The following is a 115343-nucleotide window of genomic DNA, read 5'->3' on the forward strand; positions in this document are numbered from 1 at the left end:
CTCTTGGGCAAGTAATATTAGATTTCACAACAATACATTTTATGTAACCACTTTTGCCCAGACTACCGGAAAGACTTATATATACACGACAAAAGATATCGAAAAAGGACCTTGGAAAGAAATTAGTTTTAGTCCGGCATATCACGATCACAGTATTTTGTTTGATGATGATGCCAGCGTTTATATGGTCTATGGAAATGGTAAACTTTTTATCAAAGAACTAAAGTCAGATTTATCAGGAATAAAAGAAAACGGGTTAAATCAGGTTTTAATCGAAAATGCCAGCAGTCCGGCAGGAAATGCTATTATGCTTGGCGCAGAAGGTTCTCAATTGTATAAAATAAAAGGTAAATATTATCTATTTAATATTGTCTGGCCAAAAAACGGAATGCGCACAGTGCTTATTCACAGAGCCGATAAAATTACGGGACCATGGGAAGGGAAGATTGGCTTGCAGGATTTAGGAGTCGCACAAGGAGGTTTAATTGATACTCCAGACGGAAAATGGTTTTCGTACTTATTTAGAGACTACGGAGGCGTAGGACGTATTCCGTATTTTGTTCCGGTTAAATGGGAAGACGGCTGGCCAGTTTTGGGCGAAAACAACAAAGTGCCCCAATATTTAGATTTACCTGAAAGTAAAGGATTAATTCCGGGAATTGTGAATTCAGATGATTTTAATCGAAAAAAAGGAGACAACGATTTGCCCTTAGTCTGGCAATGGAACCACAATCCAGATAATTCATTTTGGTCAGTTAAAGAAAGAAAAGGTTATTTAAGATTAAAAACAGCTTCGATAACAAACACTTTTACCCAGGCTAAAAATACGCTCACACAAAGAACGTTTGGGCCAGAATGTTCAGGAATAACTCTGCTGGAAGTTTTTAAAATGAAAGAAGGTGGTTTTGCAGGGCTTTCTTTACTTCAAAAAGATTTTGGTCTGGTTGGCATAAAAGCCGAAAATGGATCAAAAAGAATTGTCATGGTTGAAACCATAGATGGCATTTCAAAAGAAATTCAAAGCGTTCCCTTCACCGGAAATAAAATCTATTTTAAAGCAGCATGCAATTTTAAAGACAAAGCAGATTTGGGCTGGTTTTACTATAGTCTGGATGGAAAAGAATGGATTGGTATAGGAAACGTAATAAAACTGCCCTATACGCTTCCTCATTTTATGGGCTATCGATTTGGTCTTTTTAATTATGCAGAGAAAGATTTAGGAGGTTATGTTGATTTTGATTATTTCCATCTTGACAATAAAAATTAAATGATAAACGAAGAGTAAAATCTTTAATCAAAAGAAAAAACATGAAAAATAATTATCTATATCTTTTAAGTTTAGTATGCTTTTTCAATTTAAATGCACAGCAATATCCTTATAAAGATCCGTCGCTTAGTTCTAAAAAGCGTGCAGAAGATTTAATTTCCCGATTAACGCTCGAAGAAAAAGCAGCCTTAATGTGCGACCAAAGTGATGCGATACCCAGATTAGGAATCAAAAAGTTCAACTGGTGGAGCGAAGCCCTGCACGGTTATGCTAATAATGATAATGTTACCGTTTTTCCAGAACCCATTGGGATGGCAGCTTCGTTTGACGATCAATTGGTTTTTCGTGTATTTGATGCGGTTTCTGATGAAGCCCGTGCGAAATACAACCAATGGATTCAAAACGGAAATGAAAATAAACGCTTTTTAAGCCTTTCGGTATGGACGCCCAATGTCAATATTTTCAGAGACCCACGCTGGGGACGCGGACAGGAAACCTATGGAGAAGATCCGTATCTTACTTCAAGAATGGGAGTTTCGGTTGTAAAAGGACTTCAGGGACCAGCAGATGCAAAATACCGTAAGCTTTTGGCTTGTGCCAAACATTTTGCCGTTCATTCCGGCCCTGAATGGAGCAGACATGAATTGAACCTGAATAATGTAAATCCGCGTGAATTATACGAAACGTATCTTCCGGCATTTAAAGCTTTGGTTCAGGAAGCCGATGTTAGACAAGTAATGTGTGCCTATCAGCGTTTAGACGACGAACCTTGCTGCAGTAATACAAGACTTTTACAGCAAATTCTTCGCGACGATTGGGGATTTCAATATTTGGTAGTTTCAGATTGCGGCGCGGTTACAGATTTTTATACCACCCATAAAGTTTCATCAGATGATGTGCACGCCGCATCAAAAGCTGTATTGGCAGGAACTGATGTTGAATGTGTTTGGGATAAATACTCTTTTAAAAAATTATCCGAAGCCGTTGAAAAAGATTTAATTAAAGAAGAAGAAATCAATAAAAGCCTGCTTCGTGTTTTGATCGGTCGTTTTGATTTGGGCGAAATGGACGATGACTCGATTGTGCCCTGGACTAAAATTCCGGCAACGGTGCTTAACAGTAAAGAACATCAGCAGTTAGCTTTAGAAATGGCGCAAAAGTCAATGACGCTTTTACAAAATAAAAACAATATTCTTCCTTTAAATAAAGCCATAAATAAAGTGGCCGTTATTGGGCCAAATGCAGATAATGAACCTATGTTGTGGGGAAATTATAACGGAACACCCAATAAAACTATTACGATTAAAAACGGAATTGAAACAAAACTCACTGCAAATAAAGTCCTATATGATAAATCTTGTGATTTAGTCGAAGATAAAGTAACAGACACTTATTTTGATCAATTTTCATTTGAAGGAAAAAAAGGAATGAAAGCCACTTATTGGAACAATCCCAATAGAGAAGGGAATAGTGTTGTTTCGCAGCAAATTTTAAATCCTATAAAAATGACCACTGCAGGTCAGCATGAATTTGCTTCGGGAGTTAAACTAGAAGGATTTTCGGCAAAATATGAAACTGAATTTACGGCGAAAGAAACTGAAAATCTTGTTTTTAAAACCGGAGCTACCGGAGTTTTTGAATTATTTGTAGATGGAAAATCGATAGCAAAGTATACCAACTGGCGAACTGTTCCAGGCAAAATTCCGTTTGCAGTTGAAGCGGGAAAAAAATATAAAATCGAAATTCTTTTTGCCCAGTCAAACGATTGGCAGGCTAATTTAGAATTTGATTTTGGAAAAGAGTTTGATATCGATTTTCAAGGTTTAATTCAAAAACTAAAAGGTATTGATACCGTAATTTTTGCAGGTGGACTTTCGACTTTACTGGAAGGAGAAGAAATGCCGGTTTCGTTTCCCGGTTTTAAAGGCGGCGACCGAACCAATATTGAACTTCCTGCCGTACAGAGAAAATGTTTAAAAGAACTGAAAGCAGCTGGTAAAAAAGTAATTTTTGTAAACTGTTCAGGATCTGCCATTGCTTTAACGCCGGAAACAGAAAGCTGTGATGCAATTCTACAGGCTTGGTATCCGGGAGAATCGGGAGGTCAGGCTGTCGCCGATGTTCTTTTTGGAGATTATAATCCAGCGGGAAAACTTCCAGTTTCATTTTATAAAAATTCAGATAAATTAGGCGACTTCGAAAACTATTCTCTTAAAGGGCGTACGTATCGTTATACGACAGATGTTTTGTTTCCGTTTGGTTTTGGCTTAAGCTATTCTAAATTCGATATACAGGCAGGAAATCTAAGTAAGAACAAGATAAAATCTAATGAAGAAACGCAGCTAAAATTTTCAATAAAAAACACCAGTAAACGTGACGGAACAGAAATTGTTCAGGTTTATGTTCGAAAATTAAATGACGCAGACGGCCCATTAAAAACATTAAAATCTTTTAAAAGAATTGCATTAAAAGCAGGTGAAAAACAAAATGTAACGATCAATTTACCGTCTTCATCATTTGAGTTTTATGATGCTAAAACCAGAGCAATGAATATCGCTTCCGGAGAATACGAAGTTTATTATGGGAGCAGTTCTGATGCTAAAGATTTAAAAATGGTAAAATTGGTCGTTCAATAAACGAAACTCAATAAAAAAGTAATTAATCTAAACTGAGCTATGAGTTTTAAATATGTTATATGTTTATGTCTATTTAGTTTTTTAAACTTAAATGCACAATCGGTCGTAAAAAGCCCCGACGGAAAACTTAAAGTTTCTCTTTTTGTTTCTAACGGTCAGCCATTTTACAACCTTTCTTATAATGAAAAGACGTTTTTAGAAAAGTCACCGCTTGGTTTAAAAACCAATGTTGGGGATTTTACAACAGGATTAGTTTTAAAAACAGATCCAGTTCAAAATAAAATTGACGAAAGCTACCAGCTTCCTAATATCAAAAACAGTAATGTGCATTATGAAGCGAATGAAGCTGTTTTTTCTTTTACTAAAGAAAATAAAGCAACGATCGATATCATATTTAGGGTAAGCAATAACAATGCAGCTTTCAAATATAAAATATATCCGCAAAATGAAAGTCGTTCCTGCGTTGTAGAAGAAGAGGCTTCAGGTTTTCTTCTGCCAGAAAGCACAACAACATTTCTTTGTCCGCAAAGTAAACCAATGACCGGATTTGCCAGAACGATGCCTAGTTATGAAATGTCATATGTATTAGATGATTCTACGGGAAAAAACGGAATTGGCGAAGGCTACACATTTCCATGTCTTTTCAAAGTAAACAATAACGGCTGGATTTTACTATCAGAAACAGGCGTTGACAGCGGATATTGCGCCAGCAGATTAATAGGGCACGAAAAAGGATTATACAGCATTGGTTTTCCAATGACGGGAGAAAATAACGGAAACGGAACAACTTCGCCAGGCATACCGCTTGTGGGTGAAACGCCGTGGAGAACTATTACTGTTGGCGAAAATCTGGCTCCAATTGTAGAAACTACTATTCCTTTTGATTTGGTTAAACCAAAATACGAAGCCTCAAAAGAGTACCTATATACCAAAGGTTCATGGAGCTGGATTATGAAAATGGATGATAACACTACTTTTCCGGTACAAAAAGAATATATCGATTTTAGTACAGTAATGGGATATCAGACTATTTTAGTTGATGCGCTTTGGGACACTCAAATCGGAAAAGATAAAATTGCAGAACTGTCGAGATATGGTGCTGAAAAAGGTGTTGGTTTATACTTATGGTACAATTCAAATGGGTATTGGAACGATGCGCCGCAAGGACCAAGAGGAATGATGGACAATAGTATTATTCGTCGTAAGGAAATGGCGTGGTTAAAAAGCATCGATGTAAAAGGCATTAAAGTAGATTTCTTTGGAGGAGACAAACAAGTCACCATGAAGTTATACGAAGATATTTTAAAAGATGCTAATGATTTTGGTTTGATGGTTATTTTTCACGGCTGTACATTACCAAGAGGCTGGGAACGCATGTATCCCAATTTTGCCTCAAGCGAAGCGGTCTTAGCGAGTGAAAACCTGCATTTTGGACAAGCAAGCTGCGATAATGAAGCGATTAATGCCGCTACACATACTTTTATTCGAAATACAGTGGGAAGCATGGATTTTGGCGGAAGCGCTTTAAACCAATTTTACAATAGTGAAAACACGCCCAACAAAGGTTCAAAACGAATAACTTCAGATGTATTTGCTTTAGCGACAGCTGTACTTTTTCAAAGCGGCGTACAGCATTTTGCATTGGCACCAAACAATTTAAATGATGCTCCGGTCTGGGCAGTAAATTTTATGAAAGAAGTTCCAACGACTTGGGATGAAGTTCGTTTTTTAGTAGGATATCCGGGCAAATATGTAATTCTGGCCCGCCGAAAAGGACCGAAGTGGTATATAGCAGGAATAAACGCTCAAAAAGAAACATTGAGTTTAAAATTGAAACTCCCAATGATTGTTACCAATGCATCATTAACCTGTTATTTTGATGATGAAAAATTAAACGGAAAAGTAAAAACAATCAAACATAAAAGCAATCAGGAAGTTGAAATAAAGATTCCTTCTAATGGAGGAATGCTGCTGGTGAACTAATAAAAAACAAGCAGTCTTTTGCCTTTTGATCTTAAAAAGAAATAGTCTCAAAATTGTGTTTTATTAAACAATATACATTGAATTTTAATTTAATAATCATTTTATAATGTCTTCAAAAAAATGTTTTAGAGCCATTGCTATTTTGTTTTTTATAATCAACAGCTTGTTTTCTCAAAATACATTTGAAAACTATCAATTTCGTCTGGTAGATAGTGAGACTTCAAAAAGCGGTATTTATACCATTGCACAGGATCAATTTGGTGTTATGTGGATGGGAACAAATGGTGCAGGCTTGTATAAATATGATGGAATAAATTATGTGGGTTACGAGCAGGACTCCAAACGCAGCAATTCTATTAACAGCAATTTAATTTATACGGTTTATGTAGATACACAAAACCGCTTGTGGGCAGGAACAGATGAAGGATTGTGTCTTTACAACAGGAATTTGGATACTTTTGAGAATATCGACCTTAGAAAACCAAGCCAAAAAGAAACTGTAATTTCCGTAAGAAGCATTATTGAAGACAACAACGGTAATATCTTTTTAGGAACATTTAATAATGGTCTGCTGAAACTAAATGTAAAGTCAAGGAAAATTACAAGCCTTAAATTAGACACTCCAAATGCCGTAAATTATTTGATTCATTGTTTAGTAAAGGATAAAAAAGGAACTATTTATTTAGGAACTAATTCGGGTTTAAAAGTAGTTGACCCGCTAAAAAATGAAGTTAAAAAAGTAAAAATTGCCCAAAACAATGAATTACTGTCAGGGACAATTATCTCTATGTTTTTTGACAGCAAACAAAACTTATGGATTGGTAATGGATACAAAGGTCTGGTGAAAGCCAGTTTGTATTCTAAAGAAAAACAGGCTGTTACTTTTCCAATTACCAGAAAAAGAATTATGTCGATTGTGGCTGTAGATACTGAAACCATTCTTTGTGCAACAGAAAACGATGGATTAATTATTGTAAATAGTCAGGGTGTTATTCAAAAAAAATACGAAAACAGTAAGTTTAATAGCCGCAGTTTAGGCTCTAATTCTGTCTGGTCGTTATATGTAGACAAAGAAAAAAGAATCTGGCTGGGGTATTATAACAAAGGTTTAGGTGTTTTTGACAGAATAAACAATAAGGTAAAAGGAATTGAAAGTTTAGCCGGAAATACGCAGTCACTCCAAACCAATTGTGTTACCGGAATTGCCAAAGATCATGAAGGTCAGTTGTGGATTTCTATGGAAGGCGGAGGCGTAGATGTATACAATCCGGAAACCAAAAACTTTAAGCATATTACCAAATCAGAAACTCAATTTTATTCGGGATTAACGAATAATAACATTACTAAAGTTTTTATAGATAAAAAACAAAATGTCTGGCTGGCGAGCTGGAATGAGGGAATCTTTTTTTTGAAGAAAGGAAGCCGAAACTTTATTAATTACAACACAAAAAACACTCCTGATCTTGCTTCAGATAATATTATGAGTATTGGCGAAGATTCGAGAGGCGTAATATGGATAGGAACTTTTGCAAAAGGATTACATTATTTTACTCCTTCAGACGGTCGTTTTCATCATTGCAATCAGAAACCATTTTATGCCAACGGAATGGTGAATTTAGACATTAGAAAAGTAATGGTCGATTCTGATGATGCTGTTTGGGTTGGTTCAACAGCAGGTTTATACAAAGTAAGCACAAAGGATTTTGTTACTTTTTCTGTGACTTCTTTACGCGATAAAATGTCAGAAAAGCTCAAAAACCATAAAAGCATACACACTATTAATACTTTATATCAGGCCAAAAATAAAGAAATCTGGATTGGTACAGATGGTGCTGGATTATTTAGCTACAATAAAAAAACAGATGCTCTAAAATGGTATATAAATTTTAATGGGCTTCATGAAAAATCAATTTCCTCAATTATAGAATCAAATGACGGACGAATCTGGTTAAGCGGAAAAAAAGGAATCAGCAGACTGGATTTAAAAAGTAAAACAACAGTAAATTACTCGACTTACGACGGTTTGTTTGGAAATGATTTCAACAACAATTCGGTTCTAAAAGATGAAAACGGAATCCTGTATTTTGGAGGCTACGAAGGTTTGAACTATTTTAATCCTGAAAATCTGGTCAAAAGCAAAAAGCAGCTTCCTATTTATTTCACAGATCTGAAACTTTTTAATAAATCAGTAAAGCCGCTCGAAAAAAATTCACCGTTAATAAAAGTAATATCCGAAACAAAAAAGATAATTCTTAAACATGATCAGTCTGTATTTACAATTGATTTTATTGGTATAAATTATTCTTTTCCTGCCAAAAATGAATTTGCTTATTACTTAGAAGGTTTTGAAGATTCGTGGAATTATGTGGGCAGTAAAAGCTCTGCAACTTACACCAACTTAGCTCCCGGAAAGTATGTTTTTAAAGTTAAAGCATCTGAAAAAAACGGAGCCTGGAGCCAAAAGCCATTAGAATTAAAAATTGAAATTTTACCTCCGTGGTGGAAAACATCATTTGCTTATCTATTTTATTCGCTGTTAGTACTGGCGGCCATTTATTTCGGAAATCAATATTATCAAAATAGGTTCAAACAAAAGCAATTAATACAATTTGAACAGAAAAAAGCAGCTCAGATTGAAAAATTAAATGATAAAAAACTACAGTTTTTCACCAATATTTCGCATGAGTTTAGAACACCGCTTACTTTAATTTTAAATCCTTTAGCAGATATACTTAAGAACAATACACAGGAACTTTCGGACGGTGTTTTGAATAAACTGCAGACAATTCAAAAAAGTTCTGACAGACTTTCCAGATTAATCAACGAGCTGATGGATTTTAATCAGCTTCAGTTTAATAAAATGCCGCTCAAAGTACAGCAATTAGAGGTAGTGGGTTTTACAAAAGAAATTGTAAGCTATTTTGATGAAGAAGCGCAAAGCCGCGGAATTGAGCTGCAATTTCAATCAGATAAAAAAGCATTAAACGATTGGGTAGATCCTAAAATGTTTGAAAAAATTATTTTTAATGTAATTTCAAATGCTTTTAAGGTTACTCCGGATAACGGAAAAATAGCAGTAAAAGTAATAATTGACGAGGAATTAATTTATTTTCCATTATTACAGCCTGCTTACAGTAATCCTTCTTTTTCGATTATTATTAAAGATACCGGTGCGGGATTGGATAAAAAAGATATTAAGCGAATTTTTGACCGTTTTTATCAGGTAAACAATTTAAATAAAGCATATTACGGAAGCACAGGAATAGGTTTGGAAGTAGTTCGCGGATTTGTAGAACTGCACAAAGGAGTTATTGAAGTAGAAAGTGCATTGGGAGCGGGAACCACTTTTAAATTAATATTTCCGATTGGAAAAGATTTCTTCAATGAAAATGAAATATTGCAGGAAGAATTTAAAAAAGAGAAAAAAATAAGTTTCACACCAACCATCGAAAAAGAAACCGTTCAATCACCAGATGATCAGGAACAAAAAGATCGTGTTTACACTATTTTGATTGTTGAAGATAATGTAGAATTACGGAATTATTTAAAAAATGAGCTCAAGAAAGAGTATAAAGTAATCACGGCAGAAAATGGTCAGATTGGTTTAGAAGCAGCGTTGCAAAAACAGCCCGATTTGATTTTGACAGATGTGATTATGCCTGTTATGAATGGTTTAGAATTGTGCAAAAACATTAAAGCCGATTTAAAAACCAGTCATATTCCGTTAATGATGCTGTCTGCAAAAGCACTGGTCAAAGATAAATTAGAAGGAATAGATTCCGGTGCCGATATGTATTTAAGCAAACCATTTGACATGGATATTTTAAGGTCCAGTTTAGTGCAGTTGCTTAAAAGCAGGCAGATTATGTTTAATAAATTCTATAACGGGATTACTCCAAAAGCAAAAGAAAAAACGACCACACTGGATAATGAATTCATAAAAAGTGTACTGAATTACATTAATGAAAACATCAATGAATATGAATTGAGTGTTGAGGTTTTAGCATCAAAAGTATTTTTAAGCAGAAGCCAGTTGTATCGAAAAATTAAAACCTTAACCGGTGTTTCGGTAAATGAATTTATACGAAATGTTCGTTTAGAAAAAGCCAAAGAATTGATAGAACTGGGCAATGACAATATAACTGAAATTAGTATTAAAACGGGTTTTAGTTCTCCTTCTTATTTTACAAAATGTTATAAAGAAAAATACGGGCAGCTGCCTACGCACAGCAAATAATTTATTGATTTTGAATTCCACTTAAAGACGGTTTATACCGTCTTTTTTTTGTTTTAATAATTAAAAATCAAAGTAATAAACAGTAAAAGTCATTTTTAGAAATTATGAAATAATTGTAATTAAAGCCTTTTTTTATTTCATGCTTAAAAAAGGAATAACATAATTATTAAAATCCTATTTCTGTTTTATTCGATAAATCGCTCAAAAACCGTCAATATGGCTGTTTCTGTAGTTTTCATGCTACAAAATTGATAGTTTTTGCATCATTTTTAATAGACAAAATTTAGGCTAACCTTATATTTTTGGATGTAAGAAAAATTAAATAACCCAGGAAAACAAGTATTAACCTTTTTAAAAATTACAGTATGAATTGAAAACCAAATTATGTATTGAATCCTTATTTGTATTAAAATTTAAGAGCTATAAAAACCACTTTTAAGTTTTAGAATAAGCATTACAATAACTAAAACTTTACAACCAAATAACTATTTAAACTAATCAAAAAACCAATTGAAATGATGTTAAAATTGAAATATGCAATAATCACATTGCTGATAATCAGCAGTCATAATATGATGGCACAGTCAAAGACCATACAAGGGGTAGTTACAGATCCCTCGGGGTTTCCTTTACCGGGTGCCGGTGTTAACGTAGAAGGCTCACAAAACAGTGCCGCTACAGATTTTGACGGGAAGTATACTTTAAAAGGTGTGAACCCTACAGACAAAATTACATTTTCGTTTGTTGGCCTAATTTCACAAACGATCACTGTAGGTACCAGAAATACTATTGATGTTACCTTAGCGTTATCCACACAAAGCTTAAATGAAGTTATTGTAGGTTACGGAACTCAAAAGAGAACCAAGGTAACCGGAGCAATTTCAACAGTAGGTTCAAAAGATATTGCCGCAGTTCCTATTACAAATGCAGAGTCAGCTTTACAAGGTAGAGCCGCGGGTGTTACTGTTGTAAATGGTGCTCCGGGTTCTAATCCTACGGTTACTATTCGTGGTTTGGCTACAATGGGAAACAGTGCTCCGTTATATGTAATTGATGGAGTTTTGACCAGTAACTTATCTGGACTGAGCCCTAATGATATTGAATCGATGTCTGTTTTAAAAGATGCTTCAACAACAGCTTTATACGGTTCAAAAGCTTTTAACGGAGTAATTATGGTTACTACTAAAAAAGGTAAAAAAGGACCTGGGCAGTTGAATTTTAGCACTTATGCGGGTTTTCAGACTATTACAAAAAGATATGATGTTTTAAATACGCAGCAATATCTGCAGTATGCTAAAGATTTAGGAAGTGATTTAACAGCAAGAGCTGCTGAATTTGGCAATACCAATACCAACTGGCAGGATCAGATTTTTCAAAGCGGTGTAATGCAGGATTATAATTTGAGTTTTTCAAATGGTACAGAAACTTCTACAGCCCGCTATTCTGCTGAATATTTGAAACAGGAAGGAGCTGTTATTAATACTGGTTTTGAACGTTATTCGTTTAGAGCTAATAATACGCAGGATATTGGCAGACTTAAGGTAGGAAGCAATATGGGAATATCTTTTAGTAAAATCAATCCGGAGCGTAACTCAGGAGGAAGAACATTATTAGAGCATGCTATTAAAATGGCGCCTTATTTACCGGTTTATAACGGAGCAAATTTAGGAGGCTATCAAGGCCCAAGCGCAATTGATGGTAATGATGCCGAAAATCCTGTTCGTGTAGCTAATTTAGGATATCAAAAAATTAATAATTTATCTATAATAGGAAATATCTACGCTGAATTAGAAATTTACAAAGGCCTGAAATTTAAATCACAAGTTTCATTAGATTACTTTACAAGCAAGGATCATACCTTTATTCCTAGTTTTAATGATGGTTCTTATCATAAACAAGCATTTTCAACAACCAATGAAACAAATACCCAAGGTCAAAATATTGTTTTTGATAATAGTTTAACTTATAAAACTACTATCGCTGCAAAGCATAATATTGAGGTATTAGGAGTTATCACTAAAATTGACGGAAAAGGGCAGAATTTAGCAGCAGGAAGCCGTTACTATATTTCAAACGAAATTGATCAGCTGAGATACAATGAAGGAAGTTTGAGTTCAGGAAATTTTGAAGAAAAAAATATTGGATATATCGCCCGTATCAATTACGATTACGATGATAAATATATACTTGCGGTTTCTGGGCGTAGAGATGCTTCATCTCGTTTTGGAGCGAATAACCGCTGGGGTAATTTTTACTCATTTGCTTTGGGCTGGAATATAGCCAAAGAAAGTTTTATGGCAGATTCTGTTTTTAGTACACTAAAACTCAGAGCAAGTACAGGAACAACAGGAAATGACAGAATAGACAATTATCAATACGCAGCGACATTACTTGCTGATTATAATTATCCAATTAACGGAGGAAATGCACCCGGTGTTTCTCTTGGAGTTGCTTCTAATCCTGACTTGAAATGGGAGTCTAAAAAAGATAGAAACATTGGTTTAGATTTTGGTTTGTTTGATGAAAAATTCACTGGATCTTTTGAATATTTTAATAATAAAAGCAGTGATATTCTTTTTGCAGTTCCGTTAGCGGCCTCTGTAGGATCTGCCGGTGGTGGAACTCAAATTCAAAATATTGCGGATGTAAAGGTATCAGGATATGAAATTTCATTAGGTTACAATGACAGAAAAGGAGATTTTACATGGTCTGCCGTAGCTAATTTAGGAACAAGTAAAAACGAAGTAACAAGTTTAGCGCCGGGAGTAACAAGTGTATTAGGCGGTCCAACTGCAAGAGCAGGTTTGGAAAACTTTTCAAGACTGGAAGTAGGTCAGCCGTTATTTTACTTTTATGGTTACCAAACAAATGGAATTTATCAAAATCAGGCAGAAGTAGACGCCGTTTTTGGTCCGGGTCAAACTAATATTAAACCGGGAGATATTCGAATTGTTGACCGTGATGGAAATAAAATAATCAATTCAAATGATAAAACTAATATTGGAAATCCATATCCTGATTTTACTTATGGTTTAAACCTTACGGCAGCTTATAAAAATTTTGATTTCAACTGCTTCATAACTGGAGTTCAGGGAAATGATATTTACAACGCCAATAAATTTGATTTAACAGGAATGAACCGTTTGTTTAATGCCAGTACAGAAGTTTTAGACAGAGCAATTGTTGTAAATGGTGTTGTAACCAATCCATCGGCTACTTTACCTAGAGCGCAGGGAGCAGATATCAACTGGTCTTCGGCCAACCAGCGCTATATTGAAGATGGTTCTTATACAAGATTAAAAAATATCACTTTAGGATATACCTTATCAGGAGAAACATTTGACAGCCATTTTTCAAATATTAGATTCTACATAAGTGGTCAAAACCTTATTACGATTACAAATTATTCTGGGTTAGATCCTGAAATTGCACGTGCAGATACCAATGCAAATTCTGCAGGTATCGACTTAGGAAGATATCCACAGCCTAAATCAGTAATTTTTGGACTTGATGTTAAATTTTAATATATAAGATGATGAAAAAAATAAAACATATAGTTGCAGCATTGTTGGGAGTTTTCGCAATAAATTCATGTGACACTTCGGAATTAGAATTAACTAATCCAAACACATTATCTCCCGACACGTTCTTTAAAACCGAAGCGCAGGTAGAATCTGCTGTAAATGCAGCTTATGCAAATTTACAGACAAGAGGATTGTATGCCCGAAATCTTGCTTTTGCCATGGATCTTATGGCGCAGGATGCAGCAGGAAATCCGCAGTTAGAAGGTAATAAAAAACCTTTTCAGGATTTTTCGTTTAATGCAGGAAATGACATTATTCAGTATTACTGGGAATCTTGTTTCTTAGGAATATCCAGAGCTAATTTTGTATTAGATAATGAAGGTAAGATTAATGATTTACCAACTTCAGTTTTATCACAAGCGAAGAAAAATAAATTTTTAGGAGAAGCACATTTTTTAAGAGCTTATTATTATTTTCTTTTAGTGAATCGTTTTGGGGATGTGCCCATTTATAAAACCGGAACTATTACAGGCGCCGCAAGAAGTCCTAAAGCAGAAGCTTTTGATTTGATCAGGGCAGATTTAGAATTTGCCTCTCAAAATTTACTGCCTAGAGGTACAGAAGTTGTAGGTAGAGTGACTAAAGAAGCGGCTTATGCTTATTTAGGGAAAGTATTATTATACGAAAAGAAATACGATCTGGCTTTGGCTGCCCTTAATAACGTTACAGGATTCAGTCTTGAAGATAAAGGCAGTTTTTACAACAACTTCATGGAAGAAACGGAGCATGGTAAAGAATCTGTTTTTGAGATTGAATTTAATGAAAACAACGGAACTGGGAACAAATGGGATGATGCAGGAAACAGCGGCGGAACTGGTTTTGCCGAGTCAACGTTGAGAGGACAGGAATATGGTAATTTAAGCTGGTACAATGTATATCCGCCAGATGCACTTTTAAATTCCTATGAAGCAGGGGATTTACGTTTTGGAGATACTTTTTATGTACCGGGTTCTAAATATTTAAACGGAACACGTACCATGACAGCGCAAAACTTTAATACATCTGCAGGTATTAGAAATGCAGGCTGGAAAAAATACCAGAACTATTATAAAAAAGAAGATGAGGCTACACAATCCAGTATTAACTTTAAAGTTATGCGTTATGCAGATGTACTGCTTATGAAAGCCGAATGTGAAAACCAAAGAGACGGAGGTTCACAAACAGCAGCCATAGCCTTTATAAAACAAGTTAGAGATCGTGCAGGTTTAACAACTAATATTACGCCTACAAAAGAAGCTGTTTTCGCTGCAATTGTTCATGAACGTAAAGTAGAATTTGCAGGAGAACAAAGCCGTTTTGACGATATTATGAGATGGGGAAATGCCAGTACAGAATTAGCAAACACTGGTTTTCAGGCAGGTAAAAATGAATTATGGCCAATCCCTAACAGAGAAACATCTTCTAATCCCAATATAAAACCAAGTGATAATAATCCTGGGTACTAAATGATTAAATTATGTTAGTTTGAGTTAAGTAAGTTAGTATTTTTGATAAACAGTGCACTTGTAATGCACTGTTTATTTTTTTGTTAAAGACAGAATTAATTTTAGATTTCAGATTTTAGGTCTAAAGTTTTAAGTTTCAAGTTTCAGGTTGAACTGAGGATATTTTAACGCAAAGTTCGCAAAGGTTTTTACGCAAAGGACGCTAAGTTTTTTTGATAAGCTAGGTTTTTATAAAACCAAAGTTCGCAAAGCTTTATGTTGATACATCTTTGCGAACTTTGTATTTTTATAAAAACCTTATATGCAGAAAAATCTTTGTGTGCTTTGCGTTAAATAAAAAGTTTCAGGTTGAACTGAGGATATTTTAACGCAAAGTTCGCAAGGCTTTTTTATCGTGTGCAACTATTAGATTTAAAAAGTTCGCAAAGCTTTGTGTTGATCCAGCTTTGCGAACTTTGTATTTTTATAAAACCTTATATGCAGAAAAATCTTTGTGTGCTTTGCGTTAAATAAAAAAGTTTCAGGTTTCAAAATCAACAATCAACAATCAACAATCTGCAATCTAAAATCAACAATCTGCAATCTAAAATCAACAATCTGCAATCTGCAATCTAAAATCTACAATCTACAATCTACAATCTATATTCTTCTTTCTTTCAAATCTGTTTCAATTTGAATTTCCATTTTTTTATCTATTACATTAAAGCATAATAAAATGGCACTTATAATAAATATAAAGCCCGGATAAATACTTATTGAAAGTTTAATCCCTTCAACAGCAGCCGGAACCTGATTGACTTCTTCGGCTATATAACCATACTTTGATAAAAAAGCGGCACCTAAAGCACTGCCAATACTTATTCCAATTTTTAATCCAAAAATCATTGCCGAAAAAACAGTAGCAGTAGCTCTTCGGTTGTTTTTCCATTCGCTGTAATCAGCCACATCAGCAATCATTGCCCACAATAAAGGAATTGTTACTCCGTAGATAAATCCATGCAATAATTGGGTCAAAAAAACCATTGCAATAGCGGTTCTGCTATAAAAATTAAAAAGCAGTAAACTCAAAGCAGATAAGAAAATGAAAGCGATATAAATATTTCTTTTCCCAAATGAATCTGCAAGAGATTTTGAAAACAGGATCCCGAATATCATAAAAATAATCCCTCCGCCATTAAAAAGGCTAAAAGCAGAAGTTGGAGCGTCTTTAGGCCATTGAAGATCTACAAATCCCATTGCTGTTAAGGAATTATTTACTCTTTCAATTAAAGCTGTAAAACCAATATCATTCAAAAAAAGAGTCTGAGCAGCAGGATCTAAGTAATATTTAAAGTAAAAAACATACATACCGCCCTTTAAAGACAAAGTTATAAATACCAAAATAGTAACTAGTAATATAACCAGCCAGGGTCCATTTTTACACAAATCAATAAAATCCTGCTTCACAGATGATTCCTGGTTTTTTGCAGGAATGATTCTTTCTTTGGTAGTAAAAAAAGTAATCAGAAAACAAATTACTCCAATAAAAGCAAATAGTATCATGGTGTTTTTAAAACCAACTGCTTTATCTCCATTTCCTAAAATTAAAACGAATGGCAATAAAAGCGACTGTACAATAAATTGAGCTATCATAACAGCAACAAAGCGATAGGAGGAAAGACTGTTTCGTTCTTTCATATCACCAGTTAAAACGCCGCTTAAAGCAACATACGGTAAGTTATTTGCGGAATAAAGTAGCACTAAAAAAAAGTAAGTCAGTAATGCATAAGTTGTTTTACCCGTTAATCCAAAATCCGGAGTTAAAAAAGAAAGCACAGCAGCAATCCCAAAAGGCAAGGCCGTCCATAATATCCAAGGCCTAAACTTTCCCCATCGCGTTTGAGTGCGGTCAGCAATAACGCCCATAATGATATTAAAAAAAGCACCAATAAAACCTCCTGTAAAAATAATAACGCTTGCAGTTCCGGCAGGAATTTTATATACATCTGTGTAAAAGAAAGCTAAAAAAGTCAGCAGAGTCTGAAAAATCAAATTCGCTGCAAAATCACCTAAACCGTAACCTGTTTTTTCTAGTATAGAAAGCTTTTGGGATGTATTACTCATAAATATTCAAGGATTGCTTTTACAGGTTTATATCCTGTTATATTAATTGCAAATTAATTTTTAGGTGCATTGCTATCAAAAAAATAACACTTCATTTTGCTCTATCTGACATGGAATGTTTAATGTAAAAATAGCTTGAAAGTTGAAAAAATGTGTATCATTTTTGAAGCCTATATTAACATATTTGAAGCATGAGTTTGTTTTTTGTAAATCTATTAAATGATTAATTATTAACACAACCAGTTGTTTTTTTATATTCTATATTATGACATATACTTGATTTTTATGTCTTTTAATTATTGATATTATTTTCACACAACCAGTTGTGTATTTGTTGTTTTTGTGTATATTTAAATTATTATAAAAGACTAATAAATAAACCTAGAAAATATGACTGTATATCAGATTATTACAAATGAATATTTGCTTAAAATCCGACTTTTTATTATCGTTTTTGCCTTTATTCCGGCTTTTATCATTAGTCAAAACAAAAACAAGGCAGATAAACCTCAATACCGTAATCTTTTTGCAGCAGCAGGTTATAGTCAAATTGATATTGATAATAAATTAGCAAAAGCATATTATGATGTTTTTGAAGGGCCAAATAAGGTATATTTTGAAGAAGGAGATTCGTTAGGATATGTTTCTGATGTAAAAAATAAAGATGCCCGTACCGAAGGAATGTCATACGGAATGATGGTTGCTGTTCAGCTCAACAAAAAAGAAGTTTTTGATCGTCTCTGGCGCTGGTCTGTCAAATACATGCAGCATCAGGACGGACCAAGAGAAGCTTATTTTGCATGGAGTGTAGATCCGCAGACCAAAAAACAAAATTCTCCCGGTTCTGCTTCAGATGGGGAATTATATTATATAACAAGTCTGCTCTTTGCTTCAAATAAATGGGGCAATGATACAGGAATAAATTATTACAAAGAAGCCAGAAGAATATTAGATGCCATGTGGAAAAAAGACGGTACAGGGAATATCTATAATATTATAAATACCGAACATAAGCAGATTTCCTTTGTGCCAGAAGGAGGTGGCTACAATTGGACAGATCCTTCTTATCATGTTCCTGCATTTTATGAAATCTGGGCATTATATGCCAAAGACGGTCATGAACAGTTTTATAAAGAATGTGCCGATGTTTCGCGTAATTTTTTACATAAAGCCTGCCATCCTGTAACAGGTCTAAATTCAGATTATACCGAATTTAATGGAGAGCCACATCCAACGCCCTGGATGCCGCCCGGATTCCGTTATGATTCCTGGCGTGTTCCTATGAATATCGCAATGGATTATACGTGGTATGGAAAAGATAAAAAATGGCAGGAAGATTATGCCAAGCGATTTCAAAATTTCCTGAGATCAAAAGGATTAGACACTTATGAAGATCAGTTTAATTTGGATGGTTCTACTCCTGACTTTATTCTTCAGGCAGGTTCGGTAAAAAAACTCAGACATTCAATTGGGTTAGTAGCCACTGCAGCTACGGCATCATTAGTAAATAAAGATAAAGAAAGTATGGATTTTGTTCACGCGGTCTGGAATGCTAAACTGGAGCCTTATGAAGATGGTTATTTTGATCCTTATTATGATGGGCTGATGTATCTTTTTAGTCTAATGCATCTTAGTGGAAAATATCAAATAATAACTCCGGAAGTAAAATAGCATTTTAATCCAGATCTACTTTTGAACTTTCTTTTATGTATATACGGAGTAACAACACAAACGCTGTTACTCCTTATATATATAATCAATTTGTTAGTGCAACATATTGATAAAGCATCATTGGATTTTCTGCTTCAGTAATTAAGAATTGGGCAACATCGGCTCTTGAAATCTTCCCAACTTTCATTCCTTTTTGAAGTCCTGATATTGCCTTATAAGTTGATTGTGCATCTCCGTTGGTAAGCATTCCAGGTCTTATGATTTCCCATTTCATAGTACTTTTAGTGATTATTTCTTCCATTATAGTTTTATTGATATATTGGTCTTTAAGAAATAGCGAAATCACCGTTCGCATAAAAAAGCTCAAATAATTTTTACTTTCTCCCGCTCCAAAACCTGTAATTACCAAAACTGGCGAAGAGAATTTTAAATCATCAGTAACTTTAACCAATGCATTGGCAATATCAGAAAATAAGGTAGTTGCTTTTTTATTTTTTGTTCCAACGGTTATAAGTACCGCATCAGATCCAGTTATGGCATGTTTTAAATCTATTAAAGATGTTGCGCTGCCATTTATTTTGATAAGATTGGGATGATTTGGAATCTGATCAGTATTTGTTGATAATGCCGTTACAATGTGGCCTTTTTTAAGAGCCAGTATGACCGATTCAATTCCAATTCCTGCTCCAGCTCCTATAATTGCTATATTCATTTTAGTTAGTTGATTTAATTTGCAGATATTTTTCAGTAATACTTTTTTGTGCCACGAGCAGGCTTTCGCTTCCCCATTTCCATGGAGTTCCTGTCGTTGTTAGGATTTCGGCACCAGCTTCTTTGGCAATAAGCAATCCTGCAATCCAGTTATAAGTGTCGAGATCTTCCTGAACAAACAAATCAATCCTGCCTGCACCAACATAAGCCAATTGCAATCCGTGTGGTCCGTAATTTCTAACAATTCCAAAATTCTGAATCAAATTAGTGACCGTAGTACCTATTTTTTTATTTAAATCATTATTTGATTTGTCCTGATGTCCATACTCAAAAACAGCAAGCATAACAGATTGATCTGTCTTGTTACTAAGTTCGAGTAATTTGCCATTCATAAATGCGCCTTCACCATCTTTTGCCCAAAACATTTCATTAGCCAATGGATCAAAAATTACAGAAAACAGCGGTTTTCCATGACGAATAAGCGCCAAATTTATTGTCCATCCTGCAATATGCTGAAGATATTGTATAGCACCATCCATGGCATCGCAAAGCCAGTACTCTTCATCGCCTGATGGATTTCTTTGTGAATCAGTATCAAACTCGTCGCCTATGTGCCAGGGAATATTTGGATACTGTAGCGCTAAATCTTCTTTTAAAGAACTCAGACACAAAGTATCGATATCTTCTAATTGTTTTAAAAGCTCATCCATAGTTTGTGGAATCGCATTTTGCTTATAGTTTTTTAAAAAGACGTTTCCCACTTTTCGTACTGCATCTAGTATGATTGGGATATTGATTTCGTTTTGCATATCATTATAAATTAATTACAATGCAAAATTAATTAGAGGATGATCTTTAATGTAGTTTGAATGAAGGGAAGGATAGTCCTAAACACGGAATTTTTTCCTAAATTCAAGAGGAGTAAGGCTGGTTAACTTTTTAAAAAGTTTTCCAAAATAAACAGGCTCGTCATAACCAACCTGATAAGCAATTTCTTTTACGCTGCTGTCTGTAAAGTAAAGCAGTCTTTTGGCTTCCATTATTGATGCTTCTTGAATATGAGCCGAAACCGGACTTCCTGTTAATGATTTTACAGTATCATTTAAATGCGCAGCCGAAATAGAGAGAGCCGAAGCATACTGCGTAGGCTGTTTCCAGGTTTTATAATGTTCTTTTGTTAGCTTTATAAAAGCTTCCTTAATGATAATACTGCGACTTTCTTTAGATTTATTAAGAGGTAAATTAGAAACGAGTTCCCCAGAAATTAAATTTAAAAGCGCATTTAATAAAGAATGAATACTTTTTTGAATGTAGGTATTTGTATTTTTAGACTGCACTTTTTCAATTAAATCCATTAGGATTGTAAGCTGTTGAAAAAAGGGAGATTCTTCTCGTAATAAAAATGGATTATTGATTTTATTCTCTAGTAGCTGCAGGAGCTCTTTATTAACCAGTGATGAATCAAAACTAACCATCCATCCTTTTGGGTCTTTTACCGTTATAATATGATGTACTTCTTCAGGAAAGATACAAAGTAAGGCAGGTCCGGTAAATTCTATAATTTCAAAATCAATATTTAATTTAAACTTTCCGTTTAAAGCAAACATTAATTGGCAATGATCATCCCGATGAGGTTTAGAGATGTCGTGATTCTCTATCTCTTTATCCTCCATATTAACAATAATAATTCCTGCTCTTGCAGAAGGTGGAAGTTCAAATTGTTGGATATTTTGGTTTTGATTTTTCAAGCTTATAATAGTATCATTTATGCTGCTTGCAAAAATAGAGATTAAAAATGTCAAATGTTTCAGATTTCATTCCTAAACAAATTAAAAAAGGCTGACAAGTCTCTCTTAAAACAGAATATTTGTTATGAAATGTGTAGAAATATGATTTTTATAAATATTGTTTTTGCTGAAAAATATTAAAAATAGGAAAAATCTTAAAATATAAAATAAAAAGTTTTGATGCAAACTTAATATTATCAGATAGTTAAGAAAAAGTTGCTGAAATATTTAAAAAAAAAGCGATAAAAAGTATTGTAAATGCTGATAAACTCACTACTTTTGCACCCGCTTTGAAACACAAGCGAAGTTAAAAAGAAATACACGTTCGTAGACATATTGAATTGACAGCCGTTCCGATGCAAATCGGAACAAAAGAATAAGAGTAATAGAATCGAGAGATTTGAAAAGAACCACTAGATAAAGCATCGAATAATAATATTTAAAATATACGATGAAGAGTTTGATCCTGGCTCAGGATGAACGCTAGCGGCAGGCTTAACACATGCAAGTCGAGGGGTAGAGCACTTCGGTGCTTGAGACCGGCGCACGGGTGCGTAACGCGTATGCAATCTGCCTTTCACAGAGGGATAGCCCAGAGAAATTTGGATTAATACCTCATAGTATTACGACTCGGCATCGAGATGTAATTAAAGTCACAACGGTGAAAGATGAGCATGCGTCCCATTAGCTAGTTGGTAAGGTAACGGCTTACCAAGGCAACGATGGGTAGGGGTCCTGAGAGGGAGATCCCCCACACTGGTACTGAGACACGGACCAGACTCCTACGGGAGGCAGCAGTGAGGAATATTGGACAATGGGCGCAAGCCTGATCCAGCCATGCCGCGTGCAGGATGACGGTCCTATGGATTGTAAACTGCTTTTGTACGAGAAGAAACATCCCGACGTGTCGGGACTTGACGGTATCGTAAGAATAAGGATCGGCTAACTCCGTGCCAGCAGCCGCGGTAATACGGAGGATCCAAGCGTTATCCGGAATCATTGGGTTTAAAGGGTCCGTAGGCGGTTTAGTAAGTCAGTGGTGAAAGCCCATCGCTCAACGGTGGAACGGCCATTGATACTGCTGAACTTGAATTACTGGGAAGTAACTAGAATATGTAGTGTAGCGGTGAAATGCTTAGATATTACATGGAATACCAATTGCGAAGGCAGGTTACTACCAGTTGATTGACGCTGATGGACGAAAGCGTGGGGAGCGAACAGGATTAGATACCCTGGTAGTCCACGCCGTAAACGATGGATACTAGCTGTTGGGAGCAATCTCAGTGGCTAAGCGAAAGTGATAAGTATCCCACCTGGGGAGTACGTTCGCAAGAATGAAACTCAAAGGAATTGACGGGGGCCCGCACAAGCGGTGGAGCATGTGGTTTAATTCGATGATACGCGAGGAACCTTACCAAGGCTTAAATGTAGATTGACCGTTTTGGAAACAGAACTTTCGCAAGACAATTTACAAGGTGCTGCATGGTTGTCGTCAGCTCGTGCCGTGAGGTGTCAGGTTAAGTCCTATAACGAGCGCAACCCCTGTTGTTAGTTGCCAGCGAGTCATGTCGGGAACTCTAACAAGACTGCCAGTGCAAACTGTGAGGAAGGTGGGGATGACGTCAAATCATCACGGCCCTTACGCCTTGGGCTACACACGTGCTACAATGGCCGGTACAGAGAGCAGCCACTGGGCGACCAGGAGCGAATCTATAAAACCGGTCACAGTTCGGATCGGAGTCTGCAACTCGACTCCGTGAAGCTGGAATCGCTAGTAATCGGATATCAGCCATGATCCGGTGAATACGTTCCCGGGCCTTGTACACACCGCCCGTCAAGCCATGGAAGCTGGGGGTGCCTGAAGTCGGTGACCGCAAGGAGCTGCCTAGGGTAAAACTGGTAACTAGGGCTAAGTCGTAACAAGGTAGCCGTACCGGAAGGTGCGGCTGGAACACCTCCTTTCTAGAGCCTTAGTGTTAGCTATATGCACGCTGGGGAAAAAAGATGCGAAACCTGTTGGTTTTGAATCGAGGATTATATTACTCTTGCTGTTAGTTCAAATAATAAATTTTTAAGTAAAACAGAGTCTCGTAGCTCAGCTGGTTAGAGTACTACACTGATAATGTAGGGGTCGGCAGTTCGAGTCTGCCCGGGACTACTTTTTAAGAATTGTTAATTATAAATTATGAATTGTAAATTATAAGAAACAAGAATAAATTAAAAAGACTGAAACTTAGAAAAAAGGAAATTTTAGAGGTTGAGTAACCGTTTTAAGTACTGTTAACTGAAAACTGTTAACTGACAACTAAAAAATGGGGGATTAGCTCAGCTGGCTAGAGCGCCTGCCTTGCACGCAGGAGGTCAACGGTTCGACTCCGTTATTCTCCACTGATTGTCTATAAAGATAGACAATAAAAGTTCATTGACATATTGAGATAAGAAAATAATAAGAAAGTAGAAAGCGTTTTTTACAATTTTATTGTAAAAAACAAAAAAAACGGTCTTGTTTTAAGAAACAAGATTGGTACAATAAGCAAAATAAGGGCGTATGGGGGATGCCTAGGCTCTCAGAGGCGATGAAGGGCGTGATAAGCTGCGAAAAGCTGCGGGGACAAGCACACATTGATTGATCCGCAGATACCCGAATGGGGCAACCCACTATGTTGAAGACATAGTACACCGATAGGTGGGCAAACCCGCTGAACTGAAACATCTAAGTAGGCGGAGGAGAAGAAAACAAAAGTGATTCCGTAAGTAGTGGCGAGCGAACGCGGATTAGCCCAAACCAGTGATGTTACGGCATTGCTGGGGTTGTAGGACCACGATATTTTATGCATGCAGAACCGGAAGTTACTGGAAAGTGACACCATAGAGGGTGATAGTCCCGTATGGGTAATAAATGTAATAGATAGTGGTATCCTGAGTAGGGCGGGGCACGTGAAACCCTGTCTGAATTTGGCGGGACCATCCGCTAAGGCTAAATACTCCTGAGAGACCGATAGTGAACCAGTACCGTGAGGGAAAGGTGAAAAGAACCGTGAATAACGGAGTGAAATAGATCCTGAAACCATACGCTTACAAGCGGTCGGAGCCCTTTCGTGGGGTGACGGCGTGCCTTTTGCATAATGAGCCTACGAGTTAACGCTGCTGGCGAGGTTAAGTGGTTAAGCCACGGATCCGCAGCGAAAGCGAGTCTGAATAGGGCGCTTTAGTCAGTAGTGTTAGACGCGAAACCGTGTGATCTACCCATGGGCAGGATGAAGCTGTGGTAACACACAGTGGAGGTCCGAACCGGTTGACGTTGAAAAGTCTTCGGATGACCTGTGGGTAGGGGTGAAAGGCCAATCAAACTCGGAAATAGCTCGTACTCCCCGAAATGCATTTAGGTGCAGCGCTGAATTAAGTTATATAGAGGTAGAGCTACTGATTGGATGCGGGGGCTTCACCGCCTACCAATTCCTGACAAACTCCGAATGCTATATAATGTTTCTCAGCAGTGAGGGCTTGGGTGCTAAGGTCCAAGTCCGAGAGGGAAAGAACCCAGACCATCAGCTAAGGTCCCCAAATATACACTAAGTTGAAAGAACGAGGTTTGTCTGCCCAGACAGCTAGGATGTTGGCTTGGAAGCAGCCATTCATTTAAAGAGTGCGTAACAGCTCACTAGTCGAGCGGACGAGCATGGATAATAATCGGGCATAAGTGTATTACCGAAGCTATGGATTTACAGTTTACTGTAAGTGGTAGGGGAGCATTCTAACAGGGTTGAAGGTGTATCGTCAGGTATGCTGGACTGGTTAGAAAAGAAAATGTAGGCATAAGTAACGATAATGCGGGCGAGAAACCCGCACACCGAAAAACTAAGGTTTCCACAGCTATGCTAATCAGCTGTGGGTTAGTCTGGTCCTAAGGCGAACCCGAAAGGGACAGTCGATGGCTAACGGGTTAATATTCCCGTACTACTAATTACTGTGATGGGGTGACGGAGTGATGAAAGCGCCGCGAACTGACGGAATAGTTCGTTAAAGTACCTAGCTATACGCTCTATAGGCAAATCCGTAGAGAGTGGTGAAATACGATAGTACTCGGAGTCTTCGGACAAAGAGATAGTGCGCCTAAGGGCTTCCAAGAAAAACCTCTAAACTTCAGGTAATTAGTACCAGTACCGTAAACCGACACAGGTAGTTGAGGAGAGAATCCTAAGGTGCTCGAGAGATTCATGGCTAAGGAATTAGGCAAAATAGACCTGTAACTTCGGGAGAAAGGTCGCCCCGAGCAATCGGGGCCGCAGTGAAGAGGTCCAGGCGACTGTTTATCAAAAACACAGGGCTCTGCAAAATCGTAAGATGAAGTATAGGGCCTGACACCTGCCCGGTGCTGGAAGGTTAAGAGGAGATGTTATCTTCGGAGAAGCATTGAATTGAAGCCCCAGTAAACGGCGGCCGTAACTATAACGGTCCTAAGGTAGCGAAATTCCTTGTCGGGTAAGTTCCGACCTGCACGAATGGTGTAACGATCTGGACACTGTCTCAGCCATGAGCTCGGTGAAATTGTAGTAACGGTGAAGATGCCGTTTACCCGCAGTGGGACGAAAAGACCCTGTGCACCTTTACTATAGCTTAGTATTGACCTTGGATAAATGATGTGTAGGATAGGTTGGAGACTATGAAGCGGCGTCGCCAGGCGTTGTGGAGTCATTGTTGAAATACAACCCTTTGTTTATCTGAGGCCTAACCCCGCGCTGCGGGGGACATTGCTTGGTGGGTAGTTTGACTGGGGTGGTCGCCTCCAAAAGAGTAACGGAGGCTTCTAAAGGTTCCCTCAGTACGCTTGGTAACCGTGCGTAGAGTGCAATGGCATAAGGGAGCTTGACTGAGAGACATACAGGTCGATCAGGTACGAAAGTAGAGCATAGTGATCCGGTGGTTCCGCATGGAAGGGCCATCGCTCAAAGGATAAAAGGTACGCCGGGGATAACAGGCTGATCTCCCCCAAGAGCTCATATCGACGGGGGGGTTTGGCACCTCGATGTCGGCTCGTCACATCCTGGGGCTGGAGAAGGTCCCAAGGGTTGGGCTGTTCGCCCATTAAAGTGGCACGCGAGCTGGGTTCAGAACGTCGTGAGACAGTTCGGTCTCTATCTACTGTGGGCGTTAGAAATTTGAGTGGATCTGATTCTAGTACGAGAGGACCGAATTGGACAAACCTCTAGTGTATCTGTTGTCCCGCCAGGGGCACCGCAGAGTAGCTACGTTTGGAAGGGATAAGCGCTGAAAGCATATAAGCGCGAAACCCACCACAAGATGAGATTTCTTTTAAGGATCGTGGAAGATGACCACGTTGATAGGCTATAGATGTAAAGGCAGTAATGTCATAGTCGAGTAGTACTAATAATCCGTAAGCTTATGTACAACCTTTTCCTCTCTCGTCCCAGACGAGAGGGGAGGAAACTTTCTAAATACTAAAACTTTCTTTATCTCAGTATGTTAAAATATTTGCCCGTCGCGGGCAGTCTTTAAGTCGAAAGATTAAAGTCAAAAGTCGAAAGACTTTACAACTTTAAGACTTGTGACTTTAGACTAACAACCTTAAGGTGGTTATTGCGGCGGGGCTCACCTCTTCCCATCCCGAACAGAGTAGTTAAGCCCGCCTGCGCAGATGGTACTGCAGTATTGTGGGAGAGTATGTCGTCGCCTTTCTTTTAAGAATCCTCATCATGTATTTGATGAGGATTTTTTGTTTTATAATACTTTTGGAAACTAATTTCAAAGAAAGAAATCTAACGTTTTCAGGGTTTAAACTGCAGGATATGGCCTTATTTTTTGAACTTGCTAAATATCGAGCGATATTCCTTTCTTTTATATCGAAATTGTATTTGTGTGTGCTTTTCGATAGATAATGCCTTAAATTTTATTTTTTGCTTGTTATTTTTTAAGTTTTAAAACTATTTCATTTCTATTTTATCTTTAGATAATATCCTTCTACTTTGCTGGACTTTTAAATGTATCATTAAATCAAAAAAAAAGTTTTAATTTTAAATTGAAATCTTTCTCCTATTCTGAAAGATTATTTTTTAAAGAAAATTGAAATGTCACAAATTAATGCAAACCCAAAAGTTGATTTCTTTTTTGATGAAGCCAAGAAATGGCAGGAAGAATTAATTTTAATGCGAAAAATTGCCCTTGAATGTCAATTAAGCGAAGAATTAAAATGGGGTGTTCCTTGTTATACTTATAAAGAAAATAACGTCGTACTAATTCATTCTTTTAAAGAATATTGTGCTTTTTTGTTTTTTAAAGGTGCTTTATTAAAAGATACAGATGGTATTTTGATCCAGCAATCTGAAAATGTTCAGGCAGCGCGTCAAATACGATTTACAAATCTTAAAGAAATTGTTGGATTAAAAGACATCTTAAAAACATATATTTATCAGGCAATAGAAATTGAAAAAGCCGGTTTGAAAGTAGAACTGAAAAAAACTTCTGAATTTGAAGTATCTGAAGAATTTCAGAAGAAATTAGATACTATGCCTGATTTACAAAAAGCTTTTTCTGCACTTACACCTGGAAGACAAAGGGCTTATCTTTTACATTTTTCTCAACCAAAACAATCCAAAACAAGAGAGGCGAGAGTAGAAAAAAATATTCCAAATATTTTAGATGGGAAAGGGTTGAACGATTAAATCATTCTGGTAAATATGGAAAGTAAAAATAATATTCAAAATAGAATTCTTCAAAGTAAAATATTGCTTAAGGCTCCAACGGATATAGTTTGGGAAATGTGGACAAATCCGGAACATATTTCAAATTGGTGGGGACCAAACGGTTTTACAAATACAATTCATAAAATGGATTTTAAGGAAGAAGGCGAGTGGAATTTAACAATGCATGGACCGGATGGAAAGAATTACCCAAACCGCAGTATCTTTAAAGAAATTATCTCACTTAGAAAAATTGTTTTCGAACATTTCAATCCGCATTTTATTACAACTGTTTTATTTGAATCTAACAATTCAGAAACACTATTAGACTGGACACTTTTATTCGATTCTGAAGAAATGTTTGATATTATTGTAAAAGCTCACAAAGCAGATCAGGGACAAAAAGAGAATATAGAAAAGCTTGAAAAATATCTCTCAGAATTTATTTCCTAATTTAATTCAAAAGCCATGAATAATCAAAAATATAAATTATCATCAGAACAGCAAGAATCATTGTTAAGTATTCTTGAAGCACGTTTTGAAAATAATAAACATCGTCATCAAAATATTGAATGGGAAAAAGTAGAGTCAAAGCTAAAAGCTAATCCTGAAAAACTTTGGTCTCTTGATGAAATGGAAAGAACTGAAGGAGAGCCGGATGTTGTAGGCTATGATGACAAAACAAATGAATATATCTTTTATGATTGTGTGGCTGAAAGCCCAAAAGGGCGTAGAAGTATTTGTTACGATCATGAAGCATTAGAAAAAAGAAAAGAGAATAAGCCAAAAGACAGTGCTGTAAACATGGCTTCTGAAATGGGAATTCAAATTTTGAATGAAGATGAATACCGCGAACTTCAAAAACTTGGAAAATTTGATACTAAAACATCAAGCTGGATTTTAACTCCCACAAACATCAGAAAATTGGGCGGAGCAATTTTTTCAGATTTTCGTTATGATACCGTTTTTGTATACCACAATGGTGCCGATTCATATTATGCTGCGAGAGGTTTCCGTGGTTCATTAAGAGTTTAAAGAGTAAAAATAGATATGATATTAGCCTTCGATACTTATTACTTTAATAATAAAGCAAAAACTGTATGCCTTGAATTTGAGAATTGGAATGAAGATAAAAACTTTAAAGTTCACACAGAAATAATTGATAATGTTTCAGAATATATTCCGGGAGAATTCTATAAAAGAGAACTTCCGTGTATTATCAGTTTGTTAAATCAGATTGATTTGGAAAATATAGAAGCTATAATTGTGGACGGATTCGTATATTTAGATGATGATAAAAAGCATGGTTTAGGCGGACGTTTATATGAAAAGCTCAATAAACAAATTCCGATTATTGGTGTTGCCAAAACTAATTTTGCAAGTATCGAAAAAGATAAAAAGCCTTTGTTAAGAGGCGACAGCGCAAAACCATTATTTGTAACATCTATTGGGATTGATTTAGAAGAAGCTTTCCAAAAAGTTGAAACTATGTCTGGTGAATTTAGAATGCCGACTTTATTAAAAGAGTTAGATCGTTTAACGAAAGAACTTTAATTTTTTATGGATATACAACTTTGGAATCAAATCGAAAATTTTGATCTCGACAAACCAAATGATCAATACGGATTTTCAACAAGATTAGCATTCGAAAATAGTTGGACTATTTATTTTACTAAAACAGCGATTTTAGAATATAAAAAATTCATGTATCTGGCCGCAACTTCAAACGAAATGGTTTCGCCTTCAGAAATTGTTGATATTGTCTGGCATCAGCATTTAATTTTTACAAATTCCTATTCTGATCTCTGTACAATTTTAGCAAAAAGAATTGAGCATATTCCGTCAACACACAATAAAGCGGAACACGAGAAATTCCATAAAGCAAAAGAAGTTACTAAAAACTTATACGAATTAAATTTTGGAAAACAGCCAGAAGAAATTTGGACTCTTGGAAATCCAATGGATTCTCTCCAATTAGACAACGCTAATTATAATCTAGGAATATTAAAAATAATTTTTTTAGGAGCATTTATACTTTTAAGTTTTCCTATTTCTCTTCTTATAAAACCAATTTTGATTCAAATTGATAATCCATATTTTGCATGGTATTACATATTCTTGTTCGCTTTGATAACCTTTTTATTGATGCAATTTGTTAAGAAAACTTGTGATTCGCTGATTGAAAAAATTAAGTCGAAATTAATCATTAGCAATCTCACACCTTTAGAATTGGTCTTCTTTCAAAAAAATAATCTAGACTATGTAATTCATGGAGTCGTAAATAATTTAATTGAAAATAGAAGAATTCAGGTTACAGGCAATAAATTAAACTTAATCGATGATACGCTAACAAATAATCAATATGAAAATTGTGTTATTGAGATCATGAAAGAATATGATTTAATACCTTATCTACAGTTACATCAGTTAATTATAAACAAACCAATATTTCAACAATTAAAAAAAGGAGTTGAAAAAATTAGAGAAACGATTTTAGATTCTAAACAATTTTTATTTATCATAAAAACAGCGTTGCTGGTTTTTGGACTTCTTTTAAGTATAGGCTTTAGCAGAATTATTACAGGAGTTTCTAGAGGAAAAGCTATAACTAATATTGTTATTATAACCATAATTTTAGCAGCGATCTCTTATCGTTACTATAAGAAAGTAGTGAACTATTTATTTTTTCATACAATTCACTCCTCTTTTAAAGAAGGAAAAAGTAATACTAATGTTGAACAAGACTGGCAGTGGAATTATTTTTTATACGGAGGACTGACAGCTTCTTTTATGCCTTTGGTCATGCCTGCAAATAACAACTTTTTGTCATCAAACAGTAATTCAGGATGTGGAAGTTCTGGAGGAAGCTCATGCGGGAGTTCTTGTGGCAGCTCATGCGGAAGTTCATGCGGAGGCTGTGGCGGTGACTAATTTATTTCGTAATCGTCATTTTGGCTAACCAATTGTCCAAAACGACTAAAAACAACTTCAGGCTTCGGCTGATCTTTGCATTATAATTTTAAAACAATTAAAAATGCAAAAGACAATTTTTATTACAGGAGCTTCAACTGGTTTAGGAAAATCAGCAGCAAAATTATTTCAAAGCAAAGGCTGGCAGGTAATTGCCACAATGAGAAATCCTGAAAAGGAAACAGAATTAACTTCATTAAAAAACGTAATCGTACTTCCGCTTGACGTTACAAATTCGGAACAAATTACTGAAACAATAAAAAACATTACAGAGAAATATGCTGTTGACGTTGTACTAAACAATGCCGGTTACGGATTAATTGGCGCATTAGAATCTTTAAGTGAAATTCAAATCGAACGCCAGATTGTTACGAATTTATTTGGTGTTATTAGAATTTCAAAAGCTTTTACACCACATTTTCGGGAGAAAAAAATCGGTACTTTTATAAATGTTACTTCTACTTTCGGATTAATTGGATTTCCGACTTGTTCTATTTACAGCGCAACAAAATTTGGAGTTGATGGTTTTTCAGAAAGTCTGGCATCAGAATTAACCCAATTTGGAATTCAGGTGAAAGTTGTCGCTCCAGGCGGTATGAAAACCGATTTTGCAATTCGTTCTATGGAAGTTGGACAACACGAAGCGTATGAAAAATTAACCGCAGAAGTTAGTAAAGGTTACAGCGCAGAACAATTGGAGAATTATACCAATGCAGAAGATGTTGCTCAAATTATATATGAAGCAGCAACAGATAACAAAAATCAATTGCGATATATTGCCGGAAATGATGCTAATGCTTTATATGATGAAAGAGTGAAAAATGGCGCTGAAACTCAAGTACAGAATATAAAAGCAATGTTTACTTTTTAATTTAAAATAAGATGAAAAATCAAGCGATAGAATTAACGACTTTTAAATTAAAGGGTTTTACAACACAGCAATTTATTGAAGCCAATGCAGCAATCGACGAATTTTTAAAACGTCAAAAAGGATTTCGTTCCAGAACCATTTTCGAATTGAAAAAGGGAATTGTTTACGATATGTTGGTTTGGGACAGCGCAGTAGAAGGTACAGATGCCATGCATAAATTAATGACAGAACTTAGCGATTCTGTTGTACATGATATGATTGATCAAAGTACAGTAAGCTGGAACATTGCCCCAGTCGAACATTTTATAAATTTGTGAAATGAAAAATCAACCTAAAATATTCAACAGCATTTCAGAACTGCATAAAGCTATGGGACAGCCAAAGCCCATGCATCCGCTTATTAGTATTTTAAATTATGGTGAAGCGATATTTGACCCAAAAGATTTTGAAAACGGAATTATTTTAGATTTTTATAAAATCTCTTTTAAAACTCATTTTTCGGGAAAGCTTCGTTACGGACATGGTTTTTATGATTTTGAAGAAGGCGGAATGTCGTTTGTTTCGCCGGGACAAATTTTAAAAATGCAGGAAGAAGAAGCCGATTACAGCGGAATGTCCTTAAATATTCATCCTGATTTTATTCGGCCTTATACATTAAACGCCAATATTAAAAAGTACGGATTCTTTTCGTATACGGCATCTGAAGCTTTGTATTTATCGGAAAATGAAAAAGAAACTATTTTAGATGTTTTTGCCAATATTCAAAATGAGCTGAAAGAACGAATTGATAATTTTAGCCAAGACGTGCTTATTTCGCAAATTGAACTTTTACTGAATTATAGCAATCGTTTTTACAACCGACAGTTTATTACCCGAAAAGCGGTTAATAATGATGTACTTTCGAAATTGGAAATTTTACTTGAAGACTACTTTAATAACGAAAAAGCACTTGAAAATGGTTTGCCAACCGTACAGTTTGTTGCAGATGAATTGGGTTTGTCTGCCCGATATTTAAGCGATTTGCTTCGGAATCTTTCGGGACAAAATACACAGCAGTTTATTCATGATAAACTAATAGAAAAGGCGAAAGAATATATTACGAAAGGAACTTTTTCAATTTCTGAAATTGCCTATAAATTAGGTTTTGAGCATCCGCAGTCTTTTAATAAATTATTTAAAAAGAAAACGAATATTAGTCCAATCGCGTTTCAGGAACAATTCAATAAAAATTAAATTATGGCATCAATAAATTTTGAACAGCTAAAAAAACGTTCTTTAGAAATAAGAAAGCGTTATCACGAATTAGAATTATCTCATCACGGAAGTGAATGGACAATTGAAGAAGATGCACTAGCATTTTTGACAGATGCCGGTTTAGTTGGGCGTAACGTAATGTCGCAGCAAGGAAGATGGCCAAAAGGAAATACAGAACAAGAACTCAAACATAAATTAGGAGAATCGATTTGGTGGCTGACCGTTTTGGCTGAAAGAATGAATATCGATATTGAAAAAGCAACGGAAGAATTTTTAACCAGTACCGAAAATTTACTTGGAAAATAACTTTTATGTTTTGAATCGTTTTTGCCAAATGACAAATTCCGAACAAATAACTTTGATTAACTTGCCTCTATGAAAGAATTTATAGATTATATATTGCAATTTGGAACTTTAAATCAGCATCAGCTGGATTTAATTGCGAGTAAAACAACTATATTGGAACTTAAGAAAGATGAATATTTTTCGGAAGCTGGTAAAATTGCTCAGCAAGTCGGTTTTGTTTTAGACGGAATTACTCGCGTTTGTTATTACAACAATAGAGGTGAAGAAATTACCAAATATTTTATCGACGAAAATAATCTGGTTGTTGACATGGAAAGTTTCGATAATGATATTTGTTCCAATGCTTATGTGCAGGCGATAACAGATTGTAAACTGCTGGTTTTTTCTAAAAAAGACTGGAGGGAACTTTTAGAAACTATTATTGGCTGGGATGCTATTGTGCACAGAATTATTTCAAAAGCATTGAGACAAAAAGTAGAAAGAAGAAGTCCGCTGGTTTCAGAAGATGCTACAACACGTTATTTAATGTTTTTGAAAATTTATCCAAACGTTATCAATCGCATTCCGTTATCTTATGTGGCTTCTTATTTAGGAATTACACAATCGTCATTAAGCAGAATTAGAAAAAACATCACTTAAAATTGCTTTTTGCCAAATGACAAAAGATTCCATTTTCAAAGTAACCAACTTTGTATTATAATTTTAAAACAATTTAAAAATGAAATCAGTATTAATAACAGGAGCAAACAGAAGCATAGGATTAGAAATAACAAAACAACTTTCAAAACAAGGATTGTTTGTTTATTTAGGAAGCCGCGATCTTGAAAAAGGAAACGAAGTTGTAAAAGAATTAAATAAAGATGGTTTTCAAAACATCAAAGCCATTCAAATTGATGTTACCAATCCGGATTCTATTTTAGCAGCAAAGAATATTGTAGAAAGCGAGCAGGGAAAATTAGATATCCTGATTAATAATGCGGGAATAAGCGGCGGCCAGTTTCCTCAAACCGCTTCAGATACCAGCGTAAAAGATATTAAAGATGTATTTGAGACAAACTTTTTTGGTGTTATAAGTGTTACTCAGGCTTTTTTAGAATTACTTAAAAAATCAGACAGTCCCAGAATCAGTAATATTACTTCGGGACTTGGTTCTTTGACTTTGCATAGTGATCCAACCTGGAAATATTACGATTTCAAATCGGCAGCTTATGGAACTTCAAAATCAGCATTAAATGCATATACCATTGTACTGGCTTTTGAACTAAAAGATTTGTCTTTTAAAGTAAATGCAATTGATCCGGGTTACACCGCAACAGATTTTAATCATCATAGCGGACCTGGAACTGTAGAAAGTGCAGCATCGTTTATTATTAAACATACCGTAACAGATGAAAACGGACCAAATGGGCAGTTTTTTAGTAATGATATTGAAGATGAAACAGGAGTAAGTCCTTGGTAAGACTAAAAAAAATAATTTAATGAAAAGACTCCAAATCTATATTTGGAGTCTTTTTTATTTTAATGCAAACTGAATTTATTCATATTTCAGATATTTCAAAACATCAACTTTTGTTGCCTGATAAGCCCTTGAAAGAACAACTAATAACGTTAATGAAAGTAAAGCTGTAAATCCAATTAAAAAAGGATACATAGAAATGGTAATTCTATAGGCGAAATTCTCCAGCCATTTATTTAGTAAATAATAAACAGGGAATAAAGCAATTAAAAAACCAATGATGCAGAAAAAGATATACTGTTTACAAAGTTCTATTAATAAAACATTCGTTTCTGCACCAAGAGTTTTTCTAATAGCGATTTCTTTCATTCGTCTTTCAATCGAATAAGAAGCCAGAGCAAATAGTCCGAAAAGGGCAATAGTAATTACGATAATGTTTAATAAAGAAAAAAGATTTTTTTGTTTTACATAACTGCTGTATGACTTTTTATATTCTTTATCTACAAAATCATATAAAAACGGATAGTCAGAATCAACTTTTTTTGTCCACAAATTTTCTATATCGGCTATAGTCTGCGACATGGTTTTAGGATCGGCTGTTACATAAATATTATTCAAAAGGCTCGTAAACCACGGTACACTTTTAAAATGAAATATAGTGACAGGGGGTATGGCTTCGCCGGGATTTCCAATGTTAAAATCTTTTACAACTCCTACGATAATGGCTTCTTTTCCGTCCCAGTTAATTTTTTTTCCTATCGGATCTTTCTCGTTTAATAATTTTAAAGCGGTTTCATTAATCAGCATCGAACTAATAGTATCCTGAGAATAATCCGGACTTAAATAGCGTCCTTTAACTATTTTTATTTTCATCATTTCAAGAAGGCCAAAGTCTACCGGAATATTATTTCCATCTATATTTATGTCTTTATGATGATATGAAATTACCGATTTTGCACCGTTTCCCAGAACAAATCCGCCGCCAGAAACTTGTTTTACTCCCTTAATACGCAGCAATTCATTTTTAATGCCGTTGTATTTGCGCATTCTGTCTTCATTACTAATTTTTTCGCCATAAATATTTCTATAAGAGATATTCAGAATCTGGTTTCCGTTAAAACCGACATCTTTTGAGTTCATATAATTAATCTGCTGATATACTATATAAGAACCAATAATAAAGAAAGCTGCCACAGCAAATTGAAAAATCAACATTCCGTTTCGAAGCCAGATACCATTTTTACTTCGGGCAAAATTTCCTCGCAATACTTTTAAAACATCAAAGTTGGAAACATATACCGCCGGAAAAATTCCTGCTGCAATTATCATTATAATGAATATAACGAAAAGCTGCAGATAAAACTGATTGCTTTGTAATACAAGTGTTTTTTCTAAAAAAACATTGTAATACGGTAAAGAAAGTTCTACAATAACAAGCGATATCAAAATAGAAAACAATGAAATTATTGCGGTTTCAAAAATAAACTGTTGTATGATTTCTATTTTCGATGCTCCAACGATCTGACGAACGCCAACTTCCTTAGCTCTTTTTACAGCATTTGCAGTAGCCGAATTGACATAGTTTACAATTGACAGTATTAAGACTAAAATTGATAATCCGGTAAAAATTAATAATAGCTGATAATTTCCGTTAGATTCTATCAAACCACCGGTTTTAGTATGTAAACGAACAATCGATAAAGGTTCTAAATGAGGTTTTACTTCGCCAAATTTTTTAATAAACTCTTGCGGACTCATACCTTGAGCTTTTGCCCGCGGCATCATCATGTTCTCATAATAAACTTTAGCCAGATTTTTTGTAACGATTTCTGAATCAGTTGGTTTTTTTAATTTTAATAAAAGAATAAACTGAAAATTCCCCCATTGCTGAATGCTGTTTTTTACTCGTGTGTCCATGAAATTGACTACACACGAAGGATTAAAAACCGATTTTTTATCCAGTTTGTAAACACCTCTAACAATTAAAACCTGATTTTGTAAAATAACCTTTTTCCCTAAAGCGCTCTCGCTTCCAAAAAGCTGCTGCGACAAATCTTGGGATATACTAATACTATTTACATCAGGCAGTGCATTTTTTATATTTCCTTCAATAAAGGAATAAGGAAAATATTCGAAAAAGTTTTTCTGTGCTACAACAATTTTGTCAGACTGTACTTTTTTATTATTGTAACGAATAATTTCATTGTCATAATTGCCATTTAAATAACAAAAAGATTCGACTTCGGGACTTGTATTTTTTATGGCAGAGCCTATAGGTGCAGAACTTGAAGCCCAATAGGTGGTTGGGTCCATTTGATTGGCTACTAAAAATACATTGTCTTTGTTCGGGTTCCATTGATCATAACTCTGTTCGTCGTTCCAATACAAAATCGCAAAAATTAAACCCGCAATTCCAATACTCAATCCCAAAACATTCAAAACCGTAAACAGCTTATTGTTTTTTATATGATACGTAAAAACATTAATCCAATTTTTCAGCATGACCTTATTTTTTAGAAGTTACTAAAACATCCACATTTCTCTGATTTAATTTCTCCGAAAGAATAACTCCATCTTTCATTAAAATTATTTTCTGCGAAAAAGAAGCGTCATAATCAGAATGTGTCACCATCAAAATTGTAGAACCGGCAGCATGAAGATCTGTCAATAATTCCATTACTTCATTTCCGTTTTTACTGTCCAGATTTCCTGTAGGCTCATCGGCAAGAATAATTTTAGGGTCATTAATTAAAGCTCTTGCAACCGCTACACGCTGCTGTTGCCCGCCCGAAAGCTGCTGCGGAAAATGTTTTAAACGATGTGAAATGCCTAAAACAGCTGCAATATGCTCTATTTTTTTCTTTCTTTCAGATGACGGAACATTATTGTAAATCAACGGAAGTTCGATATTATCATAAACCGATAATTCATCAATTAAATTAAAATTCTGAAAAATGAACCCAATATTTTCTTTTCTGGCTTTCGATTTTAATTTCTCTTTCAGGGCAATCATTTCCTGTCCCAGCAATTCATAACTTCCGCCAGAAGCGCTGTCTAATAATCCGATGATATTTAATAAAGTCGATTTCCCGCTTCCGGACGGTCCCATTATCGAGACAAAATCACCTTCGTTTATGGTTAATGAAATTTCGCTTAAAGCATTTGTTTCTACTTCTTCGGTTCTAAAAATTTTAGAAAGTTTTTTGATCGTAATCATAATTGATTTTTTAATGTTTGATTGCTATTCGTTTTCTGATTTTTTTTGTCTTCTGAAGTAAAAGAAACACACCCGAAAATTAAGATAATTAACAATGCGATTTATAGGTTTTTATTTTGCTATTTTTACTTCCAGAAGGCTTTAATAATTAATGATTTACAAGTAGAAAAGTGATTTTCATGCCAAAAATTTAAACCTTGTAACTGCCTTATTTTTAAAATTTTATTATCCGAAAAAAAGCTATAGTGTCCAGAATTGGACACCTTTTGTCCAAAACCGAACAAAAATGAAAAAGACAAACGCATCAATATTAATCATCGACGATCAGGAAGACATACTTTTTGCATCAAAAGTGTACCTGAAAAAGTATTTTGAGAACATTCATACACTTAATAATCCAAAAAAAATAGTCGAATTATTGTCGAAAAATACCATCGATGTCGTTTTGCTCGACATGAATTACAGAATAGGTTTTGAGGATGGAAGAGAAGGTTTATACTTGCTGAAAGAAATAAAAACGCTTTCGCCGAAAACTGTTGTGATTTTAATGACGGCTTTTGGGAAAGTAGAAACTGCGGTTGAAGGATTAAAATCGGGTGCTTTTGATTATATCTTAAAACCCTGGGAAAACAAGAAACTTTTAGAGTCTGTAAAACAAGCCGTTGACAAATCCCGAAAAGAACAAAAAAAGAATAAAGAGATTGAAACCGATAATGACTTTTTTATCGGCACTTCAGAAATAATAAAAAAAGCATATTCTCTTGCCGATAAAGTGGCAAAAACTGATGCCAATGTTTTGATTCTTGGAGAAAACGGAACAGGAAAATTTGTTTTGGCACATCATATTTACAGCCAGTCTGAAAGAAAAAATAATCCATTTATAGCCGTTGATTTAGGTTCGCTGAATTCGAATATTTTCGAAAGTGAATTATTCGGCTACGCAAAAGGCGCTTTTACCGATGCAAAAATTGATACGCCCGGACGTTTTGAAATGGCGCAGAACGGAACTATTTTTTTAGATGAAATAGGAAATGTTCCGCTGCATTTGCAATCTAAATTATTGCAGGTTATTCAAACCAAAACCGTAACAAGATTGGGAGAAACTAAAGCAAGACCTTTGAATGTTAGAATCATTACGGCAACCAATTTGAATTTAAAACTGGAAGTGGCCGATAAAAATTTCAGAGAAGATTTGTATTATCGCATTAATACGATGGAGATTGTACTGCCGCCGCTTCGGGAACGAAACGAAGATAAAATTCCGCTGGCAGAATATCTTCTCGATAAAATGATTGAAAAATATGGAAGAAGCGAAATTACTTTTGATAAAAAGGTTTTGGAACAAATTGAAAAACATGCATGGAACGGAAACATCCGCGAAATGGAAAATAAAATTGAACGCGCTGTTATTCTTTGTGAAAACAATACAATCACGGTTTCTGATTTAGATTTAGAAACCATAACTCCTTATGATGAAAACCCGGATGATATTCAGCTTTCTTCTGTAGAAAAGGCGACGATTGAAAAAGCGCTTCTTAAGCACAATAATAATATCAGTAAAACTGCCGATGAATTAGGTTTGTCAAGAGGTTCTTTGTACAGACGTTTAGAGAAATATAACATCAATATCAACTAGTATGTTTAAAACACTGCAAACTTATAAACTGCTCTTTTTTCGATTAATCGCCATTGTTTTGGGAATCGAAATTTCGATTTATTTCTTTAAAATCGATTTGCTGTTTACGGGAATATTTGGCTTTTTTATTGTTTTTCTACTCATTCGCGAAATGTATTTTTATGTTCGCAATTTTATTTTGCTTTACGATAAAACCATTTCTTCGATTTTGCAGAATGATTTTTCATCTGATTTTACCAAACATAAAGCCAATAAAAATTATGGTGATTTGTTTCAATTGTACGATACTTTGAAAAGCAGACAAAACGAACAAATTTCAAAAGATATTATTTACAGCTCTATTTTAAATAATATCGAAACAGGAATTATCATTTTAGAAAAACAAGAAAATGACTGGGATATATTTTTGATGAATGATTATTTCTCGTCTCATTTTAATGTTCCTAAAGTTTCGAAATGGAAATATCTTAAAAATCAATTACCATCACTTTGTGAAATTATTGAAGAAGATGATTTTCATGAAATAAAAACGTCTGTAGAAATTAGTATAAACGAACAAGCCGCACAGACTTTTGTTTTACAGGCATCTAAAACAGAAATTTATGAACGAGAATATTGTATCGTTTTACTCGATTCTATTCAAAATGTAGTCGAGAAAAAAGAAAAAGATGCGTGGGTTAATTTGATGAAAGTGATTTCGCATGAACTTTTAAATTCGATAACGCCCATTCGTTCTATTTGTCAAAACCTGCAGGATTTGGTAGAACAGGATTCACTTTCGGCAGAAGATTTAGAAGATATCAAAAACAGCGTTGAAACCATGTTAAGGCGAAGCGATCATTTGCAGAAATTTGTTGAAGGTTATCGAAAACTGGCGATGCTTCCGTCTCCAAAAAAACAAAAAATAGAGTTGCAGCCTTTGATTGAGAATTGTCTGCAAATCATGAATCCGTTGTTTAAAAAAGACGGAATTCAAGTTGTAAACACAATTTCACTAAAACGCCCAATTAATGTTGACCCGCAGCAAACGGAACAGGTTATCATTAATCTTTTAACGAATTCTGTTTATGCGTTAAAAAATACGACTCAAAAGCAAATTTTAATTTCGGCAGAAGCCAAAGAAAACAGAACCTACATTAAAATAACTGACACCGGAAGCGGAATTGAAAAAGAAATCGAAAATAAAGTTTTCCTGCCTTTCTTCACCACGAGAAACGAAGGCGCCGGAATTGGTTTAACGCTTTCTAAAAATATTATTGAAGCGCACGGCGGTTATGTTTCTTTTAAAACTGAGAATGGGAAGACTGTTTTTGAGATTTGTTTGGTGGAGGGATGAAGTTATTGATGATAAGGTTCGGTGAAGATATTTCTTATATTAGCTCTCAAAATAAATAGTTTTTTAGCGAGATACAACTGTTTATTTCTGTATAAAACAAGTTAAAAGTATTTAAATGAAACACATTACAAAAGATATAATATTGAATATTGCATGGATTCTGTGCTTTAGCTTATTGGCCTATGTACAAATTGAAAGACTGAAAGAACCATGGGAAAAATCACTATTCGCAGCACTTAGTGTGATTACAGTATTATTGTTCATAAAAAATGTAAGCAGGATTAAATATTATACGCTCATTGATGATGTTTTAACTATTCGTCAAATATTCTCGAAGCCGAAACAATACAGTTTAAAAACTGTTTCAGGTTGGAGTGAAAATCAGTATGAATTATTTGGTTTTAAAACGGGACGAAATATAATTTTAAAAACAAAAGAAGGATCAAAAATCAATTTAGTCAAAAGGAATTCTAAAGATTTTGAAAAGCTTTCAGATTATTTGAATGAAAATTTTCCTGGATCGTTTGAAAAAGAGTAGATAAAAATTGATTATTATTAGTTTAGTCCCTACAGGACAAATATTTCGGTTTGATTGTTTTTTCTACCGATATTTAACTCCTAACGGAGTTTTCGTAGAAATTAAATATCGGTAGAAAAAGAAGATCCAATAAACGAATAATACTCCGTTAGGAGTTAAATATCGGTAGAATAAAAAAGGAACCCGCAAAGAATATCCCGTAAGGGATTATATATAAAACGAACCAAATGATAAAAAAGATACTCGTTCTTATCTTTAGTTTTTGCTTAACTGCCGGCTTTTCACAAAATGATATAAAAGAAAATAGTGATGAATTTATTAATTCATAAATTGAATCTAAAATACCTGATTTAAAATCCTTGGTTGAATCAAATGTGATGAATCCATTTACAAAGAAATTGTATTCAGATTTTGCAATTGACACTTTTAGAGTTGGATATTATTTTAGAAATAAGAACAGGAAAGTTCCTGTAAATTATAAACAACAAGTTGATTTAGTTAAGCATGTGACAAGCAGGTATGAAAAATAATTAATAAATACTATCAATTATTAAAGGCGAAGTCAACTGAAACGCAGAAAAAAGCTCTGATAAAATCTCAAAATGCCTGGGAAATTTTTAAGAAAGAAGAATCTCTATGGATTTTAACCCGTTTAAGAGATGATTGGTTTGATTACAACTACTATTTAGATTATTGTAATATCATGAAACAAAGAATGATAATCTTGTTTGATTGTTACATTGATTTTGAAGAACATGGGAATTATTGAAATATAGGTGTATTATACTTGTTTAGTCCCTACGGGACAAATATTTAGCATTGATTGTTTTTTTTCTACCGATATTTAACTCCTGCCGGAGTATTTCGTAGAAATTAAATACCGGTAGAAAAAGAAGATCCAATAAATGAATAATACTCCGTTAGGAGTTAAATATCGGTAGCAAAATATCGGTAGCAAAATATCGGTAGCAAAATATCGGTAGCAAAATATCGGTAGCAAAATATCGGTAGCAAAATATCGGTAGAAAAAAATAAGAGCCCAATAAAAAATATCCCGTAGGGATTATACTCATATCTAATAAAAAACCTCCAAAATTATTCCTCAATAATTTTTTTTCGATGTTCAATTCCCCAATCGGTCAAATTATTGATAATTGTCTGCAGTGTTTTTCCATGATCTGTAAGTACATAGTGAACACTTACAGGCTGTGTGTCTAGAACCAATCTCTTAATTAGTTTATTTATTTCCAGCTCTTTTAATTCCTTACTCAGCATTTTGTTTGAAATGCCCACAACATCATTCAGGATATCTGAGAACCTTCTTTCGTTATAATAACAAATAGAAGAAATAATAGATATTTTCCATTTTCCGCTCAACACATCCATTGAATCCTGGACAGCCATCATCTCTTTTTTGTGCTTCTCTTTTTCACGTACTACACATTCCATAAGGTTACTTTGTTACTTCAAGGTTACTGTTACTTTTAGTTACAAAGTTACTAAAATAAATTAAACTGACATAAATTTGCATCAGTAACATAATTTAAAATTATAAAAATGAGCAAATTAAAAAATAAAGTAGCAATAATTACAGGCGCTTCAAAAGGAATTGGTGCTTCTATTGCTAAATATTTTGCAGCAGAAGGTGCAAAAGTTGTAGTGAATTATGCATCAAGTAAAGAGGATGCAGACAAAGTAGTAAAAGCAATAAAAGATAACGGAGGAACAGCAATTGCAGTACAAGGCGATGTTTCAAACGAATCAGATGTGACAAGACTTTTTGAAGAAACCAAAAATGCTTTTGGAACATTGGATATTTTGGTAAACAATGCAGGTATTTATCAATATGCGCCAATTGAAGAATTGTCTGCGCAATCTTTCCATTCACAATTTAATATCAATGTTTTAGGATCATTACTTTCCATTCAGGCGGCTTTAAAATTGTTTGGAGAAAAAGGCGGTAACATTATCAATATCAGTTCAGAAGCCGGAAAATCGCCTCTTCCAACAGGATCTGTATATTCTGCAACCAAAGCAGCTTTAGACGCCATTACGATTTCTTTATCTAAAGAATTTATCGGAAGAAACATCAGAATCAATTCTATTTTGCCAGGAATAGTAGAAACAGAAGGATCTCATTCTGCAGGTTTTATTGGCAGTGAAGCCGAAACAAAATTTGTTGCCAGCACACCTCTTGGCCGCACGGGACAGCCGGAAGATATTGCAAAAGTAGCTGTATTTCTAGCCTCTGATGATTCAGGGTGGATTACCGGAGAGAAAATTTCTGTTTCGGGAGGGATTTTCGGATTATAATTTATTTCCAATTTTTAAAAAGAACAAAATGAGCAAATTAAAAAATAAAGTAGCCGTAATTACTGGAGGTAATAGCGGAATAGGTTTTGGTATTGCAGAAGCATTCAAAAATGAAGGAGCTTCAGGAACTATAACCGGAAGAAATGAAGTAACATTAAATAATGCTGTAGCAGCTTTAAAATCAGATTTTATAGGTATTGCCGGAGATGTAACCAAAAACGATGACTTAGAAAATATATTTAAAAAGACTTCTGATAAATTTGGAAAAATAGATGTATTGGTAGTTAATGCAGGCGGTGTTGTCGACGGCGTTCCTATGGCTGATATCGAAAATATTACCGAAGAAGGTTATGACCGATATATGGATTTGAATTTGAAAAGTTCCTATTTCACCGTAAAAAAAGCACTTCCATATTTAAATGATGGCGCATCAATAATACTTATCGGGTCGAGTGCTGCACATCGCGCTGCGCCGGGAATGGCAATTTATTCCGCAGCAAAAGCAGCAATTATATCATTGGCAAAAGGTTTATCATTAGATTTATTACCAAGAAAAATACGTGTGAATACACTTTCACCCGGATCTATAGACACACCAGTATTTGGAAAATTAGTGCCGGAAGAACACTTAGATGCTGTAAAACAAATGTGGATTGATATTACTCCAGTAGGTAGACAAGGTCTTCCGTCAGACATTGGAAACGCAGCTGTATTTTTGGCATCAGATGATTCTGCTTTTATAGTGGGAACAGAAATCTTATCAGATGGCGGTTTAACCAATATCAGCCTGATGAAATAAAATAGTAACATCTTTTTAATGAAAAACTCCAAAATCAAATGACTTTGGAGTTTTCTATTTTATCTAATTATTTTTAAATATGCGGTATAAACATCATCTTTAATAGAAGTTCGCATATAATATAAATCTTCATCTTTGGTACTTAAATCAAATTTAATTAAACCCGCATCACAATAATAAAATATAGTATCATCAACCGGAAATTCAATATTTGAAATAGGCTGCGTTGTTAATTTTAGTTCGAATGCTATTTCACCATTGTTTATGTCTAGCTGAAAAAGTCTTCCTTTTTTGGTGTAACCCCAAATATTATCACTGTCTTCCGTTATGTATTCTACATTATTATTTTGAAAATCCCTTTTCCAAATTTGAGTTCCTGTTTTTGAATCTACAGCATATACCGAAGAAACTGTTGTGCCTTGTGCGGCAAAATATAATTTTTTGTCTTTAGTAAAAATGCGTTCCTTAATATTATATTGATCTTCTGGTAATTTAAATTGCCATAAAATGTCCAGTTTATCTGGAGTTAGCGCAAAAAGTACATCTTTTTCATTGGCTATAAAAACATTTTCACCATCGGTTACAGGTTTGCTGTGCATACTTTGGTCAAAGCTTTTTTGAGTAAGGACTTTTCCTGTATTGGCATCAAACACATATAAATTAGTTGCACTCGGAACAAAAACTTTGTTGTTAAAAAATAATACCGGAATATCGTTAGTTGGAGTATCCAGCTTGTAAGTCCATACTAAACTTCCATCTTTTGTATCAAGTGCATAAATATTACTGCTTCCGTTTTGGTTTTGAGCAGTTATATACAACTTTCCATTATTTACAACCGGAACCTGATCTTTAAGAACAATTTGATCTGTGATATTTCCTAATCTTGATTTCCAAAAAACATCACCGCTTTGGTTATCTACGGCAACAATTTCACCGTTTATAAACGGAATGTACACAACGCCATTAGAGATGGTTACTTTATTGGCGCACATTTCGGTAAAAGGACTTGTAGCTTTTACAGTCCAGCCAATTTGTTCAGATTCTAAATCGTATGAAAAAAGAGCACCGTCGTAATCATAAATTAGAATCGACGCTTCGTCTAAAGGAACTTTTTTAAGCGCGCTTACAACTTTATTAGTGACCTGTTCAGTAGGCGGTAAAGTTTTATTATTAGTATTGGTAGTTTTTGATGCGGCTGGCGTTTGCCCAAACGTATTTATAACAGCAAATACAAATAAAAGAGTTATTAGGTTTGTTTTCATTTTTAAGATTTGGGTTGATGATTTGATTTTCTTTTCAGCAAAAAAGCTGCCAAACAAAATAATATCCAGATCAAATATAGTTAAAAATTGTTACAGGGTTTTAGAAGTTATTAAAGATGAAACGGCTAACAACCCTAATTGAAAATCTCCAAAATAATTACAAAAGAATCTCGAATGAATGACGAAGTTTGTTTAGTTTTATCGGATGAACAAAAAAACATTGGAATTGCTCTCATGTTTTTTGGGAATATTATATAAAAGCCATTAAAAAACTTAAAATGAAAATCGTAAAATTATTTTTAATTGTACTTGTTTTTGCATCATGTAAAAAACAAACTGAATTTATAAAAACGCAAACTATTCAATCAGAAGTAGACAATTTAAAAACTAAATTAGAAATAGAGAAATTCATTCAAAAAATTGATACGAATTACAAAAAGTATGAATTGAAAAACCTTCAGGATTTTAATAGAAGTCACGATGGTGATAGCATCAATAAGATTTTAGCAAATAAACTTAATGTCAAAACATTTTATACAAAAGCTGATTTTGATAATAATGGCTACACAGACTTACTCGCTATTGGAGATAATCATACATGTTATGGAGAAGGAGAAAAATCATGTAGTTTTTCGCCAATTGTAGTAATGAATTTTGGAAAAAATAAAACCAAAATATTTAATATTGATTTAGAATGGGGAAAATCAATAGTACCAAAAGTTGAATATATAGATTCTCAGCCTTTTTTAGTTGTTTACAAGAAAAAATTAGTGGATTGGCAAAAGAAAAGTTATTCAGAATTAAGAATTGTTTTAACTTTCAAATTTGGAAATTTTATTGAATATAATGAAAATCCAAAAAAGGATAAAATTACCAAAATTGAATTTAGTACATCGGGTTGTTTTGGAACCTGCCCGGTTTATAAACTAACATTAAACAGAGATTCCTTATCAGTATTTAATGCCCGATATTATAACTTCAATGAAAATGAAAATATTACTTATGGTAAAGAAGAAGGAATATTTTCGACAAAGATTAGTAAAACTGAATTTGATAAATTAGAAGAATATTTAAATTACTGTGATTTTGAAAATTTAAATAAGGAATATTATGTAATGCATACTGATGATGAAACAGGAAATTTAAAAATAACTTTTAATAATGGTAAAGTAAAAACTATAAGTGATTATGGAATGGTTGGGACTTACAGTTTAAAAAACCTTTATGAAAAGCTGGCGAAACTAAGATTTAGCGAAAAATGGAAGAAAAATTAATTAACCGAGCTGAGACGAGTGTTTCACTTATTTATAAACTGTATTCACGAATGAGGCATTCGCGTCAGCAGGGTTAATTAATTTTATTACTTAACAGCCGCCTTTGCGAGGAACACGTTTAAAAATTACTTTATTATCTCGTTCTACATAGCTGCCCGATATTATGGGATAGGAATACTTAGGCGCGTATGATACTCCGTTGCTTTTTAAAATTATTGTGTCGTTAACTTTCAGGCTGTACAATTGCTGAAGCTGGGACTTTTCTGGCTCAAATCTCAGAATATAATCATCACCATCAATCCTGGCCATCACTCCAAAACCTAATAGCGATCCTGGCGGAAGAGAAAGAGACGTTATAACAGCCTCCATATTGGTATTCTTGCTTATTTTAGCAGCGCCGGCAAGCACTTTTTTACCTTGGGGAGACATTTCCCAGTTTTTGAACTTTACACCATCTGGGGTTGCTTCCCATTTTTTCAATTTGGCTTTCCTTTCAGCAATAGAGAGCGTCTTTGAAATTGGTTTTTTTGGAGTTTTATTTTTAGTTTCACAATTTGTAAAAACTAGTCCACTTACCACAACCAGCGGTAAGATCAGCGCATAAATGATTTTTTTCATATTTTTTATAGGTTTAATTAAAATAGATCTATCTCCAGATAAATCTTGTTCATGTAAAGCATTCTTTTTATTTTTCATAATCTTTAAAGCTGTTGTATCAAAATTACTTTGATATATTTCAGTCTGAGGAGTTTAGATTGTAAATAAAAATGTAAACTTTGTAAATAAAAACTTGACACGATGCATTATAGTCGAAATCTCCTGTACGGAAAAGGCAAGTACATCTTTGGATTGATACTGCTTTTGTTTATATCTGCAATCTGCACAGTTTTCAGTATGTCTGATAATGACGACTTTGCTATTGCAAGAAGGGAAATTTTGCTTCGGAGAATTGGACATGAATTACTTTTACAGTCGGGAGATAAAACATCAAGGGTTCTTCCCGTAAAAAAGATTGCTGAAAATGAGTACCAGATCAGGTTCGAGAATCAGTTTACTTTTCAAACAGATTCTTTGGTGAATATTACGCAGCGTTTGTTAGCCCAAGATCCATTCGCACAAGATTATGTTGTTAACGTAGTGAACTGTGAAAATACCAGTGTAGCTTATGGATATGCTATATCAAAAAATAAGAAAGATGATATTGTGCCATGTAAAGGAAGAAAACAGCCCAAAGCATGTTACATGATTAATATCAAATTTAAACCATTGGGTATATATACAGCAAAGAATAAATATTTTTTGGTAGGCGGTTTGTCATTTTTAGCATTTGTTGGATTTGTTTTTTTTAGATCTGCTAAGCCAAAAGTAACTTTATCTAATGATTCTGCTAATCTGTTCACTTTAGGTTCGGTATTATTTGATGCGAAAAACCGTAAGCTGATCATAAATGAAAATACATTAGACCTCACCGGAACAGAAACCCGTTTATTGCTCATTTTTGCATCATCTCCTAACGAAACCATAGCAAGAAGCCGACTGCAAAAAGAGATATGGGAAGATGAAGGTGTTATTGTGGGCCGTAGTCTGGATATGTTCATATCAAAACTTAGAAAAAAACTGGAACATGATCCAAATGTCCAAATTGTTGTTATACGTGGCAAAGGGTATAAGCTTAATATTACTTCTTAAGGAAGTTTCTATATAATATTGATTCCTTCAAATACTCCGTTAGGAGTTATATGTCGGTAGAAAAAAAACAAGAACCCAATAAAAATATCCCGTAGGGATTGTATTGGAAACCTATAAAATTGCATTTGTTTTTAGGTGATGCTTAGAAACCATTTTTTCATTATTGGGATTTTGAATTCTCTATTTTAGACAAAGATTTGTCATTTCGACTGAAAGGAGAAATCGCACAATCCCGAAGCTTCGGGACGCAAAGTATGTCACCAATCTTTGTCGATTCCCGAGTGCGATTTCTCCTTTCAGTCGAAATGACAATGTTTTGCGATTATTAGATTAATGTAGAAGATGTGGAGAAAAAAATAACATAAAAAAAACTCCATTAGAAATAATGGAGTTTTTTATGGCTTAAAAGGTTATTTTCCTTTTATTATTTTTTCGAGATATTCAACTTTATCTTTTTCGGCTTGGATTAATCGTTCATAAAGTTTTTCCTTTTCTTCGTAAAGTTCTACAACTTTATCAAGCGGATTGAATGAAGGTTGAACATTGACTCCATTAATTGTTGAACTGTCATGGCTATTAAATGTGTTGTTAATTACACTTAATATAATTTCATCACTATAACTTTTAATAGCTTCTGCTGAAACACCTAAAACTTCTGCAATAGCGTTTAGTTTTTCTTCATCAACAGTTTCACTTCCTTCAATATTAGAAACAGACTGTTGAGATACACCAATTGCAAAAGCAAGTGCTTCTTGCTTCATTCCTCTAAGCTCTCTAATTCGACTTATGTTTCGTCCTATATGTTTTGGTTTTAATATCGTGCTCATAATTCAAAGATAATAATTAAGTATAATAAACCGGAATTGTAAAAAACATAATTTAAAATGTAGATTACAAGTGTTCTTTGGGAGCGGTAAACAAAAATACAATTTTTCTGATAAGTATTTTGAATTTTAAACCCAAGCACTTTTACTCTGTTTTATTTCTATCAATAAGATTTGCCATATTAGAATTAAACAACGGAAGATTTTCATCTAAAGAAGAAAAGAAATCAAGATCGGCGTTTTCTACTTCAATAAGACCTTTTTGCAAAATTGTTTCGCCTGTATTTGTTAATCGAATGGTTTTTGCCCTTGTATCAGTTTCGTGTTCATGTCTGGTAATAAAACCTTTTTCTTCCAGTGTTCGCAATACTTTTGAAACCATCATTCTGTCAGAATTACTCTGGTTAGCAATATCAATTTGTGTTACAGAATCATTTTTTTTTGAAAGCCAGCCCAAAGCAGCCAGCAGCACAAATTGAGTCTGAGTTAAATCTAACGGATCTAAAACTTTTTTTAGTTTGCGCTGCCAAAGCATTGTTAGCTGCCCAAGTAAATACCCGGGGCTGTCTTTTGGACTTTTAAAATGAAAATTAATTTCCTTAGCCATAATAATGTTGAAGCATTTGTGTCAATATTAAAAATCAAGTTTATTGATTTCAAAGATAGCCATCAGAACCTTTAGTAAATTGGATAACGGAAATTTTTTCTTCCTTAATCTATTTTTAAAATCACTGATTATTTGCTTTTATTTTGTCTCCAAAAAAGTAAGTTTATAACCATCAAGATCTTTTACGTGGAAAGCTCTTCCAAACGGAGTTTCTATAATTGGTCCCGCTGTTGTTATTCCGTTTTCAATAAATTTCTCTTTTAATTTGTCTACATTTTCCGTAACAGCAAACCAAAGCGCTACGCCAACTCCTAATTCCCGATCTTCTAAAGGTTCAAGCGGAGTACGAATAGCAAAACTTGCTTTTCCTTCGTCGTATTTAAAAATACAAGCCTGCGGATTAGTATTTCCAACTTCAAACCCTAATTTCTTTTCGTAGAAGTCTTTTGATGCTTCTAAATTTTTTACCTGTAGTGATGCAAATGTAAGTTCTCTCATTTTTTCTAAAATTAAATTGTTGTCACAAATATAATATACGCGACAACAATATGCAAATGAATTTGCTTTTTTGATTTTGATTTTTAGAATTTACACAATCTTGTCATTTCGACTGAAAGGAGAAATCGCACTAGAAATTCTACAAAGTATGTCGCCAATCTTTGTCAATTCCCGAGTGCGATTTCTCGTTCCTCGAAATGACAATGCTTTGCGTTTATTAGATTAATGTAAAAGATGCGGAGAAAAAAAATAGACATAAAAAAAACTCCTTAAGAAAATTAAGGAGCTTATTTAAGAACTTTTTTATGATGTGAAGAACTGTTAGCTAAATCGATCAAAACCTATAACCTACGTTAAGTTCAATTTTATTGACAATATTATGATCTGTTTTATTTGCATTAAATAATAAGGCTCCATAACCGACGTTTAGTTCAAAAATAAATCCACTTTTTGTGGCCCATTTTCCACCTAAACCTGCACCAAGAGCAAAATCATAAACATCAGGATTTTCAATAAAAACGGAATGATCTTCTGAATCATATATTTTTTTTCCATCGATGGAAGTAAACATTCCAAATCCTTCAACAAAAAAGCCAGCGCCATATTTCTTTCCAAAATACCTTCTGTAGTATGGCGAGATAGAATAATTTAAATCTTCATTGTTTGTATTGTCATATACTTTAAAAAAAGAAAGTCCCAATGAGGACTTATGGTTTAAATGCCTTTCGTAACCTATCTCAAAAGATCCAGATAAAGGAGCAAGTACATTTAATTTAATTTCATTATTTTTCTGATAAGGATTTGAATCAATTTCATTTTGAGCCTGAACAGAAAAAAATGAAAGAACCATAAAAGTTGCCAAGTAATTTTTCTTCATAAAATTAGATTTGTTTAAGTAAGGTAAACATATAATAATTTATTTCTGAAGATGTTAAAATGTGTTAAGCGGCTTGTTAAATAATATCCAAATTAAAACAACGGATTTTACGGTTTATAAATCTCAGTTAAAAGTTATGATTTCAGGTCGGGTTTGTAATAGTAAAACGAAGAATAATATTTCTCACGTGCTAGCAGGAGAAGAAAAATTGAGCTTTATAAAAAGTAGATTGTAAAGCTACAAATCGAACATGTTTCTTACCGATTTGTAGCTATTATGGTAAGCCACTGTCAGCAGTAGTTTTAATTATAATACTCTGATATTGTAATAATTGTGCTTTTTTCTTTTTCTGAAATTTCTATCCCTTCAGAAATTAAATCGTCTTCTGGATCATCATCTTCAAACTCCAAAAAAAATGATGAATTACTATTATCAATTTTTTTAAATTGACCTTCAATAAGCTTTTTACAATAATTATTAAATTTAAATTTACAGGCTACATCGTTAATTTTTCTTATCAAGGTACTGTCTAATTCCTTATTTGGGTAGATATTGGTTTTAATTTCTACTGAACTGGCAAAATGGTCACAGCCGCCTTTATATACAGTTAGGGTATCACCATTGTATATTAATGTTGCTTTGTTACTTTTTGAATCCCAAACATATTTTTTGATTTCAAGTTCACTTAGCCATTCTTCTGTTATTTTTTTGTAATTGTCATCAAATACACAATCTGAATCGTTTTCTAATTCATCATCATCTATTTTAGCAACCGAATCGGATTTAACATTTTTAATTATAACATTTTCTGTTTTTGTCTTTTTTTCTGTACAAGAAAGGCTTATAATTAATATTAATACAGAATAGAATGTTTTTTTCATAAAATTACTCTTAAATAGGATATATGTTTAATGATGTTCGGCTTATTTACCTCAAAATTGGGTTGGTATGTCTGAATAATGTTGGCTTTTTTTTTGTTTTAAAAATAGAATTTTTATTTGATAAAACTTGAAGCGTGTCTCTTATCTGTTTAATATTTTTTCCTGCTCGCACATAAAAGAGGAATTGCATGATTTTAAAGTTTTAGATATTTTTTGAATAAGCATAAAAAAAGTCCTAATTTTCATTAGGACTTTTTTGTGGGGAGAGCAGGATTCGAACCTGCGAAGTTCACACAGCAGATTTACAGTCTGCCCTCGTTGGCCGCTTGAGTATCTCCCCAAATATGAAGGTGGATTTATAATCCTTGAACATTCGCAAAAGCGTAAAAAAAACTCCTTAATTTCTTAAGGAGTTTCTTGGTGGGCGATGAGGGGTTCGAACCCCCGACCCCCTCGGTGTAAACGAGGTGCTCTGAACCAGCTGAGCTAATCGCCCTATTTTACTAGGTTGCTATCGTTTGTGATTGCGAGTGCAAATATACGCTAGTTTTTGAGTTCTGCAAAGAAAATCGAATAAAAAATAAAACTTTTTTAAAAATAAGCTATATCTCTCTGTTTATGAATTTGTTATTAAATCGGTTTTTTTAGAGTTTTTTCTAAGATTTAAGTTTAGATTGTTACAAAGGCAATTCGGCAACGACAAAAGTGCTTCCGCCAACGTAAATAAAATCATTTTTTGAAGCGTTTTGTCTGGCTTTCGCGAAAGCGCTTTCAACAGAATCGTATTTTTCTCCAATTAAATTAAATTTCTCTGCCGCATTTTGAAGCGTTTCAGTTGGTAAACCTCTTGCCGAATTCGGACTGCAAAAATAATATTGTGCTTCTTTCGGGAAAAGCGGCAAAATAGAATCTAAATCTTTATCGTTTACAACACCCAAAACAATATGCAGTTTTTCATATTTTTCATTTTGAAGCTGATTCATCACAACAGCTAATCCGTGTTTGTTGTGCGCCGTGTCACAGATAATTTTGGGATTTTCGCCAAGCTGCTGCCATCTTCCTTGTAAACCCGTATTTTTTACGACATTCAATAAACCTTCTTTTAATTGTTCCGTCGAAACTTTAAAATTGGTTTGATTATTAAGAATCGAAATCGTCTGCTGAACCGTCTTTTTATTATGAAACTGATAATCTCCAATTAAATCAGACAAATAAATTTGATCAATTAAATCTGAAGCGAAAGAAATTGGTGCGTTGTTTTCTTCGGCTTTAGCCAAAAATATAGGCTGAGTTTCATCTGTATATTCTCCAATTACAACTGGAACATTTGGTTTAATAATTCCCGCTTTTTCGCCTGCAATGGCTTCAAGCGTATTTCCTAAAAATTGTGTGTGGTCTAAACCAATATTGGTAATTACAGAAACAAAAGGCGTAATAATATTAGTCGCGTCCAGTCTTCCGCCCAAACCAACTTCAATAATCGCGATATCTGTTTTTTCTGAAACAAAATAATCAAATGCCAAACCAACCGACATTTCGAAGAAACTCATATCATTAGCTTCAAAAAAATCTTTATGTTTGGAAATAAACTCGCAAACAAAATCTTCTGAAATTTCCTGACCGTTTACTTTAATCCTTTCCCTGAAATCTTTTAAGTGCGGCGACGTATACAAACCCACTTTATAACCTGCTTCCTGCAAAACCGAAGCCAGCATATGCGATGTTGATCCTTTTCCGTTTGTTCCCGCAACGTGAATCGTTTGTAATTTCTTTTCGGGATTACCAAGATGTTCTGCCAGTAACTTGATGTTTGTCAGGTCTTCTTTGTATGCCGAAGCACCCTGCAGCTGATACATTGGTAATTGATTAAACATCCAGTTTGTTGTTTCCTGATAGTTCATTTTGTTTGGATAAAATAGTTGCTGATTGAAATAATTTCCAGTTTTTTTAGTTTAATATAACAATGAAAATTATCTTTATTGCAAAATTGAAATATTTTTTAGAATTAATTATTAAAAACCAGAATTAAAATATGTTTAGCTCCATTCAACTACAAGCTGATACTCTCGCAAACGCCTCAAACGTAGTGATCGAAAAAATTGCTCACCCGGAAACCGAAATTTCTGTTTTAGGATTTATCTTAAAAGGAGGTTTCTTCCTTATACCAATTGCACTTTTATTGTTTTACACGATTTATGTAATTTTTGAACGCTACTTATATATCCAAAAAGCGTCAAGAATTGATGCCAGATTAATGCAGGATGTTGGCGATAAATTACACGCCGGAAACATTGAATTAGCCAGAACAATTGTAGAAAGAAACGACACGGCTGTTGGAAATATTTTAAAAGAAGGTGTTTTGGTAATTGGAAGACCAATTGCAGAAATCGAATCAAACATGGACCGCGCTGCCGATATTGAAATTGGTGAAATGGAAAGACGTTTAGGTCATTTAGGTCTTATCGCGGGTATTGCGCCAACGCTTGGTTTTATTGGAACTATTTCTGGAGTTATTAAAATTTTCTACAGTATTTCGGTTACAGAAAATATCAGTATCGGAAATATTTCAGGAGGTTTATACGAAAAAATGATCAGTTCCGGTTCAGGACTTATCGTGGGAATTATTGCCTATAGTGCTTACCATTTACTGAACGGAAAAATTGATGATTTTGCTTTAAAAATCCAGAAACAGATATTAGAATTTGTAAACATAATTCAAAGATCATAAGGTATGTCGATTAAGAGAAAAAGAAGATTTCACGCTGAGGTTGCGACTTCATCTTTAAGTGACATTATGTTTTTCCTGTTGTTGTTTTTCCTAATTATTTCAACACTGGCAAATCCGAATGTTATTAAGATGACGCTTCCAAAAGCGAAATCAAATGAAAAAACGAATAAACAATTAATCAGTTTATCGGTTACAGAAGACAAACAGTTTTATATCGACAAACAGCCCGTTGCTTTTGAAGAACTGGAAACCACTTTAATGAATAAAATTGGAGCAGATAAAGATCAAACGGTCGTAGTTAGAATTCCGTTTAATTTGCAAGTTCAGGATTTAGTCGATGTATTGCAGATAGGAGTGAAGAACAATTTGAAGTTTGTAATTGCAACGAGTCCGAAGTAAAATAATCATTAGGGCGTGACCACAATAAAAAAATGGGCCAATCAGCATAACGTTGATTCGCCCATTTTTTTATTCCGGTCGTCCCGATAGCTATCGGGAGCGCTACTTCGGTAGCCAGCTTCTATCCCTCACGCGAAGCAACACAATCAAAGTCCTTGCGAGGAACGAAGCAATCTCACTTTTATAAGTAAGCGCAATTTTGTCATTTCGACCGAAGGGAGAAATCTCCGCAAGGAACTCCGTAACGGGAATCTAATCTTTGTCGAGCTTCTTGTGGAGATTTCTCCCTTCGGTCGAAATGACAAACTGGACGAAAAAAGGCTTTCAGATTTCTGAAAGCCTTTTTGTATAATAATAGATTTCGTGAAAATCCGTGAAATTCGTGTTTTAATTCAAGTTAAAATTGTAAATAATCTTTCCAACTTGTTTGGCAGCTGCATTTTCATCGGCAGACCATTTTGTGTTTAATGCGGCTATTTTTGCTTGTTCTAATAAACAACTTGCCTTGTTTGTAGTTCCTTTTATTCCGGCAGTTGCACTCACGGTTTTCCCATTTTGATCTACTGTAACTTCGACTACAACTGTTCCTTCTTCGTTGCAAGTATATTTAGGAGCTGGTTTAGATAATGCTTTTCGACCATTTAAAGAATATCCTGATCCGCCGCCAGAACCACCGCCGCTTCCTGGTCCGTAACCGCTTCCTGTACCAATTCCATTTCCGGTTCCGTTACCGCCTCCGGTTCCTCCGCCTGAGCCGCCAGATCCGTAATAACCTTTAGAGTTTAAATCTCCTCCCAGTTTTCCTTTATTTCCTGCTGCTTTATCATCGCCGTCGCCGCCTTTTTTCGAACCTTTTAAAATGCTTGACAAAGCATCGTTTGTAGAATTTGAAACTTTAGGTTTTTCAGGAACAGGTTTTTGTATTGGTTTTTCAACCGGAACAGGTTTTTTAGGTTTTTCTTTTACAGGAATTACAACATCAGTTTCATCAGCTTTTGTATTTTCCTGAGAAATAATAGCTTCTTCTTCAACTGCTTTTGCCGGAGCTTGTTTTACTTCATTTTTCACCTCCAGAACTTCGCTTTTATAATTGGCTCCGGAACCTAAATCGCTGTCGCCAAAATTTACCGTTACGCCGCCACCGCCGCCACCGCCATCTGCAAGTGCGACGTTATTTTCTGGATTATATGGAGGCCAAAAACGTATAAAAAACAGCAATACAATGATTGCCGCATATATAGCAGTTGTGAGTAGTAATGATTTCTTTTTATCTGAAGAAATAGTGAAACTCATTGTAATTCTGAATTTTGAAATTGTATTAAATAAAAACGTTTAAAAGTACTAAAAATTGTTTAGACTGAAAGAGCTGTGTGTAATTTAACCGCAAAGTCCGCTAAGGTTTTACGCAAAGAACGCAAAGTTTTATCTGTTTAGATTTGTGTAAATCTGTGGGCTGAATAGGAGGTAAAGTTCTCAAAGCTGGGATTTGTTTTAACGCAAAGTTCGCTAAGGTTTTACGCAAAGAGCGCAAAGTTTTTTCTGTTTAGATTGTGTAACTCTTTGTGGTGAATAGAAGGCAAAGTTCTCAAAGCTGGATCTTATTTTTAACCGTAAAATTTTACCTGTTTAAATTTGTGTAAATCTGTGGGCTAAAAATTCACAAAGCAGGAATCCAAATAATCCTTTTAATCTGTGGCAAAAAAAACGAGCCATATTTGGCTCGTTTATATATAAAGTATAAAATAAATTATACTAACTGTTTCAATGCGATTTCAAATGCCGTTGCACTGATATTTGTTTTTGATGAATTTAATGCGTGCGCTTTTACAATTGCATTTTTTATAATTTCAGAAGTATCGTTGAAAATAGCCTCATCCGTCATTTGCACTTTTTTCTCCATGAAATAAGCAAAAACTCTCGCCATTCCGCAATTAGAAATAAAATCCGGGATTAAACTCACTTTATGATCAACTTCTTCCATAATAGGACCGAAGAAAATTGCTGCATCAGCAAAAGGAACATTCGCTCCGCAAGAAATAACTTCTAATCCATTTGCGATTAAGCTGTCGATTTGGTTTTGAGTAACCAATCTTGAAGCTGCGCAAGGTGTGAAAATTTCAGCACCAATTGTCCAGATTTTAGAATTGATTTCCTCAAACGGAATCATATTATCGGCAACTAATTTATTTCCGTCTTTATTTAAAAACAACGTTCTGATTTCTTCAAAAGAAAAACCATCTTCTTTAATTAATCCGCCATCGCGATCAATAATTCCAATCACTTTTGCGCCCATTTCAGCTAAATAAAAAGCAGCTGCAGAACCAACGTTTCCAAATCCTTGTACGATTGCTTTTTTGCCTTTAATGTCTCCGCCGTAAGTTGCGTAGAAATGACGAACCGCTTCGGCAACTCCATAACCGGTAATCATATCAGCAACAGTATATTTTCTTGTAACATCTGGTGAGAATTTTGGGTTTTCGATAACCTTAATTACACCCTGACGTAATTGACCAATTCTATTAATTTTATCCGCTTCTGTAGGTTTAAAATGTCCGTTGAAAACACCTTCCTGCGGATGCCAGACACCACATTCCTCTGTCATTGGGATTACTTCGTGAATTTCATCAACATTTAAATCTCCACCAGTTCCGTAGTAACTTTTTAATAATGGAGAAACCGCTTTGTACCAACGCTGTAAAACTCCTTTTTTGCGAGGATCATTCGGGTCAAAATTTATTCCAGATTTAGCGCCGCCAATAGCCGGACCCGAAACAGAAAATTTAACTTCCATTGTTTTGGCCAGTGACAAAACTTCGTTCATGTCTAAGCCTTTTCTCATTCTTGTTCCTCCGCCGGCAGCTCCTCCGCGCAGCGAATTAATTACAGTCCATCCTTCAGCTTCTGTTTCAGAATCTTTCCAGTTAAAAACAATTTCAGGTGCTTTATTTTCAAATTGTTGTAATAAATCTTTCATTTTGTTGTGATATGTTTATTTTGTGTAAATGTATAAAATAGAATAATGCGAATAATGTATTTTGCATCAAATTTATTAAACAAAAAAGAAAAGCCGAAAACTATTCGGTTTTCGGCTTTTTGAATATGTAAAATTTTAAGGATTATATTCCTAATAAGTGTTTTTTCAAAGTTTCATCAACTGGTTTATCAGAAAGCCAGATTCCGAATAATGCTTTTTTGAAATCAAATCCCTGAACTTTTCCTTTCAAAACTTCATTTTTAAAAACATTGATAGTTTGATCCAGCGGATTGTAAGCTAAAACGAACACATCTTTTTCTGTAATAGCATCGCTTAAGTATGTTTTGAATTGTTCGATTCTTGGTCGTAATTGTTCCAGATTGCTTCCTGCCGATTTTTCGAAACCAACATTCATTGCTTTGGTTAATTTATTTGAAGAAACCATAGACGATGTGATTTCAATTCGAATCGCCATTTCGGTATCGCTGTCAATAATAAATTTTGGATCCTGGCTTAATTGAGATAAATACAAAGCCTGCACATAAACTTCTAACCACATTTTAGATCTGCCGCCAGCGCCGTTAAGCTGCAAAGTTTTGTTTTGATAATCTATCTTTCTAGGAACAGTAACGCCATTTACCTCTAAATGAGTCTGGGCAGAAACTGCTGAAAATTGTAAAGTTAAAAGGAGTGTAAGTACTAGTAAAATCTTTTTCATGTTCTGTCAATTATTTAATTTTAAGGCAAAAATAATGTTAATTTATCAATATTATTGTCTTTTTTTAGAAGTTTTTTTTTGGAAGTTTTTTATTTTTTTTTACTCTATCGGTTTAGTAATCAAATTAGTAGGACTAACTTTACGTAGATTTACGCGCTTTAGGAAATGTTTAATCTTTTCTGCGGAGAAAATAGCTTAAAATTTACTTTTTTGAGGTTTTTAAATTGCATTTTTTCATCTTGTATTTTACAAAAAACGCTGCAAAATTATAGTCTGTTTGAAGCAAATCATAAATTATTACGAAAACGTTATCGTTATTCTTGTCGATCTATTAAATTTATATGCATGCATTGTAAAATCCGCATTTAAAAATTATCTTTGGAAGCCTTTTAACCATAAATTGGCTTTTCAAAAAAAAACAAATAAAAAACCACGAAAACTGAATTCTAAATTCAGTTTAGAAAAAACAATAAAATAAAACTATGGATTTTAATCTTACCGAAGAACATTTGATGATTCAGCAAGCTGCAAGAGATTTTGCTCAAAATGAATTATTACCCGGAGTTATTGAACGCGACGAGAAACAAATTTTTCCAACCGAGCAGGTTAAAAAAATGGGTGAACTTGGGTTCATGGGAATGATGGTTGATCCAAAATACGGCGGAAGCGGACTTGATGCAATTTCTTATGTTATTGCAATGGAAGAAATTTCTAAAGTTGATGCTTCGGCTTCTGTAGTAATGTCTGTAAATAATTCTTTGGTTTGCTGGGGATTACAAGAGTTTGGTACAGAAGAACAAAAACAAAAATATTTACCGGGATTAGCTTCAGGTCAAATTCACGGAGCTTTTTGTTTAAGCGAGCCGGAAGCAGGAAGTGATGCAACTTCGCAAAAAACAACTGCGATTGATATGGGCGACCATTATTTGGTAAACGGAACAAAAAACTGGATTACAAACGGAAACACAGCTTCTGTATATTTAGTAATTGCACAAACGCATCCTGAATTGAAACATAAAGGAATCAATGCTTTGATCATGACGAAAGATATGCCAGGTTTTTCTGTTGGTCCAAAAGAACAAAAAATGGGAATTCGCGGTTCTGATACACACTCTTTAATGTTTAGTGATGTAAAAGTTCCGAAAGAAAATAGAATTGGTGAAGACGGTTTCGGATTTAAATTTGCTATGAAAACGCTTGCCGGAGGTAGAATTGGTATTGCGTCTCAGGCATTAGGAATTGCTTCCGGAGCTTATGAACTGGCTTTGAAATATTCTAAAGAGCGTAAAGCTTTTGGAACAGAAATCTGCAACCACCAGGCAATTGCTTTTAAACTGGCAGACATGGCGGTGAATATCGAAGCAGCACGTCATTTATGTATGAAAGCGGCTTGGGATAAAGACCAGCATAAAAATTATGACGTGAGTGGTGCAATGGCAAAATTATTTGCTTCGCAAGTTGCAATGGACACGGCAGTTGAAGCAGTCCAGATTCACGGAGGAAATGGTTATGTAAAAGAGTATCATGTAGAGCGTTTTATGCGCGATGCAAAAATCACTCAGATTTACGAAGGAACTTCAGAGATTCAAAAAATCGTTATTTCAAGATCTGTTATCGCAGGATAATTTTTCTCTTAAATATATTTAAAACCCTTTCAGGCTTTCTGCTTCGAAAGGGTTTTTTGTTGTCCAGCTAAACTATAATTTGAACGCTGATGACGCGGATTCGCTATCGCGAAGACACAGATTGACGCGGATTTTTTATTTTCAAAAATAATAGAAATCCGTTTTATCGGCGTTTTCGCGGTAGCGAATCTGTATAATCCGCGTGCTTAAAACTTATCAGAAAGATAATCACGCAATTGTTAAATTAATTACATTTACACCAACAGATTTAATTTTTATGTACGAAGATTTAAAATATTGGTACTTGCGGGATCATAAATTGTTTAGAACGCTGAGTTATTCACAAATCAAGCAATTGTGTATTATTACCGGTTTTAAAAAAGCAGCAAAAGGAGAAATCATTTATTTTTCTTCTTCAGATGTACCCCGTATCTTTTTACTTAAAAAAGGAAATATAAAAATTGTTGCCATTGATGATGATGGCAATGAAACGATAAAAGACATTATTCAAAAAGGAGATTTATTTGGCGAATTGACTTTAGAAACAGATAATAAAGTCGAAGAATATGCAAAAGTACTTTCTGATGATGTGGTAATCTGCAGTTTTTTAATGTCTGATTTTGAAGATTTATTGCTGCGAAATCCAACATTGGCTATTTCATATACCAAATTTGTTGGTTTAAAAATGAAGCGTGTTAAAAATAGTTATGCCAATTTAATTTCTAAAGATGCCAAAACGAGATTGTACCAATTCCTAAAAGACTGGGCAGAACAAGAAGGTGTTAGAAACGGAAATACAGTTGCAATTGAAAATTATTTAACCCAAAATGATATTGCGCAAATCATCTGTACTTCAAGACAGACTGCTACGCAATTACTAAATGAAATGGAAACCAACCAGCTCATAAGTTATAACAGAAAAGAAATTATCATTCAGGATATAACCAAATTATAATTATTTTAAGCGAAGTGTAAATTAGCCGACATTTTGCTTTTTCATAGTACAATAATTTTACATCATCAAAAAGATGTAAAACCACTACACTATGAAAAAAATGCTTTTAATTTTTGTGGCAGCGCTAACCTCGGCTGCTCACGCGCAAAGCGAGATTCCTAAATCTGCGCTTGATATTGCTCCTTTATTAATAGGAGAAAAAATCCCGGAGTTTACTTTAAAAACTGCTGAGAATGCAGATGTAAACCTTTCAGAATTACTTAAAAAGAAAAAAACAGTTCTTGTTTTTTATCGCGGCGGCTGGTGCCCGTATTGCAATTTACATTTGCAGGCATTGGCTGGAGCCGAAAAACAAATCATCGACTTAGGTTATCAAATTATAGCCGTAAGTCCGGATTCTCCAGAAAATTTAAAAATTACAGAAGAAAAGGACAAAGTAAAATACACCTTACTTTCTGATTCAAAAGGAGAATTGATAAAAGCCGTAGGAATTGCTTATCAGGTTCCGGAAAACTACAAATCAGTAATTAACGTACATTCTAAAGGAATCAATACCAGTTTGCTGCCTGTTCCTTCTGTTTTTGTTGTTAATACTGAGGCCGATATCCTTTTTGAATATATCTCGCCAGATATTAAACAGCGTATTTCCACAGAATTATTAGTGTCAGTATTAAAAAACCTTAAATAAAACAAAGATGAAAAAGATAGTATTATTGTTATTGATTTTAGTTTCAGGCAGTTCATTTGCTCAAAATGATGCCAAAAGAGTGAGCCAGTATAATTTAGAAAATAAAACAGGGATTCAGGGTTATGATCCGGTTGGGTATTTTAATCAGGGAAAAGCAGTTAAAGGGAAAAAAGAAATTTCAACTTCCTATCAGGGAGTGACTTATAATTTTTCATCGGCTGAAAATAAAAATGCGTTCTTAAAAAATCCATCAAAATATGAACCTCAATATGGCGGATGGTGCGCTTATGCAATGGGAAGTGCAGGTAAAAAAGTAGAAATTAATCCAGAGACTTTTAAAATCAGTGATGGAAAACTTTATCTGTTCTACAATGCTTATTTTAATAATACGCTGAAAAGCTGGAATCCGGATGAAGCAGAGTTAAAAGTGAAGGCCGATAACAACTGGAAAAAAATATACAAATAACTCGAAGCTATGAAAAACGAAATTATACAATGGATTTTGAGAATAACGGCTTCAGTAATTTTATTGCAAACCTTGTTTTTTAAATTCAGCGGGGCAGAAGAAAGTATTTATATTTTCTCGACTTTAGGCGTAGAACCATACGGAAGAATTGGTTCTGCAATTGCCGAATTAATTGCTGCAATTTTGATTTTAATACCGAAAACAATCTGGCTTGGTGCTTTTGGCGCAGCCGGAATTATGATTGGAGCTATTTTGTCTCACTTATTTGTTTTAGGTATTGAGGTTCAAAACGACGGCGGATTACTTTTTGCTTTAGCTGTTATTACATTATTATGCAGTTTAGGTTTGCTTTATTTCAATAAAAACAAATTGTTTAATCTTCTAAATTAAAAGTTATGTTACTAAAATCAATACGCCGCAGTTTAGATGAGTTAACAGATTTATTAAATCAATTATCTGATAAAGATTATTCAAAATCCTGCCAGGCTTTAAGCAATGCCACTATTGGCGAACACACAAGACATATCCTTGAAATGTTTCAATGTCTTCAAAACGGATACGAGTCGGGAATTATAAATTATGATAACCGCGAGAGAAATATCAGAATTCAAACCGAAACCGAATTTGCAAAACAATGTATTACCGAAATTAAAGCTGGATTGCAAAGCGAGAATAAAATAATGTTTCTGGAGCAGTTTATTGACGGACTTAATATGAGAATTCAAAGTAATTATTATAGAGAATTGCTTTATAATTTGGAACATTGCGTGCATCATCAGGCTTTAATAAAAGTGGCTGTACTGCAATTTGAAAATATTTTAGTAGATGACAATTTTGGCGTAGCGCGCTCGACTATCGAATATAGAAAACAATGTGTACAGTAAGTTTTATTAATAATAAAGGAGTTGCCATTATTACTTCAAACCGGGACGAAAAAGTAATTCGTCCCGGTGCTGTTGTGCCAAGAAATTATTGTCACAACGGTAAAAATATAATGTATCCAAAAGATTCAAAAGCAGGAGGAACCTGGTTTGCAATGGATGAAAACGGAACTGTTTTGGTTTTATTAAATGGCGGAATTACAAAACACATTCCCGCACTTCCGTATAGAAAAAGCCGCGGATTAATTGTTCTGGATATTATCGAAAAGGATTCACCAAAAGATTTTTGGAAACAAATTGATCTCGATAATATAGAACCTTTTACGCTGGTTCTATATCAGGAAAAAGTTTTGTATGAATTGATTTGGGATGGTTTCAGTAAAAGAACAACAAAGCTGGATGAAACCCAAAACTACATTTGGTCATCGGTTACTTTATATCCTGAGGAAATTAGAAAAGAAAGAGCCAATTGGTTCTTTGATTTTGTAAAAGATAAAAATGAAATCTCGGCTCTGGATATGCTCGATTTTCATAAAAATACACACAGCGATGACGCGCAAAATGGTTTAATCATTAACAGAGAAAATGTGATGAAAACCTTAAGTGTGACGCAAGTAGTTACTGAACAAAATAAAGGCGCAATGAAATATTACGACTTAATAAAAACAGAAGATTTTTCAACCTCTTTTATTCGAATTTAAAATGTAAACCTATGAAACTATTTTTTCACAAAGTAACCAATTGGGAATATTGGCCCTTTCAGGTTTTGTACTTTCCTATTTATTTTCTTTGGGCTTATTATGCAGTCAAAGCAAGATCAATTTTCTTCTTTAATGCCTCCAATCCCAAAATTAAAAATGGCGGTTTTATTATGGAAAGTAAAAAACAGATTTACGATTTACTGCCCAAAAAACATTATCCCAAAACAGTTTTGATTCGGGAGAAATCGGAGTTAAAAGATATAGTCAATTTATTGGTCGAAAAACAAATCTATTTTCCCTTAATCGCAAAACCAGATATTGGATTGCGAGGTTCCGGCGTAAAGAAAATCAAAACAGTTTCAGAATTGACTGATTATGCGAGTAAAGCAAATTTTGATTTTTTACTGCAGGATCTTATTCCGTTTGAAAAAGAAGTCGGTATTTTTTATGTACGCCGTCCGCTTCAAAAAAACGGAAAAATTACAGGAATTGTTTCTAAAGAATTTTTGATCGTAACCGGTGACGGAAAATCTACTATTGAAGATTTAATCAAACAAACTCCCAGATTTGAACTACAGTTTGAGGTTTTAAAAGAAGAATATGGAGAGGAATTGCAACGAATTTTGCCTAAAGACGAAACATTAAATTTAGTTCCGTTTGGGAATCATGCCCGAGGCGCAAAATTTTTGGACGGCAGCGATTGGATAACACCAGAATTAACAAAGACAATTAATGAAGTTGCAACTCAAATTCCGGGATTCTATTTCGGACGTTTCGATATCATGTATAACACATTTGAAGAATTAGAACGAGGAGAAAATTTTCAAATTGTAGAACTCAACGGAGCCGCGAGCGAGCCTACACATATTTACGATCCTAAACATTCCGTATGGTTTGCTTGGAAAGAACTGGCAAGACATATTACTTATATGTATGAAATAAGTGTTGAAAACCATAAAATGGGAGTTCCCTATTTAGATTACAAAGTAGGAATGCGCGAATACAAATTGCATTTGGCACAAAACAATAAAATCATGAATTTTTAAAAATGAAAAGTTTAAAAAATAGCTTAGTTGGATTTGTCGTGAGTTTTCTGGGATCAATTCCGTTAGGATATTTAAACCTTGTTGGATTAGAAATTTATACCAAATCAGGACTTCATGATTTAGTTTTCTTTTTATTTGGAGTTATTGTAGTCGAAACTTTTGTTATTTATTTCACGCTGCTTTTTGCTAAACAACTCATGAACAATAAAAAATTAATGAAGATTATTGATTTTTTTGCGGTAGGATTTATGTTTGTTCTGGCCTTTGCTTTTTATTTCAATTTTAATCAGGAAACAAAATCAAACGGAATTTTACAGAACTATTTAATCTATTCTCCGTTTGTAATTGGGATTATTTTAAACTGTTTCAATTTTTTACAGCTGCCTTTTTGGGCGAGCTGGAATTTATATTTGCTTAACGGAAAGTACATTACCATCGAAAGAAAGTTAAAATATTATTATATTGCAGGAACTTTGATTGGTGTTTTTTTTGGGATGTTTAGTTTGATTGTAATTTTGCAGACTTTTTTTCAAAAAACGAATCATTTTTCAGAGTATATAATACCGGTTTTTATTCCCGCTTTTTTTATAATTCTGGGAAGTATTCAGGTATTTAAAGTGTATAAAAAATATTTTAAATCAGCAGTTTTAGAAATTTAATCTAAAGAGCATCAAATTTTCGTTTATGAAAAAACTATACTTTCTACTTCCATTAGTTTTTATTGCTTGTAAAACAAGTACACCAACAGTCAGTGAAAAAGAATCGAAATCAGAATCAACTGAGATCACTTATAAAGTGGAAGAATCTGAAGTTTCTGATTTTTTAAAATTTCTTTCTTCAGATGAATTAGAAGGACGTGAAACGGGAACAAAAGGAATAGAAAAAGCGGCAGTTTTTTTAGAAGATTTCTTTAAGAAGAATAATGTAAAACCGTATTTCGCTTCTTATCGAGATACGTTGACTAATTTTAAATCTCCGGCTTTTAATATTGTTGGCGTTTTAGAAGGAACAGATCCGGTTCTTAAAAATGAATATGTTGTTTTAAGCGCGCACTACGATCACATCGGAATTGAAAAAAAGAAACAAGCAGATCAAATTTTTAATGGTGCCAATGATGATGCTTCGGGCGTAACTGCTGTTGCGCAATTGGCAAAATATTTCAGTAAAACCCATTCTAATAAAAGAAGTATTCTTTTTGTGTTTTTTGCTGGAGAAGAAAAAGGGCTTTTGGGATCAAAAAGTATGGCTCCGAAACTTAAAGCAAAGAACTTTAATTTATATACTCAATTAAATATCGAAATGATTGGCGTTCCTATGAAACGTGATTATTTGGCATACATTACAGGTTTTGATAAATCGAATATGGCCGAAAAAATAAATGAATATACGGGGAAAAAGACAATTGGATTTTTACCAAAAGAAGCCGAATATAAATTGTTTTACAGATCTGATAATTTTTCGTTTTTTGAAGCTTTCGGGAAACCGTGCCAATCTATAAGTACTTTTGATTTTGAAAATTTCGATTTTTATCACCACGTTTCAGATGAATTTAAAGTAATGGATATTCCGCATATGACGGCTTTTATTCAGGAGTTTTTACCAGCAGTAACTAAAATTGCGACAACTCCAACAGAAGAAATTACAATGAATAAATAACAGTTCATTATTTTGGTTTTGCTTATTTTTGCTGCATGAAAAATATTATTGTTACCGGAACGAGTAGAGGAATTGGATATGAATTAGCATTGCAGTTTGCCAATGCCGGAAATCAGGTTTTAGCGATTTCAAGAAAAATTCCACAAACACTATTAGAACATCAAAATATTACTTGCCTTTCGATTGATTTGGCAGATGAAATAGCATTGAATGAAGTTGATCATTTTCTTTCTTCAACATGGAAAAAAGTAGATGCTGTAGTTCATAATGCAGGTGCTTTGATCTGGAAGCCTTTTGAAGAAACCACTCAGGCTGATTTTGAGAGAATTTATAAAGTAAATGTTTTTGGAGTGGCAAATCTTACAAGAATTTGTCTTCCATATTTGCAAAAAGGAAGCCACGTTGTAACTATAAGTTCAATTGGCGGCGTAAGAGGAAGTTTGAAATTTGCAGGATTAGCGGCTTACAGTTCCAGTAAAGGCGCTGTAATTACTTTAACCGAATTATTAGCAGAAGAATATAAAGAGAAAGGTATTTCGTTTAATGTTCTAGCTTTGGGTTCTGTACAAACCGAAATGCTAAATGAGGCTTTCCCAGGGTATCAAGCTCCAATTTCTGCTGAAGGAATGGCGACTTATATTTATGATTTTACATTAAATGGAAATAAATATTTTAATGGAAAAGTTTTAGAGGTTTCGTCAACTAATCCGTAATTGAAATTCCAATTTTTAAATTCCAAATTCCAATTGAAAAACAACTCATAACTCATACTTTATAATTCATAATTATTTTGAGCGATACATTAGCAAAATACATTCCGGAACATGCAGTAAAGCCTGTTTTTGATTTGATTGTAGCCAATCAGGTTCATCTTAAAATCGTAAATGAGCGTCAGACGCGTCATGGTGATTATAGGAGAGGGCCGAGCGGTAAACATGAGATTACGGTTAATGCGAGTTTAAATAAGTACCGATTTTTGATTACACTGATTCATGAAATTTCCCATTTAGTTGCTTTCGAAAAATTTGGAAGAAATATAAAACCACACGGAAATGAATGGAAATATTCTTTTCAACGTTTAATGGTTCCTTTTATAAGACCAGAAATATTTCCGAGTCATTTACTGCCTTTATTGGCGCGTCATTTTAAAAATCCTTCGGCAAGTAGTGATACAGACACGACTTTATCTTTGGCACTAAAACAATACGATAAAGAGAGTGATAAGAACTATGTTTTTGAAATTCCCTACGGAAGTATCTTCCGAATTAAAAACGGAAAAATATTCAAGAAAATAGCCGTTAGAACAAAACGTTTTGAATGCCTCGAAATAAGTTCAGGAAAGACCTATCTATTTAACCCAAATGCTGAGGTTGAACTTTTGCCGGGTAATCATTAGAATATAAAAATTCCAATATATTAAATTCCAAATTCCAATTTTATTAAGATTGGGATTTGGAATTTTTTTATTGAGATTTCCTGTTTCATTTGGAATTTTTAAAACACTATATTTAGAAAATTATTTCATTCTTATAAATAGATTATGATAAAAAAACTACTTCAGATTACTTTTGTTCTAATGCTTTCGAATTCAATTTATGCACAAGAAACCAATAAAACTTCAAATCCAATAATTTATTTTGAAGGTTTTGGAGGACCTACAATTGGTCAGAGTGTCGGTATTTCCGGAGGTTTGGAATTGAATTATCAAACCGGAGAAAATCTTTTTACTTTTAGATTTACAAATGCAGTAGGATATTCTGAAAGATCAGATAATTATATCATAATGCCGAGATATTATAAATCTGAAGACAATAAAGAATATGCTTTTTTATATGGAAGACGCTGGCTGAGCTCTAATCATTCTTATAGCGTTTCGGTTGGGGTTAGCCGCAATAATTTAGAAATGAAAAAACTAATAGAATCAATTGATCCTGAAGAGTTTGAATCTGAAAAGGTTTTTTCTGCTAAATCTATAAGTTATTATGGTGTACCCTTTGAAGCTAATTACAAATGGTTTTATTCAAAAAAGAAATCCAGACTAATCTATAATGCCATAATTCCAAGTGTTGGTGTTAAGCTTTTTGGAAATTTTGGAAAATACACTTTTATTGGCGCAGGAGTGACGGTTGGTTTAGGTTTAAGCAAAAAATATTAGAGAGAATTATTATAAAAATTCCAATAAAAAAATTCCAAATTCCAATCTTAGTAAATTGGAATTTGGAATTTTTTTAATTGAAATTTAAAAAGCTTCTAGCCTTTCAAATAAGCTTCGCGTACTTTTTTAAACAAATTTGAAGAGTAAACAAATTTTACAATGTCTTTGTTGTCAGTTATAAAGATTTCTTCCTTAGTTCCCTGCCACGCTTTTACTCCTTTTTTTAAGAAAACAATATTCTCTCCAATTTCCATTACAGAGTTCATATCGTGCGTATTAATTACGGTTGTGATATTGTATTCTTCTGTAATTTCCTTAATTAAATTATCAATCAAAGTTGAGGTATTTGGATCAAGACCAGAGTTTGGTTCATCACAAAACAAATACTTTGGATTATTTACAATCGCACGGGCAATCGCCACACGTTTCTGCATACCTCCAGAGATCTCTGAAGGAAGTTTTTTGTGTGCATCAACCAAGTTTACTCTTTCTAAAACAAAATCAACGCGTTCTTTTATTTTAGCTTTATTATCGTTTGTGAACATCTTTAGAGGGAAAGCGACATTTTCTTCAACAGTCATTGAGTCAAATAAGGCACTTCCCTGAAAAACCATTCCAATTTCAGTTCTTAATTCTCTTTTTTCATCCGGATCTAATTCAGAATAAACTCTACCATCAAATTCAATTGTTCCAGAATCTGGTGTATGAATTCCTAGTAAAGTTTTTAATAAAACAGTCTTACCAGATCCACTTTGTCCAATAATCAAGTTGGTTTTTCCAGTTTCAAAAACGGTAGAGACACCTTTTAAAACTTTACTGTCACCAAATGATTTTTCTATATTTTTTACTTCTATCATTATCCTAATAATAATTGAGTTAATATATAATTAAAAAGAATAATACAAACAGATGTCCAAACAAATGACACCGTACTTGCTTTACCCACTTCTAATGCTCCACCTTTCATGTAATATCCGTGAAAAGATGGAATTGTAGCTAATAACATTGCAAAAATTAAAGTTTTAATGAAGGCATATGTAATGTGAAACGGAATAAATTCCATTTGAGCACCCTGAATAAAATCCTGACTGGTCGAAAATCCGCCGTATGCACAAGCAAGCCATCCGCCAAAAATTCCCAAAAACATACTAATACCAATTACAAAAGGGTACATTAATAAAGCTACTATTTTAGGGAAAACAAGGTAATTTAAGGAATTAACTCCCATAACTTCTAAAGCATCAATTTGCTCTGTAACACGCATTGTCCCGATACTTGAAGTAATGTAAGATCCCATTTTTCCGGCCATAATTACCGAAATAAAAGTAGGAGCAAACTCCAAAATTACCGATTGACGTGTAGCAAAACCAATTAAATATTTTGGGATTAATGGATTAGTTAAGTTTAAAGCCGTTTGGATGGCAACAACTCCTCCAATAAAAAAAGATATAAAGCAAACGATACCAAGAGAGTCGATTATTAAGTCATCGATTTCTTTGAAAATCAAATTTTTCATAACAGGCCATTTGGTCTGTTTATTGAAAATTTCTTTAAGCATTAAAAAATATCTTCCTATTTGGGATAAATAACGAATTAGCATCATAAGTTTTACAAATATTGGCTAAATTAAGGATTAGTTTACAGTTTACCGTTTCACTTTACAGTTTTTTAAGTTTTAAAAAACTAGAAAAGCTTTTGTTTCATTTTTTGTAAACGGTAATTTCTAATAAATTTAGCTTGTTCAGAGGTAACTAATAAAGGAGTTTTAGCTTTTTTAGCTTTCAAAAATCCTTTGATATAATCTAAAAAGAGGAAAGGTTTTTTCTTCATCATCGCCAGTTTTGCCGAAGCAATTGCCGTGATCCAAAAACCATAACCTAAAGTATAAAAAGCTTCGCCTTGTTTATAACGAGCTGTTTTGTTGTAATTAGCGCCTGTTGGTTTTAAATGTTTTACATGTAAAGATTCATCGGTAACAATTTTCCAATCGTAATATTTACAAAGTAATTCATCTACAGTATCCCAACCCATTGCAGGTTTTAAACCGCCAATTTGCTGAAAAGTTTCCTTGCGATATGCTTTTAAAGCACCGCGAATATGGTCTTTGTCGGTTAGGTTTTCAAGAACCCATTCGCCGTTTTTGTCGATATAACAAAATCCGCCAACCATTCCGATTTTGGGATCAGATTCGAAATGTTTAATTATGGTTTCGAAATAATTAGAAGGAAAAATTAAATCGCCGTCTATCTTTACAATAATATCATAATCAGAATCCAGCGTTTCAAAACCTTTCTGGAAAGCCTGAATTACTTTACTTCCCGGAAGGTGAATCGCATCTGAAGTTTTGTTAACAACAGAAATAAACGGATTATCCTTTGCAAAACTCAAAACAACTTCTTCTGTTTTATCAGTAGAATTGTCATTTACAACCACAACTTTTGATGGCAAAACAGTTTGAGAAACCAATGATTGTAAAGTCAGGCCAATTAAATCTTGCTCGTTGTGCGCGGGAATGACGATATAGTACTTCATGTGAAAAATTTTAGATTTTAGATTTTAGATTTTAGATTGTGTGAAAGTCATCTATAAATCAAAAATCAAAAATCGTTAATCTGCAATCTTAGTTCTTGACTTTTTCAGCAACAACAAGATAATATCTCGGAGTGAAATATCTTAATAAAGGTCTCAATCCAAACTTTTTTACTGGGTGTGTAAACTGTAAACGGTCTGTTATTTTCCATCCCGTTTTTTCTAAAAGCCAGTCTAACTGCCAGTCTTCAAATTCATGATAATGTCTGTCCCACATATCAGTTTTTGAGCGATATGCCGGTGAAAACCATAAACGTAACGGAATTGAAATTAGCAATTTATCACATTTTACATTTTCTAAAATCGTGTATGGATTTAGCAAATGTTCGAAAATTTCAAATGCTGTAAAAACAGTATAATCTTCTGTTTGCAAAGCCGTTTGATCGTTGTCTAAATCTTCGCCTTTTGTATTTTTTACGGTATACCCATTTTCTTCCATTATTTTAGAAAACGGATTTGGAACACCAAAATCAAAAATGGTCTCTGATGTGCTAACGTGCTTTTGTAAAAACTCTAAGGTAAGTTTGAATCTCTTATTCGGAAATGTTTTTTCGTACATTTTTTATTTTTTATCAGCAAAGGCGCAAATATACTAAAAAAGTCCGCACTATTAAGATGCGGACTTTTTTAGTTTTCAGTCTCAGTCACAGTTTACAGTCTGTTAAACTGAATACTGTGACTGTAAACTGAGACTAGTGTCTATAAACAAAAGCATTGATATTCATCCCGGCTCCTACAGAAGCAAAAATGATAACATCACCTTTGTTGATTTCTTGATTTTCAATTTTTCCCTGAAGGATTAAATCGTATAAAGTTGGAACGGTTGCAACGCTGCTGTTTCCTAAATCATGAATACTCATTGGCATAATAGCTGCAGGAGCCGTTTTGTCGTATAATTTGTAGAAACGTTCGATAATGGCTTCGTCCATTTTTTCATTTGCCTGATGAATCAGGATTTTTTTCACATCGTCGATGGCAATTCCGCTTTGATCCAAACAGCTTTTCATTGCTAATGGAACATTGCTCAAAGCAAACTCGTAAATTTTACGACCGTACATTTTGATGTATTTAATATCTGGATCTAAATCTGGATTGTATGATTTTCCGAAGAAAAGATAATTTGCTTCATCATTAGCATAAGTAGCACTTTCATAAGATAAAAGACCAGATTCATCAGTTGAAGCTTCTAAGATAGAAACTCCGGCTCCGTCAGAATAAATCATCGAATCACGATCGTGATCATCAACAACTCTTGAAAGCGTTTCGGCACCAATTACCATCACTCTTTTTGCCATTCCAGATTTAATGAATGCATTGGCTTGAAGAACTCCCTCAATCCAGCCCGGACATCCAAAAAGAATATCGTAAGCCACACATTTAGGATTTTTAATACCTAATTTGTTTTTAACACGAGTCGCTAAACTTGGTAAAATATCAGTTTGATGCGTTCCGGTTTTTACATCGCCAAAGTTGTGGGCAAAAATAATGTAGTCTAAAGTTTCGGCATCGATTTTTGCATTTGCAATTGCTTTTTCAGCTGCAAAAAAGGCTAAATCTGATGCTGTATATTGAGGTTCGGCATAACGGCGATTTTCGATTCCGGTAATACCTTTAAATTTTTTTATTACGACTTCATTCGGGTAACCAAAAGGGGTTCCATCTTCATTCAAAAAAATATGCTTGTCAAAATCTGTGTTTTTTACTTCTAAATTAGGAATATAACTCCCAATGCCAATAATTTTTATTTTCATTTTTTCCCTTAATTATCCGATAAATTTCCTGCTAAAGTATAAATAAAAACATGATAACTATCATAAAAAATACTATGCACGCATATAATTATGAAATAACTATTTTTTGAATGATATAATGGTTATTTTCTAATGATTTTTTAATTTTTCCGAGATTTCAAACGATTGAAGTGAAAGTCGTAGTAAAAGTTTTTTTTGTTTCAGGTTTCAGGTTTCAGGTTTCACGTTACGTTGGAACCTGAAACTTGAAACCTGAAACTTGAAATTTCAAATAAAAAACAAAACCCGACAGGTTTTAAAAACTTGTCGAGTTTAGATATTTATAAGAAAAACTATTTCTTAGTTTTCCATGTAAGCTTCGATAGGAGCACAGCTGCAAACTAAGTTTCTGTCACCGTATGCATCATCTACACGACGAACTGATGGCCAGAATTTATTTTCAGCAATATACTCTAATGGGTAAGCCGCTTTTTCTCTGGTGTAAGGGAAATCCCAAGAATCTGTAGTCAACATTGCCAATGTGTGAGGTGCATTTTTCAATACATTGTTTTTATCATCAGCAGTTGCAGCTTCAATCTCTTTTCTAATAGAAATAAGAGCATCACAAAAACGATCTAATTCTGCTAAATCTTCAGATTCTGTTGGTTCAATCATTAAAGTTCCAGCTACTGGGAAAGAAACTGTTGGAGCGTGGAAACCATAATCCATTAAACGTTTTGCGATATCACCAACTTCAATTCCGTTTTCTTTAAATGAACGACAATCTAAAATCATTTCGTGAGCTGCTCTTCCGCATTCTCCAGTATAAAGAATTGGGTAGTGACCTTCGAAACGAGATTTCATGTAGTTAGCATTCAAGATTGCATGCTCTGTAGCACTTTTTAATCCTTCAGCACCCATCATTGTGATGTAACCGTAAGAGATTAAACATACTAAAGCAGATCCGTAAGGTGCAGATGAAATTGCTGTAATAGCTTGTTCGCCGCCTACTTTTAAGATTGGGTTTGTTGGCAAGAACGGAACTAATTTTTCGTTCACACAAATTGGTCCAACTCCAGGTCCACCGCCACCGTGAGGAATAGCGAATGTTTTGTGTAAGTTTAAGTGACAAACATCAGCGCCAATTGTAGCAGGATTTGTTAATCCAACTTGTGCGTTCATGTTTGCACCATCCATATATACTAATCCGCCATTATCGTGGATTAATTTTGTGATTTCGATAATTGAAGATTCGAAAACTCCGTGAGTAGAAGGATACGTTACCATTAAACAAGATAAATCATCTTTATGTTCAATTGCTTTTTCTCTTAAATCTTCTACGTCAATATTTCCTTCCGGAGTCGTTTTAGTAACAATGATTTTCATTCCGGCCATCGCTGCAGAAGCAGGATTTGTTCCGTGGGCTGATGATGGAATTAAACATACATTACGGTGACCTTCGTTTCTTGACAAATGGTAAGCACGAATCGCCATTAAACCTGCATATTCCCCCTGAGCTCCAGAGTTTGGTTGTAATGTTGTTCCTGCAAATCCGGTAATTACATTTAATTGCTGCTCTAATTTTTTAAGCATTGTGATGTAACCTTCTGCTTGCTCAACTGGTGCAAACGGGTGAATGCTGTTCCAGTTTGGCATTGATAAAGGCAGCATTTCAGAAGCTGCATTTAATTTCATCGTACAAGAACCTAATGAAATCATCGAATGATTCAACGATAAATCTTTACGCTCTAATTTTTTGATGTAACGCATCAATTGGCTTTCAGAATGATGATTGTTGAAAACATCATGCGTTAAGAAAGGCGACGTTCTTTCTAATGAAGCTGGTAATTGACTTGCAGCAGTTAATTCAGAAACAGTGAAAGTTTCTTTTCCTAAAGCTTCAGCAAAAATGGCAATAATTTGGTTGATGTCGGCAATTGAAGTTGTTTCGTTTAATGAAATCGAAACAGAGTCAGCATCAGGATAGAAGAAGTTTACTTCGTTTTTCTCTGCAACAGCTTTTACTTTTTGAGCGTCTGCTTTTACTAAAATAGTATCAAAGTAAGCTGTGTTAGTTTGGAAAACTCCTAATTTATTTAAAGCTTCAGCAGTAGTAACCGCCGATGCGTGAACTTTGTTTGCAATATATTGTAAACCTTTTGGTCCGTGGTAAACCGCATACATTCCGGCCATAACCGCTAGTAAAACCTGAGCTGTACAAATGTTTGAAGTCGCTTTTTCACGTTTAATGTGCTGTTCACGAGTTCCTAACGCCATACGTAAAGCACGGTTTCCATTTACATCAATAGAAACTCCAATAATACGACCTGGCATAGATCGTTTGTATTCGTCTTTAGTCGCAAAAAATGCAGCGTGAGGACCACCGTAACCCATTGGTACACCAAAACGTTGTGAAGTTCCAACCACTACAGCAGCGCCCATTTCTCCCGGAGAAGTTAAAGCAGCAAGTGATAAAATATCAGCAGCAAAAGCTACTTTAATTTCGTTTTCTTTTGCTTTAGCAACAAAAGCGCTGTAATCGTTTACCTGACCATATTTTCCTGGATATTGTAAAATCGCTCCAAAAAACTCAGTTGAAAAATCAAAAGTTTCATGGTTTCCAACAACTAATTCAATTCCGATTGGAGTTGAACGTGTTTGCAATACAGATAAAGTTTGTGGTAAGATTTCTTCAGAAACGAAGAATTTATGTGTATTGTTTTTCTTTTGATCTCTTGTACGGACATCAAAAAGTAAAGCCATAGCTTCTGCAGCAGCAGTTCCTTCGTCAAGTAAAGAAGCATTTGCAATTTCCATTCCTGTCAATTCAATAACAGTAGTTTGGAAATTTAAAATCGCTTCAAGACGACCTTGCGCAATTTCTGCCTGGTAAGGCGTGTAAGCTGTGTACCATCCCGGGTTTTCGAAGATATTTCTCTGAATTGGCGCAGGAACAATAGTTGGATGATAACCCAAACCAATATATGATTTGAAAACTTTATTTTTCTTTCCTAATTCCTGAATATGGTTTGCAAATTCGTATTCTGTCATTGCAGGATCCAAATTCAAAGGCGCTTTTAAACGAATATCGTCCGGAAGGGTTTCATAAACAAGTTGTTCGATCGAGTCAACACCAATGGTTTGTAACATGTGTTGAAGATCTGTTTCTCTTGGACCAATGTGTCTTAAAGCAAAAGCATCTGTTTTCATCTGTAGCAGTCTATTTTTTTAAAGATCAAAAGTAATTTGCCGAGTGTTTCTATACGATTTCACAAGGTTTATTACAATTTATAGTAAATGTGTTGTTTTTTTGTGGCGCAAAATTAAGTATTATTAATAATTTAATGGGTATTTTTAACTTCAATTTTTATCAAATTTATAACTAAAGAGTTGATTTGTTACCAATTGATTAGATTTGAGGCATGAAACTTTTAAAACAAATTTTCGATTTTTATTTAAACAGCAGTATTCACGTGGCTTTGTCGTGTTATGCTCTAGTTCGAATTACGTTTCATTTCTTTCATATTCAGTATGATGAAGCCATGGCATTGTTTGTTTTTTTCGGAACAATTGTAGGATATAATTTTGTAAAATATGATGCTTTGGTTCGGGTGAAAAGAAAACCGGTTGGCATTCAATTAAAAATTATTGCTGTTTTAAGTTTTGTTTCAGTGATTTTAGTGGGTTATTATTTTTTCCACCTAAAGCGAATTACCCAAATTGTTTCCGTAGTAATTTTTGCCATAACGGCACTTTACACATTGCCGTTTTTCCCAAACAGAAAAAATGCCCGAAATTGGGCAGGTGTAAAAATTTATATCGTAGCACTTTGTTGGGTTGGTGCGACTTTGGTTTTGCCATACATTAATTCCGAAATTCCCTTTACAGCTAACTTTTTTATAAAATGCATTCAGCGTTTTGTTTTGGTTTTTGTCCTGATTTTGGTTTTCGAAATTCTGGATTTGGCAAATGACGATCCGCATTTGCAAACCGTTCCGCAGACAATCGGTGTAAAACGAACCAAGATTTTAGGATTTTCACTTTTGGTTCCGTTTTGGGTTTTAGGAATTTTGTCTTTTACAGTTCACGATCTTATCATTAACCTCATTATGGTTGTGACCTTAATGCTTTTTATCTTTTTTGCTAATACAAATCGTTCCCGATATTATACTTCCTTTTGGGTCGAAAGCGTACCGATATTTTGGTGGCTGATGATTGCTTTTTTATAAAAAGACGTAAAAGTTTCTAATAATTTGGGCGTGTCCCTCCGGGTCGGGCTATCCGCTCCAAGTCCTCGCACTTCCTTCGTCAGGCTGTGGGCTATCCGCTTCTATCCCTCACGCAAACCGTAAAACGAGAAAATTCATTTTCCAAGATATATATTATTTTCTATTGAGATAACATAGCCAATGGTTTCAACCATTGGGACGGTTTCTTTTGACAACGTTTCCCACGGTTGAAACCGTGGGCTATGTTTGAATTGTAGAGTTTGAAAATAAATTTTGATTTAATTGCCTCCAGCTTTAGCTGGAGGTAAAAAATAAGTCTCCTAAGAGGGCTTTAGCCAAAAGATAAAGTTTGGCTAAAGCCAGGAATATTTAATCCTAATTAACCTCCAGCTAAAGCTGGAGGCAATTGAAAATATCTTTTTAATCTGCTTAATCTGCGTGAAAAAAACAACGACATTATCTTTTAAAAAAATCTATTTCGTTTTTTGTTCTGCAAGAGCTTTATTCAAATCAGCTTTTGCCTCATCAAGTTTTTTTCTCTTTTTGTCAATTTTTTCTTTGCTTTCTTTGTCTTTAATCGCTTCGTTCAAATCGGCCGTTCTTTCGTTAACTTTTTGCTGTTTCTCTTTTACCTTTTTGTCCAGATCTTTGTTCACTGTTTTAGTCGTACAGTTTTTCTTGGTCTGCGCTATAGCATCTTCAACTCCTTTAATCTGATTTTGATTTCCGGCTTTTTTAGCAGCGGTTAATTTTGTATTTAGTTCACATAATTTTCTTTCGCATCCTTTTAAGGTTGTACAATTGCTTTGCGAAAATCCAATAAAAGAAACAGTAAAAAGAAATACAGTTAATATCGTTTTTAATTTCATAAGTATGTTTTTGATTAATTTATCTGATTCATTCAGAAGTGAATTACTTATAAAAGTAAGAAAATTATCTTAACTAGTTTTTTCTGAAACTTCTTTCAAAACCTTATTTCTTTCCAAAAGAAACTGAGTCATATGTTTTTCTAAAAATAAAATATCAAAAAGTTCTCCGAAGATCCCAAACGGAGTTTCATATTGTAATACATCTTTCATGATTGTTACGCCATTTTGTTCCTCAAAAATATGTTCATGTCTGAAAGATTTGAATTTTCCTTCTTCCATTTCATCTACAAAATAATCATAGAAATCCATTACAGGAATTCGGGTTTTGTGTGTGAGATAAACCCCGAAATGTTTGCCGCGCCAGGTTACTGTTTCGTTTAAATTTATTAATCCAGATGTTACGCCGGCAATTGCTTTTTCTTTTGTAGGACTTGTAGATTGCTGGTGAATATCGATATTTCTTGAGGCGTCAAAAACGATTTGTTTTGACGCTTTTATTTTTGTTGTGAGGTGTATTGTTGTCATTGATTTGTTAGATTTAAGTTTGTTTTTTGCGCAATCTTGTCATTTCGACGAAGGAGAAATCTTCACAAGTAACTCCGCTATGTGAATCCAATCTTTGTCGAGCTTCTCGTGGAGATTTACTTCGTCTGTTCGCTATCGCTCGAGTCTCCTTCGTCGAAATGACAAAATTGTGTGAATTTGGGATCTATATTAAATCTCGAGAAGCATTATCAATATCTCCAAACTTAAATTGGAATCCATTTTCCAAAAGCCTTTTCGGAATCACATTTCTGCTTTTCAAAACCAGTTCTGTTTCTGTTCGAATAAAAAATGCTCCAATTTCTAGAAAGAATTTGTTAAGCGGAATTCCGAAAGGAAAACCAACAGCTTTTTGAAGTTTCTTCATAAAATCAATATTTCGAATAGGTTCTGGAGAAACAATATTGATAACGCCTGTAATTTCTTTTTGAATAACAAGATCAATTGCATTGGCAAAATCTTCTTCGTGAATCCAGCTTACAAATTGACTTCCTTTTCCTTGTTTTCCTCCGAAACCAATTTTAGCTAAAGTCTTTAACGGAATTAAAGCGCCTCCATTTTTTCCTAAAACTATTGAAGTTCTCAAAGCTGTTTTTAAAGTATTTGGAGTTTCAGTTTTAAAGAATGCTTTTTCCCAGGAAAGCGCAACATTTATAGAAAAATCATTCCCAATTTCGCCATCAACTTCATCCATTTGTTTGTCTAAAGAAAAACGATAAATAGTTGCCGTTGATGAATTCAGCCAATGTTTCGGCGGATTTTTGCAATTCAAAACAGCTTTGTTTAAAATCTTGGTACTTTCAATTCTAGACCAAAGAATTTCTTTTTTATTCTCTTTAGTATAACGACAATCAACAGATTTTCCGGCGAGATTAATTAAAACTGTCGCATTCTCCAATTCATTTTCCCAGCCAGAAAAAGTTCTGGCATTCCAGTTTACATATTTAATTCCGTCAATTGTCTGAGATTTTCCTCGGGTAAGAATTACAATTTCTTCAAATTTATCTTTGAAGTGATTGACTAAAACTTGTCCGAGAAAACCTGTTCCGGCTGCGATTATGAGTTTTTTCATTGAGGGTAGATTTTTTGCCACTAATTGCACGAATTTCCACTAATTTTTTTGGAAATGTTTTTGTTGAATATTAATTCGTGAAAATTCGTGCAATTAGTGGCGAACATTATTTGTCAATTAAAAAGTGTTCTTTTTTTCAATATCTGGAAATACATCATCAATTCTTTTTGCGAGTTCTGGTAATTTAATTGTTGGAACAGCCGGAAATAAATGATGTTCTAAGTGATAAAACATGCTGAAAGTAATTTTGTTTTTCCAGCCTTCTCGCTGTGTTCTGGCAAATTCCGGAGAATCTTCTGTATCATGGTGCACGGTCCAGACAGCAAAGAAAGCCATTAAAAATTCAGCGAAGACCATTATAATAAAATGATAGATCAGGAAATGAATTTGAAAATAGAAAATTATAAAGGTTACAACTGCAATTGAGACAAGCTCTAAGATTACGTTTTTGACATAATTTCTATTTCCTTTTTGCAAGGTTACTTTATGAATCAAAAACATGTGAACTGGCCCATAAAGAATAGCGCCGTACCAAGTCATTTTTGCTGATTTTCCTTCGTAATCTTCATCAGACAAACAATATTTATGATGTCGGATATGATTGAATTTAACAGCATGAATTGAAACCATCAATAAAATACTGTTTGAATAAAGTGTAAACCAGGTTAAGAATTTGTTTGTTCCCAATGAATTATGAAAACCATTATGCACTTGTCTTAATCCGGCTAGAAAGAAAAAAGCTGAAAAAGGAATGGCTGCTAAATAATAACCAAAATAAGCAAGTGTCATAGAAACTAGAAACCATGGAATTGTCAAGTTGTTTTCAATTAGCATTTCTTTAAAGCTAAGCGTTTTCAAATCTTTCCATTGTACTTTTTTGAGTATTTCCTGATGTGTCATTTTTTATGATTTAAGGTTTTCTTTAAACCGACAGTCCCGAAGCCTCGGGATAAAACCTGTCGGGTTTGTTTGGAATGTTTATGCTTTAAAGACTAATCTTTCTTCTCTTTGAGCTTCTTTAGCTTTTCGTTTTCCTCTAAAAAAGAAATACAAGTTGAAGAATAACATGATACCAAGATAAATAGAAAAACCGCCAATTTTGTAACTTAAATTTTCAATTAATTCCTGATAACTGTCTCGATATAATTGCATTTCTAAAATCATTAAGGCAAAACCAATATTTAAAAGATAAAATCCGGTTTCAAAAAGTTTGTTGGTTGCCTCAGCAATTTCTTCACGGCCTTTAAAGATGTCAAGCATAAAGATTTTTCCGTTTTTAAAAAGTGTTTTAGAAACGTAATAAGTTAGAAATAAAGCGACTGGTAAATAAATACTGTAACCGATTAAGATTTTTGTAGTTTCCATAATATTTAGTTTTTGTTGTTATGAATTAGTTTTTGAATGTATTTTGTTATAATTAAAATGTTGAGGTAATGCAGAATTGAAATAATAAAAATTATGACAGCTGTTTTTATGCAGATAGTTTCAATCAATTGTGTTGATGAAATAATTTTCTGCCAGGAAATTAAAGTCATAGCACAATAACCAATATTTAAAAGGTAATAAGCTAAAAGCAAAACCTGATTAATTTTTTGGCAAATGTCAGCATGATTCGGGATTAGATCTGCCACATAAATATTTCCGTTTTTGTAACAGATTTTTCCAACTTTTAGAATGATGAAAGTCGTAATGCTGAGATATATTAAATATCCAATGATGTTGAAATTCATAATTTCTTTTTTTGATTGTAAATAATAAATGTTAGGAAGAATATTAATGAAATAGGCAATAAGAAAAGCCAGGTAAATTCTCCGTTCCAAATGAGGAAGAAAAGGATTACTAAGCCAAAATAGATGTAGATTAGTTTGTTTCTTGGAAATAGTATTACAAATAAAATAGCGGCTAAAACTTGTAACGCTCCTGTAAATACTATTCCATAACCGCCAAGTAATAAAAACATTAGAGCAGCTATATTTATAATTTCTAAAACTTTGAAAGTTGTTTTCATAACTATTTATTGTTTTTAAACTTTCAGAAAAAAATGAAAGTTTTGATTAAATTTTTTTACTTCATCATTTTGATAACTAATTTCCCTAACCAGTTTTCATTGAATTCAGTCATTTTATCTAACATATTATCTGCCTTTAAAACGAAATCGTATAATTTGGAAGTTTGATCCACAAAGTGTTTTTCTTCTGCAGAATCTTTTGCTTCAATTGTCGAAACTTCTTTTAAGATTTTAAGCGCAGGTTTGATTTCTCTTTTGCTTCTTTCTCTGGAGATTTTTGCTGCTAATTCATCTAAATCTTTTTCGGCAGTAAAAAATTCTCTTCTTTCGCCGGCTTTAAATTCTTTATAAACAATTCCCCAATCCATTAATCCTCTCAGGTTCATGCTTGCGTTTCCGCGTGAAATCTGCAATTCTTCCATAATGTCTTCCATAGAAACAGCTTCGTTTGAGATCATTAATAAAGCGTGGATTTGTGCCATCGTTTTATTAATTCCCCATTGAGAACCTAAAGCTCCCCAGGTTTGTACAAACTTATTTTTTGCTTCTTTGAATTCCATAGATCAAATGTAAGTAAAAGTTTTTAAACTTTCAAAAATAATTGAAAGTTTATTTTCGGTTATTTTTATTCTTTTTTAGACTAAATAAAAACGTGTTTCATGTATTGATTTTAATTAATTGATAACCAATATTCTCTGTTCTGCGGCAATTTTTTTATTTGGCTAATGCATCTGCAATAATTTTGAAATCAGAAAAAAACAAGCTAGCAATCTTTTTTTCAAAGCTTGTTTCAAGCTGAAAGAATAAATTTTATGACTTTCTCCCTGAAACAGCAAATCAAACAAAATCACTAAGTGAAGCTGTCTCGCACAGAAAAAAAGCGGCTGCGTAAACCGAAAAGCAGAAATAGAGTAGGTCATAAAATTTTAAAAATTAATTATCATGGCAATTCAAACAGTAGGAAAATTTAAATTAAATCAACAAGGCGGATATGTTTGCAGAACTGAGTTTGTATACTTAGACTCAAATGGACAATTACAAAGTTCTTCGCAAACGGGTAATGAACTTTTAGGTCAGTCGTATACAACAGATCCGGGTAGTCTTGGCGTTCCGGACGGATCAACGCTTTGGATGAAAATCTGGGTTATGGCCGGACACGATAATCAGGCGCAGCAAGCGTTTATATATCAGTCAGGAAATTCGGCTGTTGCTGATTACACTTGTTCAGGAACTACTCTTTCTAACCATTTAGCCTTAGATGGTGTAAGTTCATAGTAATTTAAATAAGTTTTAAAACCACTGATATTGCAATACAATATTGGTGGTTTTTTGTTTAAAGCAGGTGTTTTTACGGGTAAAATTTTCTCGTGTCAAGCTTAACCTGCTTCATGTCAAAGAAACTCCATTTCACATCATTTTTTCCTTTATGTCTACTTATCTGATATAGTTTTGAAGTAGAAATAAACCAAAGTATTCATATTTAAAACATTCTAATTTAAATAAGAATATACAAAATAAAATATCAAATAGGTGGAGCAGACCCCACTTAAAAAAACGAGGCGGTTCCGAAAAGCCTTATGAGTAGGAAAACCAAAAAATACAAAAGTTATGGCAGATTTATTAGCAGGTGCTTATTTAGTAAGTGGTACAATAGGAAATGTAGGAACACCAGGAGCTCCGATCGTATCATTTAGTTTAGTTGTTGTACCATCACAAAATTCAGTTTCTGGTACGGCAGTTATTAAACAAGCAGTAAATGGTCCTGATTCTCATATTGTTGTTCCTGTAACAGGAAAAATATATGCAGCTGGACTTGGACAGTATACACAATTAGTTAGTTTTAAAGGACAATATGTTCAAACTTTTCCAGCTCCGGCAATTGGTGCTTTTTTAGCCGATTTTGACGCTCATTTATCTGTTGATGCAGAATGGAACGGAGTAGGAGGTTTTTCATACTACCAACATCATATTGAAAACGTACCTGTAAAAGCAGTAAAAAATTTACAACCAGAGTTGGCATAATAAAAGACCCCAAATATTAACAACTCGAATTACGAAACATATTAGGATTTAATTGCGCCTGATTTGGTTACAGTTTTGATTGAAAGGGTCGTCTTTTAGACGGCCTTTTTTATTGCCAAAAAAATAAATCACAAAAACATGAATAGAAAACCGATTATTATAATCGTATTAGTTGTCTTTATTGCTGCAGCTGTTACAATATTCTTTTTGAATAAAGAAAAGATTTTGGGAAAAGCCGGAGTTTCAGGATATGCTAAAATGGAAGCAGCAACCACACCTTGCGAATGCGAATCAAGCTGGTTTCCGCACGAACAAACACCGCCGCCTGCAGAAGGAGACGGAAGCCCTTTTGATACTTCAAGTACCACAAATTGTATTTTTCATCAATGGTCATGGCAAAAATTCCTTTGGGTCACAAAACCACTTCCATCTGGAAATCCGTTGTTTTTAGATTCTTTGGATGTTGTTAGTCCTGAGATGGCGCCAGTTGCTCCGCAATTAGGATTAAAATTAGTTTTAAGCTCTATTAATCAGGCAGGTCCGGAAGGCGTACTAGTTTCTAATCCGAAATTTGTTCCCGGAAAAACAGCTGGTGACACGGTATATTATTCTATACACGTAAATAAAACATTACATGATAAAGCCATTATTGCAGCTTCTGAAATTAACAGCGGAAAAGTTCCGTATTCTAATTTAGAAACATTTCCTGTTGGGTCATTAGAATTAAAAGTTTCATGGATTAGTACCGATGCAATTCCGAAAGAAAAAATTGGAGAGTATTTCGTTACTAAAGCAGCATTCAAAAATAAGCAAAGACAATATGTAGCAAAACCTGTTGCTTTGTTAGGAATGCACGTTGTAGGCGTTGTAAAAAATCATCCTGAATTTATCTGGGCAACTTTTGAGCATAAAGAAATGGCTCCGGTTTATGACTGGAAAAACAATTCTGTTACATCAGCAACTGAAATGCTGCTTTATGAAAGCGGAACAACTTCTGGTTTGAAAGGAATAAAATGGGATAAAGTAAACAAGAAACCATTAGAGCCGTATAAAGCTTTTGTTCTTTATGAATATGGAGTTCCTAAAGTGATAAGTACAAATGCTTATATGACAACAAGCCAGGCAGAACCTGCTAATTTTGACAACATCGATACGATCAATAAATGTGTAGCTTCAAAATTAACAGACGTTTTCAAGAATTACTTCTACAACGGATCAATTTGGTTAAATACAGACGGATTAACTCCGGCACAGCAGGCACAAACTATCGTAAAAAGTGATATATCAAGTGTTCTTCCGGATTCATTGGCAAGAGGTTCTGCTAATTTAGCCAACATTACAATGGAGACTTACACGCAGACTTTTCAGGATAGTATACATAAAATTAATGCTGGTAATTTAGCGAATTGTTTTAGCTGTCATCAATCTCAAAATTTTGACACTACAAGAGGAATTGGAAAATCTCCTTTGTATTTAAGCCACGTGTTTGAGTCTTATTTGTATACTACAAAACCTCAGCCGGCAACTGCTAAAAATGTTAACTTAAAAGCTAAACGCATCGAAGAAACAAAAGCACTTAAACTTAAACAGTTTGAAGAAGTGTTTGTTCGCCGACATAAATAGTTCATTTTTTGCAAAACAAAAAGTGTCTTATTTTAATTTTGCTCCAAATGAAAAGCCGAAGTATTACTTCGGCTTTTCTATTTTATCGTTTATCTTCTTTAGAATAATTAGAAGGACCATTAATGTTAATTGGAGTTCCCAGAAAACGAGGTTCGCGATTTCTTAAAACATCAAAAAAGGATTTAAAAATGGAACCATATTCTCTAAAACAAACATATTTATATCCGTGATATTCTCCATTATTTGCAGAATATCCAGCGGATTTTATTCCAAGTTTTTGTCCAATATAAATCGCTCGGTTCAAATGATATTCCTGAGAAATTAATGTCGCTTTTTTAATCTTGAAAATATGTTTTGCACGATACATTGTTGAATAAGTATCGAAACCTGCATAGTCAATAAATATTTTTGTAGTGTCAACTCCATGATTAAAACAATAGTTTTTCATAACCGTTAATTCATCATATTCATCACGGCCATTATCTCCCGAAAGTAAAATTTTATTGATGCGTTTCATTTTGTACAATAAAATTCCGGCATCAAGACGATCTTTTAAATATTTACTTGGCTGATTTCCATTAATTCCCGCACCAAAAATAATTCCGACATCATTTTTAGGAAACTTTTTAACCGAATAATAAATCTTGTTTTTGGTAGAAGATTTTACATAGTAGTTTACAGAAACAATAGCAATCAATCCAATAATTGCAAGATAAAGAACTATTTTAAAATATTTTTTCACGGCTTGTATTTGTAAGATTAAGATTTAAAAACACGAAGATAACTAAAATTATTTCTAAGAGAAATCAAATAAAAAAACCGAAGCGATTATGCTTCGGTTTAATGTAAAAATTTATTAGAGATTAAGATTAAAAAATCTAAAATCTACAATCAAAAATCTGCAATTACAGAAGTCCCGCTCTTTTTAATAAAGCTTCAGGTTTAGGTTCTTGTCCTCTAAAACGTTTGTACAAAGTCATAGGATGTTCAGTTCCACCTTTAGAAAGAACATTATCTTTAAATTTCTTAGCTATTTCTTCATTAAAGATTCCGTTTTCCTGAAAATACTCAAAAGCATCAGCATCTAAAACTTCTGCCCATTTGTAGCTGTAATATCCAGAAGAATATCCGCCTTGAAAAATATGAGAGAAAGCTGTACTCATCGCATTTTCTTTTACATCAGGATACAATTGCGTGTTGGCAAATTGTTCTGTTTCGAAAGCTTTTAAATCGGTAATTGAAGTTGGGTCTTGTCCGTGCCAAGCCATATCTAACAATCCAAAACTTAATTGACGTAACGTTGCTAAACCTTCCTGGAAACTAGCACTTTCTTTAATTTTCTGTACATATTCAATCGGAATAATTTCTCCCGTTTCATAATGATTTGCAAACAAAGCCAAAGCTTCTGGTTCGTAACACCAGTTTTCCATAATCTGACTTGGTAATTCTACAAAATCCCAATAAACAGAAGTTCCAGATAAACTTGGGTAAACTGTATTTGCTAACATTCCGTGTAAACCGTGTCCAAATTCGTGGAATAAAGTCGTTACTTCATTAAAAGTCAATAATGAAGGTTTTGTTTCTGTTGGTTTTGTAAAATTACAAACGTTTGAAATGTGCGGTCTTTCGTTTACGCCATCTTTTATAGATTGTGATTTGAATGAAGTCATCCAAGCACCGTTTCTTTTTCCTTTTCTTGGGAAGAAATCAGCGTAGAAAATTGAAACTAAATTGTCATTAGCATCTCTTACTTCATAAGTCGTAACTTCTTCGTGGTATTTATCGATATCAAAAACTTCCGTAAAAGTTAAACCGTATAATTTTTTGGCAACGGTGAAAGCACCATCTAATACTTTCTCTAATTGAAAATAAGGTTTCAGCTTTTCATCATCTAAATTAAAAAGCTGTTGTTTTAATTTTTCAGAATAATAAGCACCGTCCCATTTTTCTAGCTGTTCGATTCCGTCCAGTTCTTTTGCGAAAGCAGTTAATTCTGCAAATTCTTTTTGAGCTGCCGGTTTTGCTTTTGCCAGTAAATCATTCAAGAATGAAAAAACTTTCTCCGGACTTTCGGCCATTCTTTCCTCCAGAACAAAATGTGCGTGCGTTTTATATCCTAATAAATTAGCTCTTTCAAAACGCAGTTTAGCAATCTTTAAAACATTTTCCTGATTGTCAAATTCATTATTCTGAAATGCTTTTGCACCAAATGCAATTGCCATTTTTTTACGCAATTCACGATTATCCGCATAAGTCAAGAACGGAACATAACTTGGATGATCTAAAGTAAAAATCCATCCTTCTTTTTCCTGATTTTTTGCTAATAATCTTGCGGCTTCGATAGTGCCTTCCGGTAAACCAGATAAATCCTTTTCGTCGGTTAAATGCAGTTCGAAGTTGTTGGTTTCTGCCAAAACATTTTCACCAAACTGTAAACTCAATTTCGATAATTCTTTGTCGATTTCTCTTAATTGGTTTTTTTTGTCTTCTGGCAGATTGGCTCCGTTTCTTGAAAAGCTTTTGTATTTTTTATCTAATAAAGTCGTTTGTTCAGGATTTAAACCTAAACTTTCTTTTTGATCATAAACGGCTTTTACTTTTGCAAATAAATCAGCATTTAAGCGAATATCATTTCCGAATTCTGAAAGTAAAGGCGAAACTTCCTGAGCAATTTTCTGCATTTCGTCATTCGTTTCAGCCGAATTCAAATTGAAGAAAATACTAGAAAGACGATCTAAAATATCTCCCGAAAAATCCATCGCTACAATGGTGTTTTCAAAAGTCGGCGCATCAGGATTATTTACAATTGCATCAATTTCGGCTTTAGCCAAAGCAATTCCTTCGTTGAAAGCAGGGACATAATCTTCGATTTTAATTTGTGAAAAAGGTGCGGTGTTATGTTTAGTTATAAATTTTGAAAGTAAAACACTCATTATGATATTATATTTTTTATTAATAGAAGTCGATTTTTTTGAATTTCAAAGATAGCAATTTATAAAAACCTAATCATCTAAACAAGATCGATTCTCGGCATAAAATCCTCTTAAATTGTGTTATAGATATGTTATTTATTTCTGTAGGCGTTTTTAAAAGCGTAAATTGAAAAAATAGATTTAGCATTATAAAATGCTGATCATAACTAAAAATAAAATAGGATGAATTATCAAGTTGTAATAAAGAATATTGATACTGTTAATGAAGTTGAAGGATATTGGTCAGACGAAGATTTTATTGCGTTATTAGAAAAATTCAATTATCCCGATGGCGCAGCCGCAGAGAAAAACAGTTTACCGGAATTATTAGAAATGGCTATTTCAGATTATGAGCCTAACGAAGCTGCCGAAATAGTTTTGCAATATAAATTAGGAGATCAATTAAGCGAAGGACAAATAGAGCAAATATCGAACGATATGTTAATTGATAAGGTTTGCGAAGAATATCCGGAAATACACATGCAAGGCACTTTGTTTCACGTCAATCAATTGCTTTTTAAAGCCTATAACGGAAAATTTCCAAATGCAAAAGCCTCGATTGTTCATTTTTCACTAACTCCAACAGATGGAGAAACACAAAAACTGACAGCGGAAAACGTGTTGAAATTATTGAATAATGGTTTATCTGATAGAAATCTGATCAAAAGATTATTCGAAAATCAAATCTCTCAAAACATTCCATTTCCGGAAGCTGACAGTATTGTTTGGGAATTGAAGACTGAAGACAATATAAATTACGATTTGGTGACTTCAGAAAATTGGATAAATAAAGAAGATATAAACGAATCTGAATTTGAATCTATTTTAGAAGAGGTTGAAGATGTAATTTAATTTCAAAAAATAAATAAAAAAAGGCTTCCGTACACGGAAGCCTTTGCATTTTTATCCTGCAAGGTTTTCAAAACCTTGTAGGTATTTTTGAAGTATTTAATTTTGATTGTGATAATCAGACCTACAAGGTTTTGAAAACCTTGCAGGAATCGGGAAAACTTATTTCTTTAAACCTTCAGCAGCTTTATTAACCGCCGCTTTTAATTCTTCTTTATAAGAAATAATAGTATCCAAAACTTTTTTATCGTGGCTTCCGATGATTTGTGCTGCTAAAATTCCGGCGTTTTTTGCACCGTTTAAAGCCACAGTTGCAACTGGAACACCGCCCGGCATTTGCAGAATTGATAAAACAGAATCCCAGCCATCGATAGAATTACTTGATTTTACCGGAACTCCAATTACAGGAAGCGGAGACATTGAAGCCACCATTCCAGGTAAATGCGCCGCACCACCCGCACCGGCAATAATTACCGAGATTCCGCGAGTATGTGCATTTTTACTGAAATCAAATAATTTCTCCGGCGTTCTGTGTGCCGAAACGATATCTACTTCAACTTCTACATTAAATTGTTTTAATATGTCGATTGCATCCTGCATAACTGGCATGTCTGAGATGCTTCCCATTATAATGGCTACTTTGCTCATTTGTTTTTTGTTTGTTTTTGTTTCAGGTTTAAAGTTTCAAGTTTTGTTGAGACTGAAAACTTTTATTTTTATTCTAAGTTGTAAACTGTGACTGAATACTAAAAAATTACTGACCACTAATCACTTTAATCGTGTTCTTAACTTCCTGTGCAATTCGTCTTGCTTCCTGCATGTTTTCGTTTACGATTGTAACGTGACCCATTTTTCTAAACGGACGTGTTTGTTTTTTTCCGTAAATATGTGGTGTAACGCCATCCCATCCTAAAATGGTTTCGATGTTTTCATAAACAACGTCTCCAGAATGACCTTCGGCACCAACTAAATTTACCATAATTCCGGCAACTTTACTGTCTGTGTTTCCTAATGGAAGATCTAAAATAGCACGTAAATGATTTTCGAATTGCGAAGTATAACTTGCTTCGATTGAATAATGTCCAGAATTGTGCGGACGCGGTGCGACTTCATTCACTAAAATTTCATCTTCATTGGTTTGGAACATTTCAACAGCCAAAAGTCCAACGTGATTGAATTTCTCTGAAACATTTAAAGCAATTGCTCTGGCTTTTTCGGCTACTTTTTCGTCGATTCTTGCCGGGCAGATTACGTATTCAACTTGGTTTGCTTCTGGATGAAATTCCATTTCTACAACTGGATACGTTTTTATTTCTCCTGATGGATTTCTTACCACAATTACCGCCAATTCATTTTTGAACGGAACCATTGTTTCTGCAATACATTCTACATTTGGTAAATCGTCCATGTCTGAAATCTGACGAATCACTTTTACGCCATTTCCGTCGTAACCAAATTCGGTGCATTTCCAAACAAACGGAATTGTGATTTCATTATTTCCAACTGATTTTTGCAAATGTGCCGGACTTTCAAAACGTAAATAGGATGCAGTTGGGATATTGCTTTCGGTATAAAAATCTTTTTGAGTTCCTTTATTCTGAATTCCTTTTAAAGTTTTTGGAGACGGATATACTTTTACACCTTCGTTTTCTAATTGTGTTAAAGCTTCAAGGTTTACCAATTCGATTTCAAAAGTTAGAACATCGACTTGTTTTCCAAAATTGTAAACCGTTTCATAATCCATTAAATCGCCTTGGAAGAATTTATTGCAGGCAATTTTACTCGGCGCTTCGTCACTCGGATCTAAAACATAAGTTTGTATGTCAAATTTTCTGGTGTCGAACAAAAGCATTTTACCCAATTGTCCGCCGCCTAATATTCCTAATTTAAAATCAGAAGAAAAATAATTCATTTTGTGTTGTGTTTTTGCAAAGATACCTTTTAATCTTTTTTTAGCCAAAATTTAGTGGTTTTCTAGTTTTTAGCCACGAATTCACGAATTATGTTTTTAAAGTTTTGCCACGAATTACACTAATTTCCACGAATTGTATTTTAAAGTTTTTGCCACAGATTAAAAGGATTAAAATGATTTATCTCTGTGCGGGTTTTTGTTTACCACGAATTACAAGAATTACCACTAATTTTTAGATTGAATCTAAAAAAAATAATTCGTGAAAATTAGTGTAATTCGTGGCAAACAAAAAATCCTTCTAATCCTTTTAATCTGTGGCAGAAAAAAACTATTCGATTTTCTTTAAAACTTCGCGTGCAACGGCTTTGTAAGCGGCAGAATGATCTCCGTAATCTTTGTTTAAAATAACCTGAAGTTCAGGATGAATCCAGTTGTAATAATTTCCCAGAACGTATAAAGTTCTTATAGAATAGGCTTTTGTAGCTACTTTTACATCATTTATAAGCCAATCGAAACTCGCTTCAATACAATCCTGAAGATTTTCTTCGGATAATGAAATACTGTTTTCGTCTTTTTTAAAATGAGATTTTACTAAAAGCTGTACCACTTTTGCAATTGGTCTGAGCGAACTTTCATCTTTCAGAACTTTCAAATTAGAACAGAAAAAATCAACGTGAGGCTGAAGCCAGATTAATTCTTCATACGATACAAATTCCAGGATCCAGCAGGCTTTATGATTGTTTTTATTTTCGGGCGAAAAGCAAATCGAAACTAATTCTTCAAATAAAGATGGATTTTCGAGAATGTCTTGCGCACACTTTAACCGGTTTTCCCGATAGGCACTTACATAATCCAGTTTTTCATGTAATACAGAAAGCATTTTTTTAGGTTTGGGGGTGATTTCAAGCATCTAAAATAAATAATTTAATGAGATAGTTCCGTAATAATTTATAGGAAGACCAGGATAATAATAGCGCGGCGCCGCGTTTCCAACGGCAACGGCATTTGGCAGTATCAGAGAAGCATATTTTGTATTTGTAACATTATTTACTCCAACAGCAAAATGTGAGGTTAAGCCTTGCAGGATCTCAAATCGATAACCTGTTTTTAAATTGATAAGATTATAAGAATCAGAAAAAGCAGTATTGGCATCATTCATCGGGATTTCATCTACGAATTGGTAATCGGCATTGAAATAAATTCCAAGATTGGTGTTTAAAATAATTCCGGCGTTGACTTTGTTTGCTGCAACTCCCGTTAATTTATTTCCGGAATAATCATTTCCGTTATCAACGAATTCTTTGAACTCATAATTTCCTAAAGATCCGGCTAAATAAGAATTCAGGGAAAAGAATCGATTGATTGGCCAATTGTGATTTAAAGTAATTTCGATTCCTTCATGAAATGTTTTTCCGGCATTTAAACCTACGTATTGATCATCGTCAACTCTTTTGGCGACCAATAAATCTTTAATTTCCATTCGGTAAACTGCAATTTCAGTATAAAGTTTTTTATTGAAGAAATAGAACTTTCCGCCCACTTCAAAATTATAACCGTTTTCAGGTTTTATATTTGTATTAATTGTGCCTTCGCTTGTAAGCGTTTCTTCTGTTGCTGGCAATGAAAATCCTCGGCTGACCGAAAAATAAACCGTCTTTTGAGAATCTGGTTTAAATAATAAAGACAATTGCGGTGAAAAAATACCGTCATAACTATATTCCTGATTTGAGTTTTCAGTATAATTGTCAAGACTGAATTTAGTTTTATTATAATTTAAACCTGCCTGAACTTCAAATTGATCTGAAAGTAAAGTTCGCAATTGAGAAAAGATATTATAGAAATGTCTTTTTTGTCGGGTTTCTGTAAGTTGATCGCCTTGTAAACTTCCTAAACCATTATTTTGCTGATACAGATTTTCGAAAGTATTACCTTTATAAGTATCCGTAAAATATTCAATTCCGGTAATGAAGTTATTTTCTATTTTTCCAATTTTAAAGTTTCCAGAGAATTGCGTTCTTGCGCCCGTTGCAAAAGTATATTGACGTAAAACATCAAAAGGTCTTGGTTCATTGCTGTCTTTATAATTGATAAAAACTGAAGTTGAGTTTTTTAGATTTTCATTAATTGAAAAATCATAAGCCAATCCGCCCAAAGTCGATTTGTATTCTTTATAACCTTTTGAAGCAACCCAGGTTGGTGCACCAGATTCCGGATTATTTTCAAAAGCGTTTTTATTTATCGAACTCGGTATAAAAGCTTTTAAATAAGTATAATTTGAAAAGTAAGTCAGTTTGCTGTTTTTCTTTCGAAATAATTCTCCTGCAAGCGTAATTCCTTCGCGTTTGTATGCACTGTTTTCACGCCAGCCATCGGTTTTTAAATTGTGATAACTAATGTTTAGACTTCCGTTTTTTTCATCTAAACCAAAATTCACACTGTTTTTCAATAATCCAAAAGAACCAAAAACAGAACTTATTCCGGCACTTTGTTTTCCGTTTTTAGAAAGCTGAGGTGAAATTAAAATCGCACCGCCTAAACCAGCACCGTAAACACTCGAAAGCGGACCTTTTATAATTTCAATTTGGTTGAGGTTTTCGAGGTCAATATCGTCAATTACGGTTTCGCTGTTTCCGGAAGTCAGCGGAATACTGCCATAAAAAGCCCTGATTTTGTTGGTTCCGTAAGTAGTTCGCGCACCAATACCGCGAATCGAAATTCGGGTTGTGGTAAAATTAGAAGACTGCATAAAAACACCCGGAATGGTATTGATTACAGTTGTAATATCTGTGGTATTATTTTGCAGTAAATCTTTTTTAGAGAGAACACCAATTGAAGCCGGAGTGTTTAATAAATTGTTATCAATATGAAGTGGACTGATTACAACTTCTTTCAGCTTTTCGGTTTTTAAGGAATCAATTTTTTTGCCTTCTTTTTTCTGCGCTTCAATGTTTTGGAAAACAAAAATCACAAAAAGAAAAAGACAATGTTTTTTTAAGATCATAAATGATTTGAATTAAGACGTAGTTTTTAAAACACATAGAAACATAGGATTCATGGAGGCAAAAAAGGTGTTTCGCTTTTAATAAAATATAAAATCTATGTTTCTATATGTTTAAATTATCTGTACAGAATTGGAATTTTATTTAGCTGTAACCTTCCAAATCGTATTTCCACTGTCATCATTTACTAAAAGCGATCCGTCGTTCATAACCGTAACTGCAACCGGACGTCCGTAAACTTCAGCTTTATTTTCATCTGAAACAAAACCAGTTAAAAAATCTTCCGGTTTTCCCGATGGTTTTCCATCTTTAAAAGGAACAAACAGCACTTTATAACCTGAAATTTTAGAGCGGTTCCATGAACCATGCTGCCCAACAAAAGCGCCATTTTTATATTTTGCCGGGAATGCATCTTTAGTATAAAAAGCCAATCCTAACGATGCTGTATGCGCACCAACGGCAACATCTGGAACAATTGCTTTTCCGACCAAATCTTTTCTTTCGCCTTTCATTCTCGGATCAGGAATACTTCCAAAATAAGAATAAGGCCATCCATAAAAACCATCTTTTTTTACACTCGTAATATAATCAGGAACTAAATCATCGCCCAAATCATCACGTTCATTTACAGCTGTCCAAAGCTCTTTATTAACAGGATTCCAATCCATTCCAACAGGATTTCTAAGACCCGAAGCGTAAATTTTTTCGCCGGTTCCATCAGGATTAATTTCTAGAATTCCGGCACGGCGCACTTCTTTGTCAACGCCATGTTCGGCATTATTACTTCCTGAACCTACAGAAACATAAATTTTGCTTCCGTCAGGACTGCCTAATAAATTTCGGGTCCAGTGATTGTTGTAACCTCCCGCAGGAAGTTCAAGAATTTTTTCGCCTTTTGTTTCTAATTTTAAAGGATTATTTTTATATTGATAACGATATAATCCGTCGGTATTTGCAATGTAGAAAAAGTCCTTTAAAACCAACATTCCAAAAGGTTTATTTAAATCTTTAATGAAAATTTCACGAGTTTCAAATTTTCCATCTTTGTCTTTATCACGCAAAACCGTGATTTGATTTTTACTGGCGCGTGTTCCGCTTTCAACAACAAAAATATCACTGTTTGGCGCAATGTAAGTCCAGCGAGGGTTTTCAAAACCGTCTGCAAATTTCGTAACCGTAAATCCTTCAGGAGCTTTTGGCGTAACACCGTTTGGCCATCCAATAACTTTGCTGTTATTCGTTTTAGATTCAGTGGCATATGGCGGCGGAAGTGTAATGTCGCCAACAGCAGTTTTTACAACATTTCCGGGTTGTTTCGCAAGCGCTTCTTTTTCTTCTTTTTTAACTTGTCCGTTGCAGGAAGTCATTAAAATTAATAAGGATATAGAAAATAGTGGTAAGTAATTCTTCATTGGTATTTGGAGTTAAATGATTATTCAACAACAATTTAGTAAATTAAAAAGTAGCTGCAAGAACGATTTTGTAATTATTAACTGATATTTAACATTCGTAAAAAAGTCACCTTTCGATTCTATTTTCATGTGGGCAGATTGGTTGTAATTCTGTATCTTTGTCCATTATTTTAAATTTAAAAATAATGATACAACTTCACGATAAACAATTTGTTCCGTTTATTTCGGCTAAGGAAATTGATTTTGCTTTAACCAAATTAGTTGCACAAGTAGAAGATGATTTTGGAGATGATACTCCAATTTTTATTGGAGTTTTGAATGGTGCCTTTATGGTGGTTGCCGATTTTCTAAAAAAATATAAAAGTCCCTGCGAGGTTTCATTTATCAAAATGGCTTCTTATGAAGGAACTGAAACAACAAATTCAGTTAAAGAATTGATTGGAATCAATCAGGATTTGTCTGGAAGAAGCGTTGTTATTATCGAAGATATTATCGATACAGGAAATACGCTTGAAGAATTAAAACATTTATTTAAAGCACAAAATGTAAAACACTTTAAAGTGGCTACTTTGTTCTTTAAACCAGAAGCTTATAAAAAAGATATTAAGATAGATTATATCGGAATCAGAATCCCGAATAGATTTATCGTTGGCTACGGTTTAGACTATGACGGTTTAGGCAGAAATCTGACTGAGGTATATAAATTAGCAGAATAATATTAAACAAAACACAACTATATATTCATTTTAAACTTCTTCAAAAAATAAGAAGTCACACAACTCAAACGTACTATGATTAACATTGTTTTATTTGGAAAGCCTGGAGCAGGAAAAGGAACTCAGGCAGAATTTTTAAAAGAAAAATACAATTTAACACACCTTTCTACAGGAGATATTTTCCGTTTTAATTTAAAAAATGATACTGAACTAGGTAAAAAAGCAAGAGTTTTTATGGACAACGGAGAACTAGTTCCGTGCGAAGTAACAACTGCAATGTTAATTGACGAAGTAAATAAACACCCGGAAAGCGCAGGATTTTTGTTCGACGGATATCCAAGAACTTTAGATCAGGCCGAGGCATTAGATAAATTTTTACCAACAATTGGTTCAAGTGTAACAGCAACAATTGCATTAGAGGCTGATGACGAAATTTTAGTAGCGCGTTTACTTGAAAGAGGGAAAACAAGCGGAAGACCAGATGATCAGGACGAAGAAAAAATTCGTGTAAGATATCAGGAATACAACGAAAAAACAGCTCCATTAATTGGGTATTATAAAGAGCAGAATAAGTTTCACGCCGTAAACGGAATTGGAACTATCGAAGAAATTACAGAGCGCTTAACGTCAGTTATAGATAATTTGTAGAAGCTAATCCAGCTGTACGTGAAGTCCCGATAGCTATCGGGACGCTAAAAAAACTATTTTTCCAAACCATAAAACGAGCTTCCGCTGGTCGCTGTTTTCTGGCAGGAAAAATTAGTTTTTTTAGCTCCGGGCTCTTCACTTCCATCTGGGCTAAAAAAGAACAATAAGAATTTATACCAAACAACGAACCAAACAAATAACGAATCTACTAAACATTGGAAATACTAATAATATTTTTTCTAATACTATTAAACGGAGTTTTCTCAATGTCTGAAATTGCATTGATTTCGGCACGAAAAAATAGACTGGAAACAGCAGCAAAAAAAGGGAACAAAAGTGCCAAAACAGCGCTTGATCTGGCGAATTCTCCAAACAAATTTTTATCAACGGTACAAATCGGAATTACCTTAATTGGAATTTTGACAGGTATTTATTCTGGTGATAAAATCACATTAGATGTAGAAACATTTGTGAGTGGTTTTGAAGTTTTAAAACCATATGCACATTCGGTTGCGGTGGGGATTGTGGTTGTAGTTTTGACGTTCTTCTCTTTGGTTTTAGGAGAATTACTTCCAAAACGTATCGGATTAAACTATCCGGAATCAATTGCCAAAATGGTGGCGATGCCAATGAAAGTAATTTCAATTATCACGGCACCGTTCATTTGGTTACTAACTTCTTCAACAGATTTTTTATTGAATGTTTTGCAGATAAAACCAACTGCTGACGGAAAAGTAACGGAGGAAGAAATTAAAGCCATCATTAAAGAAGGAACAGAAGTAGGAGAAGTTCAGGAAATTGAACAAGATATTGTGGAGCGTGTTTTCCACATTGGAGACCGAAAAGTAAGTTCGTTAATGACGCACCGAAAATCAGTTGATATGCTGCCGCTAAATGCTGATAAGACTAAAATAAAAGAATTAGTTGTTCAGGATTTGCATACCGTGTATCCGGTTTACAATGAAAACTACGATGACATTGTTGGGGTTGTAACGTTGAAAAACATATTTGCCAATATCGAGAATGATAATTTTGATTTTGCTGCTATAATTTCTGATGCGCCTTATTTAATGGAGCAGACAACGGCTTATAAAGCATTAGAAAATTTCAAAAAAACAGGTGTTCATTACGCTTTGGTTTCTGATGAATATGGCGTTTTTCAAGGTTTAATTACTTTGAATGATATTCTGGAAGCTTTAGTTGGCGATGCATCTGAATTTTATAAAGATGAATTCCAGCTTATAGAAAGAGAAGATGGATCGTGGCTGGTTGACGGACATTATTCATTACACGATTTCTTAACGTATTTCGAATTAGACGAACTAACAAATGATTACGAAGTAAATACAGTAAGTGGAATGATTATGACCGAACTTTCACATATTCCAAAAGAAGGTGAAAAACTAATTTGGCAAAAATTCATCTTAGAAGTTGTCGATATGGACGGCGTAAAGATTGATAAAGTGCTTGTAAAAGCGCTTAAAGAATAAAAAGAAAATAGTATTCAGTCGCAGTATTCAGTCACAGTTTGTGCTGAAAATCTAGACTGAGACTGAAAAGTAAATAAAATAGAGTTTAGACATAGAATTTAGAGCAATCTAAAATCTAAAATCTAAAATCTGAAATTCAGAAAAATGACAGAAGGAAATTTTGTAGATTACGTTAAGATATATGTTTCGTCCGGAAAAGGAGGAAAAGGATCTACGCATTTACATAGAGAGAAATTTATTGAAAAAGGCGGCCCGGATGGTGGTGATGGCGGTCGAGGCGGACATGTGTATTTAGTGGGAAATAAAGGACTTTGGACATTATTTCATTTAAAGTTTGCGCGTCATATTAAAGCCGGACACGGTGGAGACGGTGGAGGAGACCGAAGCACGGGAGCAGATGGAGATGATAAATTTATTGAAGTACCTCTGGGAACTGTTGTAAAAGACAAGGAAACCGGAGAAGTGCTTTTTGAAATTACAGAAGACGGTGAAAAAAGAATTCTTGCAAAAGGAGGAAAAGGAGGTTTAGGAAACTGGCATTTTAGAAGTTCGACAAACCAAACACCTCGTTATGCGCAGCCAGGTTTACCAGGTTTAGAAATGGACGTTATTCTGGAACTTAAAGTTTTGGCAGATGTTGGATTAGTTGGTTTTCCTAATGCAGGAAAATCTACTTTATTGTCTGTGTTAACTTCAGCAAAACCAAAAATTGCCGATTATCCTTTTACAACTTTAAAACCAAACTTAGGAATTGTTGCTTACAGAGATTATCAATCTTTTGTAATTGCTGATATTCCGGGTATTATTGAAGGTGCCGCAGAAGGAAAAGGTTTAGGACATTATTTCCTTCGCCATATTGAGCGTAACTCGACTTTGCTGTTTTTAGTTCCAGTTGATACGCCGGATATTAAAGCAGAATATGATATTTTGGTAAACGAATTAACCAAGTATAATCCGGAAATGCTGGACAAAGAACGTCTTTTAGTGATCTCAAAATGTGATATGCTGGATGATGAACTTAAAGCAGAATTGAAAACAGAATTAGACGTTTCGTTTAAAGATATTCCTTATATGTTTATTTCATCTGTTGCACAGCAAGGTTTGACAGATTTGAAGGATAAACTTTGGAAAATGCTTAACGAGTAAAATTCGTTTTATTATAAAATATAAAACCCGACAATTTCCATTGTCGGGTTTTTTACTTTTTGCGCGAAAAAACAAAAAGTATAAAGGATTTTACTTTCTAACTTAAATCCTAATGTAATTATAGTCCAAAGTTTTTAGAGATTCCAAAGTTGACACTTTGCCCAAAATTAAAACCAAAACGTTGTTCTCTGGCAATTCCTTTTCCGCTAAGATTGTCGTAACCAATACCTCCAATATTGAAATTTAAACCAAATCCATTTTTCATATTAATAAATAAGGCTGGTGTTAAACTAGCATATACACCTTTAGTTTTATCAATACTTCTTTCCTGATATCCCACTCCTAAATCAGTGTAGAAAGAAAATAAATCAGAAAGAGGCACTGAGTAACGAGTAAAAGCACCAACTCTGTATGCTTCTTCTCTTTTAGATCCAGATTCTTTGTAGTTCAGGATTGAACCTTCAACTCCTAAAGTCCATTTGTCTGTAAATTGGTATCCTACTTTTGGAGAAAATTCAAAGTTTTCATATTTATCATCCCCAATTTTTTCGGAACCAAATCCAACATTTCCACCAAGCAAAATTGATCCTTTTTGCGCACTCATCATTGTTGTCACTAATAGTACAACTGCTACTAATAATTTTTTCATTTTTATTTTTTTAATTAGAAAGGCAAATTAAAGGAATAATTATTTGTAAGAAATGGATTGAATTAAATATTTTTAATTGAAAGTTAATTTTTACAATTTTTATTAAGATTTAAAATCATGATTTCATTAAATCTAGAATTTTATAGGTTTAATTAACTATTATCTTTTTATATTCTAATAATTTTTCTTTTTCATCAAATTATGAATTTCGCAAAATCATCTTCATATTTATTTATAATGTTTTGTTTTTAGATCGAATGTTTATTTTTTTTGCGAAAATGAGTTATATTCGCAGTACTTAAACAAAATAACATGAAAAAAATAGTTTTATTCTTGACCATGTGCCTTATGGCTTTTCCTGTAAGAGCTGATGAGGGAATGTGGTTCTTGATGTTTATCGAAAGATTGAACCATAGAGATATGGAAAAAATGGGCTTGCAATTAACAGCCGAAGAAATTTACAGTATTAACCATCATAGTTTAAAAGATGCAATTGTGCAGTTTAATGGTGGATGTACTGCTGAAATCGTTTCTAAAAGCGGATTGGTTTTAACAAACCACCATTGCGGATATAATGCGATTGCAGAACTTTCTACTGCAGAACAAAACTATTTGAAAGATGGTTTTTGGGCAAAAGAAAAAAGTGCCGAAATGAAACCAAAATCTTTATACGTTCGTTTCTTTGTTCGTATGGACGATGTTTCTAAAAGAATTTTATCAAAAGTAAATGATACTATGACCGAAACTGAAAGAAACAAAATCATTCAGCAAGAGATTAGTTTAATTGAAAAAGAAAATAGTGAAAACGGGAAATATACAGTTTCTGTTCGTCCTTTCTTTCAAGGAAATGAATATTACTATTTTGTTTACCAGGATTACACAGATGTTCGTTTAGTAGGAACACCTCCGGAAAGTGTTGGTAAATTTGGAGGAGACACTGACAACTGGGAGTGGCCTCGTCAAACTGGAGATTTCTCTATGTTTAGAGTATATGCTGATAAAGACGGAAATCCTGCAGCTTACTCAAAAGATAATGTGCCTTTACAGCCAAAACATTATTTACCTGTAAGTATCAAAGGTGTAAAAGAAAATGATTTTGCCATGATTCTAGGTTACCCTGGAAGAACAAATCGCTGGATGCCGGCAGGCGGAATTGAGCAAAATATAAAATATGCTTATCCTGCATGGGTTGAAGGTGCAAAAACCGGAATGGACGTAATGAAAAAGTATATGGATACAGATGCAACGGTTCGTTTGAAATATGCATCTAAATATGCTTCGACAGCAAACTACTGGAAAAACCGTCAGGGTATGATCGATGCTTTAACAAAAGCAGGAACGGTAGATACTAAATCAGAGCAGGAAGATAAGTTTTATGAGTGGGCAAGCAAACCGGCTAATAAAGATAAGTACGAAAATGTAATTCCTACTATTAACGATTATTACAGAGAAACAAACTTAAAAGCACGTCACGATAATTACTTGACACAGCTTTTACGTACTTCTGCTTATGCGACAGGTCCTGCAAATTTAGGAAATGAGTTAATAGCTTACTATAAAGAAAATGAAGCAAAAAGAGCAGAGATGTTACCAAAGATCAATACAATGATTGACAATATCTATGGCAATTTTTATGCTCCGCTTGAAAAAGATGTATTGACAGCACAATTGAATTTATATGCTTCCAAAGCTGCTGAATACGGACTTGCTCCGGAAATTGCTAAAATGAAAACGACTAATAATGGTGACTTTACTGCTGATGTGGCAAAAGCAACTGAAATTAGTTATTTTACAACTAAAGAAAAAGTATTAGCATTTATGGCTGATCCAAAACCTTTGGCAATTGTACACGATCCTTTGTATATTATCTCAAATGATTTATTGACTAAATACCGTGCTAAAACAGATGATCAGGCAAAAGCTGATGATGGTTTTGCAACGGCTTACCGTGAACTTGTTGAAGGTTTAAGAGAATCAAAATTAAACGCAATTAAATATCCTGATGCAAACTCTACTTTGAGATTAACTTACGGAAAAGTTCGTGCTTTACCTGCAGATCCTCGCAACGATGCTGCAATCAATAATTATACTACTATGGAAAGCATGGTGAAAAAGTATAAAGCAGGAGATCAGGAATTTGATTTACCAAAACGTTTGTTAGAATTAAACAAAGCAAAAGATTTTGGTCAATATGCAGATAAAGCGGGTTACATGCCAGTAAACTTTTTAACTGATAATGATATTACTGGAGGAAATTCAGGTTCACCAGTTTTAAACGGAAAAGGAGAATTAATTGGAATTGCTTTTGATGGAAACATCGAGGCGATGGCCGGAGACGTAATTTTTGATCCTAAATTACAAAGAACTATTAACGTTGATATTCGTTATGTACTTTGGATTATTGACAAATATGCTGGAGCTAAAAATATTATTGACGAGTTGACGATTACAAAATAATCTCAATTTTATGATAAAAGTAAACCCGACAGATTTTTAAATCTGTCGGGTTTTTTGTTGATTTTAATTTTGAAAAAAAATGTCACCCTGAGCGAAGTCGAAGGCTCGTATGCTAAAAAAGGCTTCGACTTCGCTCAGCCTGACATACAGGTTCAGTAAACCCGACAGGTTTTTTAGGATAGTTTTTTCCGGCATTCTTTGGAATTTGGAATTTATTTTTTGGAATTTTTTATTGAACTTTTACTCGAATTCCTTTTGTATGACTTGCAAACTCCGGAGCATACATACTTTGGATTGTTGTAATTCCGTTTGAGAATTCGCCACTGTTATTTACTCTAATATCATATTCCAAAACATAAGTTCCTTTATTGATTCGGTCAAAAAAGAAATGTGTTGCCGCATCTTTTGTACTCATATAATATCCTAAACGATCTGAATATTGATATTGTGAAAGTACATTTACAGGTTCAAAACAAGACGCCCGCATATCTTTTAAATGAACATATTCTGTATCTTCTTTTGAAGTAATAATTAAACGTACCGTAACCAAATCTCCGGTTTTTAAAGAATTTTTTGCTGTAATTCTTTCTAATTCATCTCCTTTTAAAGTGCTTTTCTTTAGATAAAGTTCTTTTGAAACAGATAAAACTGCTCCCGAATTATTTTTAATCTTATCTAAATCTTCAAAATACTGCCAGTAAATGCCCCCAAATCCTGGAACTTTTGATTTATTTTGAATACTGACAGAAGCCATTTCTTTCTTTACTTCATCAGCTTTCCAGTTTAATTTGATATAACCTGTTTCGGCTTCTTTTTTATTTTCTGCCAGCTTTTTGGTTATAATTTTTTCGTCACCCAATTTTATAATTGTGTTGTCTTTTACAGAAAGCCAATCTGTACCTTGTAATAATAAAGCATAAATAGCTTCGGTTGTAGATTTTGTTGTTGGCCAGTTTTTGGTTTGTTTGTTTTTTAACAACCAGACTTTCATCGCATCTACAGATTTGGTGTCTTGCGTAACTTCGGCGAAAGCCTCAATCAATAAAGCCTGAGTTTCAATGGGCGCCTGATACCAATACCAGCCAGATTTGTTGGCAATCCAGTACATTCCCCAATCTTCATTATTTGAAGAAGTTTCTTTTAAACTTTCGATGATTTTTTTAGCAGTTTCTGTTTCTCCAAAACGGTTTAAAGTTAAAGCCGCCAGTCCTTTTTCGTAAAGTGAATAATCAAGCCATTCTTTTTTAGCTATTTCTAAATATAATTTAGTAACCTTTTTTAAAGTGTCAGAAATAGGATATTTTTCTAAATAAAAACTTCTGGTATAAAAATAATGAAGATCAGAATACGGATTAATCCAGATTAGTTTATCGGTTGTTTTTAAATTTTTGGTCCTGAATCGGTGGTAGTTTAAAAACTTATTGTCTAAAAACGGAATTCCTATTTTGGCGATTTCATCGATTTTTGCAATATCATTTTTACTCAATTTTGCTAAATGACCTAAACCTGCCAGAATATGTCTTGTGATATATTCGCTTTCATAACCGCCGTCAAACCAAGAGAAACCCCCAGATGATTTTTGCTTTTGTTTTAATTTATCGAATGCAGTTTCCTGAGAAGTTTTCATTTTCTCTAAATCAAATAAAAGAGCAATATTCTTTTTCTTTTCATCTTCATTTTGAGCATCATTCAGCCAAGGTGTTTCGGCCAAAATAATTGATTTCAATTCTTCGTTTTCTTCTAATTTAGAAATTGGTTTTCCATTTTTTCTCCAATCTTCAAATACAGTCGCAATTTTTGGATTACTGGAGATTATTTCTGATGCTAAAGCGTTGGCATAAAAACGTGCAAAGGTTTGTTCTGCACATTCATGTTCGTATTCCATTAAATATGGCAAAGATTGAATGGCAATCCAGGTTGGGTTTGAAGTATATTCAAACGTAAACTGATGATTTCTTAATGTTGTAGAATTATTGTTTTTTAAATTTTCGAATGTGTATTCTTTAGTCGAATTCTCACGAACCCAAACCGGAATACTTTCTGTAACGAGCATATTGTTTGTCAAAACAGGAATGATGTTTTCTTCTCCATCTGAAAAATTACCGGATTTAGCCAAAATTTTATACTGAACACCCTGTAAACCTTCCGGAATTGTAACTGTCCAGTTTGCCGTTGTGTTTCCATAAGCAGGAATAGTTAAATTTCGAATATTATTTGTGTTTAGCAATTTTGCATCGATTGGCTGCATTGTCACGGCGTCAAAAAATTGTAAAGAAGCAATTCCGGTTTTCTCTTCAGCGGTAACATTAGCGATTTTGGTACTAATAACAATTGTATCTTTTTCTCTAAAGAATCTTGGGAAGTTTGGTAAAACCATTAACTCTTTTTGTGTAATAACGCTTTTCTCTAAATAACCGGAAACAGCATTTTTGTTATGAGCTAAAAGACGAAGTTTCCAAGCGGTCAATGCTTCTGGAGAAGTAAAATTAAAACTCACTTTTCCATTAGAATCTGTTTTTAAATTCGGGAAAAAGAAAGCAGTTTTAGAAAGGTTTTTTCTGGCTTTTACTTGTGTTAAGGCTTCTAATGCACTTTTAGTTGTAATAATTATAACTCCATTTGCTGCTCTGCTTCCATAAAGAGCGGTTCCTTTTTCATCTTTTAAAACATCAATTGATAAAATCTCATTTTGATTTAAATTTTTGATATCACTTACTATTTGCCCATCAACTACATATAAAGGATTGGCTCCTTTAATTGTCGATGCTCCTCTAATTTGTACACCTTGTACGGTTCCGGCTAATTGTTGTGAAAATCCAGCGGAATCATAAACAGCATTATCTTCTGAAAGAACTATTTGGGTAGCAGAAGCCATTATTGACTTCTTTTTTTGCGTGCCATAACCAACTACAACCACTTCTTCTAAGTGATTTGATTCTGCTGTTAATTCAAAATTGATGGTTTTATCTTTGTAAACAATTGCAGATTGATTTTTATAACCAATATAGGCGAAAACAAGTTCTTCATTTTCTTTTGCTTCAATTTCATAATATCCGTCAAAATCAGTACTTGTGTTTCTTTGTGTACCTTTAATAGTTATGCTCACACCAGGAAGAGCTAATTGATCCCGGTCAGTTACAATACCGGAAATCAATTTGGCATCTAATGGTTTTTTTATTTTTTTTGTTAACTGTCTTTGATATTCTCTTTGTAAATAAATTACATCATTGCTGGTGCGGGCAAAATCAAATCCAAACCAGATTAGTTTTGTACTTTCATTTTTTAGTTCAATACGCTTAGACGGAGTATTTAAATTAAGGATTGTAGTATATGTTTTTTCGTTACCTAAAAGTGCTTTGTAACTGTGTCCAATATTGTATTGATCAAGATTTAAGCTTGGCCAATTTTTTGTGGTAAATTGATCTAATGAGCTGTCATACATTGACGCCAAAACTTCAGATTCTTTTTTTGCAGCTGTTCCGGTTAATTTAAAAGACCAGTTCTCGTTACTTCCGGGTTGTATTTTAGATCTAAATGTTTCCACATCAAATTTAAATTCTGGTTTTTCTTTTTTTAAAATAACAAAAACATTATTGTCAAATTTTTGATTCTCGTATATACTTGTGAAATCAATAATTACCCCATTTTGAAATTCTTTTTTTATCGGGATCTTAACTAACGCTTCATGATCTTGAAGGTGATATATTTCTTCTGAATATAATTTGTTTTCATAATTAGCCGTCGCAGTAATGTGTAATTCTGGCAGAACTGAGGTTAGTTTTATTAAAACAAAACCTTCTTTTAAGGCATCTTGATTTATTTGCGTTACACCAAATAAACGACTTGTGTCAAATTTATCGCTGCTTTGAAAAAGCCTGAAATTTGAATTGCTTTCTATTAAATTTCCAAAACTATCTTTTGCAGAAAAGACAATTTTATAGTCACCGGATTTATAATTTGAAATGAAATCTAAAGTAAGAGTTTTGTCTTTTTGTGTATCTATATTTTTGGAATACAATAAGATTTCGGTTGTTTTTTCTTTTGAATTTTGATTGTTTTCGTATGGGAATAATTTTTCAAAATCAGAATTTGAAATAGATTCTATTTCAGGATTAGGAAATACTCTGCCCTTAAATTTTGTAGAGAATGGGTTGAGATAGTAAATTTTTATTTCTCCCTTAATTGGCATAAATTCTCCATTGAGATTAGTGCTTAAAAGTTTAATCTCATTTTTATTTTTAGTGTAGATTTCATTAGGAATTACAGCATTTAATTCTAAGTCATGGTAACCAACTTTTATAGAAGTGCCGGCATCATGAGTTTCTCCGTTGATATCAGTAACAGAAGCTTTTATTTCATAATTAAAAACAGGCAATAGTTCTTTCTTAGAGTTTTTAGCAGGAAGAGCTGTAAAATCAATTGAAAATTTTCCTGAGGCATCAGTTTTAGTTTCTTCAACGGCTAATACTTCATTTTCAACTTCCTGATTATAGAAATGTCTTAAATAAGTCGTATGTCGGGTAACGGTATAAGTTACTTTTGCATCAGAAATGTTACTTCCTGCAAAAGCTTTTGCAGTTCCTTTTACTTTAACTAATTGATTAAGCTGAAAACTTTCTTTTTTAGGTTCAAAAGTTACCTCAAATTTTGGACGTTTGTATTCTTCAACCTGAAAATCGATTTGGGAAGTTTCAAAATCTACATTATCCCAAAATGGATGCTCATCTTTTGTTTTATCATAAACTTTATCATTTTCATAGTCATTAGGTTCATCGGCAGTAATTAAAAAACTACCTGTCAGGCCAGATTTTGGAAGAACAAATTCACCCGAAAAAGAACCAAACTCATTTGTTGTAACATCAATTTCTTTGATTTCAGTATTATTAGGATCTTCCACAATAATTTGAAATGTTGTAAAAGGAACTACAGCCGATTTGTTTTTAGTTTTTTGTGTCGCAATTCCTTTATAGTAAACAGTTTGTCCCGGACGATAAATTGCACGATCTAAATAAAATTCTACTTTTCCTTTAAAATTATTCTGATCCTCATTTTTGTTGTTATATAGGTTATTGTAAGCAAGATATTTGTTTTCAATGTAAAGAGTATCTTTTGGTGTGTAAACAGTAATAGGTTGATAAGTATACTGGTTAATTTTCTTTTCAAAAACCGCAATTCCGTTTTTATTTGTTAGAACATTAATTAACTGAGATTTGATGTTTACATTTTCTAATGGTTTTCCGGTTTTTCGATCCAGAATCTGATAAATTTCCGCTGTATCATTTTGAGTTCCTAAAATTATAAAGTCAGAAACTGTAATAGTTTCAAAGGCATAAGCTTTCCTGTCATTTGAATCGGATTCACTTTCAAAATATACTAAATAAGAACCTGTCTCTAGTTGTGGCAGCAAAACTTCTGTTGAATATTCAAAATAATCTTTTTTGTTGGTTAAGGTGTAAGATTGTGAAATTGCAGGTTTTGTTTTTTGAATGATTGTATCTCTGATTCCATCTGTTGTGATATAAGATTTTGTGAGATTAATAAGCTGTGTTTGTGAAATTTTGAAAAAGGAAATTTTAAGTTTTTCGACATTTTTATATTGAACAAAAGCGCGCGTGTTTTCGTTGTTGTAAACATATTTTTGAAGCTGCACATTTAAATTTTTATATAAAATGTTTTCCTTTTGCTGTATGGCAAGTTTATACGCATTTGATTTATTGTTAATTTGTAAAATGCTGTCTAAAATTGCAATTGCTTTTATATTATAATCAGGGTATGCTTTTTTTGAGGCTTTTTGAGATAAAAAAGAGGCTCTTTCTAACTGAATGTTTTGTATTAAAAGCACATTATCAGTTTTGTTTTGAAGAGCAGCTAAAGCCTGAATGTAATCTTCATCTGTGTCCAAAATATTTTTTTTGAGAAACTGAATTCTTCCCCAAATATTTTCGGCAGTCGAATTGTTAATTTCTTGTCTTTGATAGAGTTTTAAAGTGATTTTAAGATTTTCGTTTGAAACAGAATCAAAGTTTAATTTTATAAAATCATTTGAATCTCCTAAAAGATCTTTTTTAGAAGATAAAAAATCACTTTTTTGAATTTCCCACGTGCGAATTTTTTGTGATTGAAGACTTATATTTTCTGATATTGCATAATTTAACAAATTAAGGGTTTTAAATTTCTCAATGGTTGGATAATCAAAAATGGCTTCGTATTTAGCTAATGAAGTATTTTTTAAAACTGCTTCGTTTTCCATAGAAATCTTTAAAGCAAGATCAATTTGAGCATTGAAATTTTTTGCTGTCCAAGTAAGGAAATCATTATCCAGTTCTACGGTATTAGTTCTTTTTTCAATTTGATATTTGTTTCGGGCATAATAATCTGTTAAACATTTTGCGTAGACCAAATTCAAAATTGCTTTTGATGGAATAGAAACTCGGTTGATATCGGTTTTAAGATTATTTAAAATTTTGGTTTGTGCATTTTCATCCACAACCTGTAGATATTTAGATTGATAGAAAAAGCATTTTATCATTTGGACCTCGTCTTTTTGACTTATTGCTTTTTTGTAAATTTTAGAAACAATTTCGTTTGCCGATTTTACTTTGCCTTCATTTTCAAGGGCAATAACTTTGTCCCATCTTTTATCATTTTGCTGTGCAAATATTGTGGTAGAAATCAATAATAAAACAAATAGTATATTTTTCATAAAGTGCTTTTTATCTATAGAGGGCAGTTTCTCGATAAAGGTTGGGAAAGGTTTAAAAATATTTTTCGTACAAAGTACTAATTTATCTATAAAAGGAAATAACACATTTTATATTTCCTTATTTTTGAAAAATAATTATTGGAGTTTTATTAGTTATTGGCTTTTTCGATTAACCAATTAAACAGTTTAACGATTAAACATTTTAAATGAAAACACATTTCATCGCTATAGGCGGAAGCGCTATGCACAACTTAGCATTAGCATTGCACAATAAAGGATATCAGGTTACAGGAAGCGATGATGCTATTTTTGAGCCTTCAAAATCAAGATTAGAAAAAAAAGGAATTCTTCCTGCTGAACTAGGCTGGTTTCCTGAAAAAATCACTGCCGATATTGATGCCATAATTCTTGGAATGCATGCAAAAGCCGATAATCCGGAATTGTTGAAAGCGCAGGAATTAGGACTTAAAATTTATTCTTATCCAGAATTTTTATACGAACAATCTAAAAATAAAACCCGTGTTGTAATTGGCGGTTCGCACGGAAAAACTACTATTACTTCGATGATTTTGCACGTTATGCATTATCATAACATTGAAGTAGATTATATGGTTGGTGCACAATTAGAAGGTTTTGATACGATGGTGCATCTTACTGAAGAAAATGATTTTATGGTTTTAGAAGGAGATGAATATTTATCGTCGCCAATAGATCGTCGTCCGAAGTTTCATTTATATCAGCCAAATATTGCTTTGATTTCAGGAATTGCCTGGGATCATATCAATGTGTTTCCAACTTATGAAAATTATGTAGAACAGTTTGAAATTTTTATTTCGAAAATTACAAACGGAGGAATTTTAGTTTATAACGAAAATGACCCGGAAGTAAAACGTGTTTCTGAGGCAGCTACAAATCCAATTCGTAAATTAGCTTACCACACGCCAGAATATTCGGTTAGCGATGGTGTAACTTTATTGAAAACGCCAGAAGGCGATATGCCAATTGAAGTTTTTGGAGCGCATAACTTAAACAATCTTGCCGGAGCAAAATGGATCTGCCAAAATATGGGCGTTGATGAAGCTGATTTTTATGAAGCAATTGCCAGTTTTAAAGGTGCTTCTAAACGTTTAGAAAAAATTGCCGAAGGAAAAGGAAAAGTTGCTTACAAAGATTTTGCACATTCGCCAAGTAAGGTTGCGGCAACAACTAAAGCTGTAAAAGAGCAATATCCAAACAGAACTTTGGTAGCGTGTTTAGAGTTACATACGTACAGCAGTTTAAATGCCGAATTTTTAAAAGAGTATGAAGGAGCTTTAGAATATGCTGATGTTGCAGTTGTTTTTTATTCTCCAGATGCTGTAAAAATCAAACAGTTAGAAGAAGTAACATACGAACAAATAGCAACTTCATTTAACAGAGAAGATTTAATCATCTATACAAATCCAGCTGAATTTAAAGAATACTTATTCAACTTAAATCTTGACAATTCTGCACTTTTATTAATGAGTTCAGGAAATTATGGAGGTTTGAATTTTGATGAAGTAAAACAATTGATTAATTAGAAAATTAGTCAATTTAAAGAATTAGAAAATGTGCCAATTGCAAAAAGCGATTGGCACATTTTTATTATTATTCGAAATCTGAATTTTATTTACGAGAGATTTTTCTTATTTTTTAATATATTCGCTGTGGAGATTAAGAAAAGAGTTTCCTTTAAATAATTAAATTTTACTTTAGATGGAAACTACAAATTTTCCCATTAAAAATTGGTCAGAAGATGACAAACCAAGGGAAAAATTAATGCTTAAAGGCAAAGATGCTTTAAGCGATGCTGAGTTAATGGCTATTTTAATCGGTTCTGGAAGTCGCAATGAATCGGCAGTCGCCTTAAGTCAACGAATTTTGGCCAGTGCTGGAAATTTAAATTCTTTAGGAAAAGTATCTATTTCTCAATTAATGCAATTTAAAGGCATTGGCGAAGCAAAGGCAATTACCATTATTGCTGCTTTAGAATTAGGACGTAGAAGAAGGGCAGAGGATATAGTACAATTGGACAAAATTATTTCAAGTAAAAATGCTTTCGAAATTATGCAACCAATAATAGGTGAACTATCACATGAAGAATTTTGGGTACTTTTTCTGAATAATTCTAATAAGGTTATTTCTAAATCACAATTAAGTAAAGGAGGAATTGCAGGAACGATTGTAGATATACGTTTGGTTTTTAAATTAGCATTAGAAAATGGTGCTACAGGTTTGATTTTGTGTCATAATCATCCTTCTGGGAATTTGAATCCAAGTGATGCAGACAAACAAATTACAAAGAAAATAAAAACAGCAGGAGAGATCCTAGATGTTAAAATTTTAGATCATTTGATTATTACTGAAACAAAATATTATAGTTTTGTAGATGAAGGAATTTTTTAATCTATGAATACCAACATTACAGACATTTTTTTTGATTTAGATCACACGCTTTGGGATTTTGATAAAAATTCAGAAATGGCATTTGATCGCATTTTTAAAAATAATTTCGGACAAATTAAAATTGAAGATTTTATTCAAAAATATGTTCCCATAAATCAGGAATGCTGGAGATTGTATCAAAATGATGAAATTACACATCAGGAATTACGTTATAACCGATTAAAATTTTCTTTTGATGCGTTAAATTATTCTATTTCTGATGAAAATATAGATCAGATTGCTAATGATTATATTGAGTTTTTGACCGATAATAATCATCTTTTTGATGGAGCAATTGAAGTTTTAGAATATCTCAAACCAAAATATAAGCTGCATATTATAACAAATGGTTTTGCACACGTTCAAACTAAGAAAATTAATAATGCTTCGCTTGGAGGTTATTTCAGCACGATTACAAATTCTGAATTAGCAGGCGTTAAAAAACCAAATAGTATTATCTTTGATTATGCTGTCAATTTGGCTCAGGCATCAAAAGAAAACAGTGTCATGATTGGAGACGATTATGATGCAGATGTTAATGGCGCCCTAAACGCTGGGATGGATGCTATTTTCTTTAACATCAGAAATATTGATGTTCCTAAAAATTTAAAACAAATTAATCATTTACTAGAACTAAAAAAATACCTATAATTATGAAAATAAAAGTTTTACTGGCTTTACTATTTTGTTCGGCTATTGGATTTTCGCAATCTGTTAACGATTATAAAGCAGTTATAATTCCTCTGAAATATGATTTTATCAAAACAGACAATCAATATCGATTAGCTACTTTAACAAAATCAAATTTACTTAAAGCTGGTTTTGAGGCTTATTATACTAATGAGCAAATACCTGCAGGAATTGATAGATGTGAGCTTTTGTATATTGATGTTAAAAGAGACAATGCTTTTTTAGTAACAAAACTTTTTATTCAGTTTAAAGACTGCTATGGAAAAGTAATTTATACTTCTGAAACTGGAAAGAGCAGGGAAAAGGACTACGAAGTAGCGTATAAAGAAAGTCTTGAAGGCGCATTTGTATCTGTTATTGGACTGCACTATAAATATAATGGAAAAACGGCTTCTTCAACTTCTTCTACTGTAACGCAAGCTGCGGCTCCTGTTGCTGCTGTTGTTACTAGTACACCAGTTGAAGAGAAACCTGTAGTTAATCTTTCAGATCCAAATTTATTGTACGCACAACCAACAGAAAATGGATTTCAGTTAATTGATAAAACACCAAAAGTGGTAATGAAATTATTAAAAACTTCGCGTGCAGATTCTTTTATTGCTATTAAAGATGGAATTCAGGGATCTTTAAACGCAAAAGACAATCAATGGTATTTTGAGTATTATCAAAATGATAAATTGATTTCAGAAAAAGTTTCTGTAAAATTCTAAAATATATTATGGTTTAATAACCATATTTATCTTTCCAACGGTTCTTTAAAAATTCACGGTTGCTGTTCTCTCTAGAGTTGCTTCCAGGATTATAAAGAACCGTTTCTTTTATGGCATCGGGTAGAAATTCTTGTTCGGCAAAATTATTTGCATAGTCATGCGAGTATTTATAGTCTTCGCCATATCCTAATTCCTTCATCAATTTTGTTGGAGCATTTCGTAAATGAATTGGAACTGGTAAATCTCCAGTTTGTTTTACTAATTGCTGTGCATTTCCAATTGCCATATAAGATGCATTGCTTTTTGGAGATGTTGCAAGATATATAGCGCATTGGCTTAATATAATTCTGCTTTCCGGATAACCAATCGTTGAAACCGCCTGAAAAGTATTATTAGCCATAATAAATGCTGTTGGGTTTGCATTTCCAATATCTTCACTAGATAAAATCAGCATTCTGCGCGCAATAAATTTTACATCTTCACCGCCTTCAATCATTCTTGCCAGCCAATAAACTGCACCATTTGGATCGCTTCCTCTTATAGATTTTATAAAAGCAGAAACAATATCATAATGTTGTTCACCAGTTTTGTCATATAAAACAGTATTTTGCTGAACCAGTTCAAAAACCCGATCGTTGGTAATAATTACGTTATCGCTTGGAGAAGCATTAACAACAAGCTCAAAAATATTAAGCAGTTTTCTGCCATCTCCGCCAGAAAGTCGGAGTAGTGCTTCCGTTTCTTTTAAAGTGATTTTTTTAGATGCTAATTCTACGTCAATTTTCATTGCACGATGCAATAAGGCTTCTAAATCATCTTTTGTAAAAGCATTTAGTATATAGACCTGACAGCGCGATAATAATGCGGGAATAACCTCAAAGCTTGGGTTTTCTGTAGTTGCACCAATAAGTGTAATCCATCCTTTTTCAACAGCAGCTAAAAGTGAGTCTTGTTGCGATTTACTAAATCGGTGAATCTCATCAATAAACAAAATAGGATTTTTGGCAGTAAATAGACCGCCGCTTTGTTTTGCTTTTTCAATTACATCGCGAATGTCTTTAACTCCGGAATTAATGGCACTTAAAATATAAAAAGGACGTTTCGATTCCTGCGCAAT

General features: G+C 33.8%; 96 protein-coding genes, 4 tRNA genes and 3 rRNA genes (2 of these 103 running past the window's edge). 59 read left to right on the plus strand and 44 right to left on the minus strand.

All coding sequences use genetic code 11. The features are described from left to right. The 6 genes from APR43_RS05875 to APR43_RS05900 all read left to right on the plus strand — a co-directional run. A protein-coding gene (locus tag APR43_RS05875; RefSeq protein WP_053470725.1) for a glycoside hydrolase 43 family protein crosses the window boundary here: on the plus strand, nucleotides 1–1267 show its 3' portion. The gene continues 281 nt to the left of window position 1, outside the view; the window shows 1267 of its 1548 coding nt (coding positions 282–1548); the start codon falls outside the window, past its left edge; the stop codon is at nucleotides 1265–1267. A 41-nt stretch (nucleotides 1268–1308) separates the two neighbouring features. Then, entirely contained in the window at nucleotides 1309–3903 is a 2595-nt protein-coding gene (gene xyl3A / locus APR43_RS05880; protein WP_053470726.1) for a xylan 1,4-beta-xylosidase, read from the plus strand. Nucleotides 3904–3942: 39 nt separating this feature from the next. Continuing rightward, entirely contained in the window at nucleotides 3943–5886 is a 1944-nt protein-coding gene (locus tag APR43_RS05885; protein WP_053470727.1) for a glycoside hydrolase family 97 protein, read from the plus strand. Nucleotides 5887–5992: 106 nt separating this feature from the next. Then, nucleotides 5993–10123, plus strand: coding sequence for a two-component regulator propeller domain-containing protein (locus tag APR43_RS05890; RefSeq protein ID WP_053470728.1), 4131 nt, complete (start codon nucleotides 5993–5995; stop codon nucleotides 10121–10123). A 515-nt stretch (nucleotides 10124–10638) separates the two neighbouring features. Beyond that, a complete protein-coding gene (locus APR43_RS05895) occupies nucleotides 10639–13647 on the plus strand; it encodes a SusC/RagA family TonB-linked outer membrane protein (RefSeq protein ID WP_053470729.1) in 3009 nt (1002 codons plus the stop codon). 8 nt (nucleotides 13648–13655) lie between these two features. Continuing rightward, the gene (locus APR43_RS05900; protein WP_053470730.1) at nucleotides 13656–15152 is read left to right on the plus strand and encodes a RagB/SusD family nutrient uptake outer membrane protein; all 1497 of its coding nucleotides are present in this window, start codon (nucleotides 13656–13658) and stop codon (nucleotides 15150–15152) included. A gap of 639 nt (nucleotides 15153–15791) precedes the next feature. Here APR43_RS05900 and APR43_RS05905 read toward each other — a convergent pair. Next, nucleotides 15792–17255 carry an MFS transporter gene (locus APR43_RS05905; RefSeq protein ID WP_053470731.1) on the minus strand — a complete coding sequence of 488 codons (1464 nt, stop codon included), beginning with the start codon at nucleotides 17253–17255 and terminating at the stop codon, nucleotides 15792–15794. 390 nt (nucleotides 17256–17645) lie between these two features. On the opposite strand from APR43_RS05905, the gene APR43_RS05910 reads away from it, so the two are divergent. Next, a complete protein-coding gene (locus tag APR43_RS05910) occupies nucleotides 17646–18926 on the plus strand; it encodes a glycosyl hydrolase family 8 (protein ID WP_053470732.1) in 1281 nt (426 codons plus the stop codon). An 85-nt stretch (nucleotides 18927–19011) separates the two neighbouring features. Here the strand turns inward: APR43_RS05910 and APR43_RS05915 are convergent, their stop codons facing one another. The 3 genes from APR43_RS05915 to APR43_RS05925 all read right to left on the minus strand — a co-directional run bounded on the left by APR43_RS05915 (nucleotide 19012) and on the right by APR43_RS05925 (nucleotide 21439). Further along, on the minus strand, nucleotides 19012–19638 hold the full coding sequence (locus APR43_RS05915) for an NAD(P)-dependent oxidoreductase (protein ID WP_053470733.1): 627 nt from the start codon (nucleotides 19636–19638) through the stop codon (nucleotides 19012–19014). Between the two features lies 1 nt (nucleotide 19639). Then, a complete protein-coding gene (locus tag APR43_RS05920; RefSeq protein ID WP_053470734.1) occupies nucleotides 19640–20446 on the minus strand; it encodes an inositol monophosphatase family protein in 807 nt (268 codons plus the stop codon). Between the two features lie 78 nt (nucleotides 20447–20524). After that, nucleotides 20525–21439 carry an AraC family transcriptional regulator gene (locus tag APR43_RS05925; RefSeq protein WP_123924599.1) on the minus strand — a complete coding sequence of 305 codons (915 nt, stop codon included), beginning with the start codon at nucleotides 21437–21439 and terminating at the stop codon, nucleotides 20525–20527. Nucleotides 21440–21872: 433 nt separating this feature from the next. Between APR43_RS05925 and APR43_RS05930 the strand changes: the two genes are divergently transcribed. The 16 genes from APR43_RS05930 (at nucleotide 21873) to APR43_RS06005 (ending at nucleotide 34982) form a co-directional block, all read left to right on the plus strand. Continuing rightward, nucleotides 21873–23386 (plus strand): 16S ribosomal RNA (locus tag APR43_RS05930). A 122-nt stretch (nucleotides 23387–23508) separates the two neighbouring features. Next, nucleotides 23509–23582 (plus strand) — tRNA-Ile (locus APR43_RS05935). Nucleotides 23583–23738: 156 nt separating this feature from the next. After that, a tRNA-Ala gene (locus tag APR43_RS05940) sits at nucleotides 23739–23812 on the plus strand. Nucleotides 23813–23951: 139 nt separating this feature from the next. Further along, nucleotides 23952–26833 (plus strand): 23S ribosomal RNA (locus tag APR43_RS05945). A 178-nt stretch (nucleotides 26834–27011) separates the two neighbouring features. Continuing rightward, nucleotides 27012–27121, plus strand: a 5S ribosomal RNA gene (rrf, locus tag APR43_RS05950). The 16S, 23S and 5S rRNA genes sit together here with 2 tRNA genes alongside, the layout of an rRNA operon. 389 nt (nucleotides 27122–27510) lie before the next feature. Continuing rightward, a complete protein-coding gene (locus APR43_RS05955; RefSeq protein ID WP_053470736.1) occupies nucleotides 27511–28104 on the plus strand; it encodes a YdeI/OmpD-associated family protein in 594 nt (197 codons plus the stop codon). A 15-nt stretch (nucleotides 28105–28119) separates the two neighbouring features. Beyond that, on the plus strand, nucleotides 28120–28575 hold the full coding sequence (locus tag APR43_RS05960) for an SRPBCC domain-containing protein (RefSeq protein ID WP_053470737.1): 456 nt from the start codon (nucleotides 28120–28122) through the stop codon (nucleotides 28573–28575). 15 nt (nucleotides 28576–28590) lie between these two features. Continuing rightward, a complete protein-coding gene (locus tag APR43_RS05965; protein WP_053470738.1) occupies nucleotides 28591–29157 on the plus strand; it encodes a DUF4256 domain-containing protein in 567 nt (188 codons plus the stop codon). Between the two features lie 15 nt (nucleotides 29158–29172). Continuing rightward, on the plus strand, nucleotides 29173–29676 hold the full coding sequence (locus APR43_RS05970) for an endonuclease V (protein ID WP_053470739.1): 504 nt from the start codon (nucleotides 29173–29175) through the stop codon (nucleotides 29674–29676). Nucleotides 29677–29682: 6 nt separating this feature from the next. Further along, the gene (locus tag APR43_RS05975) at nucleotides 29683–31053 is read left to right on the plus strand and encodes a hypothetical protein (protein WP_053470740.1); all 1371 of its coding nucleotides are present in this window, start codon (nucleotides 29683–29685) and stop codon (nucleotides 31051–31053) included. 103 nt (nucleotides 31054–31156) lie between these two features. Further along, a complete protein-coding gene (locus APR43_RS05980; RefSeq protein ID WP_053470741.1) occupies nucleotides 31157–31963 on the plus strand; it encodes an SDR family oxidoreductase in 807 nt (268 codons plus the stop codon). A gap of 11 nt (nucleotides 31964–31974) precedes the next feature. After that, the gene (locus tag APR43_RS05985; RefSeq protein WP_053470742.1) at nucleotides 31975–32280 is read left to right on the plus strand and encodes a hypothetical protein; all 306 of its coding nucleotides are present in this window, start codon (nucleotides 31975–31977) and stop codon (nucleotides 32278–32280) included. 1 nt (nucleotide 32281) lies between these two features. Beyond that, on the plus strand, nucleotides 32282–33196 hold the full coding sequence (locus tag APR43_RS05990) for a helix-turn-helix domain-containing protein (protein ID WP_053470743.1): 915 nt from the start codon (nucleotides 32282–32284) through the stop codon (nucleotides 33194–33196). 3 nt (nucleotides 33197–33199) lie between these two features. Then, nucleotides 33200–33523, plus strand: coding sequence for a MazG-like protein (locus APR43_RS05995; protein WP_053470744.1), 324 nt, complete (start codon nucleotides 33200–33202; stop codon nucleotides 33521–33523). 69 nt (nucleotides 33524–33592) lie between these two features. Next, a complete protein-coding gene (locus tag APR43_RS06000) occupies nucleotides 33593–34162 on the plus strand; it encodes a Crp/Fnr family transcriptional regulator (protein ID WP_053470745.1) in 570 nt (189 codons plus the stop codon). A gap of 79 nt (nucleotides 34163–34241) precedes the next feature. Continuing rightward, a complete protein-coding gene (locus tag APR43_RS06005) occupies nucleotides 34242–34982 on the plus strand; it encodes an SDR family oxidoreductase (protein WP_053470746.1) in 741 nt (246 codons plus the stop codon). A gap of 75 nt (nucleotides 34983–35057) precedes the next feature. On the opposite strand, the gene APR43_RS06010 is transcribed toward APR43_RS06005, so the two are convergent. Both APR43_RS06010 and APR43_RS06015 read right to left on the minus strand, forming a co-directional pair. After that, nucleotides 35058–37481 (minus strand): ABC transporter permease, encoded by a 2424-nt coding sequence (locus tag APR43_RS06010; RefSeq protein WP_053470747.1) that lies wholly within the window; start codon nucleotides 37479–37481, stop codon nucleotides 35058–35060. Nucleotides 37482–37485: 4 nt separating this feature from the next. Then, the gene (locus tag APR43_RS06015) at nucleotides 37486–38196 is read right to left on the minus strand and encodes an ABC transporter ATP-binding protein (RefSeq protein ID WP_053470748.1); all 711 of its coding nucleotides are present in this window, start codon (nucleotides 38194–38196) and stop codon (nucleotides 37486–37488) included. A gap of 286 nt (nucleotides 38197–38482) precedes the next feature. Between APR43_RS06015 and APR43_RS06020 the strand changes: the two genes are divergently transcribed. The 3 genes from APR43_RS06020 (at nucleotide 38483) to APR43_RS06030 (ending at nucleotide 41706) form a co-directional block, all read left to right on the plus strand. Continuing rightward, nucleotides 38483–39832 (plus strand): sigma-54-dependent transcriptional regulator, encoded by a 1350-nt coding sequence (locus APR43_RS06020; RefSeq protein WP_053470749.1) that lies wholly within the window; start codon nucleotides 38483–38485, stop codon nucleotides 39830–39832. A 1-nt stretch (nucleotide 39833) separates the two neighbouring features. Continuing rightward, a complete protein-coding gene (locus APR43_RS06025; protein WP_053470750.1) occupies nucleotides 39834–41168 on the plus strand; it encodes a sensor histidine kinase in 1335 nt (444 codons plus the stop codon). Nucleotides 41169–41283: 115 nt separating this feature from the next. Further along, a complete protein-coding gene (locus APR43_RS06030; RefSeq protein ID WP_053470751.1) occupies nucleotides 41284–41706 on the plus strand; it encodes a hypothetical protein in 423 nt (140 codons plus the stop codon). Between the two features lie 1095 nt (nucleotides 41707–42801). Here APR43_RS06030 and APR43_RS06035 read toward each other — a convergent pair. After that, nucleotides 42802–43155: a winged helix-turn-helix transcriptional regulator gene (locus APR43_RS06035; RefSeq protein WP_053470752.1), complete on the minus strand. Its 354-nt coding sequence runs from the start codon at nucleotides 43153–43155 to the stop codon at nucleotides 42802–42804. A 108-nt stretch (nucleotides 43156–43263) separates the two neighbouring features. Here APR43_RS06035 and APR43_RS06040 point away from each other — a divergent pair, with 108 nt between their 5' ends. Both APR43_RS06040 and APR43_RS06045 read left to right on the plus strand, forming a co-directional pair. Then, nucleotides 43264–44019, plus strand: coding sequence for an SDR family NAD(P)-dependent oxidoreductase (locus APR43_RS06040; protein ID WP_053470753.1), 756 nt, complete (start codon nucleotides 43264–43266; stop codon nucleotides 44017–44019). Nucleotides 44020–44047: 28 nt separating this feature from the next. Then, nucleotides 44048–44818, plus strand: coding sequence for an SDR family NAD(P)-dependent oxidoreductase (locus APR43_RS06045; protein ID WP_053470754.1), 771 nt, complete (start codon nucleotides 44048–44050; stop codon nucleotides 44816–44818). Between the two features lie 59 nt (nucleotides 44819–44877). Here APR43_RS06045 and APR43_RS06050 read toward each other — a convergent pair whose 3' ends face one another. After that, nucleotides 44878–46080 (minus strand): PQQ-binding-like beta-propeller repeat protein, encoded by a 1203-nt coding sequence (locus APR43_RS06050; RefSeq protein WP_053470937.1) that lies wholly within the window; start codon nucleotides 46078–46080, stop codon nucleotides 44878–44880. A 278-nt stretch (nucleotides 46081–46358) separates the two neighbouring features. On the opposite strand from APR43_RS06050, the gene APR43_RS06055 reads away from it, so the two are divergent. After that, nucleotides 46359–47354, plus strand: coding sequence for a DUF6438 domain-containing protein (locus APR43_RS06055; protein WP_053470755.1), 996 nt, complete (start codon nucleotides 46359–46361; stop codon nucleotides 47352–47354). A gap of 90 nt (nucleotides 47355–47444) precedes the next feature. Here APR43_RS06055 and APR43_RS06060 read toward each other — a convergent pair whose 3' ends face one another. Then, nucleotides 47445–48050, minus strand: a complete 606-nt coding sequence (locus tag APR43_RS06060) for a hypothetical protein (protein ID WP_240514934.1) — start codon at nucleotides 48048–48050, stop codon at nucleotides 47445–47447. Nucleotides 48051–48248: 198 nt separating this feature from the next. Between APR43_RS06060 and APR43_RS06065 the strand changes: the two genes are divergently transcribed. Then, entirely contained in the window at nucleotides 48249–49043 is a 795-nt protein-coding gene (locus APR43_RS06065) for a winged helix-turn-helix domain-containing protein (protein WP_240514935.1), read from the plus strand. Nucleotides 49044–49453: 410 nt separating this feature from the next. Here the strand turns inward: APR43_RS06065 and APR43_RS06070 are convergent, their stop codons facing one another. The 8 genes from APR43_RS06070 to APR43_RS06105 form a co-directional block, all read right to left on the minus strand. Continuing rightward, a complete protein-coding gene (locus APR43_RS06070) occupies nucleotides 49454–49870 on the minus strand; it encodes a helix-turn-helix domain-containing protein (RefSeq protein ID WP_053470757.1) in 417 nt (138 codons plus the stop codon). Between the two features lie 142 nt (nucleotides 49871–50012). Beyond that, on the minus strand, nucleotides 50013–50474 hold the full coding sequence (locus tag APR43_RS06075) for a MarR family winged helix-turn-helix transcriptional regulator (protein ID WP_053470758.1): 462 nt from the start codon (nucleotides 50472–50474) through the stop codon (nucleotides 50013–50015). Between the two features lie 138 nt (nucleotides 50475–50612). Then, a complete protein-coding gene (locus APR43_RS06080) occupies nucleotides 50613–50972 on the minus strand; it encodes a VOC family protein (protein ID WP_053470759.1) in 360 nt (119 codons plus the stop codon). A gap of 334 nt (nucleotides 50973–51306) precedes the next feature. Next, nucleotides 51307–51849 (minus strand): DUF3575 domain-containing protein, encoded by a 543-nt coding sequence (locus APR43_RS06085; RefSeq protein WP_053470760.1) that lies wholly within the window; start codon nucleotides 51847–51849, stop codon nucleotides 51307–51309. A 302-nt stretch (nucleotides 51850–52151) separates the two neighbouring features. Continuing rightward, entirely contained in the window at nucleotides 52152–52730 is a 579-nt protein-coding gene (locus tag APR43_RS06090; RefSeq protein ID WP_053470761.1) for a hypothetical protein, read from the minus strand. Between the two features lie 259 nt (nucleotides 52731–52989). Continuing rightward, nucleotides 52990–53070, minus strand: a tRNA-Tyr gene (locus APR43_RS06095). Nucleotides 53071–53148: 78 nt separating this feature from the next. Further along, nucleotides 53149–53226: transfer RNA gene (locus tag APR43_RS06100), tRNA-Val, on the minus strand. A gap of 181 nt (nucleotides 53227–53407) precedes the next feature. After that, complete coding sequence (locus APR43_RS06105) at nucleotides 53408–54631, minus strand: bifunctional folylpolyglutamate synthase/dihydrofolate synthase (protein ID WP_053470762.1); 1224 nt, start codon at nucleotides 54629–54631, stop codon at nucleotides 53408–53410. Between the two features lie 131 nt (nucleotides 54632–54762). Between APR43_RS06105 and APR43_RS06110 the strand changes: the two genes are divergently transcribed. Both APR43_RS06110 and APR43_RS06115 read left to right on the plus strand, forming a co-directional pair. After that, nucleotides 54763–55458: a MotA/TolQ/ExbB proton channel family protein gene (locus APR43_RS06110; RefSeq protein ID WP_053470763.1), complete on the plus strand. Its 696-nt coding sequence runs from the start codon at nucleotides 54763–54765 to the stop codon at nucleotides 55456–55458. A gap of 3 nt (nucleotides 55459–55461) precedes the next feature. Then, nucleotides 55462–55857 carry an ExbD/TolR family protein gene (locus APR43_RS06115; RefSeq protein WP_053470764.1) on the plus strand — a complete coding sequence of 132 codons (396 nt, stop codon included), beginning with the start codon at nucleotides 55462–55464 and terminating at the stop codon, nucleotides 55855–55857. A gap of 387 nt (nucleotides 55858–56244) precedes the next feature. On the opposite strand, the gene APR43_RS06120 is transcribed toward APR43_RS06115, so the two are convergent. From APR43_RS06120 to APR43_RS06130, 3 genes are all read right to left on the minus strand, one after another. Then, entirely contained in the window at nucleotides 56245–57150 is a 906-nt protein-coding gene (locus APR43_RS06120; protein WP_053470765.1) for a hypothetical protein, read from the minus strand. Between the two features lie 454 nt (nucleotides 57151–57604). Then, nucleotides 57605–58831, minus strand: coding sequence for a Glu/Leu/Phe/Val dehydrogenase dimerization domain-containing protein (locus APR43_RS06125; RefSeq protein ID WP_053470766.1), 1227 nt, complete (start codon nucleotides 58829–58831; stop codon nucleotides 57605–57607). 142 nt (nucleotides 58832–58973) lie between these two features. Further along, nucleotides 58974–59549 carry a chalcone isomerase family protein gene (locus tag APR43_RS06130; RefSeq protein WP_053470767.1) on the minus strand — a complete coding sequence of 192 codons (576 nt, stop codon included), beginning with the start codon at nucleotides 59547–59549 and terminating at the stop codon, nucleotides 58974–58976. 482 nt (nucleotides 59550–60031) lie between these two features. Here APR43_RS06130 and APR43_RS06140 point away from each other — a divergent pair, with 482 nt between their 5' ends. The 13 genes from APR43_RS06140 (at nucleotide 60032) to APR43_RS06200 (ending at nucleotide 69722) form a co-directional block, all read left to right on the plus strand. Continuing rightward, the gene (locus APR43_RS06140; RefSeq protein ID WP_053470769.1) at nucleotides 60032–61174 is read left to right on the plus strand and encodes an acyl-CoA dehydrogenase; all 1143 of its coding nucleotides are present in this window, start codon (nucleotides 60032–60034) and stop codon (nucleotides 61172–61174) included. A 277-nt stretch (nucleotides 61175–61451) separates the two neighbouring features. Beyond that, nucleotides 61452–62129: a Crp/Fnr family transcriptional regulator gene (locus APR43_RS06145; protein WP_053470939.1), complete on the plus strand. Its 678-nt coding sequence runs from the start codon at nucleotides 61452–61454 to the stop codon at nucleotides 62127–62129. Nucleotides 62130–62220: 91 nt separating this feature from the next. After that, the gene (locus tag APR43_RS06150; RefSeq protein ID WP_053470770.1) at nucleotides 62221–62817 is read left to right on the plus strand and encodes a peroxiredoxin-like family protein; all 597 of its coding nucleotides are present in this window, start codon (nucleotides 62221–62223) and stop codon (nucleotides 62815–62817) included. Between the two features lie 7 nt (nucleotides 62818–62824). Beyond that, nucleotides 62825–63283, plus strand: a complete 459-nt coding sequence (locus tag APR43_RS06155) for a YHS domain-containing (seleno)protein (protein WP_053470771.1) — start codon at nucleotides 62825–62827, stop codon at nucleotides 63281–63283. A gap of 9 nt (nucleotides 63284–63292) precedes the next feature. Beyond that, complete coding sequence (locus APR43_RS06160) at nucleotides 63293–63673, plus strand: DoxX family membrane protein (RefSeq protein ID WP_053470772.1); 381 nt, start codon at nucleotides 63293–63295, stop codon at nucleotides 63671–63673. A 5-nt stretch (nucleotides 63674–63678) separates the two neighbouring features. After that, nucleotides 63679–64167, plus strand: coding sequence for a hypothetical protein (locus APR43_RS06165; protein ID WP_053470773.1), 489 nt, complete (start codon nucleotides 63679–63681; stop codon nucleotides 64165–64167). Next, nucleotides 64155–64865, plus strand: coding sequence for an NRDE family protein (locus tag APR43_RS06170; protein ID WP_053470774.1), 711 nt, complete (start codon nucleotides 64155–64157; stop codon nucleotides 64863–64865). Before APR43_RS06165 ends, APR43_RS06170 begins: the two co-directional genes overlap by 13 nt. Before the next feature lie 11 nt (nucleotides 64866–64876). Further along, a complete protein-coding gene (locus tag APR43_RS06175; protein ID WP_053470775.1) occupies nucleotides 64877–65911 on the plus strand; it encodes a D-alanine--D-alanine ligase in 1035 nt (344 codons plus the stop codon). A gap of 2 nt (nucleotides 65912–65913) precedes the next feature. Further along, nucleotides 65914–66570: a hypothetical protein gene (locus tag APR43_RS06180; protein WP_053470776.1), complete on the plus strand. Its 657-nt coding sequence runs from the start codon at nucleotides 65914–65916 to the stop codon at nucleotides 66568–66570. Nucleotides 66571–66595: 25 nt separating this feature from the next. Further along, complete coding sequence (locus APR43_RS06185; protein ID WP_053470777.1) at nucleotides 66596–67567, plus strand: M28 family peptidase; 972 nt, start codon at nucleotides 66596–66598, stop codon at nucleotides 67565–67567. 35 nt (nucleotides 67568–67602) lie between these two features. Continuing rightward, complete coding sequence (locus APR43_RS06190; RefSeq protein ID WP_053470778.1) at nucleotides 67603–68280, plus strand: SDR family NAD(P)-dependent oxidoreductase; 678 nt, start codon at nucleotides 67603–67605, stop codon at nucleotides 68278–68280. Nucleotides 68281–68357: 77 nt separating this feature from the next. After that, nucleotides 68358–68963, plus strand: coding sequence for a SprT-like domain-containing protein (locus tag APR43_RS06195; protein ID WP_053470779.1), 606 nt, complete (start codon nucleotides 68358–68360; stop codon nucleotides 68961–68963). Nucleotides 68964–69107: 144 nt separating this feature from the next. Next, entirely contained in the window at nucleotides 69108–69722 is a 615-nt protein-coding gene (locus APR43_RS06200; RefSeq protein WP_053470780.1) for a hypothetical protein, read from the plus strand. A 95-nt stretch (nucleotides 69723–69817) separates the two neighbouring features. Here the strand turns inward: APR43_RS06200 and APR43_RS06205 are convergent, their stop codons facing one another. The 6 genes from APR43_RS06205 to gcvP all read right to left on the minus strand — a co-directional run bounded on the left by APR43_RS06205 (nucleotide 69818) and on the right by gcvP (nucleotide 77251). Next, nucleotides 69818–70579, minus strand: a complete 762-nt coding sequence (locus APR43_RS06205; protein ID WP_053470781.1) for an ABC transporter ATP-binding protein — start codon at nucleotides 70577–70579, stop codon at nucleotides 69818–69820. Next, the gene (locus APR43_RS06210; protein WP_053470782.1) at nucleotides 70579–71325 is read right to left on the minus strand and encodes an MlaE family ABC transporter permease; all 747 of its coding nucleotides are present in this window, start codon (nucleotides 71323–71325) and stop codon (nucleotides 70579–70581) included. Before APR43_RS06210 ends, APR43_RS06205 begins: the two co-directional genes overlap by 1 nt. Nucleotides 71326–71405: 80 nt before the next feature. After that, nucleotides 71406–72254, minus strand: coding sequence for a glycosyltransferase (locus APR43_RS06215; protein WP_053470783.1), 849 nt, complete (start codon nucleotides 72252–72254; stop codon nucleotides 71406–71408). An 88-nt stretch (nucleotides 72255–72342) separates the two neighbouring features. Beyond that, entirely contained in the window at nucleotides 72343–72870 is a 528-nt protein-coding gene (locus APR43_RS06220) for a methyltransferase (protein ID WP_053470784.1), read from the minus strand. A 133-nt stretch (nucleotides 72871–73003) separates the two neighbouring features. After that, on the minus strand, nucleotides 73004–74062 hold the full coding sequence (locus APR43_RS06225) for a 3-oxoacyl-ACP synthase III family protein (RefSeq protein WP_053470785.1): 1059 nt from the start codon (nucleotides 74060–74062) through the stop codon (nucleotides 73004–73006). A 339-nt stretch (nucleotides 74063–74401) separates the two neighbouring features. Then, complete coding sequence (gene gcvP, locus APR43_RS06230; protein ID WP_053470786.1) at nucleotides 74402–77251, minus strand: aminomethyl-transferring glycine dehydrogenase; 2850 nt, start codon at nucleotides 77249–77251, stop codon at nucleotides 74402–74404. 212 nt (nucleotides 77252–77463) lie between these two features. On the opposite strand from gcvP, the gene APR43_RS06235 reads away from it, so the two are divergent. Further along, nucleotides 77464–78270: a hypothetical protein gene (locus tag APR43_RS06235; protein WP_053470787.1), complete on the plus strand. Its 807-nt coding sequence runs from the start codon at nucleotides 77464–77466 to the stop codon at nucleotides 78268–78270. A gap of 473 nt (nucleotides 78271–78743) precedes the next feature. Here APR43_RS06235 and APR43_RS06240 read toward each other — a convergent pair whose 3' ends face one another. From APR43_RS06240 to APR43_RS06275, 8 genes are all read right to left on the minus strand, one after another. Beyond that, nucleotides 78744–79139 carry a DUF1090 family protein gene (locus APR43_RS06240; RefSeq protein ID WP_053470788.1) on the minus strand — a complete coding sequence of 132 codons (396 nt, stop codon included), beginning with the start codon at nucleotides 79137–79139 and terminating at the stop codon, nucleotides 78744–78746. 69 nt (nucleotides 79140–79208) lie between these two features. Further along, nucleotides 79209–79664 (minus strand): SRPBCC family protein, encoded by a 456-nt coding sequence (locus tag APR43_RS06245; protein ID WP_053470789.1) that lies wholly within the window; start codon nucleotides 79662–79664, stop codon nucleotides 79209–79211. A gap of 184 nt (nucleotides 79665–79848) precedes the next feature. Continuing rightward, a complete protein-coding gene (locus APR43_RS06250; protein ID WP_053470790.1) occupies nucleotides 79849–80754 on the minus strand; it encodes a TIGR01777 family oxidoreductase in 906 nt (301 codons plus the stop codon). Between the two features lie 117 nt (nucleotides 80755–80871). Then, nucleotides 80872–81654, minus strand: a complete 783-nt coding sequence (locus tag APR43_RS06255) for a fatty acid desaturase family protein (protein WP_053470791.1) — start codon at nucleotides 81652–81654, stop codon at nucleotides 80872–80874. 78 nt (nucleotides 81655–81732) lie between these two features. Further along, complete coding sequence (locus APR43_RS06260; protein ID WP_053470792.1) at nucleotides 81733–82119, minus strand: hypothetical protein; 387 nt, start codon at nucleotides 82117–82119, stop codon at nucleotides 81733–81735. A 5-nt stretch (nucleotides 82120–82124) separates the two neighbouring features. After that, on the minus strand, nucleotides 82125–82484 hold the full coding sequence (locus APR43_RS06265; protein WP_053470793.1) for a hypothetical protein: 360 nt from the start codon (nucleotides 82482–82484) through the stop codon (nucleotides 82125–82127). Further along, the gene (locus APR43_RS06270) at nucleotides 82481–82762 is read right to left on the minus strand and encodes a hypothetical protein (RefSeq protein ID WP_053470794.1); all 282 of its coding nucleotides are present in this window, start codon (nucleotides 82760–82762) and stop codon (nucleotides 82481–82483) included. The genes APR43_RS06265 and APR43_RS06270 overlap by 4 nt, the downstream gene beginning before the upstream one ends. A 56-nt stretch (nucleotides 82763–82818) precedes the next feature. Then, the gene (locus APR43_RS06275; protein WP_053470795.1) at nucleotides 82819–83322 is read right to left on the minus strand and encodes a GbsR/MarR family transcriptional regulator; all 504 of its coding nucleotides are present in this window, start codon (nucleotides 83320–83322) and stop codon (nucleotides 82819–82821) included. A 382-nt stretch (nucleotides 83323–83704) separates the two neighbouring features. On the opposite strand from APR43_RS06275, the gene APR43_RS06285 reads away from it, so the two are divergent. From APR43_RS06285 to APR43_RS06295, 3 genes are all read left to right on the plus strand, one after another. Next, a complete protein-coding gene (locus APR43_RS06285; protein WP_053470797.1) occupies nucleotides 83705–84037 on the plus strand; it encodes a hypothetical protein in 333 nt (110 codons plus the stop codon). A 333-nt stretch (nucleotides 84038–84370) separates the two neighbouring features. Further along, the gene (locus APR43_RS06290; protein WP_053470798.1) at nucleotides 84371–84784 is read left to right on the plus strand and encodes a DUF1842 domain-containing protein; all 414 of its coding nucleotides are present in this window, start codon (nucleotides 84371–84373) and stop codon (nucleotides 84782–84784) included. Nucleotides 84785–84922: 138 nt separating this feature from the next. Beyond that, nucleotides 84923–86407 carry a hypothetical protein gene (locus APR43_RS06295; RefSeq protein ID WP_053470799.1) on the plus strand — a complete coding sequence of 495 codons (1485 nt, stop codon included), beginning with the start codon at nucleotides 84923–84925 and terminating at the stop codon, nucleotides 86405–86407. 82 nt (nucleotides 86408–86489) lie between these two features. On the opposite strand, the gene APR43_RS06300 is transcribed toward APR43_RS06295, so the two are convergent. Both APR43_RS06300 and APR43_RS06305 read right to left on the minus strand, forming a co-directional pair. Beyond that, nucleotides 86490–87149: a vancomycin high temperature exclusion protein gene (locus APR43_RS06300; protein ID WP_053470800.1), complete on the minus strand. Its 660-nt coding sequence runs from the start codon at nucleotides 87147–87149 to the stop codon at nucleotides 86490–86492. Nucleotides 87150–87312: 163 nt separating this feature from the next. Continuing rightward, nucleotides 87313–89340 carry a M3 family metallopeptidase gene (locus APR43_RS06305; protein ID WP_053470801.1) on the minus strand — a complete coding sequence of 676 codons (2028 nt, stop codon included), beginning with the start codon at nucleotides 89338–89340 and terminating at the stop codon, nucleotides 87313–87315. A gap of 222 nt (nucleotides 89341–89562) precedes the next feature. Here APR43_RS06305 and APR43_RS06310 point away from each other — a divergent pair, with 222 nt between their 5' ends. After that, the gene (locus APR43_RS06310; RefSeq protein ID WP_053470802.1) at nucleotides 89563–90231 is read left to right on the plus strand and encodes a hypothetical protein; all 669 of its coding nucleotides are present in this window, start codon (nucleotides 89563–89565) and stop codon (nucleotides 90229–90231) included. Between the two features lie 159 nt (nucleotides 90232–90390). Here APR43_RS06310 and purE read toward each other — a convergent pair whose 3' ends face one another. The 5 genes from purE to APR43_RS06335 form a co-directional block, all read right to left on the minus strand. Then, nucleotides 90391–90876 carry a 5-(carboxyamino)imidazole ribonucleotide mutase gene (purE, locus tag APR43_RS06315; protein ID WP_012022518.1) on the minus strand — a complete coding sequence of 162 codons (486 nt, stop codon included), beginning with the start codon at nucleotides 90874–90876 and terminating at the stop codon, nucleotides 90391–90393. Nucleotides 90877–90982: 106 nt separating this feature from the next. Then, complete coding sequence (locus tag APR43_RS06320; protein WP_053470803.1) at nucleotides 90983–92140, minus strand: 5-(carboxyamino)imidazole ribonucleotide synthase; 1158 nt, start codon at nucleotides 92138–92140, stop codon at nucleotides 90983–90985. Between the two features lie 328 nt (nucleotides 92141–92468). After that, nucleotides 92469–93020: a hypothetical protein gene (locus APR43_RS06325; RefSeq protein ID WP_088636396.1), complete on the minus strand. Its 552-nt coding sequence runs from the start codon at nucleotides 93018–93020 to the stop codon at nucleotides 92469–92471. Nucleotides 93021–93050: 30 nt separating this feature from the next. Continuing rightward, nucleotides 93051–95141 carry a TonB-dependent receptor family protein gene (locus APR43_RS06330; RefSeq protein WP_053470805.1) on the minus strand — a complete coding sequence of 697 codons (2091 nt, stop codon included), beginning with the start codon at nucleotides 95139–95141 and terminating at the stop codon, nucleotides 93051–93053. 138 nt (nucleotides 95142–95279) lie between these two features. Beyond that, nucleotides 95280–96551 (minus strand): PQQ-dependent sugar dehydrogenase, encoded by a 1272-nt coding sequence (locus APR43_RS06335; protein WP_053470806.1) that lies wholly within the window; start codon nucleotides 96549–96551, stop codon nucleotides 95280–95282. Nucleotides 96552–96736: 185 nt separating this feature from the next. Between APR43_RS06335 and hpt the strand changes: the two genes are divergently transcribed. The 4 genes from hpt to obgE all read left to right on the plus strand — a co-directional run bounded on the left by hpt (nucleotide 96737) and on the right by obgE (nucleotide 100551). Beyond that, on the plus strand, nucleotides 96737–97267 hold the full coding sequence (gene hpt, locus APR43_RS06340; RefSeq protein ID WP_053470807.1) for a hypoxanthine phosphoribosyltransferase: 531 nt from the start codon (nucleotides 96737–96739) through the stop codon (nucleotides 97265–97267). Nucleotides 97268–97342: 75 nt separating this feature from the next. Next, complete coding sequence (locus tag APR43_RS06345) at nucleotides 97343–97915, plus strand: adenylate kinase (RefSeq protein WP_053470808.1); 573 nt, start codon at nucleotides 97343–97345, stop codon at nucleotides 97913–97915. Nucleotides 97916–98130: 215 nt separating this feature from the next. Further along, nucleotides 98131–99405, plus strand: coding sequence for a hemolysin family protein (locus tag APR43_RS06350; protein ID WP_082356381.1), 1275 nt, complete (start codon nucleotides 98131–98133; stop codon nucleotides 99403–99405). Nucleotides 99406–99549: 144 nt separating this feature from the next. Beyond that, complete coding sequence (gene obgE, locus APR43_RS06355) at nucleotides 99550–100551, plus strand: GTPase ObgE (protein WP_053470810.1); 1002 nt, start codon at nucleotides 99550–99552, stop codon at nucleotides 100549–100551. Nucleotides 100552–100669: 118 nt separating this feature from the next. On the opposite strand, the gene APR43_RS06360 is transcribed toward obgE, so the two are convergent. Continuing rightward, nucleotides 100670–101200: an outer membrane beta-barrel protein gene (locus tag APR43_RS06360; protein ID WP_053470811.1), complete on the minus strand. Its 531-nt coding sequence runs from the start codon at nucleotides 101198–101200 to the stop codon at nucleotides 100670–100672. Between the two features lie 312 nt (nucleotides 101201–101512). Here APR43_RS06360 and APR43_RS06365 point away from each other — a divergent pair, with 312 nt between their 5' ends. Further along, the gene (locus tag APR43_RS06365) at nucleotides 101513–103657 is read left to right on the plus strand and encodes a S46 family peptidase (protein ID WP_053470812.1); all 2145 of its coding nucleotides are present in this window, start codon (nucleotides 101513–101515) and stop codon (nucleotides 103655–103657) included. Nucleotides 103658–103886: 229 nt separating this feature from the next. Here APR43_RS06365 and APR43_RS06370 read toward each other — a convergent pair whose 3' ends face one another. After that, on the minus strand, nucleotides 103887–110360 hold the full coding sequence (locus APR43_RS06370) for a carboxypeptidase-like regulatory domain-containing protein (protein WP_053470813.1): 6474 nt from the start codon (nucleotides 110358–110360) through the stop codon (nucleotides 103887–103889). A gap of 206 nt (nucleotides 110361–110566) precedes the next feature. Here APR43_RS06370 and APR43_RS06375 point away from each other — a divergent pair, with 206 nt between their 5' ends. The 4 genes from APR43_RS06375 to APR43_RS06390 all read left to right on the plus strand — a co-directional run bounded on the left by APR43_RS06375 (nucleotide 110567) and on the right by APR43_RS06390 (nucleotide 114226). Then, nucleotides 110567–111922, plus strand: a complete 1356-nt coding sequence (locus tag APR43_RS06375) for a UDP-N-acetylmuramate--L-alanine ligase (RefSeq protein ID WP_053470814.1) — start codon at nucleotides 110567–110569, stop codon at nucleotides 111920–111922. 175 nt (nucleotides 111923–112097) lie between these two features. Further along, the gene (gene radC / locus APR43_RS06380; protein WP_053470815.1) at nucleotides 112098–112787 is read left to right on the plus strand and encodes a RadC family protein; all 690 of its coding nucleotides are present in this window, start codon (nucleotides 112098–112100) and stop codon (nucleotides 112785–112787) included. 3 nt (nucleotides 112788–112790) lie between these two features. Then, nucleotides 112791–113477 carry a YjjG family noncanonical pyrimidine nucleotidase gene (locus tag APR43_RS06385; RefSeq protein WP_053470816.1) on the plus strand — a complete coding sequence of 229 codons (687 nt, stop codon included), beginning with the start codon at nucleotides 112791–112793 and terminating at the stop codon, nucleotides 113475–113477. 2 nt (nucleotides 113478–113479) lie between these two features. Continuing rightward, a complete protein-coding gene (locus APR43_RS06390) occupies nucleotides 113480–114226 on the plus strand; it encodes a hypothetical protein (protein ID WP_053470817.1) in 747 nt (248 codons plus the stop codon). A 13-nt stretch (nucleotides 114227–114239) separates the two neighbouring features. Here APR43_RS06390 and APR43_RS06395 read toward each other — a convergent pair whose 3' ends face one another. Beyond that, nucleotides 114240–115343: the 3' portion of a replication-associated recombination protein A gene (locus APR43_RS06395; protein ID WP_053470818.1), read on the minus strand. 174 nt of this gene lie beyond the right edge of the window; the window shows 1104 of its 1278 coding nt (coding positions 175–1278); its start codon lies off the right edge, out of view; it ends in the stop codon at nucleotides 114240–114242.

It is taken from the genome of Flavobacterium sp. NLM (assembly GCF_002210235.1).
Lineage (GTDB): Bacteria > Bacteroidota > Bacteroidia > Flavobacteriales > Flavobacteriaceae > Flavobacterium > Flavobacterium panici.

Coding starts and splice junctions, on each gene's coding strand:
- xyl3A (WP_053470726.1), top strand. CDS start 1,309: ATGAAAAATAATTATCTATATCTTTTAAGTTTAGTATGCTTTTTCAAT.
- APR43_RS05885 (WP_053470727.1), top strand. CDS start 3,943: ATGAGTTTTAAATATGTTATATGTTTATGTCTATTTAGTTTTTTAAAC.
- APR43_RS05890 (WP_053470728.1), top strand. CDS start 5,993: ATGTCTTCAAAAAAATGTTTTAGAGCCATTGCTATTTTGTTTTTTATA.
- APR43_RS05895 (WP_053470729.1), top strand. CDS start 10,639: ATGATGTTAAAATTGAAATATGCAATAATCACATTGCTGATAATCAGC.
- APR43_RS05900 (WP_053470730.1), top strand. CDS start 13,656: ATGATGAAAAAAATAAAACATATAGTTGCAGCATTGTTGGGAGTTTTC.
- APR43_RS05905 (WP_053470731.1), bottom strand. CDS start 17,255: ATGAGTAATACATCCCAAAAGCTTTCTATACTAGAAAAAACAGGTTAC.
- APR43_RS05910 (WP_053470732.1), top strand. CDS start 17,646: ATGACTGTATATCAGATTATTACAAATGAATATTTGCTTAAAATCCGA.
- APR43_RS05915 (WP_053470733.1), bottom strand. CDS start 19,638: ATGAATATAGCAATTATAGGAGCTGGAGCAGGAATTGGAATTGAATCG.
- APR43_RS05920 (WP_053470734.1), bottom strand. CDS start 20,446: ATGCAAAACGAAATCAATATCCCAATCATACTAGATGCAGTACGAAAA.
- APR43_RS05955 (WP_053470736.1), top strand. CDS start 27,511: ATGTCACAAATTAATGCAAACCCAAAAGTTGATTTCTTTTTTGATGAA.
- APR43_RS05960 (WP_053470737.1), top strand. CDS start 28,120: ATGGAAAGTAAAAATAATATTCAAAATAGAATTCTTCAAAGTAAAATA.
- APR43_RS05965 (WP_053470738.1), top strand. CDS start 28,591: ATGAATAATCAAAAATATAAATTATCATCAGAACAGCAAGAATCATTG.
- APR43_RS05970 (WP_053470739.1), top strand. CDS start 29,173: ATGATATTAGCCTTCGATACTTATTACTTTAATAATAAAGCAAAAACT.
- APR43_RS05975 (WP_053470740.1), top strand. CDS start 29,683: ATGGATATACAACTTTGGAATCAAATCGAAAATTTTGATCTCGACAAA.
- APR43_RS05980 (WP_053470741.1), top strand. CDS start 31,157: ATGCAAAAGACAATTTTTATTACAGGAGCTTCAACTGGTTTAGGAAAA.
- APR43_RS05985 (WP_053470742.1), top strand. CDS start 31,975: ATGAAAAATCAAGCGATAGAATTAACGACTTTTAAATTAAAGGGTTTT.
- APR43_RS05990 (WP_053470743.1), top strand. CDS start 32,282: ATGAAAAATCAACCTAAAATATTCAACAGCATTTCAGAACTGCATAAA.
- APR43_RS05995 (WP_053470744.1), top strand. CDS start 33,200: ATGGCATCAATAAATTTTGAACAGCTAAAAAAACGTTCTTTAGAAATA.
- APR43_RS06000 (WP_053470745.1), top strand. CDS start 33,593: ATGAAAGAATTTATAGATTATATATTGCAATTTGGAACTTTAAATCAG.
- APR43_RS06005 (WP_053470746.1), top strand. CDS start 34,242: ATGAAATCAGTATTAATAACAGGAGCAAACAGAAGCATAGGATTAGAA.
- APR43_RS06010 (WP_053470747.1), bottom strand. CDS start 37,481: ATGCTGAAAAATTGGATTAATGTTTTTACGTATCATATAAAAAACAAT.
- APR43_RS06015 (WP_053470748.1), bottom strand. CDS start 38,196: ATGATTACGATCAAAAAACTTTCTAAAATTTTTAGAACCGAAGAAGTA.
- APR43_RS06020 (WP_053470749.1), top strand. CDS start 38,483: ATGAAAAAGACAAACGCATCAATATTAATCATCGACGATCAGGAAGAC.
- APR43_RS06025 (WP_053470750.1), top strand. CDS start 39,834: ATGTTTAAAACACTGCAAACTTATAAACTGCTCTTTTTTCGATTAATC.
- APR43_RS06030 (WP_053470751.1), top strand. CDS start 41,284: ATGAAACACATTACAAAAGATATAATATTGAATATTGCATGGATTCTG.
- APR43_RS06035 (WP_053470752.1), bottom strand. CDS start 43,155: ATGGAATGTGTAGTACGTGAAAAAGAGAAGCACAAAAAAGAGATGATG.
- APR43_RS06040 (WP_053470753.1), top strand. CDS start 43,264: ATGAGCAAATTAAAAAATAAAGTAGCAATAATTACAGGCGCTTCAAAA.
- APR43_RS06045 (WP_053470754.1), top strand. CDS start 44,048: ATGAGCAAATTAAAAAATAAAGTAGCCGTAATTACTGGAGGTAATAGC.
- APR43_RS06050 (WP_053470937.1), bottom strand. CDS start 46,080: ATGAAAACAAACCTAATAACTCTTTTATTTGTATTTGCTGTTATAAAT.
- APR43_RS06055 (WP_053470755.1), top strand. CDS start 46,359: ATGAAAATCGTAAAATTATTTTTAATTGTACTTGTTTTTGCATCATGT.
- APR43_RS06060 (WP_240514934.1), bottom strand. CDS start 48,050: ATGAAAAATAAAAAGAATGCTTTACATGAACAAGATTTATCTGGAGAT.
- APR43_RS06065 (WP_240514935.1), top strand. CDS start 48,249: ATGTCTGATAATGACGACTTTGCTATTGCAAGAAGGGAAATTTTGCTT.
- APR43_RS06070 (WP_053470757.1), bottom strand. CDS start 49,870: ATGAGCACGATATTAAAACCAAAACATATAGGACGAAACATAAGTCGA.
- APR43_RS06075 (WP_053470758.1), bottom strand. CDS start 50,474: ATGGCTAAGGAAATTAATTTTCATTTTAAAAGTCCAAAAGACAGCCCC.
- APR43_RS06080 (WP_053470759.1), bottom strand. CDS start 50,972: ATGAGAGAACTTACATTTGCATCACTACAGGTAAAAAATTTAGAAGCA.
- APR43_RS06085 (WP_053470760.1), bottom strand. CDS start 51,849: ATGAAGAAAAATTACTTGGCAACTTTTATGGTTCTTTCATTTTTTTCT.
- APR43_RS06090 (WP_053470761.1), bottom strand. CDS start 52,730: ATGAAAAAAACATTCTATTCTGTATTAATATTAATTATAAGCCTTTCT.
- APR43_RS06105 (WP_053470762.1), bottom strand. CDS start 54,631: ATGAACTATCAGGAAACAACAAACTGGATGTTTAATCAATTACCAATG.
- APR43_RS06110 (WP_053470763.1), top strand. CDS start 54,763: ATGTTTAGCTCCATTCAACTACAAGCTGATACTCTCGCAAACGCCTCA.
- APR43_RS06115 (WP_053470764.1), top strand. CDS start 55,462: ATGTCGATTAAGAGAAAAAGAAGATTTCACGCTGAGGTTGCGACTTCA.
- APR43_RS06120 (WP_053470765.1), bottom strand. CDS start 57,150: ATGAGTTTCACTATTTCTTCAGATAAAAAGAAATCATTACTACTCACA.
- APR43_RS06125 (WP_053470766.1), bottom strand. CDS start 58,831: ATGAAAGATTTATTACAACAATTTGAAAATAAAGCACCTGAAATTGTT.
- APR43_RS06130 (WP_053470767.1), bottom strand. CDS start 59,549: ATGAAAAAGATTTTACTAGTACTTACACTCCTTTTAACTTTACAATTT.
- APR43_RS06140 (WP_053470769.1), top strand. CDS start 60,032: ATGGATTTTAATCTTACCGAAGAACATTTGATGATTCAGCAAGCTGCA.
- APR43_RS06145 (WP_053470939.1), top strand. CDS start 61,452: ATGTACGAAGATTTAAAATATTGGTACTTGCGGGATCATAAATTGTTT.
- APR43_RS06150 (WP_053470770.1), top strand. CDS start 62,221: ATGAAAAAAATGCTTTTAATTTTTGTGGCAGCGCTAACCTCGGCTGCT.
- APR43_RS06155 (WP_053470771.1), top strand. CDS start 62,825: ATGAAAAAGATAGTATTATTGTTATTGATTTTAGTTTCAGGCAGTTCA.
- APR43_RS06160 (WP_053470772.1), top strand. CDS start 63,293: ATGAAAAACGAAATTATACAATGGATTTTGAGAATAACGGCTTCAGTA.
- APR43_RS06165 (WP_053470773.1), top strand. CDS start 63,679: ATGTTACTAAAATCAATACGCCGCAGTTTAGATGAGTTAACAGATTTA.
- APR43_RS06170 (WP_053470774.1), top strand. CDS start 64,155: ATGTGTACAGTAAGTTTTATTAATAATAAAGGAGTTGCCATTATTACT.
- APR43_RS06175 (WP_053470775.1), top strand. CDS start 64,877: ATGAAACTATTTTTTCACAAAGTAACCAATTGGGAATATTGGCCCTTT.
- APR43_RS06180 (WP_053470776.1), top strand. CDS start 65,914: ATGAAAAGTTTAAAAAATAGCTTAGTTGGATTTGTCGTGAGTTTTCTG.
- APR43_RS06185 (WP_053470777.1), top strand. CDS start 66,596: ATGAAAAAACTATACTTTCTACTTCCATTAGTTTTTATTGCTTGTAAA.
- APR43_RS06190 (WP_053470778.1), top strand. CDS start 67,603: ATGAAAAATATTATTGTTACCGGAACGAGTAGAGGAATTGGATATGAA.
- APR43_RS06200 (WP_053470780.1), top strand. CDS start 69,108: ATGATAAAAAAACTACTTCAGATTACTTTTGTTCTAATGCTTTCGAAT.
- APR43_RS06205 (WP_053470781.1), bottom strand. CDS start 70,579: ATGATAGAAGTAAAAAATATAGAAAAATCATTTGGTGACAGTAAAGTT.
- APR43_RS06210 (WP_053470782.1), bottom strand. CDS start 71,325: ATGATGCTAATTCGTTATTTATCCCAAATAGGAAGATATTTTTTAATG.
- APR43_RS06215 (WP_053470783.1), bottom strand. CDS start 72,254: ATGAAGTACTATATCGTCATTCCCGCGCACAACGAGCAAGATTTAATT.
- APR43_RS06220 (WP_053470784.1), bottom strand. CDS start 72,870: ATGTACGAAAAAACATTTCCGAATAAGAGATTCAAACTTACCTTAGAG.
- APR43_RS06225 (WP_053470785.1), bottom strand. CDS start 74,062: ATGAAAATAAAAATTATTGGCATTGGGAGTTATATTCCTAATTTAGAA.
- gcvP (WP_053470786.1), bottom strand. CDS start 77,251: ATGAAAACAGATGCTTTTGCTTTAAGACACATTGGTCCAAGAGAAACA.
- APR43_RS06235 (WP_053470787.1), top strand. CDS start 77,464: ATGAAACTTTTAAAACAAATTTTCGATTTTTATTTAAACAGCAGTATT.
- APR43_RS06240 (WP_053470788.1), bottom strand. CDS start 79,139: ATGAAATTAAAAACGATATTAACTGTATTTCTTTTTACTGTTTCTTTT.
- APR43_RS06245 (WP_053470789.1), bottom strand. CDS start 79,664: ATGACAACAATACACCTCACAACAAAAATAAAAGCGTCAAAACAAATC.
- APR43_RS06250 (WP_053470790.1), bottom strand. CDS start 80,754: ATGAAAAAACTCATAATCGCAGCCGGAACAGGTTTTCTCGGACAAGTT.
- APR43_RS06255 (WP_053470791.1), bottom strand. CDS start 81,654: ATGACACATCAGGAAATACTCAAAAAAGTACAATGGAAAGATTTGAAA.
- APR43_RS06260 (WP_053470792.1), bottom strand. CDS start 82,119: ATGGAAACTACAAAAATCTTAATCGGTTACAGTATTTATTTACCAGTC.
- APR43_RS06265 (WP_053470793.1), bottom strand. CDS start 82,484: ATGAATTTCAACATCATTGGATATTTAATATATCTCAGCATTACGACT.
- APR43_RS06270 (WP_053470794.1), bottom strand. CDS start 82,762: ATGAAAACAACTTTCAAAGTTTTAGAAATTATAAATATAGCTGCTCTA.
- APR43_RS06275 (WP_053470795.1), bottom strand. CDS start 83,322: ATGGAATTCAAAGAAGCAAAAAATAAGTTTGTACAAACCTGGGGAGCT.
- APR43_RS06285 (WP_053470797.1), top strand. CDS start 83,705: ATGGCAATTCAAACAGTAGGAAAATTTAAATTAAATCAACAAGGCGGA.
- APR43_RS06290 (WP_053470798.1), top strand. CDS start 84,371: ATGGCAGATTTATTAGCAGGTGCTTATTTAGTAAGTGGTACAATAGGA.
- APR43_RS06295 (WP_053470799.1), top strand. CDS start 84,923: ATGAATAGAAAACCGATTATTATAATCGTATTAGTTGTCTTTATTGCT.
- APR43_RS06305 (WP_053470801.1), bottom strand. CDS start 89,340: ATGAGTGTTTTACTTTCAAAATTTATAACTAAACATAACACCGCACCT.
- APR43_RS06310 (WP_053470802.1), top strand. CDS start 89,563: ATGAATTATCAAGTTGTAATAAAGAATATTGATACTGTTAATGAAGTT.
- purE (WP_012022518.1), bottom strand. CDS start 90,876: ATGAGCAAAGTAGCCATTATAATGGGAAGCATCTCAGACATGCCAGTT.
- APR43_RS06320 (WP_053470803.1), bottom strand. CDS start 92,140: ATGAATTATTTTTCTTCTGATTTTAAATTAGGAATATTAGGCGGCGGA.
- APR43_RS06325 (WP_088636396.1), bottom strand. CDS start 93,020: ATGCTTTCTGTATTACATGAAAAACTGGATTATGTAAGTGCCTATCGG.
- APR43_RS06330 (WP_053470805.1), bottom strand. CDS start 95,141: ATGATCTTAAAAAAACATTGTCTTTTTCTTTTTGTGATTTTTGTTTTC.
- APR43_RS06335 (WP_053470806.1), bottom strand. CDS start 96,551: ATGAAGAATTACTTACCACTATTTTCTATATCCTTATTAATTTTAATG.
- hpt (WP_053470807.1), top strand. CDS start 96,737: ATGATACAACTTCACGATAAACAATTTGTTCCGTTTATTTCGGCTAAG.
- APR43_RS06345 (WP_053470808.1), top strand. CDS start 97,343: ATGATTAACATTGTTTTATTTGGAAAGCCTGGAGCAGGAAAAGGAACT.
- obgE (WP_053470810.1), top strand. CDS start 99,550: ATGACAGAAGGAAATTTTGTAGATTACGTTAAGATATATGTTTCGTCC.
- APR43_RS06360 (WP_053470811.1), bottom strand. CDS start 101,200: ATGAAAAAATTATTAGTAGCAGTTGTACTATTAGTGACAACAATGATG.
- APR43_RS06365 (WP_053470812.1), top strand. CDS start 101,513: ATGAAAAAAATAGTTTTATTCTTGACCATGTGCCTTATGGCTTTTCCT.
- APR43_RS06370 (WP_053470813.1), bottom strand. CDS start 110,360: ATGAAAAATATACTATTTGTTTTATTATTGATTTCTACCACAATATTT.
- APR43_RS06375 (WP_053470814.1), top strand. CDS start 110,567: ATGAAAACACATTTCATCGCTATAGGCGGAAGCGCTATGCACAACTTA.
- radC (WP_053470815.1), top strand. CDS start 112,098: ATGGAAACTACAAATTTTCCCATTAAAAATTGGTCAGAAGATGACAAA.
- APR43_RS06385 (WP_053470816.1), top strand. CDS start 112,791: ATGAATACCAACATTACAGACATTTTTTTTGATTTAGATCACACGCTT.
- APR43_RS06390 (WP_053470817.1), top strand. CDS start 113,480: ATGAAAATAAAAGTTTTACTGGCTTTACTATTTTGTTCGGCTATTGGA.